We start from the raw sequence: 115,343 nt of genomic DNA, 5'->3' as shown, positions 1-115,343 counted from the left end.
GTCGACCTTACAGCCAATTTCTGTCACCAACGAAGACCGCACTGTTACATCTTTGGCGATTAACGATGCACAGGTCGAAAAAGCAGCTTTAAGCGCACATGAAGAAACCAAAACCTGGGTTAACGAGCCATTTGCTAAGATCTCGGATGAAGTAAACAGCTACTTTGCGCTCGTTAATGACGACCCGTCTATCCAGATAGTCACCGACGCTCAGCTTTGGTACACACAGACAATTGTTCAGGGCACTGAGTTGGGTGAACTACCTGTGCTGTCTGCGGGCGCCCCGTTCAGAGCAGGTCGTGGTGGTCCGGATGACTTTACAGCGGTAGAAAAAGGTGACATTGCCTACCGTAACGTGGCCGACCTGTATATTTACCCGAATGTACTAAAAGTGCTGAAACTGAATGGCGCAGAGGTTAAACAATGGCTGGAAATGTCGGCCGGTCAGTTCAATCAAATTACGCCCAACACTGAGGAAGTTCAGGTACTGGTTAACACCAACTTCCCTTCTTATAACTTTGATGTGCTGGATGGCGTGAGCTACCAGATTGATGTAACCGAGCCTGCGCGTTACGACACCAAAGGTAATAAGGTTTCTGACGGTAACCGCATTAAAGCTCTCACCTATCAGGGAGAGCCGGTAACCGACGAGCAAGTGTTCCTGGTTGCAACCAATAACTATCGTGCTTCGGGTGGCGGTAACTTCCCGGGGATCTCAGGCGAGAAAATCGTCGTCGATTCTCCTAACGAAAACCGTCAGGTTGTAGCTGACTACATTGCACTTCAGTCAAGCAAAAACACTGAGACCGGCATGGATCCAAGCGCAGATAGCAACTGGTCATTTGCACCTGTGGCCGGTGCTAATGTTGTATTTTACAGCTCACCGTCGGACAAAGCCGCCGCATTCAGTGCGCGCTTTGCCCACATCACACCTTTAAACCAAACCACTGATGATGGTTTTGCAATCTATCAAATCGACCTGACTCAGCCGGCAAACTAAGTGTCAGAGCGATAAACAGATTAAAAGCCACGCAGTTGCGTGGCTTTTATATCGCGCCGCAATCACAGGCAGTATGCGGCACTATCCTATCAACCTGCTGTACTGACTGTGCCATTTTGAGGCCAAAGGATTGTGTGTTTGCCAGGGAAACTTGGCTTTGCAGCGAGCAGTGCCTGTTCGCCCCCATTTACTCACAGAGTGAAAACACTCATTTAGCAAAAGCAGTCAGGCAGGTTGATATCCACAACGGGAATTGAAGATGAAACTAACTAAACTCACAGTCTTAGGCCTTGGTGTCGCGCTTGCACTGGGTGCAACAGCACTGCAAGCGGCAACACCTTATAACTGGAACAACACCGCACCGGTCAAAGTACCGAGTGCACAACAAAGCAATGGCAAAACCGTACTTTTTGATGTCTCACACGGTGGCGTTGAAGGAAATGCTGACTGGGTAATTGACGGCGCGTTTTCTGACTTTGCCGACGCCCTGGTTACTGAAGGATATCGCGTTGAAGAGTATCGCGGCGTTGATTTAAACAATGACGGTAAAATTCGCTTCTATGACGACCGCGACATTTCAACTCAGGCAAACGAAGCCATCATTACCTATGATGCCATTAAACATGCCGATGTATTTGTCCTGGCTGAAACCAATCGCCCATTTACGCTGGCAGAGCAACAGGCGCTGGAAACCTTCGTCGCAGCGGGTAAAGGCATTTTCTTTATCGCTGACCATTACGATGCGGACCGCAACCTCAATACCTGGGATGCAACAGAGGTCTTCAACGGTTACAACCGCTCCGACCTGAGCAAGTACAACCTGGGCGGTGCCTATGGTGACTGGCGCAACCCCAAAAGTGCACAACAGGGCTGGCTGGTTGAAAACTTCGGTATTCGTTTTCGCTTTAACGGCGTGGACTATAAGCAAGGGGTTAGCGGTGTAGAGCCGGCTTCTCAAACCGAAGGGCTGACCCAGGGCGTCGCCCCTATTCTGATGGCTGCGGGTGCAACACTGGCCATTGTCGACGGCCAAAAAGCCAAAGGCCTGGTGTATTTTGCCGAAACAGACAACCCAACTAAATGGCGACACGCTAAAGATTCGGGCCTGTACTTTGGTGGTGAAGCAGAAGGCCCTTATGTTGCCATCGCGAAGTCCGGTGCCGGTAAAGCGGCTTTTATTGGTGACTCTTCCCCCATTGAAGACGCCACGCCTAAGTACCGTCGCCAGGACAATGGCAATACCAAAAAAACTTATCCGGGCTGGACAGATCCAGGTCATGCCTCTGTGTTATCAGTGAACATCATTAACTGGCTGGCGACCCCTGAAAGCTACACCCATTTTGATGGTGCCAATGGCCGCACGCCGGGTCGTGTTACGCCCGTACCCATGACCTCAGAGGAAATGTTCGATCCCAACAATGGACAACCCTGGAGCAACCCCAGCAATGGCTTTAACCCTTGGGATACTGACACCTATAAAGACAACTCGTTCAATGCCCCGTATGGTCAGGGCCAGGTAGACCCAGACCCTGATCCGGATCCAACACCAGGTACTGCTGTATCAGTCGCTGATGCGCTGGCCGCTGCCACCGGTTCTGAGCTGGTTGTTCAGGGTAAAGTAACGGATGCCGTAAACGGTATCTATGGTCTGCTACTGACCGACTTAAATAACCCGGCTGTAAGCATCAATGTGAAATTGGAGTCCAATCAGCGCGCCGACTTCAACCCGCAGTTAAACCCGGAAATTCTCGGCAAAACGCTAATGGTAACCGGCAAGCGCAACAGCTACATGGGTGAACCTGGGATCCGTTACGTTACGGATTTGGTTATCGCGCCCAGCGCACTCTCGGTAGCTCAGGCACTGGCCACGGCTCAGGGAGAAACCATCACCTTAACCGGTAAGGTCAAAGCACCGCTGAACAGCATTTATGCTTTGGTTCTGTCAGACTTATCTGATGACAGCACGACTATCAACATCAAACTTGAATCCAGCCAGCGCGCCGAGTTCAGCCCGCAGCTGAACCCCAGCATTCTGGATGAGACCTTGGTGATCACCGGTAAGCGCGACTCGTACATGAGTCAGCCAGGAGTCCGTAACGTGTCTGAGATTGCTAAGGCATCTGCCACCTCACCAGATCCGGATCCAAACCTGGATATGACGGTCAGTGAAGTGCTGGCCAAAAGCAATGGCACACCGGTTGTGGTAGCGGGCACCATTACCTCAGCCATCAACAACATTTATGCACTTGAGCTGAGCGATCCCAACGCGCCCGGCAACAAGCTGTACATCAAGCTGGAATCATCACAGCGCGCGACATACAGCCCACAGCTGAACCCGAGTTTGCTGGGCAAAAAGCTGCGTGTGACTGGTGTGAAAAATGACTATATGAGCCAGCCTGGTGTGCGTAACGTCACCGCACTGACTCTGCTAGACTAAACCAACGAGTTTATAGGCAGGCGACGCATATTGCGTCGCCTTTTTTATTATTCATCCTCAGCCAGTGATTGGATGTCTTCAATCACCTCTTCCAGCTCAGATACCAGGCGTTTTTTCTGTTTGTCGCTGAGGCTTTGATACACATCCAGCAAATACTGATGATTGGCTTTGCGGTTTTGTTCATTGGCCTGATTGAGCTGCTCAGAGCGGAACTGCTCCGGTGCCAACAGCAATTCAGACAGCCTGGCTTTAAAGGCATCACCGCGCTCTGGCTGGGCAAACAAGGCTCTGAGTGCTTCCTGATAACGTGTGCGATAGTCTGACCATAAGTCTGCGGTGCTGCTTTGCTGGTCGTACAGTTGCGCAATACGCGATTCCTGCTCAGCAGACAACCTGCCTATCCAGCGCTTAAGGTTTTTCTTACGCTCTTTTAACCAGCGTTTATGTTTTTTCTGCTCAGAACGCTTTGAGCGCTTCTCTGCCCGCTCCGTTTCTCCCTCAGCAAGTGCATCGAACAGTTCGCTGGCCTGCGCTTCACTCAGCATCGGGGCCATGTCAACCAAGTCCGGAACCACTTTGCCACGTAAACGATGCCAGTGCGCCAGCATCTGCGCCTGATGATACTCAATGCGCGTCAGAGTAATTTTGTTGTTTTCTATGTCTGACTTCAGCGCAGTGAGCTGCTCGGCGTAGCGCCTCAGCTCTTGTGTTTTATGCCACGCAAGCCAGGCGCCCAGACGTGCGTCAAACTGCTCCTCCTGTTCATCGGTCAGTGATATATAATCATCAAGATACCAGTAGCTGAGCCAGTCAGCGTTTTTGTAGATAAATTTTGTTGAACAGCCGGTCATTGTCAGCAATACCAGCACCATCAAAAGCTTTCTCATCGTCGTATCCATAGTCCGTGTTATTAGTTTCTTTAGTTAATACGGAATTCGACAAAATGTGGACTAAAAAAGTGTCTGTAAATATTTCTTACGTTACAAACTGCGCGCAATACTCAAATCTTAAAATAAGCCGATTTTCAGATAACCTGGGCTCTGCCCTGCTCTGCATCTTAGCTGCATACTGACACCATACCATTTACAAGAGGAACACTTATGAGCCACTGGAATGATGAACATGCAAGCAGCTATGACGAGCAATGGGGCGAGCTGAATTTCCACCAGCAGATCCCACAACTTGCGAGTGTACAACCTGGTTTCAATATTGTTGAGCTTGGCTGTGGCGGCGGATATCTGAGCGTATGTCTGGCACAATCAGCGCAGCATGTGCGCGTAACAGCGCTTGACCCAACACCCAAAATGATAGCGCTGGCAAAAGAGCGACAGGATAAAGCCGGACTGAGCAATGCTCAGCTGCAATTTTTTGCAGCAGGCGCCGAAGCGCTGGATGTCTCTGATAATACCCAAGATTTGGTCGTCGCCGCGTTTTCGGTGCATCACTGGCAAAACCCCGATAAATCAATGGCATTGGTTTTTTCAGCGCTCAAGCCCGGTGGTAAGATCTGGCTGTGTGAGGATCTGAATGCCCCGACAGAAGGCAGCCTGGAAGTACACGCCAACCTGAAGGCCCTTGATGGCCTAAAATCACTCCTGCAAAACAGCGGTTTCGTGCAATTATCACACACGCTGCATCACAGTCATGAAGGCGATTTCTTAATTGTAGAAGCGCTGAAGCCTTGATATCGAAGGTAAGCTCACAGCCCGCGACTTCCGCGGGCCATACTCATTACACTAACACTAAAGAGAATACGCTCAGCCAGACGAGCTGAGTCCAGTAGGATAAGCGCTGGTACAAACCCGCACCACGTTTGATTTTAAATGCCGAGACTAACTTAACGATGAAAAACATCGAGGCAAGTACCGTCAGGACAGAAAAAACACGAAACCAGGGGGCAACCAGCTCTGAATCCGGGCTGATGGCCACAAACGCCGGTGCAAGCAGTAAGGTTAACATGACAACAGAGCCTGCGGTTGAGTGGATCAAACAATGTTTGCTGGGTGTAGGCGTGTAAGGATCTTTGTCCATCGGAAAATAACCCGCAAACCAGGTCCCAATACCATGAAACATGATCAAGATGCCCGTGATATAAAACGCAATGCTGGCATCTGGCAACTGAGTAACGTGCCAGCCAAAGACAACAAACATCACACTCAGTGGATAATTGTTAATCCAGGGAGACAGCTTCTGAGTAGGGCTGCCCGCAGCCCCCAGTTCACTGCAAAATTGATTAATGTGATCGTAGTTAGGATAAAACCGACCTGCAATATAAACACCGAATGTGATCCATACGGTTGCTATCAGGCCTAGTAACGCTGCATAAAACTCAAACATCCTCTTCCTCCTTGGTCCAGGTACAGCTTAGATGACGGTTAAGGCTTTTCTTATTATTCTGCACTAGCTAAATAAAATTTGTATATTTAGTGCTAATTAAACGTACCTAAAAATGAATCATATTGCAAACAATACGCCCTATTTTATTGCAGCAAGACAATGGGCCTGTCAGATACCCCATAATAACAACCTCTTTTATATCATAAGGATATAGCTACATAGTGATTTGGCTGGTTTGTAATTTGAGCAAAACATAGACAGACACCGTGTGTATCACATAATATTAAACTTGTTCACATTCAATGACATTAGAACACAAAGAAGGTCATTGCCTGTGGAGGGATCAAAATAATATATGAAGGAAACTAACATGAAAAAGCTTATAACACTCTGTGCCATTGCAGCGGGTATGTTGACACTCAGCGCCACAGCTCCAGCCCGGGGCATCGACCCGGGAAACTTTCGCTACTATCACTTCCAGTGTCTCGATAGCAACCAGGTTCAACTGTGGTTTAAAATTTCGCAGACTTATATCCCAAATTTGGGTGCTATGTGTGAAAACGATGGCGGCAGACTCAAAGTAACCAAAGTATATTGGTAGAAAAACACACCGCAATATAGCCGTTGAGGCTGAGTGAAGATGGCCGCTTGTGTGGCCATTTTCGGCGTTACGCTTCTTAGGTGGAATGTAAAGTCCGGTTGTTAAAACAGCTATAAACCAAGCCTTGGAGAAGCTTCTATGGTTTTGACCCCTTTTCGCAACATCAAAGGCTGCCTGATTTGTGAGTGGCTGTAGTAAATTTAGAGCAACGAAAATCGATAATCCATTACCCCTGAGAAGTGCTTAAAATAGGTAGTAACTGACCGTTATCAGAATGTCCTGTCAGCTACACAAATTTAGATACCCTCACCAGAGCCACACACATGCTTGTCATTTTAGGTTATGATATGATTCAACTTCCTTTTCAATACAATAATCAGCTTGCCTGTAATCAATTGACAATAAGCCCTTACCTTTCCTCCATTTCTGCATACAGCTGTTATAAATACTCTTTTCTACAGTGTCACCTTCATAATCGTTCAATCTAGCACCGATACGCATAGCAGCTTCAGTTTGTTTTTTTACACAATATTCTTGCTGCCTATACTCACCAGGCCATTGACTCTTGCACATATTTAAAATTGCTGAATCTAAATCATTTGAGCGGTTTATATATGTACCAGTGGTGCTCTTAGTCTTATCGGGTGGAAACAGTACCGCATTATGAATAAAGCCATCATTTTTAAAATACTCCATTCGGTACTTATACCCTCTACTTGTTTCCCACTGAAGAAATACAATGTTTTCACTCGGGGAGTCAGGCAAAATACGCCCATTTGGAATGTGCTTTAGAACGGCCTCTTTTGTAACACCCGATGGCTGTCCACACACCATTTTATTAGGTACATGAGGCGCTACATAAAGCCGCATGCCGTCTTTTAGCGTTTCTAAACCACATTTCTTGTAGTAACTTTTTCCAAAAACACTATTGTTATTCAGGTTCGTCTCTAACTGCACCTCAGCTTTGGTGCATGGTCTATCTTGATATTTAACCTGTCCATTTTCGACGCACTTAAATATCTCAGCATGTGACAAACCACTGAAAAACAACATTACGAAAATCGATTCCTTCACTTTCTTCTCCTTTTTTCTTAGCATAAAGTGCAAGTATTGCTGCTCAGTTATCCATCTAGATTAGTTACCGTAAGAGAATAACCTAAACCTCACTAATTATTCCATTACAGTAATCTGATCCAATTACAACAGAAGAGCCAAAATACTGCTGTAACTCTCTACAAAACCTCTAAAGTAAAACCCTAAATCTCAGAGCTCGAGTCATTAGTCAGTACGCCCACACCAAGGCCACTATTTCGTTTATCAGTTGCGGGTAAACACGACATTGACTTGTTCAAACCTGTTGTTGCTTTGACTATTTGCCTGAACATCATACTCTTGCTCTTATTCATTTATTCTTGTGATTGACAATGTGCACACTTCAATTGTGCTTTTCATAGCTAGAAATAATTGTGGTGTGCGTAATCGACGCATCAAAATAGCGCGCCTTTACCTGCAAGTAGTCTTCGTCTGAGAAAAAACGCTCAGACATTTCTTTACTTGGAAACTGGATAGTAAAGACCCGGTTGATTGGTTTATCCGTTTCAGATTGCAGTACTTCACTGACGATAAAATCGAACCCAAACCCGCCCTGATAAACGCGCAAAATAGGCGTCATCGCAGCGCGATATTGGGCGTATATTTCATCATCTGAAACCGCTAACCCGACTAAATATTCATACATAATCATCTCCCTTTTTGCTGCTGTTGGTAATGAAACAACCCTTTCAGCGCATTATATAAGCCAACGGCCAGTGTAAAATCGTGCGACTCATCATCAAACTCGTCTAGCTGCAGTTTTGCGTCTAAATGACGGTTTCTTAATATTGTGTCTGCCAGGGAATCATAAACCTCGCGCATTTCGCCGCTTTCGCTGCCTATATTCATATAGAGGTAGTTTTGCACCCGCCTTTGTGATGAAACATATTTCTTGGTTGCTTCGGCGGTTTCACGCGCACCCCACCAAACGGCGGGGCTGAATGCTAAAAAGCTTTGAAATAATTCAGGGCGAGACTGAAAGCTATGGAGCACTAATAAGCCCGCAATAGAGTGCCCGGCAAGCGAATTGAATTGACCCGTGCGATAATTTTCAGCAATGGTTGGCATAAGTTCTTTTTCAATGAAATCTAAGAAAGCATCTCCCCCACCCCCTTCGCCAACAGGCCCTCTCGGATCCTGATTTACTGTTGGCGCAAAATCCTTTATTCGATTTTGACTGGTTATGCCAACAATTATGTGTTCGTAAGACCCGTTTGATGCGTGCAGCCTTTGCAACATGCCGTGAACTAATTCACCATTCAGTTCACCATCAAGCAGGTAAAGCACAGGGTACCTTTTGCTCGAATTTGAGGAATATGAAGCGGGTAATGCCACCGTGATCTTTGGTGTTTTTGCAAGGTACTTTGACTTGGGCATTTCCACTACAGTAAAACTAGCGGCATTGGCCACTGATGATATCAATAGAAATAGTGTGACAAGACTCACTCTCAACATTTAAAACTCCTTTTGCGACTGAGCTCTATCACAAGACACAATCTCAACTTTTAACTCGAGCCGATATACAACTCAATCTCGGCCTAAACAGCTTTTAAAAGTCTATTAGAGCCACTTTTTCCCTGCGTTACAAGTTGTTATGCTTCTTAAGCTTCCAAGTTTGCCGTACTCACGGGTAAATCTAGAATAGGTGCGGTCATTGCAACCCAGTTGGATACCAGATAGACCTCAGCTAAACCCGGTTTGCTTCATCCTGTAACTCAAAGTGCAGCCGATAAGTTATAACTCTACTTCGTCAGTGCACTCTTGCGGCTTGTCTTTGTCAAATAAGCTGCGCCCAGTCCGCTAATAAAACCAAAGATATGGCTTGAGCTGCTGGTTTGCGCTGAGAAATCGAACAAAGTCGCTAAAAAGCTGATGTTGGCATAATAAGTGAATATCAGTAAGGCAATAAAGCTCACGATGCCAAGCACATCGCGGTTAAACAGCGCAGCCCCCAGTAGCAGGCCAAAATATCCCATGACCAGACCAGATACGCCAATGTGATTACCTGAGCCGGCGAATAGCCACACGAGTAGCCCGGTCGCAACCAGGATTAGCAAAGTCGCTCTTTTGAACTTGGGTAACCTCGCGGCCAGATAACCACTGATAGTGAGGCCAATCAAGTTACTCATTAAATGACCCCAGCTGCCATGCACAAAAGGCGCGGTGATAATGCCACTCAGGTAATACTCATTATGTGGGATGATCCCGAGTCGACCCACCGGCAAGCCAATCACACTCCCCAACAGCTGCACCACAACCATCACTGCCATTGCATATAAAACCAGCTTAAAATTGGCTGGAAAAACCAGCGCACGCTTACTCATCTATGTCCTTGCTATTTTGCTGTTGGAAATTGTCGGGATATACGCAAAAAAATAGCGCCATCAGGCGCTATTTTTCTTTTACTTTCAACTAGAAAGGCATTTTGAAACCCGGAGGCATTTGCATGCCGCCGGTGACTTCTGACATGCGCTTTTGCGACTCTTCACCTACACGGCGTACAGCGTCATTGACTGCTGCTGCCAGCAAGTCTTCGATCATGTCTTTGTCGTCTTCCATTAGGCTTTCGTCGATCTCTACGCGGCGCACGTTGTGGCTGCCCAGCATAGTGACTTTAACCAGGCCTGCGCCTGCTTCGCCAACGACTTCGAGGTTTTTAATCTCTTCCTGGGCTTTTTCCATGCGCTCTTGCATTTGCTGCGCCTGCTTCATGATATTGCCCATTCCACCTTTAAACATAGTCTGCTCTCTTACACTTCAAAATTAAAATTCTATGGGATACAAGATAAGGGCTTACTTGCGCAATTACAATGCCCTTACCGATTTTTCGTCTACCGAGGCCTCAAACTCGCGGGCAAAGGCCTGGATCACGGGGTCGCTATTGACCGCATCAACCGCCTGCAGGTATCTCTGCTTATCAATATCCTGCTGGATAAGAAATGGCGTGTTGTTCACAGCGTCAACAAATTCAATATTGAGCTCTACTGGCTCATTGAGTTGCTCAGCCAAGCTTTCGTGCAATTTTTCTCTGAGCATACTGGAATCCAGATGTTGCTGGCTCTGCTCTACCTGCAAAGTACAATGCAGGCCTTGTTGGTTGAACATGGCATGCAACGCAAACTGCCTGACCCGACCACCCAGTTGCATTTGTTCAATCATCTGTGCCCAATCATCTTTTTGGTGGGCGAATTTAATGTCACTGATAGGGCTGACAAAATTCTCTGGTGCAGGAATATCCAGAGTTGTGTCCTGAGTTTCCTGCTCACCCGGCGCTTGCGGTGCTAACTGCTCAAGCAGCTCAGGTGCCAGCTTGCTTTCGTCTTTTTTAAAGCGCTCTGCCATCTCGGGCTTTTTGCCTTTGCGCTGCACTGCGGCAGGCTGAAAAGCTTGCTGCGGTTGCTCAGGGATCTGCTCTTGTGGTTGAGCCAAATGCTGTGCGCTTTGTTGGCTATCATCTGCAAGCGGGGTGTGTGGCAATCTTCTGCCTGACGCAACAGCGCCGGGCACCGTGCCAGCTCCCTGTTGCGGCTCAGACTTTTTTGCTTCGCCCTCTCCTCCCAGCAACCTGCCAGCCCCGGAGATCTGCCGGTTTTGTAAAATGCGGGCAATGGCCGATTGAGCCTGCTGTTGCTTTTGCGCCAGCTGCTGCACTGGCGTGTGCTCTGGTGCTTGTGTCTCCTGCTGGGGCACACTATTTTGCTGCTGAGCAGGCACTGGCTGATGCGCAGGCTCGCTCTGATGTTGCTCATACCCCTGTGATTCGGCCTGCGCCATGATGTCCTGATATTGTTGTTCAATCGAGACGTCTTCCGGTGATTGCTGAGGCGGCGCCGTATGTGCCGGTTCAGCATTCATCTGCTCAGCGGGTGGTATTGGCTGCTGTGGCGCAGTTTGCTGTGCAGGTTGCTCAGGCGTATAAGCTTGCTGTGGAGCTGCTTGTGCATTTGGCTGCTGTGCAGGTTGCTCAGGCGTATAAGCTTGCTGTGGAGCTACTTGCGCATTTGGCTGCTGTACAGGTTGCTCAGGTGCGTAAGCTTGCTGTGGAGCTGCTTGTGCATTTGGCTGCTGTGCAGGTTGTTCAGGCGCGTAAGTTTGCTGTGGAGCTGCTTGTGCATTTGGCTGCTGTGCAGGCGCGGGGCTTTGCTGTGCTGCTACTTCTGCACTTTGCTGTGGCACGGGCTGTGGCTCAGAGGTCTTTGCCTGATGTTGTGCCACGGGATCTTGGCGCTCAGGTGCAGGCGTGCTGAGCTGAGCCTGCGGACCACGCTGTTTGGCACTTAACATATCTCGCAGTTTGCCGACTTTACCCGGATCCTTTGCAGCTCCCGCAGGCGCCGGACCAGCGGCCTGAGAAAAATCGGCACGCTCGAACGCCAGTAATCTCAGCATGATCATTTCAAAACCAAGCCTGGGTTCAGGTGCCCAGCTTAAGTCTTTTTTACCCGCAAGCAGCAACTGGTACATAAACTGAGTGTCCTGCGGTGTTAGCTGCTGAGCCAGTGTTTTTACCTGCTCAGCCTCGAACTGACCAAAATTGGCGGCCTGAGGCACTAACTGCGTAAGCTGTACCAGATGCAGCAGGCTGATCAAATCATCCAGCACGCTGGCGAAGTTGCCATTTTTCAACGCAATATCGGCCACTTCTGCCAACAGGGTTTCACCGTCTTGCGATAGCACGGCGGCCATCAGTAATACGGCATGGCTGCTGTCCATCAGGCCCAGCATTTGTTGCACAGCCGGTAAATTCAGCTCACCATTCGTTTGTGCAATCGCCTGATCGGTAAGGCTCAGTGCATCACGCATACTGCCGTCTGCTGCCTTGGCCAGGACTTCCAGTGCCGTCTGTTCAAAGTTGACAGACTCCTGGGGCAAAATCTGCGCCAGCTGGGTTACTATCTGGCTCTGCGCCATGGCATTAAGGTTAAACTGCAAACAGCGCGATAATATGGTGATCGGTAATTTTTGCGGATCTGTGGTTGCCAGCAGGAACTTAACGTGTTCCGGCGGCTCTTCCAGGGTTTTCAGCAAAGCATTAAAACTGTGCTTGGACAACATGTGCACTTCGTCAATCAGGTACACTTTGTAGCGACCACGCGTTGGCGCATATTGCACATTGTCCAGAATTTCTCTGGTGTCTTCGACCTTAGTACGCGATGCAGCATCTATCTCGATAAGATCAATGAACTTACCGGCTTCAATCTCTTCACACGCACTACATTGGCCACACGGGGTGGAGGTGATCCCCACCTCGCAGTTCAGGCTCTTGGCGAAGATCCTCGCAATGGTTGTTTTGCCCACGCCCCGCGTGCCGGTAAACAGATAGGCATGATGCAGTCGCTGCTCATTCAATGCATTGATGAGTGCCTGCTTAACATGCTCCTGTCCCATCATTTCGTGGAACGACTGTGGACGCCATTTACGCGCCAGAACCTGATAACTCATAGTGCGTTACTCGCCGTCAAACTCGACCAGTTTCAGCACTTTAATGCCCATGTCTGCCACGCGCTTTTCGCCGCCCAGCTCTGGCAATGAGATCACAAACGCAGCATCGGTGGCTTTACCACCCAGGCGCTCTACCAGCTTAGCGGTGGCTTCAATAGTACCGCCCGTTGCCAGCAAGTCATCGACCAACAGGACTTTGTCGCCCTCTTCAATGGCGTCAACATGCAGTTCAAGTACATCTTCACCATATTCCAGCTGGTAAGACTGACTGATCACTTCGCGCGGAAGCTTACCTGGCTTACGTACCGGAATAAAAGGCAAGCCGAGTTCGTAGGCCAATGGCGCACCAAAAATAAAGCCGCGTGATTCAGTACCAATAATTTTAGTAAAACCTTGATCTTTGTACGCGTCAACCAGGCAGTCCATGGTTGCCTTAAACGCTGCCGGGTTGGCCAACAAGGTCGTTACATCACGGAACATGATCCCTTCTTTCGGATAGTTTGGAACTGTCGCGATGCTGTCTTTAATCAGTGACAAATTTGCTTGTGTCATAATCGGATGCTTAATAAGTTTTGATATCAAAGAGCTCGATTATAACAAGAAAGCAATTACATGAAATGCCAGGAGGGTGGATTTTACGATAATTTCATGATGTTCGGATAGAAAAAAACCACCCAGTGTCTGGATGGCTTTTTAATTCTGTCTAAACAGAAGGAGTTATGCTGCGATTAAACGCTCAGAGCCGTTGCCCAGCCAAGAATTGCATTCAGACAACCAATGCCTGCAAACACAGCAACAAAAGCCAGGAAATACTTCGCGTTGAACGGATCTTTGAAATCACCTTTAGACATATTACTACCTTTATTTATTAAGCGCTGGGTGAGCAGGCAGCGCGCCCCGGACGAAACCGCCCAAGTTCGGCCGCCTGTCCTGCACTCAGCTTAAGCACGACAAAACGGCGCCCATAATAATCGAACTTAGAGGGCTGATAAAGGGGTATTATGCTTTTTTATCGACCAATATGCCCTGACGAACAAACTGACTCAGCGTCTGAACAGCGCCATTAATCAAGGTTGGTTCGTCAAACTGGCTAAACTGCTCGGCCAGCTGGGCCGCTAATGCCCTGATGGTGATTCCGGGATTAACAACAATATTTTGCAGCAACAAGGCCGTCATTGGGTTAGTTTCGATAAACTGGACATCAAAGGCACGATCCCGATACACAATAAAACAATGTGGGCCCGAGGTCGTCTGGGGCTGATAATCTTCACTGATTTGATGTACCGGATATTGATAGCTGACACTGCGAGCTGCTTGTGCCAGATGTAAACCGGATTGCTCAGATAAAGGCAATGGAATAGGATATTCTGCTTCACACTCTTTGGCGATTGCTACCTCCAGCTCTGTCCACTCATAGTGCGCAAGCTCAAGCATAAAAGGCGGATCTGATGGTGTAGGCGTGTACGCTTCTTGTAAAAAGTCCAGAAATTCCCGGCTAATATCTAAAAAGTACGGAGACTGACAATCATGCTGACTAAAGAAGCTGCGCACCAGCGTGAGCCAGGTCTGTTCATCGTAGAGGCTTTTGAGTACCGGAAAGGTGGATGCAACAAAGCCCTCGATATTATTGAAAAATAAATCACGATAAACCTGCATGCGCCGGTCCTCAACACCCGCTGGTACTGGGTGCGCTGCAGGGTCCTTAATATGGGCCATAAACTCGGCCTGAACTTGCTCAAAGGACATCAGGCTATCCCCCTATGTGACTTGTCCAGACTTTGCACAGCATGGATCTGATCGACCTCCTCCAGCAATTGCGCCATAGGTGGAATATTAAAATCACGCTCCAGCAGTGTCGGGAATACGCCGTGTATTTGATAGGCTTGCTGTAGCAATTGCCAAACTGGATCACACACTGCATCGCCATGGGTGTCCACTAGCAGGTCTTGTGCTTCAACATAGTGCCCGGCAATATGGCCATAAGCGATGCGCTCGCTGGGCATTGCTGCTAAAAACGCTCTGGCATCATAGCCATGGTTAATTGAGTTAACGTAAATATTGTTCACATCCAGCAGCAGATCACAGTCGGCTTCTTCAAGCACAGCCCGAGTAAAATCCAGCTCTGACAACTGCTGCCCTGGTGCCGCGTAATAGGACACGTTCTCCACGGCTATCCGACGTTCTAGTCTGTCCTGCACTTCTCGGATCCGCGCCGCGGTATGCTTGACCGCTTCTTCGGTGAACGGAATAGGCATCAGATCGTACATGTGACCATCGCCCGAGCAGTAACTCAAATGTTCGCTGTAACAGCGAATATTGTGCGCTGCAAAAAAAGTTTTCAGATCGCTGACAAACTGCGTATCCAGCGGTGCCGGCGATCCGAGTGATAACGACAAACCATGGCAAACAAAAGGATGCCGGGCAGTTAGCTCAGAAAACTGAGCGGCGTACTTGCCACCGAGCGTCATCCAGTTTTCAGGTGCTACTTCATAATAGTCAACCTGCTGAGGTGGCGAGGCCAGAATATCATCCAACATCTCGCGCCTCAGGCCCATACCGACCATACCAAACGGTTTATTCATTATCACTCCTTAGCCTGATCAGCTGTTAAGCGTGGCCACCACATTTACCTTCGCCACACTTGCCCTCTTTTTTACCTTTGGCATCGCCGCCGCATTTACCTTCGCCGCACTTGCCCTCTTTTTTACCTTTGGCATCGCCGCCGCATTTGCCTTCGCCGCACTTACCTTCTTTTTTACCTTTGGCATCGCCGCCGCATTTACCTTCGCCGCACTTGCCCTCTTTTTTACCTTTGGCATCGCCGCCGCATTTACCTTCGCCGCACTTGCCCTCTTTTTTGCCTTTGGCATCGCCGCCGCATTTACCTTCGCCACATTTGCCTTCGCCCGCGTCTAGCTGATAACCAGCAGTCATTTGCTCAAAGCTAAATGGGTTTGCAGCAGCCTCTGGTGCACTGAAGGTTGCGGCAGTCACAACTGCAGCGCCTAATGTCATCGCAAGTGTGTTAGTTTTCTTTACTGATTTCATCTTGTTCTCTCTCAATCGGTAGCAATAAAAAATGGTTGATTCGCCTAGTAGACCACGGACTGAAGATATTTATTTCAGCACTTGAGAAATTTTTATCTCCATTTCCCTATTAATAAATCATCTTCTCTCGTATAGAATAGCGCGAATTTTTTCTGGTGCGGTAATAATGAAACTATTTTTAGCCCCTATGGAGGGCGTTGTCGACTTTAAAATGCGCGAACTACTGACCGATCTGGGTGGATTCGACATGTGTGTCACTGAGTTCATCCGCGTGGTCGACTTGACCTTGCCGCGGCGTGTGTTTATCCGTTATTGCCCGGAGCTTCTGAATGGCGGCTTGACCAGAGCAGGTACGCCAGTGCGGATCCAGCTACTTGGACAAGTGCCTCATGTCTTGGCGGCCAATGCCAGAAAAGCCGTTAAATTGGGCTCGCACGGCGTTGATCTGAACTTTGGCTGTCCAGCTAAAACCGTCAATAAAAGCAAAGGCGGCGCTGTACTGCTAAAAGAACCCGAACAAATTTATCAAATCATCCGGGCTGTGCGCGAGGCAGTGCCACAAGAGCATGAGGTCAGCGCCAAAATTCGCCTTGGTTTTGATGACGATTCAAACAGCACAGAAATTGTCGATGCAGTGCAAAGTGCCGGCGCATCCAGCCTGGTGATCCATGCCCGTACCAAACGCGATGGCTATAAACCACCAGCCTATTGGGAAAAAATCCCGCCTCTTCTAAAGCGCCTGACCATTCCAGTCGTTGCCAATGGAGAAATTTGGCAGGTAGAAGACGCCATGCGTTGCCAGCAGCGCAGCGCCTGCGACAACCTGATGCTGGGCCGCGGAGCTCTTGCCACGCCGGATCTGGCCGCAAAAATTAAAGCCCATGTAGAGGGCCGTGAATACCGTCCACTTGACTGGCAGGAAGTGGTCTATCATATATTGCACTCCTCAATGCACCAGGACCCTGAGGTGGGAGCAAAGTACTTCTCATCACGCACTAAGCAGTGGCTTGGTTACTTAAAATTACAGTACCCTCAGGCCCATACTTTATTTGATGAAATAAAACGCCTGAAAAGCAAAGACGACGTAGTATCTGTGCTTGATAAATACGCAAAGTCCCCGCTGCTTGATTCAAATCATAACAATGAGCCTGCTGCCTAATAGATAATGGATGCTCAGAAAAGGAGAAGAGCGCCATGAATGAGAATTTAATGCATCACTATCAGGTAAAATTGCAGGCTGAGCTCGACCAGATCCGGCATGAGTTTCTTGCGGATCTAAAACAAGCCAGTAACCACGCGACCGAGGCGTTGATCGATACCTTACAATCATCACCGCCACATGAATGGGTTGATATCGCTAGCGATCGGATCTGCCCGGGTCAGTTTCCTAACTTCGAACGCCTGGTGAAGGTTGAAGCGGCGATTTGTCAGATGGACATTGGCCAGTTTGGCTACTGCTGCGACTGTGAGAAGAAAATTGAAGACACCCTGCTGGCCGTTGACCCGGCTGCGCAAAGGTGCCTTGACTGTGTGGCTAAGAAGAAGTAATTTGTCTTAACAACGCAAAACTGGTCGCAGGGAAGAAAAGGATATCTTTAAGCACAACGAAGGCCTGGTCTTCATTCAGCGCTAACCTTGATTGCAGTGCCAACAGAGCTTGTTTCTGCGACCAGGCAAAATAATGCACACCCAGATCCACTTCCATCATGGCTACCGCGAAAAGACGTTCACCGTTAGTGAGTATCTGCTCACACTGATTGGCCGTTTGCTGCAAAGACACAAACCCATCGCGCCAGTTGAGCCCAGCTCGCTTATCACACGCAGCTAATAACTGGTGCACCAATGGCGGGGTCAGGCTGAAATTAACCCGGGCTGCTCCCTCAGGGGCTTCGCTTTCCAGGTTTTGTAACTTGCCGAGCAAAGCTTCTGGCGAGTTCACCGTACCGCTGTAAAAATTGAGCTTGCTTTGGTACCACTCTTTACCATTAGGTAACTGGTACATGCCCAAAGATGATCTAACCCGGTAACTTGCCAAGTACCCAGCCAGGCTTTGCGCGGCTTTGGACTGTGTGGTTATATCAGACGTCAAGTAATCGAGTAACTGCTGTCTCTCAACCCGGTTCAGCAAAATTTTACTTTCCCGGGCTTCATTAAGCCGTGCCTCAACATAGCCGTACCAGGCATCCATCTGAGACGATGCCACCTGATGCGCCTGTGCAATCACAGGTAGATTTAAATGTACCGGCCAGGGTAGGAAGCGCTCCGGATATCGCTGCTGTATAGACAGATACTGGGCTTCCTGCGCCGCTGTTTCAGCAAAATTATCAAGATCTGCGCGCAGCAGTAAGTCGTGGCGCTTTTTTAAATAAGTTTCTGTAAATGGCAGCTCTAAAGAGCCTTCACTCTGGAGCGGCTTTCTGGTCTGAGACGCTGCCGGATATGAGAACCAATTAAGCTGGTTAAGTTGCTCAGATAGATCTGTGTGCGAGAGCTTTACTTGCGGCTCAGTACAACCGCTGATCATCGTCAGCAACAGAAGTGCTGAGGAAACATAACGCAGAGAGGTTTTCATGTCAGTTTATCCACCTTGTTCACTTTGCAAAGATGCGCCAGGCATAGCTGCGCCTAATCTGCTCCGATTATAACAAAGAAAGTGAGGGGTTTTATCACTTAAATCAGTGTTCTATAGGTAAAGATTGAATTGATATATTCGAGGTAATGGGCCCTTTGTGAGCGCCCAAAAAGCAAAAAGCCCCTTGCGGGGCTTTTTCTGTATTAAAGGCTGATGCCTTTACGCTGTGCTTTCTCTTTGATGAAAGAGGCCCAGCTGCGAGCAAATTTGCGTGTTCTAGGATCTTCCTGAGCCTTAACAATCGCGGTGTATGCTTGCTTATACTTTTCCTGATACAGATAAGCTTCTGCCAAGTCAGAGTAGATTGTACCTTTCTTCTCAGAGCCCAGTTCTAACGCTTTGTTCAGACGAACAACCGCTGCACTGTACTGCTGGTCCTGAAGTAACAAACTACCCGCTTTGCGGTATAACTCAGCATCATCGTCAAACTTTGCTGCTTCTTCATAGTACTTAGCCGCATCGTTGATGTGCTTAGCCTGATGATAGTAGCTGGCAATGGCTGTAACGTTTTGCTTAGTGCGCTTAACCTTCTCTTCTTTGACCGACTTTTCCATCACCTTAGCGGCTTTATATGGAATTTCGTTCAATGAGTAGTAGCTGCTCAGAATTTTGTAATGGTTTTCTTTTTCAAAATAACCATTCTGATAAGCCACTTCCATCACGGTCTGACCTTTTCTGTAGTCTTCCGTTTGCATGTAGAAGGAGCCCAACTGAGTCCACATTTTCGGGTCTTCCGGGAAAAGCTTAACCAGTTCTTCAGCAACCTTAACGGCGTTTTTGAACTGTTTCAGCTCAAAGTAAGAACCAATTTTAAGCATGTAGAATGACTTATTAGGTTCTTCTTTGTTAAGCGCAATCGCTTGGTCCGCAGGCTCAATAACATCTCTGTACTTTTTCAGCTCATAGTTGGCTTGAGCGATACGACCATAGACTTTAGCGTCTTGTTCACCGGTGAAATCCATCCAGTCATAGTAAGATTTCTTAGCACCTTCGTACTGCTCTGTACCAATCAGAAGGTCACCCAACAGCTTGATCAAGTCGCCCTGATCTTTGAAGTTCAATACGTCTGGCGCAATTGCCTGACGGATGTACTTAATTGCTGTTTGATACTCTTCTTTTTGAGCATACAGGTTACCCAGGTAACGATTTACCGTGGCGCGGTCAAACTCGTCAGACGCGTCAATTTCAAGCAATAATGCAATTGCTTCATCAACTTTGTCTTCATTATACAAGTCAAACGCTTTAATAACCTTTTTACCAACTCGCTCACCCATAACCTTGGTTTTGGCATTTTTGCGCGCTTCGATCTTTGCTGGATCGGGAGCGGCGAATGCGGCAGTGCTTAAAGCACCGCCTGCCAAAGACATCATCAGAGCAAGAGCTGTTGCTTTAGACATTTGCTTCATACCTTACTCCTTTAATCTTGGTTAAGTTTAAAGTCAAGTTGTACAGTAATACCAGGTTGCTTTTGCGGCTTACCATCAACAATTTTAGGTCTGTATTTCCACTTGCGTAGCGCACGTTTTGCTTCGCGGTTGAAAATACGCTTTGGTTCAGCATCGATGATCTCAATGTCATCTACACCGCCCAGCTCATTGATAGTGAAGCGCAGCTGTACCCAGCCTTCTTTACCATCACGCGCTGCTTGAGGCGGATACTTAGGTTCGATACGAACGATAGGTGTTGCTTCACCGTCACGACCGAAATCACCAGGACCACTTAAACCACCAGCTGTGCCACCAATGTCGATGCTAGGCATGTTAAAGCCAATCGCACCTGCATTCGGGTTGGCATTCTCAGGCTGAGGCGGCTGCGGTTTAGGCGGCTGCTTTGGCGGTGGAGGAGGCGGAGGCGGTACACGCTTCCTCTCCTGCACATCTGATTCAGGCGGATTCGACATAATCTCGACTATGATCTCTTCCTTCTTGTTATCAGCCCTATCCGCTCCTCCTGAGATAAGATAGGACATAAAGAAGAATAAGCCGAAGGTTACTGCCCCACCTGCAAGAAGTGAAAACAGAAATCGAATCATCACTTAGCTCCAGCTATTGAAATCTTCAAGGCGTCGTCAGTTGCCTTAATCTGGTCCATTACCTTAACAACTACACCGTGTTTCGCGCCTTTATCCGCCTGGATAATAACGGTCTCGGTTTGTTGCTCAGCTAACAGATTTTCAAGGTTCGCACTTACACGCTCAACATCAACCTGACGCTTGTCCATCCAGATCTCACCGTTTTCACGGATAGCGATAAAGATGTTCGCATTCTTAGTTTGTTGTGCCTGCGCAGCTTTTGGCTTTTTAACTTCAATACCGGCCTCTTTAACAAAAGAGGTAGTAACGATGAAGAAGATCAACATGATGAATACGATGTCAAGCATCGGGGTCATGTCTACTGCTGCTTCTTCTTCCTCACGAAAACGTTGTTTACGTGCCATAATAAAATCTCTCTCTAGTGATGTGGCAAGCTATCAATTAGTTTCTCTTTAGCCATCTTTGCTCTCGCTTCAAGACGGGTACTAAAGAATACACCTGATAGTGCCGCAACCATTCCAGCCATTGTTGGTATCGTTGCCATTGAGATGCCTGAGGCCATCAATCGAGGGTTACCAGTACCTTGTGTAGCCATGGTTTCGAATACCGAAATCATACCTGTCACTGTACCTAATAGACCGATTAACGGACACATTGCAACCAATGTTTTGATAATCAACATGCGCTCATCTAATTTTTCAGACGCTTCAGAAATCCATGCATCGCGGATTCTGTGTGCGTACCAAGATGTAGTATCTTGGCGGGCATCCCATTTGCTTACTATTCCCTTTTTCATTTTAGGAAATTCAGCTAATAGGAACCAATAGCGCTCAATCATTAATACCCACATTAGAAAGAGTGCTATCGCGACCACGTATAATACATCGCCGCCTGTAGCAACAAAATCCCTGATAGATTCCCACGTCTCCACCAGGACTAGCATTATGCTCTCTCCTTCTCCGCGTGCGCAGCAACGATACCCGCGCTTTGCTCGTCAAGAATGTGTAGGATAGATTTACTACGACCCGCAACGATAGCGTGAAGTAGGATTAACGGTAGCGCAGCAATTAGACCAAGCGCAGTAGTAACAAGTGCTAGAGAGATGTTACCTGCCATGATCTTCGGATCACCAGTACCAAATAGTGTGATTGATTCGAACGTCATGATCATACCAACAACCGTACCTAGTAGACCTAGTAGCGGTGCGATAGCTGCAAGGATCTTGATGATGTTGATACCAGCATCGATGCGAGGCGTTTCACGCAAGATTGCTTCATCAAGCTTAAGCTCAAGGTTTTCAACGTCTTGGTTCTTGTTGTCGTGGTATACTTTCAAGATGCGGCCCAGTGGGTTGTTATCCGTTGGGTTGTTAGCATTCTTGATTTGCGCCTTGATCTTCGCACCAACCAACATTAGGTCAACGAAACGAACAACAGCGATTAATGCACCCAGCGCCAACAATGCAGTGATGATGTAACCTACTTCTTGACCCTGGTGCCAACGTTCTTCAACAGTTGCACGCTGAGTGTTCAGACGTAGGATAGCACCACGCGTTGGGTCAACAACGAAAGGCGTGTACTGGTTAGCAGACGTGTTCAGAAGATCAGCAACAGTGCCTAGAACGTCTGAAGAAGGTTGCTTACCAAGTGGTACGATTTGCTTGTTTTCTGCATCGTAAACAACGTAACCGTCTTTAGTTACCAGGTTGAAGTTACCAACACGTGTTACTTGTTTAACATTGATGTCACCGCTTAGCTCTGCTACTTCAGATTCAAAAGTAGAGATCTTAGCTGATTCCGTCATTTCAGTTTGGAAAGCAATCCAAAGTTCTTCCAGCTCGCGAGTAGTTGGTAGTTCTTTAGCTGCAGCCAGTGAACGAAGTACTTCTGAACGTCCAGGCTTCTCAGCACTGATGATAGACGCTTCGATTGCACCGATTGCTTCAGCAGCGTTACGACGTACCACACCGAACATCTCACCCAGAGTACCCTGTGCGTTTACAAGCTCAGTCTCTTTCTCAGCTAGTGTTACTTCGTTTTGCTTGAATTGCTTGTTAAGACGCTCGCCACGTGCTTTTTCAGCAGCCAGGTCACGCTTAGCTTTGTTCAGCAAAGCTTGCTTGTCAGCGCGATCTGACAGGAACTCTTGTTCACGAGCTTTGTTGATTTTACCTTCAGAGATACGGTTCTGCTTCACTTGCTCAAGGATTTTATCCAGAGACTCAGTGTTAGCGTGTGCGTTCAACGCGCCACCAGCAGAAACTGTTAATGCTGCAGCAACGGCAAAACCTTTAAATAGTTTCTTCATGTTTTATTACTCCGCGCCGAAAATAGGTAGTTTAACTAGTTCTGGGGCAGCCTGACCACGTGCGATACGGATCATGTCTTTGACAGGCTTCAGGTATTCCTCACCTAGCTGATCCCACTGCTTGCTGCTGGTATTCCAAACCCATGCTTGCTTCTGGTCAAAAGACTGAGCAACATAAGCGATACGACCCAGGCGGGCGAAGTCAACATTAATGTTCTTACCGCCTACTTCAAGTGAACCTTGAGAAGCAACCATTGCTGAACCGTAGTTAGTTTCAATGCTGTATGCTTCAAGTACCTGACGGTATTTTTCAGACGTCGTTACTTTCGCGTTAGTTAGCGTTTCACGAAGTCTTTCGATGCGTTCTAGACGCTTTTCAGTATCAAACGGCACGTCCGCTTTGATGAATTGCTCGAGTGTATCAATCATGCGATACATCAAAGGCACAACGTCTTGCTTAGTTTTATCAACCGTCGCGATCTGACGTTCTAGAGATTCGATATTTGCATTTTGGTCTGCAACCAAACGTGCTACGTGATCGTTGTAAACTTTCAGAAGTTCTGTTTCGTCAACAATTCCACGGTATTCAGCTACCATTTCGATAGTTTGACCGTAGATACCATCAATCTTGTCTTGAGACTTTTTAGCAGCCGTTTGAGTTTGCTGACCTACTTTTTGTATGTCATTCAAAGGATCTGCCATCACATTGCTGCTTGCAATTGCCGCTGCGCCAAAAAGCGCTGAAGCTACAAGGCTCTTTCTGATTTTAACAGACATAGTTCCCAACCAATTAAGTAATGTTACTTTTATAATTTTTGCACTCTCTATGAGAGTACCCCGGATACTTTTAGCAGTATCAACCGTGCAATAATGCTAAATGCTATTGCCCATGTCAACTTCATGTTTAAAACAATTTTTGCTTGTCGCGATGAAATAAATTGAAATAAAACATTGTATTAACAAGGAAACCAAGAATAAAAACCTTAAGCACTTATATTTCATACACAAAGCAACTTTATTTACATTTTATTACAGCCATTTTGGCCTGAACATCGACCTTTATTTTGCACAATCACGGGCTCAATTTCATTTTTAATATCAAGCTACTAGGCACAAGCTGAACACTTAATGTTCACTTTTACGCAACAGCTAATTCAGTTACGGATGAGCGTTTAGGCTAATAACTGTTCAGACAGTATTTTGCACTGTGTTTCTATTTCCTGGATAAATTCTGCTACATGCAATCCGTCCATCAACCCGTGATGTACCTCAACTGAAAATGGCAATTCACCGGTTTGTGGGTCAAGTTTGCCGAACACACATTTTGGAATGCCCAGGTTATCTTTTGCATTTCGGGCATGACTAAAGCTAGTAAAATCGAACCACGGCAAAATGGATAGATAAAGTTGCTGCGGATTATCGCTAGTTGCCAAAAAATGTTCACTTACCAAGGGCTGATCCAGAAACGCCTTTTTCTGTGCATCATTATTTTTAATGTAGTCGTGGATATCCTCACAAGCAACCAAAGGCACAAATCTGAAGCTTCTGTCTTCGCGCAAGAACACACAACTCATGTCGACTTCTTCAACAACGCAAGGACGGCTATTGACTATGCGGTAACGAATGGGCGCGTAGTTTTGGCAAGCCTTGCTCAGACAATATAAATAACTATAGGTAAACGAAAGCTGCCGTTGCTTACACAGCGTATATAATGAACCTGTTTTAAGGCGGGTGGTAATACTAAAAAAAGGCTGCTCGAAGCCGAGGTAAAAATCAAAGTGTTCGGCCCGGGGCCAGTCTAATGAGGTGAGTTGTTTCATAATTCAATATAGAGGGAGAAATACCCCTCTATATTGATAGGATCATGCAAAGATTACAAACCGTTTGCGATGATCTCCTGTGCAAGCTCGTCGGCAATCAGGTGCGTTGATTTTTGCTCAGCATCAGAGCGAACAAAGATCTCTGTCAAAGTGTCGTAGATGCCTTCAACATGTTTGGTCGCCGCAGCCTCACTATAGCCTTCCGGCTTAGTTTCGTAGTATACGTTGATAATACCGCCGGCGTTGATAACGTAATCAGGTGCATAAAGCACGCCCTTCTCACGCAAGATCTCACCGTGTCTTGATTCAGCAAGCTGGTTGTTCGCACAACCTGCGATAATGCTGGCTTTAATACGAGGGATAGTTTCGTCGTTTACTGTAGCACCCAGTGCACAAGGGGCATAAACATCAACATCCAGGTCGTAGATTTCGTCAATGCTCACAGCAGTTGCACCAAAGTCATTTACAACTCGGTCAATCGATGCCTGGTTAATATCCGTCACAAACAGCTCTGCGCCCGCTTCATGCAGGTGCTTACATAAAGTATATGCAACCGCGCCTAAGCCCTGCACCGATACTTTCACACCAGACAAATCCTGATGACCATGTTTGTGCTGATAAGCCGCCTTAATACCCAGGAATGTACCCAGTGCAGTAAAAGGTGACGGGTTACCACTTTTACCTTCAAGACCCATTACATAATTGGTCTCTTTATGCATGGTCATCACATCGCCTGTGGTGATGTTCACATCTTCAGCTGAGTAGTAGCTACCGCCAAGACGCTCAAGGTGTTTGCCAAATGCTCTGAATAAGGCTTCAGATTTGATTTTTTTAGCATCACCGATGATCACAGATTTACCACCACCAAAAGGCAGACGGGCAACGGCATTCTTATAAGTCATCCCCTTTGACAGACGCAATACGTCGTATACAGCATCGACATCATCTGCATAGTCCCACAGACGACAACCACCAACCGCCGGACCCAGCTTAGTGTTATGAACAGCAATGATTGCCTTCAGGCCCGATGCCTCATCAGAACAAAAAACCACTTGTTCGTGGTTATCAAATTCAACTTGGTTAAATACAGCCACTTTGTTTGTTCTCCGTTATAGACTGACTTTGAGTCAGATAGCGCTGAAATTCATCGAACTGTATCACTAACTCTCTAACCAATCCACAATATGAGTTGATATTGACTCTAAAAGCGTTAAAGCTGCCTGCATGATACATTAAATAGCCATATATTGACTTGATTATGCGCGCGATTGGATTATATCAGTTTAATTCTTCAGTATTTTTACGGATCATGCAGGTTATTCTTTACGTAAACGTAAACACTTTCGTTTGTGTATGAATATTTTTACGGTTATAAGAGGTCTGATGAGAAATCAGGGTCAACTCATCATTTCATAGCTCCTATCAGGAACGAGCGGTCTTCTATCCGTATCCAAGTCACAGCAAAATAGCAGAAAACGCTTGATTAAATATTATATTGTATACAAAATGACATTCTTGGTAATGACCAAGTTCACTAACAATAACTTTGTAAGGATATAAAAATGAAACTTCAATTGACTAAAAAACCGCTAAAGTTGCTTAAACCTAATCAAGTTGTATTTGATGGTGACAAAACAAGGCTTGTTGCGGGAGGTGGATTACCAGGTATAACTGAGGGGTCTAACTGCGCAAGAATTACCTATAATTCGCAGTGTTGTAACTAGCAGCAGTATAAAGAAAAATGGCGCTTGAAACTGGCTAGCTGATACACTATTGAGTGATACTCTGAGAAAATTAATGAATCACTTGCTTGAGAATAGCGTGGTTAAAGGGCGGTATTTTACCGCCCTATTTGATCAGCTTTGCTTTAACTAAGCTTGCTATCCAGCTCTTCAATTTTGGCTTTCCAGATAGCCGGGCCCTGAGTATGGGCGTTCACTCCGTCGCTGTCTACAGCGACAGTTACTGGCATGTCCTCTACTTCAAATTCGTAGATTGCTTCCATGCCCAGATCTTCAAACGCGACCACTCTGGCTTTCTTAATCGCTTTGGCTACCAGGTAAGCAGCACCACCCACAGCCATCAAGTAAACCGCTTTGTTTTCCTTGATAGATTCAACCGTTGCCGGGCCACGCTCTGCTTTACCAATCATGCCGATCAGGCCGGTTTTTTCTAACATCAGGTCGGTGAATTTATCCATACGAGTCGACGTTGTTGGACCAGCAGGGCCTACAACTTCATCGCCAACGGCATCAACAGGGCCTACGTAGTAAATGAACTTGTTAGTCAAGTCGACGCCTTCAGGCAAACCTTCGCCTGAATTAATCATATCCTGTAAACGTTTATGTGCGGCGTCACGGCCAGTCAGGATCTTACCAGACAAGAGAACGGTCTCGCCCATTTTCCAGTCCTGAATATCGTCTTTGGTGATCTCATCCAGGTTAACGCGGCGTGTATCTTCACCCACTTCCCAGGTCACTTCTGGCCAGTCTTCCAGCTTAGGCGCTTTCAGATCAGCAGGACCCGAGCCGTCTAGCGTAAAGTGTACGTGGCGGGTTGCAGCACAGTTGGGGATCATCACAACGGGCTTAGAAGCAGCATGTGTTGGGGCTGACTTGATTTTAACATCAACAACCGTAGTCAGACCGCCCAGGCCCTGTGCACCAATCCCGAGTTTGTTCGCACGCTCAAAAATTTCCAGGCGTAGTTTTTCTTCTGCTGTGTCTGCGCCACGCTCCATAAGCTCGTGGATATCCACAGGATCCATCAGCGACTCTTTTGCCAGTACCGCAGCTTTTTCAGCCGTACCACCAATACCTATTCCCAGCATGCCAGGCGGACACCAGCCAGCACCCATAGTTGGTAAGGTTTTCTCTACCCAGGCAGCAACATCGTCTGACGGGTTCAGCATCACCATTTTAGTCTTGTTCTCAGAACCGCCACCCTTAGCAGCGATCATCACTTCTACTTCAGCGCCTGGTACCATATCGATGTGCACAACAGAAGGCGTATTGTCTTTGGTGTTTTTACGTGCACCAGCGGGATCTGCAACAATAGACGCACGCAACGGGTTATCCGGATTAGTGTAAGCACGACGTGTACCTTCATCCACCATTTGCTGTACAGTCAGGTCCGTCTTGTCCCATTTAACATCCATACCGACCTTTACAAAACAGGTCACAATTCCGGTGTCCTGACATAACGGACGTTTGCCCTCTGCCGACATACGGGAGTTAATTAAGATCTGCGCAATGGCATCTTTGGCAGCTTTACTTTGCTCTTTGTCGTACGCTTTTTCTAACGCCTGAACAAAATCCAGCGGGTGATAATAAGAAATGTATTGCAATGCATCTTCGATGCTGTCAATGAAGTCTTGCTGACGAATAGTACTCATGACGGTTCCTTTATTCTCCGGCCTGTGACGAGGCAAACCGGTGTTTATTGAGAGGCGCGATTATATACCATCTTGCCAGGCGTGAGTATCGCTATCACAGATTAGCGACTAAAGTCCTGTACTTATGTAAAGCGACCAAGATGGAATGCAATCAAACACGCTATGGATTCAATGACAATTATGATACCCTCCTCGCCCGTTTCGGGCTAGCATTCGGGTTCAGTTAATGATAAATCCAGGTAGTAACACCATTGAACTAGACATTTCTTTGTCAACCATTGAGGTATTCAATACCCTCGCCTCTCAGCCGCTGGCAATCTTGCTCGACTCCAGCGATGCCAGACACGAGAATAGCCGGTTTGATATCATGAGTATCAAGCCCTTGTGTGTACTCGAAGCCAGGTCGGGCCAATTCTATCTTGATGGTCAACATGTTGAGCAAGACGGTTTCTCCTTAATGCAAGAGAAACTGGCGCAGCTGGACGCTACCTCACATACTGACGTGCCCTTTAGTGGTGGCTGGCTTGGCTATTTTGGCTATGATCTCGGCAGATATATCGAGACTATGCCCCAAAATGCAGTGCAAGACATTGCATTGCCAGACATGATAGCCGGCCTTTATCCGGATGCACTGATCCACGATAACCTGCTTAACCGCTGGTACTTTGTTACCCAGCCAGGCTATAACCGGCTCAGCACTTACCGCTCACTCATAGAAAAGCATCCTGCTGCAAACGAATCATTTACACTGACCAGCGACTGGCAGGCGAATATGACGCAGGCTGAATATGCCGACAAATTTGCCAAAATCCATGCGTATCTGAAAAGTGGCGACTGTTACCAGATTAACCTGGCGCAAAGATTTAGTGCACGCTATCAGGGTTCACCCTGGCAGGCCTATAAAACCCTACGCGCCAACAACAAAGCGCCTTTTTCCGCATTTATAAACCTGGGGGATGATGCCATTATATCTGTGTCACCCGAGCGCTTTATCTCAGTGCGTCAGGGCCAAATTGAAACCAAACCCATCAAAGGCACCTTACCCAGATTGGCAGACCTGAAAGCCGATGCACAGCAGGCTGCCACCTTACAACGCAGCAGCAAAGATCGCGCTGAAAACGTGATGATTGTAGACCTTTTACGCAACGATCTTGGTAAAGTTGCCAAACCTGGCAGTGTGCAGGTGCCTAAACTCTTTGAAATCGAAAGTTTCCCCGCAGTACACCACCTGGTTAGTACGGTTACGGCTCAGCTGGCCGAGGGAAAAACCGCAGTCGATCAACTCAAAGCTGCATTCCCCGGTGGCTCCATCACCGGCGCACCTAAGATCCGCGCAATGGAAATCATTGAAGAACTGGAGCCACACAGACGCAGCGCCTATTGCGGCTCGATTGGTTATCTCAGTGCCTGTGGGGCGATGGACACCTCAATCACGATCCGCACACTGGTGTGCCACCAGCAAAAAATTTACTGCTGGGCCGGTGGAGGGATTGTCGCAGACTCGGACTGTGAGTTAGAGTATCAGGAGACATACCACAAGGTGAATAAAATACTGCCCATTCTATGAATCTACAACACGTGATCAGCCGCTTCAGTCTGGGTGGCTCAACCCTGACGCCGGTATCGGGGCAAGGTCAGGAAAGTGCCGTTTTAGTGCCACTGCTTGAGGTGGATGGCGAGGCATCAATGCTGCTATGCAAGCGCAGTGCTCAACTGCGCCGTCACCCTAGTCAATTGTGTTTTCCGGGTGGTAAAGTAGAATTGCAGGATGCCTCAGTGATCACCACTGCACTGCGCGAAAGCCAGGAAGAAATCGCCCTGGATCCGCAGCAGGTTAACCCCGTTGGCGTATTGCCTTTGCACACCACTCTCACCGGCTTTCGCATCACGCCTGTATTGGCTGTTTTAGACCTTAATGCCAGCTGGGAAACACAAAGTGACGAAGTCGAACACGTGTTTACCCTGCCGCTTTCGTTACTTGCACAACAACATGCCTGGCAACCTGTTCAAACCCAGTTACGCGGCAAAACAGTGACTTTCGATGGCCTGATGACTCAGCACGGACTACTCTGGGGCGCAACTGCTAAAATAGTCCAACAACTCCTCACTCGAGTGGCCTGACCAGTACACAAATATCGCCAAATAACACCCTAACTAAATGAGTTTGCGCACATAAAAGTATTTTTTACCGCAAACTACTAATTATGACCTTTAGTTTAACCAAAACTGTATACAATTTTGCTGTGAAATGGGTTACTTATGCAATAATTAACGTTATGATGTGCGCCCGTTCAGAGGCAATGTTGAGTAGAATTTATGATTAGTGCATTTGATATGTTCAGTATTGGTATTGGACCTTCCTCTTCCCATACTGTCGGACCTATGCGTGCTTCGCGCCTGTTTGTAAAAGACCTGCAGGACAACAACATAATTGATCAAATCACATCAGTGAAAGTAGAGCTATTTGGCTCACTGGGCCAGACTGGTATCGGCCATGGCTCCGGTAAAGCAGTGATCCTGGGCCTGGCAGGATACGATCCCGAATCGGTAGATGCGGATCAAGTGCCCCAGATCCTGGACACCATTGAGCGTGAGCAAGTAATTTATCTGGACAAGACCCACAAGGTCGCTTTTCCTAAGCAAGGCGCCATTGTTTTTCATCGTCGAAAAACCCTGCCGAAACACTCCAATGCAATGGAGCTACAGGCATACGCGGGCAGTGAGTTAGTGCACAGCCAGGTCTATTACTCGATAGGCGGTGGCTTTATTGTTACAGATGAGCAGTTTGATGCAGAAAAACAAGCTGCGCTGGATATACGTGAGCAAAATCCGGCCCCTTACCCTTTTGAAAATGCGCAGCAATTGCTGGAAATGTGTAAAGAAACAGGCCTGAGCGTATCGTCATTGATGATGCACAATGAGAAAACACTGCGCAGTGAGCAGGAGATCAAGTCCGAGCTATTCCATATCTGGGAAGTAATGAAAGCCTGCACAGAACGCGGCATGCGCACCGAAGGTATTCTTCCCGGTGGCTTAAAAGTAAAACGTCGTGCACCTAGTTTGTATTTAAAGCTTAATGTTGAGAACAGCAATGATCCGCTTCGAGCCATGGACTGGGTTGACCTGTTCGCACTGGCCGTGAATGAAGAAAATGCGGCGGGCGGCCGTGTCGTCACAGCTCCGACTAATGGTGCAGCCGGGATCCTGCCTGCGGTGCTTATGTATTACCATACATTCATTAAAGAAGTGGACGCTGAAATTGCCACACGATACCTGCTGACAGCGGCCGCAATTGGTATTTTGTATAAGAAGAATGCCTCTATCTCTGGTGCCGAAGTAGGCTGTCAGGGCGAAGTGGGGGTGGCCTGCTCTATGGCAGCAGGGGCGCTTACCGAGATCATGGGTGGTAACGTGGTCCATGTAGAAAATGCCGCTGAGATTGGCATGGAGCACAATCTGGGGCTGACGTGTGATCCCGTAGGCGGACTGGTGCAGGTGCCCTGCATTGAACGCAACGCCATGGGTGCAGTAAAAGCCATCAACGCTTCACGCCTCGCTATGCGCGGCAGTGGTGAACAAAAAGTCTCTTTAGATAAGGTGATCAAAACCATGCTCGATACGGGTAATGACATGAAAACCAAATATAAAGAAACGGCACGTGGTGGGCTAGCGGTTAATATTATCGAGTGTTAACCAGCCCGCAAGGGCAGACAATAAAAAAGCCGCAATTGCGGCTTTTTTATTGTCTATTCGTACCAATTTGCTTAATTAAGTGTTCTATTCTGAGGCGAGAAAATATCGTCGATAACAAGGCAAAAATTTTGCTATTTAGTTGCTCTAAATGAGAAATTTTTAACACAGTTAGCGTCATATTTGCTCCTTCAAATTGAACAGGTATTAAGTGAAATTGGTACCTCTTACTTGACGGGTAGCTCTGTATTCTCAAACAATGCATCAACGTCTTCCTGGTTGCGCATCAGGCTCGCCCGCTCGACCAGGTCTTTAGTCAGATGAGGTGCAAAACGCTCGATAAAGTCATACATGTAGCCGCGCAAGAAACTACCCTTTCTGAACCCAATTTTGGTGGTGCTGGCCTCAAACAAATGGCTGGCATCAATACACACCAGATCTTTGTCTGTCACTTCATCTACGGCCATGGTTGCCAGCACACCCACACCCAGCCCTAATCGAACATAGGTTTTAATCACATCCGCATCGGTTGCTGTAAATACAATATGCGGCGATAAGCCGTGTGCATTAAAGGCTTTATCCAGCTCTGAGCGCCCGGTGAAGCCGAATACATAGGTGATCAAAGGATATTTTGCTACATCCTGTACTGTGATATTGCTGCCTTTTTTGGCCAGCGGGTGATCTTTTGTAACCACAATACTGCGATTCCAGTGATAACAAGGCAGCATTATCAGATCACCGTACAAATGTAGCGCTTCGGTTGCGATGGCGAAGTCTGCATCGCCCCTGGCTGCGGCATCTGAGATCTGTTGCGGTGTGCCCTGGTGCATGTGCAAAGACACCGCTGGATACTTTTGCATAAACCCCTGGATCACACTTGGCAGCGCATAACGCGCCTGCGTATGTGTAGTCGCGATATTGAGCTTCCCCTGATCGGGCAGCGTATGTTCATTGGCAACGGCTTTTATACCCTCAACCTTAGACAATATCTCCCGGGCAATATTGATTATTTCATTGCCAGCACTGGTAACATGCGTAAGGTGTTTACCACTGCGGCCAAAGATCTGTACACCAAGCTCGTCTTCCAGCATACGCACTTGCTTGGAAATTCCCGGCTGGGAGGTATACAAGCTTTCCGCGGTTGCAGACACATTGAGGTTGTGATTCAGAACTTCAACTATGTATTTCAGTTGTTGTAATTTCATAACTAAGCGTTTGTTTTAATTGTTATCTGGTGTACGACTAGGCCAGCTATCATTAGATGCAGGCAAATAATGACTCAGCCTAGCATAATTATAGTCTATCCGATAGGACAATACTTTCCCCAGCCTATTAGAGCCAGCTTCCGGTCATTAAGCTATACTAAAAAATGATGGAATTTGCTGGATTTTCAAGTCTCTTGTTATTAACACTGTTCAATCCGCAATTATTTGATGTAATATAAAAAAACTATCAGCTGTATGATTTACGAAGAGATCCGGGTATGTTTATTACCGTTATAATTTTGTTGATTGTAGCACTCATTGTTATTGCTGTGTGGGTTAGTGCTATTCAACAACACAGAGAAAAACAAGAAGCGGAACGCCGTAAAGAACTGTCAAAGCAAAAGCGGATCATCGAAGAAGCCGAAGACGTGATACTCAACAGCAGCAATATTCCAATGTCGGGTGCAATGATCCGCATCATCCAACGCCGGGTCCATGATGCCCTAGTCTCCATGGTCGAGCTCTCGCCAACCTCTCGCGAACTTAAAAGTCGCATGCATGAATCTCAGGAGCGCTTAAACAGCGAGCCGCAAAATGTCAACGAGTCCGACAAAGTTTCATTACCCGATAACGACAAGCAACTCATTGCCCTGGTTCAGGGTATTAAAAAGTTGCGCCATCTGCTGCGTTCAGAACACAGCAAAGGCAAAGTAGATACACAAGTGTTTGTGCAGGAAGACCGCAAAATGGAGCGGTTGCAGCTTAGGATCAATGTAGAGAGCCAAATTAAACGAGGGTTGTCTGCGAAAAGCGCCAACATGGTGGGGTCGGCACGGCAGTATTTTGAAAAAGCCTATGCAATTATATGTGGCGTCACTTATTCAGATGACTATGTCAATGAAAAGAAAAACCTGCTCGAAGGGTATCTCAGCGAGATAAGCACAGAGCTGAAAGCGTCGAACGCGTCTGCGGTGAAAAAGAAAGCCGAGAAAGAAAAGGACGATCTCGACGTCCTTTTCGCTCCCAAGAAAAAGTGGTGATCAGCCTCAGCTGATCGCAAACTTTACAATAAACAGTACAGTCAACACCCACACGCTGATTGAGATTTCCTCACGCTTGTTACAGGCCAGTTTGACCGCCGTGTAAGAAATAAAACCAAGCGCAATACCGTGGGCAATCGAAAAGGTTAACGGTGTCATTAGTAACACAACGCTCACCGGGATAGCATCACTCATATCATCCCAGTTGACTAGCTTGAGATTTTGCAACATCAGTACAGCTACATACAAAATGGCCCCGGCTGTGGCGTACGCAGGTACCATCTGCGCTAAAGGCGCAAAGAACATCATCAACAAAAAGCACAAACCAACGACCACAGCGGTCAAGCCTGTGCGGCCTCCCACAGACACGCCAGACACAGACTCGATATAAGAGGTCGTGGTAGACGTGCCAAGAAAAGAACCCGCAATGGTCGCTGAGCTATCCGCAGACAGTGCTCTGCCAAGGCGTGGCATGCGCCCTTGCTGATCTGCAATTCCGGCTTTTTGCGTAACCGCGACCAAAGTACCGCTGGTATCGAACAAATCAACAAATAAGAATGCAAACACCACACTCAGCATCGAAATTTCTAGTGCACTTGCAATATCCAGCTGGGCAAGCGTGGGGGCAATACTTGGCGGTGCCGACACAATGCCTGCGTATTCAACTAACCCCAGAGCCCAGGCGAGAACAGTAACTAATAAAATACTGACCAGCACGCCACTTTTCATATCACGATACATTAATGCCGCAATCACAAAAAAGCTCAGAATAGCCAGTAATGGACCCGGGCTGGTGATATCACCCAGCTGAACAAATGTTGCAGGACTGGCGACGATGATCTGCGCATTTTTTAGCGCGATCAGGGCCAGAAAGGCGCCGATCCCTGTGGCAATTGCTTGTTTAAGCACCAAGGGAATGGCCTGGATCACCCATTCCCTGACTTTAAAAATACTCAGTAATAAAAACAAGCAACCCGATAAGAAGACCGCACCCAGCGCGCTTTGCCAGGTATGGCCCATTCCCAGCACGACACCGTAGGTAAAAAAGGCATTTAGTCCCATACCTGGCGCCAATGCCAGTGGATAGTTAGCCCAAAGGCCCATGATAAAACAACCTATGGCAGCCGCTAAACAGGTAGCGACAAACGCAGCACCATGATCGATACCCGCTTCAGCCAACATGGCCGGGTTTACAAACACAATGTAAACCATAGTGACAAATGTCGTCAGACCGGCAATAAACTCGGTTTTGACTGTGCTCTGCTGTGCACGGAGCGAAAATAATTTTTCCAGCATGTCTTTGTATTTTATATAGAAACGAAAGCCGGATTTTATCACAAATCTCTGGTGTAATCGGACAAAATAGTTAAAAATCAACTACACTCTGATCTAGGTCGTATTAAGTGAAATCAGTATGAAAAAGAACCAATTAGCAGTTGCAAACGGCAATGACTTGGAACAACAGCTTCTCAATGTGCTGGAATTTGTTACCGCAACGCCTGACTCCGAAAACCGCTGGCCAACAGATACGGATAGCAAAGCCGCCTATAAAAAAGGGCTTTATTATCTGAAGAATAAACAATATCCACTCGCCGCGAAGTGGTTGCGCCTGGCAGCTATGTCGGGAGACAACAAAGCACAGTTTTACCTTGGCATGCTGTTTATTAAAGGCCAGGGCGTACCAAAGAGTGTATTTCATGGCATTGCCTGGTTGTCACTTGCGCAAAGTCAGGGTAACCAGGCAGCCGCAGGCACACTGGAACAAGTGCGTGCGCACCTGACAGTAAAACGCTTTATTGACGCTCAGTGTTATGCCGCAACCCTGTATGAGCAAATTCACCAAATGATGCATTTTAATCAGGACGCTAACAAATAATAAAACTAAGTACAATCAAAGCTCTAATAAAAAAGCACAAAAAATACGCGACAATTTACTTGCCAAATAGCACTGTATGAAATACTGTATAACCACTGTATAGAAAATCAGTGGTCTGCTCATGTTACATACTCAAGTGCAAAATATTTCTTCACACAAAACTCGCTCGGCCGATAAACGCTATCAGCTGGTGCATGCAGAAGATGACATAATCAGCAGTTTAGAACTGCTTAAGATCCTGTACCGGTGTAACTCACTACACAGATGGACACTGCTCATTGCACCAGACAATATTCCCAGCAAGGCATTACTGGATACCAGCTCAATAGACAGTAGTAAGTTGCTGGTGCTGCGCCAGAGACATTTGATAAACTTGGAGTATGTTATTAACAGCGCTTTATGCAAAGGCAACTTTGCAGCGGTGATCACCTGGACGGACATTGTATCGGAACAACAGCTTGCCCGGTTTAAGCTGGTAGACAGTGATACTGAGTTGTTTTGCTTTACTCGCACCTCCGGCCATGAAGCATCTGTCGTTGCGCATTAAGTTCAAATGAGAAATTATGTGTTATTGCGGTTCTGAAATTGAAGCACACGCGTGCTGCCTGCCTTTTATAGAAGGTCATAAACAACCTGAAAGTGCTGAGCAGCTAATGCGCTCACGGTATAGTGCTTATTGCCTCAAAGACACAAGGTATATACATGATACTTATGCACAGAGTAAACGTGCACAAAACAGTGAAGCCAGTATCAAAGCATTTGCCGAGCAGGTCGCCTTTATCGGATTAGAGGTTATCGAATGCAGTGAGTCTCCCGACTATCAATTTGTGGAGTTTAAAGCGACTTATCTGGATGGTGGTGTGTGCGTCACAATGCATGAACGCTCCCGATTTATCAAAGAAGCTGGTTTTTGGCGCTATGTGGACGGCGAGCTTTATCCTTGCCCTGAGAAAAAAATCAGCAGGAATGATCCCTGTCCCTGCCAAAGTGGGAAGAAGTTCAAAAAATGCCATGGCTAACCAGGCGGACAAATGCAGGCTCTGGCAACTTCGTTTTTCGGTGCCTAACACCCCACGCCTTGCCTTATGCCTGTACTAATACAGGCTATTAAGCTGGCCCCAGCGCTTCAGCCTGAGTCTTATTTTCAGGCTGGTGCCGTTTTTCCGCCAGCCTTAAAAACATGTCACTCATCGAGCGGGCTTTAAGTTTAAGCTTAAAAAGCGCCTCAAATTGAATACAATGCCCTCTTAAATCCTGCTTACCTCAAACCTGAGTTATACAGCGACCTGCAACATGGATTGCATTTCACCACCAGCCAGCTGATCATAAAATCCTGCTGCATCTATGTCTTTATTGTCTACCAGCATTTGAGGGTTTCTGGTTTGTTCTAGTTTTTGTCTCACTGCGGGTTCAAGATTATCCACTATGTGCAGGGGGATGTGCTTTTTATCGTTACGCACCGCATAAGGCTCTGGCTGCAAACATTCTTTGAGGCGCAGGCTGGCCAAATCACCATCGTTCACCAAAAACCCGTTATCCTGACCTATCAACATATTGAACTGTTCGGGCGCAAGTGGCTTCTGCGGACCAAGCTGCAATGCCTTTTTTAACGCAGCTTCGGATTTATCGGGTTCCTCTGGTGAGGTATGAGGCAGGTCAAACTCGCTAAAATCCAGCGCATCCTGAGACAGCAAAGACAAAAGCAGCGCAAAATCACCGCGCCTTGCTTCATGAACGCTGTGATTAAGTGCACTGCCCAGCTGAGCTTCTTTGCACAAAATGCCATCTATCTGCATGTAAAATCGCCACAATTTAGGAAATATGAAAATTTATCGGCATTTTTTCAATTTTCTTTAGGACATTTCTTTACTTCACTAAAAACTTTGATATTATCAGCGCCGTTGTTGAGGAGGGGTTCCCGAGCGGCCAAAGGGATCAGACTGTAAATCTGACGGCACTGCCTTCGCTGGTTCGAATCCAGCCCCCTCCACCACTTCACAATTTGTATTTCTCTTAGGAGGGGTTCCCGAGCGGCCAAAGGGATCAGACTGTAAATCTGACGGCACTGCCTTCGCTGGTTCGAATCCAGCCCCCTCCACCACTTTACAATTTGTTTTTCTCTTAGGAGGGGTTCCCGAGCGGCCAAAGGGATCAGACTGTAAATCTGACGGCACTGCCTTCGCTGGTTCGAATCCAGCCCCCTCCACCACTTTCCTTGTTATTTTATTTGTTATCTCCCAGGCGACTATTTCTCTATCTGAAGCCTGACACCCTGATGTCTCAAATAAGCTTGTGCTTCACGATAATTCGGATAATGCTTTGCAACAATTTGCCAAAAGGCCTGATTGTGTGCCATCACATGATAATGTGCCAGCTCATGCACAACCACATAATCAATCACCCACTTTGGCGCCCCAACCAGCAGGCTATTTAGCGCCAGCGTGCCATTCGATGACAAACTCCCCCAGCGGCGTTTATATTCTCTGATCTTAAGCTCCTGATATTGGCTACTCATCCGCTGTGAATACTCTGCCAGTACCGGCGTAACATAGCTTAGCAACGTCTGATTCAATAATTTAAACAGCGCTTTACGCGCGCCCTCTGAACCTGGTTGCGCACGGGTTTTCAACCCTACACATTGTGTGTCATGGTCAATATAAGAACGACTTTGCGAGCACTCAAACTTGTACTGCTCACCAAATATCAGAATTTGCTGACTGTCGAAAGGCGCCTGGATCCGCTGTTGTTGGGCAGACACCGACTGTTTTTTGCTTTCAACCCACTGTGACTTGCTTTTTAGCCAGGCATCCAGCCAGAGCTTATCGATGCCATAAGGCGCGAAGACTTTAACGCCATCTGCTGTAACTTTAATCGCAACGCTCTGCCGGCGCTTACTGATGCTTAACTGATAATCGAATGACATAGATACAATTTTTTATTTACCCTGAAAAATTACTGCTACCCTTACTAATAAGAAGGATTAAGCTGGCGCAATATGAACAACAAACCACTTTGCCAATATGAATCACCCGATGGCCATCAATGCCAGGAAATAGACATGGGTTCTGGCTACTGCTTTTGGCATGATAGCAAATTTGACAAAAGCGGTCTGGAGTTAACACAAAAATTGGAGCGCTATGCCAAGCGAGGTGGTCTCCTGCAAGGGTTAGAGTTAAAACGGGCCAATCTTGAAGGCCTTAATCTGGTTAAGTTTGACCACCACGAAGGCTACGACCTGTCGTACAGCAATTTTTATCGCGCCAACTTGCAAGGTGCTCACCTGTTCAACAATACCATCAAGCATGCGTCGCTGATGAAGGCGGATTTGCGCGACGCCAACCTGCACTGTTGCAAGCTTGAAAATACCAACCTGCTGGGTATGAAACTCGATAAAACCCGCATCGACAACCTCTACCTCGGCGATAAATTGTTGCAGGAAAAACAAGCCCATGAAGCCCTTAAACAACAAGACCTGGATGAAGCAAACGATCTATTTTTACAATCCGAAGAGATATACCGCTTGCTAAGAAAGGGTGCCGAGCAGCAAGGTCTGTTTGAAATGGCCGGGAAATATACCTACAGCGAACTGCGCATGCGTCATGCGCAGTACCCCAAGTTTTCCAAGCGCCGCCTGGTATCCTCTTTTGTTGACATGTTATGTGGTTACGGCGAGAAGCCCGAAAATGTGATCCGCTTCAGTTTAGGCATGATCATCGCCTGTGCTATCTGCTATTTCCTGTTCGGGATCAATTACAATGACGGGCTCATTCAGTTTTCCAGTCAGGCTTCCTGGTCGGATAACCTAAGTACTTTACTCAATTGCATTTATTTCAGTGTGGTCACCTTTACAACGCTTGGTTATGGCGACATAACGCCAACCGGCATCACCCGACTGGTCGCAACGGTTGAGGCGTTTACCGGTAGCTTTTCGCTGGCGCTGTTCGTCGTTGTCTTTGTAAAACGTATGACGCGTTAGTCGCAGATCCCAATCTCCCTTCCCAATTCGTGCAAAAATCCATGCATAAACTCAGTGCGCCGCTGGGCTTCTTGTTTTGCGGACTGAGTATGCATTTGCTCAGCAATATTCAGCAGCTTGATGTAGAAATGATCTAAGGTATATTTTTTGTCATCCGCTTCACGGTTTTGGCAAAATGGGTCATCGATATGATACATGTGTCTGGCAATAGCGCCGCCCACTTTCATACACCGGCTCACGCCAATTGCGCCTAATGCATCCATACGATCTGCATCCTGGACTACCTTGGCCTCCAGCGTATCTGGCGTCACATTGGCACTAAAGCTATGTGCCACAATAGCATGGTGCACAGCAGGCAACTTGTCTTTGGGATAATCCAGTGTCGATAAAAAGGCAACAGCCCTGTCCGCAGCCAGTTTTGAGGCAATGGGTCTGTCTGGGTGATTCTTCGCCACCGCTACACAATCGTGTAACCAGGCAGCAGGCAGCACAACCTCGAGATCAGCGCCTTCCGCGGCACACAATTGTTTGGCTGTTTTAACCACACGCAGGATGTGCGATAAATCATGGGCGGTGTCGGCAAACTCAGTGGTGAGCATAAAATCTCGGCATGCCGTTTCAAATTCCGTCATATTTATTGTCATTTATCCCTTAACCTTATGGTTCTGATTGTATGTTGTTAGTGGCTTCACTAAAATATCACCATTATCTACTGTAAGGAATTTATATGTCTTGCGCGCTGTATTTACAACCTGGCCGTGAAAAATCTTTAAAAAGAAAACACCCCTGGATCTTTTCTAAAGCAATAAAAAAAGTCAAAGGCAAACCTGCTCTTGGCGATACCGTGACCATTTATAGTCACGACGGTCAATACCTGGCCACAGCCGCATACAGCCCTGATTCTCAGATACGGGCCCGGATCTGGAGCTTTGATCAGTCTGAGCAAATCGATCAGTCATTTTTCGAAAGAAAACTGTCACGGGCACTTGCCGCGCGCGAGCAAGTTATCGAAGAAGGTCAGTTAACCGGTTTCAGGCTCTGTGCAGCCGAATCGGACGGTCTGCCGGGCATTACCATAGATAAGTTTGATAACTACTTGGTCTGTCAGCTGCTTAGCGCTGGTGCTGAGCGTCACAAAGGTGAAATCGTACAAGCGCTCAGAAGCCTGTTCCCCGAGTGCAATATTTACGAGCGCTCTGACGTTGATGTGCGTAAAAAAGAAGGCCTGGAGAAAACCACAGGCGTGTTGTGGGGAGACGAGCCTGAGGCGCCTGTTGTGATCATGGAAAACGGCTTGAAAATAGAAGTCGATATCAAGTCCGGCCACAAAACCGGCTTCTACCTGGACCAAAGAGACAGTCGTGCAGCACTGGAGCGCTTCTCTAAAGGCAAATCGGTACTAAACTGTTTCTGCTATACAGGTACTTTTGGTCTGTATGCGCTTCGTGGCGAGTGTGACGAAGTCATTAATGTCGATGTCTCACAGCCGGCGCTGGATACCGCCAAACGTAATGTAGAGCACAATGATCTAGACCTGTCTCGTGCCCAGTTTGTTAAGCAGGATGTATTTAAACTGCTCAGACAATACCGTGAGGAAGGCCGTCAGTTTGACACGATTGTGATGGACCCTCCCAAATTTGCCGAGAGTAAAGCCCAGCTCAACGGCGCCTGCCGTGGCTATAAAGACATCAATATGCTGGCCATGCAGTTGCTTAAACCGGGCGGCACGCTTTTGACCTTCTCGTGCTCTGGCCTGATGGAGCAAAACCTGTTCCAAAAAGTGGTCGCCGATGCGGCGCTGGATGCAGGTAAGGACCTGTTAATTATGGAACGCCTGAATCAGGCGGCTGATCACCCTATTGCTGGCTGTTACCCGGAAGGGTTTTATCTTAAAGGCCTGATCTGCAAAGTATATTAATAACCAACAAAAAGGCCGGTTGATACCGGCCTTTGTCGTTTACTCAACGAGTATTTAGAAGCTGCCTTGCAGGGTAAGGCCTGAGTAGCTGCTGTAGCCACGTACCATGATGTGGTATGTACCGCCATCTGTGCCAGAACTTAGAGTACAGGTTTCATTGTTGCCAGAACGATATGGACGACAATCGTAGTTATTGGTGGTTGGCTGAGTACCTTTACGCACATACAAGTCTGCATCACCTGAGCCACCTGAAATGCTGACATTTAGCGTCACATTGGCGGGGACTTCGATGGTATAACGCGTGTCTGTGTTAGTACCGCCAGACAAGCCCGTTACTGGCACGCCATTTTCAAGACAGTTGGCGCCACAGCCAGATGAATCACCGAATGTGCCTGTCAGTGTAGCACCTGAATACTGGCTGTAGCCATGCAGCATAACATACCAGTCACCGGCTGCCGGATTCGAGAATTCACAAGACTCATTGTTACCATTTTTGTATGGGCGACATGAATAGCTGCTTTGAGTGGGCTGTGAACCTTGTTGCACATACAGATCGGCATCACCTGAGCCACCCGCTAGTGTGAAGGAAACAGACGCTGCTCCGGCAGGCACTGCCAGCTTGTAGAAGGTCTCAGAGCCAGTCGCACCAGACGCTGTTACACCAACACCCGAAGTAAGCTCAGTTGGGCCCGGCGGAGGTGGTGGAGGTGGCGCATCACCTTCAAGCGTATAAAGTAGTTCATTCGGTGAACTTGCTTTGGCATCAGACACCGCACCTTTGGTACTTCTGCTGCTCAGCAGTGAATCAATCTGCGCTGGCGTCAGCGTAGGATCCTGGTCAAGATACAAGGCAACCGCACCAGCAACATGAGGCGCTGCCATTGACGTACCACTGATGGTATTCGTCGCGCTGTCTGAGTTATACCAGGCTGACTTGATGCTTGAACCTGGTGCATAGATATCCAGACAAGAACCATAGTTTGAGAAGCTGGAGCGACCATCACTGCTTGTTGTTGAACCGACAGTGATTGCGTCTGCTGCGCGAGCTGGCGAGTAGTTACACGCGTCGCTATTGTCATTACCGGCAGCCACAACGAAAGTAACACCAGAAGCAACAGCCGCATTAACAGCATCATCAACTGCCTGAGATACGCCGCCACCTAAACTCATGTTAGCAACAGACGGACCTGACGCATTATTCTTAACCCAGTCAATCCCTGAAATCACACCAGAGTATGACCCTGAACCATTACAGCCCAATACGCGCACGCCGACAACATTAACATTTTTTGCAACACCGTACTCTGAGCCACCGATAGTACCGGCAACGTGTGTACCGTGACCGTTACAGTCAGACGAGTCAGCATCGTTGTCAACAAAGTCATAACCATGGCTTGCGCGATTACCAAATTCACTGTGCGAAATACGCACACCAGTGTCGATAACGTAAGCAGTAACGCCTGAACCGTCAAAGTCATAGTGGTAGTTTGAATTTAGAGGCAATGCGCGCTGATCAACCCTGTCCAGACCCCAAATCGCATTGCTCTGATCGCCAGAGGCCTGCGGGGTAACTGTGACAATCTGATCTTGCTCGATGTAAGCAATGTTTGGATCTTTCAGCATTGCTTTAACATCGCCTTGTGATGCATCGACAACAACACCGTTTAGCGCACCGTTAAAGCGCTTTGCGACATTGATATTGTAAGCGTTGCTCAGTGCCTGTGCCTGTGTGCTTGCATAGTCAGAAATAGCCATAGCGCTTTGTGTATTAAGCACGGTTGGCGTTTTAAACACGACAATATACTTGCCAGGAATAGCTTTGCCTTGATCTGCAGTCAACAACTCGGCCTGAGCCATAGACTGTCCAGACAGGCCCGCCAGAATGGCAAAAGCCAGTGTGTTTAGTTTACGCATACTTGTTCCTTTTTTGTTGTTTGGTTAATTTCCAATCAAAATGTAGCGCATATGAAGAAAAAATAAACAACAAATTAGAACATTTATTTAACTATGTTTACATTTATTGTAAATCTAAATTTACATTAGTTTATTGATACTTTATGAATATTACTGTAGCCAATTGATTTATATGTTTTTATCTAAAATAATGCCGGTTATCACCCATTATCGGGACTATTCTCGTCACTGTGTCTTCCTGTTTTTCGTATTAAGGGATCCCCACGCGTGATGTTATCAGCCCAGATGACTTCTTTGAGTGAAAATGCTACACGTACTGCTGGGTAACCAATTACTCAAACTACCCGCTACCAGTGTAATTAGTGAGCGTGTTACATAGTACTATATTTACTTGAGCAGAGCTTGATTGAGTACCTGCACTACCCTGTTACAGCCGCTTGACAAAATTGACTTACTGATAATTTCCAAATAGGGTACATTATTAGTAGGCGTGTTTTCATTTTACGCCTTTAAGGAGACCTACATTGAGAACACAGACTAGGACGTCTGGCACGCTGCCCACGGATTATATCATTCCAACCTGGCGCTATGAGCCTTATTCAGGCTAGTTAAATTTTGCTCTGGTGGAGCTAAAAAGATTTCATTGAAAGGAATAAAATGAACAAACTTTCTACTAGTGTACTTTTTATATGTATCTATGTAATTTGCCCGCAGGTTGGTGCAAAGAGCTCAAAACCGGCCAGTGATGTCACTTATTGGCGGTCACAGGGATACGGTTACTTTATTAAAAAAACGCCAGCGAAGCTGACGTTTTATGACGTTACGCAATCGCATTGCCTATTAAACCGTGAAGAGTCGGGAGACTACGACCCCGCCAACTTGATCTCATTAACACAGGGCGCTGAGCTTCACTGGGAAACGTTACACCCGGTAAAGCTAAAACCTTTAAATCGCTTACCAGCCAACTGCCTGAATGCCGCCAACATAATGAATGCTGTCAGTAATTTTGATGTGTTCTGGCACACATTTGCAGAACACTATGCTTTTAGCCAAACAAAACAGTGGAATTGGGAAGCGCAGTATTCACAGTGGCGTAATAGGCTTAACAAAAACAGCAGCAGTGAAGAGTTACTTTCTGTCCTGCACGATTTAATCACAGCGCTACAAGATGGGCATGCGTATATCGTAAATATTGATGGTGAGACTCTGGCCATGTACGAACATAAATGGAATACATTCAGACGTGAACGCATAGACATACCATATAAAACACACATCGCGTCTGCCACACCACCAAAAATTAAAAGTCCGCAGTCCTTTTACCATTTTCTCACCCAACTACATCAAAAAGTGATTGAGCAGCACTTCATCGATGATTCGAAGAAAATGCATGACGCATTTTTGAGCGCTTCTCTACCTGACAATGTCCAATACCTCAGTATCGATCACCTTAGCGAGTTTTCAGATGGAAATACATTGGAAGATGACATGCGCGTCGTAGATGAAGTAATGACGGCTTTGTTGCCACAGTTAAGAAAATCAAATGGTCTCATAATTGATCTGAGGTGGAATTCGGGAGGAAAAGATCAGCTAGGCTTGCGGTTACTCTCTCATTTTATTAATGAACCCTTGGTAATAGGTTCCAAACGAACAAAAATACATTCAGGCTTTCTACCTGAAAACAAGATTAAAGTTTCACCTCAGCACCCTAAGCCTTACTTGGGGCCAATTGTGGTATTAACCAGCCCGCTGACAGTCAGTGCAGCAGAAGTACTTGTACTTGGGCTAAAGGCACGAGACAAAGTCAAATTGTTTGGTGAGCCGAGCAATGGCTCGTTTAGCGATACACTCGTTAAGCAGCTTCCTAACGGCTGGATTTTCACGCTTTCAAATGAGCAATACCTGGACATGGACGGCGTACACTTTGAAAGTACAGGGATACCAGTTGATGAGACATTCAAGTACCTGAATTGGGATGAACTTCTTGCAGGAAAAGACCCAGCTCTTTTGGCGGCACAAAGGTACTTATCAAAGGGCAAAACCTCAGAAACCTTAGGACACCGACCACGGAAAATTTCAGCGGAAATCTCAGGACACCCACCGCAAGCAACGCTATTGCAAAGACAACGGTATCAACGGGCAGCAAGTACGGGCCTTGCTTTGCATTCAGCTGCACCCAATATAAAAAACAATTGTGAACAGAATCAATTGTCGCTCTAATGAGCTTAATGATCACAGAGTACGACACCCGGTTTTTTGGACTTATTAATCCGGCCTGACTCACAAACGTAATGTGGTTGATACACCATGCTCTGAGCGGGCTGATAATCCAATGCCGTAGGCGAGTACAAACTTCCTGACTTCTTAAGGCAAGTTGACGCGCTCGTGCCATACTCAACAAAACCCCCTTAAAAAGGCGACAACTTAATATGCAGCTTAACAACCCAGTTAGATATTTTGAAATCCCGGTGGCTGACTTAGCGCGGGCCACCGCCTTTTATCATGCTCTATTTGGCTTCGAATTTGAGCACGCAGTGATAGATGATCACGATATGGCGCTCTTCCCTTCACATGATAATGCTGCGGGGATCACCGGTGCACTGGTGAAAGGAGACAGCTATGTGCCGTCTAAAGCTGGTGCAAGGCTATATTTTCATACTGAAGACATAGACGCCACATTACTCAAGGTTTTGTCATTGGGTGGAAAAGTCCTGTATCCAAAAACATCGATTGGCGGGTTCGGCTGGGTTGCTGAGTTTGAAGACTCAGAGGGAAACTGTATTGCTCTGCATGAAGAATAGGTGAGCCAGTTTACTCTTGTCGCAGCGGATCTTTATGACACCTGGTGTCAGTAGAGATAAGCCAGAGTGCATATCAGGCAGGCATCATGCCAGATTCAATGATAATCTGAACCCAGCCTTGCTCATACGGCAACCCAGACCCGCTTACCCATTGCAAGGCCAGACTATCACTGCATGGAGGATCCGCTATGTTCAGGGTTATTTACCAGTGGCAAGTGCCCACTGACAACATGACCGCCTTTAAAGCGGTATGGCAAACCACAACCGATACAATCCATGCCTCGGTTGACGGAGCATTGGGCAGCTTTATGCTGCAAAGCGCCGAGCAGCCCGACAAAGTGCTGACCGTCGCCAAATGGCGCTCACGCGAGGACTGGCTGCACTTTTGGGGCAATAGCAATCCGCAATCAATGCAGCGCATGCGCGAACTTGCCAAGCGCATTTCGGTAGAAACCTTCGAAGAAATCGAAGACAGAACCCGATAGTACGACCTACTTAATACAATATCCACGCAAAAGGACAGTAGTAACAATGAATAAGCAGTCAGCGTTTGCCGACATCAACGGCACCTTACTCCATTATGAGCAAAGCGGTATCCAGGATGGCTTTCCCCTGGTTATGATCCATGGCGGCCTGGGGTCGACACGCGACCTGGATGTCATCGCTGAGTATCTGAGTGACCACTTCCGCCTGATATCCATCGACTTAAGAGGCCAAGGAAAATCGCACCTTGGCAATACGGCTTTGAGTTATGCGCAGTATCAAAGTGACATACAGGCTCTGCTCAGTAAGCTGGAAATCACCCAATACGCCCTGTTTGGCTTCAGCGATGGTGGCATAGTGGCTTATCGTCTGGCTGCACAAAATCCGAGCCAGGTAATGCGACTGGTCACCTTAGGGTCATCCTGGCGCCTGGAGGAAAATGACCCTGCAATCGAAACTCTGCAAAGTCTCACGGTTGAGCTTTGGAGCGAGATGTTTCCCGAAGACGTTGCTTATTATAACACGTCCAATCCAGCGCCCGATTTTGCGGCCCTGGTTGCGGCTGTGAAAACGCTCTGGCTCGATACCAGCGAAACCGGCTATCCGTGCAACTTAGTCACCCAAATTAAGTGCCCAACCCTGATCATGCGAGGCGATAATGACTTTTTATTTTCTCTCGAGGAAGCCGTCGCGCTTAAAGCCCAGATAACGGATGCCAGCTTCGCAAATATACCTTTCGCCTCGCATGCTGCACACCAGGAGTTACCTGAGCTGGTAGGCCCTGTCATTCAACAGTTTTTTCTCACACCCAGCGGCACAAACTAAAGGATTGATATGAACATGCAAAGAAAAACAGCACGCATTGTTTCACCCAGCAGATCGGCCGATATTTTATCCGAAGAGACCACTGCGATTGCCATTGAGACACTTGCCGGGCTTAACATTCATTGTGACTTTGCAGAGCATTACAAGCATCGGGCGGTGACTACCGCCCAGTTAATAAGAGACAAAGCAAATGATCTCAACGATGCCTACGGCGACCCGAAAGTGGCACTCATTCTGAGCACCATTGGCGGCCACAATGCCAACAGAATACTCGACCACCTGGACTGGGAGACAATTCGCTCTCACCGCAAACCCTTGTGTGGCTACTCAGATATCACTGTGCTGCTCAATGCCATTTATGCCAAAACCGGCCAGGTGACTTATCTGGGACCCCATTTTTCTTCGTTCGGTATGCAGCAGGGCTTTGAATACACCCTCAGGCATTTTGAACGTGCACTGTTCGAAGGGACTGAGTATGCATTGGATGTATCGGCTGCCTGGTCAGATGATCTTTGGTTTATCGATCAAACCAGTCGCACCTTTTTCGACAACGCGGGACCGGTTATCGTCAACCAGGGCGCGTGTACGGGCACAATTTTGGGTGGTAACTTGTGTTCCTTTAACCTGTTACAGGGCACCCAATATATGCCCGATTTAACCGGAGCAGTGCTGTTTTTAGAAGAGGACAACCTGCTTGGAGAACTGACCCTGTCGGAGTTTGAACGCAATCTGCAATCTTTGTTATCGCACAAGGGAGCTGAGCACATTCAAGGCCTCATGCTAGGTCGCTTTCAAACAGACAGTAAAATTCAGCTCGACGACCTGATTGAATTGCTGAGCAGCTTTGAGCAACTTCACCACTGTCCGGTGGTATGCAACCTCGATTTTGGCCACACGACACCCATCTTCACCGTGCCAATTGGTGGGCAATGTAAAGTCAATGCAATTGGAGAGACAGTCACAATAAAAGTGTCTTCGTGCGTGTCAGGCTCAAAGGGATAAACGTATGTCGATTAGCTCAATTTCCACGGATGAGGAACCGGTTTTACACACAGCACAGAGTCCAGCTTTGCCATTATCCTTCTATGTGAAGTGGCTTTGGGCAGTTAGCTTGCTCATTTTAATGGGTTTTATTCCCAGTTATGTGATGCAGTTTTCATCCTTAACTCAGGCGCACCACTGGCACGCCGCGCTATCTTTGTTGTGGGTTGCTGGCATGCTCATCCAGACCACACTTATTCACCAACATCGCTTCACCTGCCATCGGGTTTTGGGATATTGGCTGCTATGCACTTTGCTGGCCTTTATTGGCTCTACCCTGTGGCTTTATAGCACGGTATATCAGGCGCGCATCAATACCGCCGCTATTTTCCGGCTTGTACTGAGCCTGGACTTGGTGCTTTTTCCAGCCTTTATTGTATTCATGTATAACGCTATTTTTCGCACCCAGTCGCCACATGTTCACGCCCATTGGATGCTCCTGGCTGCCGTAATGCTGTTACCGCCAGGACTGGGCCGCCTGATCCATGGCCTGTTTTTCTTCCCGTTTGATGCGCCGGTACGGTTTTTTTACGAGCCAATGGTTGCGATTACAGGGCTCATCCTCTGGCAGATCGGCTGTGCCGAACGGTGGAAATACCGCAGCACCAAAGTGTGTTTAGTGTTACTTGTCACGGCAACTGTGGCAAGTTATGCCGTTGCGTATTTGTTCTAATACCAAGCTGATACCAAGCTGATACCAAGCTAATGCAACGACATTTTTAAACAAGACTTCTTAGACGGCTGTTGTGGGTTGATGGCTTAAATCAAACCCTTTAAAAATAAGCCAAAGTGGCAATAACAACTCGAACAGGGCGCCAGGCATATACATCCATGAGCCGCCCGCACTGACATCAAAGAAATCAAACAGCACTTTCAGTAGCAACATGACATAACCCAGCAATCCGAGTGCTGACAACAAACGCGGGATCAGGCGATATTTAAACAAAGTAACATTGAGCAAAAATCCAGCTATCGCCAGTGCTATCATCCCCATCAAAAAACTGAAATAACGCTCCGCCTTTAGCCCACTGCCCATGATATATATCTGCTCACTATTTACGACAGAGCTGACAGCCAACTTATCTCCCATAGTAACAAAGGTCATCAGGATAACTGCACCGGAAATAAGCATCGCCGCTTCAATGACACGTCCGGCTATGTAGCCCATCGCCACCCGCTCACTGTACTGTTTGATTATGGGGTAAACCAGGATGGAAATACCGACCACCGCCGCACAGTTAATAAACTCCAGTAATGCCGCCAGGGCCAGAGTCGAGTCATGTTGCGCAGCCTGCATAAGAAAATCGGGCAACCTCAGCAGTGGTGATAAGATTGAGTCCGCATACATATACGAGCTGGTCGAGATAAGAAAGAGTAATCCGGCAATACGTGCCGCGAGTTGATGAGACATAGTTAAAACTCCCTTAGTGTAGGTGTCAGGCAATCTAAAAGTTGTCAGTGCCTGTGGCTTAATGTGATAACGCCATTGTCCGGGAGGAGAGTCTGGTTGTCGTTCGAATGGGCCCGTTCGAACTTTTTATTCATATAAGTTTTAGTTAGTTACAGTACTTTCTTGTTTGCGATATTGAGTTGGGGTTAGTCCTGTGGCTTTTTTGAATGCCGTGTTGAAGGTTGATTTTGAATTAAATCCAACGTCAAACTGTATGGTCGACACCTGACTGTCTGTACTTTTCAGCAGTTTTTCAGCCTCCTCAATCCGGTAGCTATTCACAAACTGAAAGAAATTGGTTTGCAGCAATTGTGACAGGGTTTCAGAAATATGGTTTTCACTGACCCCAATGACACTGGCAAGTTTATGCAGTGACAAGTCTTCTTCCATGAACAGCTGCTCGTCTTTCATTACCCTTTCCAGTTTGGCAGCAATACGTTGCATTCGATCTAAACTCACCGTTGAGGTGCGAGGCTGCTGGGCACGCGGCTCTGCTTTATCTGAGGGTGCCAAAATTGCTTGATTAAGTGCAAGATAAGCGAATGCCAGTAATACACATGCCTCAAAAATGGGTAATACCACGCCCTGCCCGAACCAGCGCCAGCCAAAAAATACTGAGATATAGCTGATGGCATAACACAACCACACTAGCCCCCAGAGTAATAAGATGACCCCAAACCAATTGACAGATCGCGATTCAATCTCGGAAAAACGCTCCATGAGTTGTTGGCGGTGGCGGGCATGAAGCTTTAATGCGCTGAAAAAGTAAACGGCGGTGTAAAATACAAAGATCTGTGTTGCAGCAAAGCAAGTGAACAGAGCCAGTTTATAATGTTCTGGGTGACGGGTTGCGGGGTTTGCAAGCGCCAGTTTCTCGGCTGAATTCAGACCGGTAACAAACGGCAACATCACGGCTATCACCAACACAGGTCCCGACAGCGCTAACAAATAGTGACGTTTCGAAAACTCAGGATTGGGAGACATAGTTGCACAGGCATAAAAATACAGGGCGGGCCCCAGCAGCACACGGACAGGAAATTGTGCACCGACCAGCCAGGGAACATGCTGATACGCGCCTGAGTACACCACCAGTTCACCACAAACATGAATGATCAATAAGACCAGCAGCGCTATCAGGCAGGTCGTTTGCATTTGCCTGGGTTTATTCACCGCCTGTAGTAACGCCAGTGCCAGCACTCCCAGCATAGTGGCGTAAATCAGTGTGCCCAGTACATCCATTTATCATTCCCCAGAAAAACACAATTCAAGTTGCACGGCGCTGTTTCCATTTTATTTTTGACATTAGACCGCCATGCGAGTTTGCTGCTTATTATCGTTTTGCTATTATCCTGCGAAAAACGACCATTAACAATCTGCAAGTGATTATTTTCAATTCAATTGTCGGTAAGGTCGCTTGTTCTTTGCAGTCATTAAAACTTGGCAGGAAAACCAAACATACCGGCGAGATACCGGTATGTCTGAGGGTAAACGGCATGCTTACTGACGTGTATCCACTTCGACTTTGCCGTCTTTAATTACCAGGGTGACGGTTTCCATCACCTGGATGTCTTCCAACGGATTACCCGGCACAGCAATGATGTCGGCCAGCTTGCCCGGCTCCAAAGAGCCTAGCGTGTCCTGCATTTTGAGCAGGGTTGCCGAATTGATGGTTGCGGCCTGTAGTGCCTGCAATTCGTTCATACCAAATTTAACCATACGGCTGAACTGCTTACCATTTTGACCATGCGGATAAACGCCACCATCGGAGCCAAATACCATGTTAACGCCGGCCTTCACGGCTTTGCTAAAGCTGGCGCGCTGGGTGCCGCCCACTTTACGCTCTTTATCAAGGCTTTCGGGTAAGATACCGGCTTTTTCGCCTTCACTCAGGATATATTCGGTATTATAGATATCCATAGAAAAGTAGGTGCCATGCTTTTTGGCAAGCGCAATGGCTTCGTCATCTAAAAAGCTAACATGCTCTACCGAATCAACCCCGGCACGGATAGCAGACTTGATACCATCGGTACCATGTGCGTGTGCAGCAACGGTTAACCCACGCAAGTGGACTTCTGCCACCAGCGCCTGCATTTCTTCAAAAGAATACTGTTGCGCCCCCACCTTCGTTCCTTTAGACAGCACCCCACCGGTTGCACAGAACTTGATAACATCGACCCCGTATTTGATGTTTTCGCGCACTTTTTGCCTGACCGCCCAGGGGCCATCGGCTACGCCCGCTGCTACAACCTTATGTTCATGAGTAAACAGGTTATTATCGCAATGCCCACCGGTGATCCCAAGCGCCGGGCCCGAAGCGAAGATCCGCGGTCCTGGCACATCGCCGTCATAAATTGCATCTCGTAGTGCCAAGTCGGCATAACCCGGTGCCCCCAGGTTGCGCACCGACGTAAACCCGGCTGCTAATGTACGTTTGGCATTACGCACACCGGTAATTGCCGAGCGCGGGGCCGTGCGCTGCAGACGTTTATAACCATGTACTTGTGCATCTCCGGTCAGGTGCACGTGCATATCGAATAAGCCTGGCAGCAAAGTGTGCCCGGCAAGGTCAATCACCGTTGCATCTTGCGGGTGTGCCTTACGATTGGTGCGTGACACCGACACTATGGTGTTATCTTCAACCACCACAGTGGCCGGGCGGATCAATTTACCGCTTTTTACATCCAGTGCAGCATCCGCATTGAGTACCAAAGTATCGGCAAAAGCATTGCCGCAGGCCATAAGGACAGCGGCAGTGATCAGAGTTGTTTTCAACATATTCGCTTCTTTTTTGTAGTAATTAGTCGCCTCAGTCTAGCCACGGCAAGCTGATAAAGGCAACCAATGTGCGACTAAGTGTTCCCCGTAGAAGTTTCGAACCTGCACCCATGGTTATGCAACCTGCTCTGTTGGCGCTTGCAGCGCTGACTTTTGGATCAAGTAACGATTAAACAAGAACAAGGCGATGGCGGTCACTAAGGCAAGCGCACCGAACAATGCCCACATTAAATCGGGTCGGTTTTGCTGCTGTACCAAAGTGGCATAGCTCCAGCCAGATAAAAACCCGGCAAACAGAAAGCCCAGCGCCATAGAAACAAAATAGTAACCCATATATAAAGCCGCCTGAGATGGCGGCGCAATGCTGGCGACATATTCCTGGCTCTTCGGAGAGGTCAGCATTTCACCCAGTGCAATCAACAAGATCACGGTCACTATCAATGCCCCTCCTGTTGCAGTCAGCTCTGTGGCCATCAACCCAAACGCACCACACATCACCGCTAACCCGGCGGTCAGAACATAAAATGGCTTGATCCGCTGGCACAAGTAGCTGACCAGGATCTGTAGCAGTACAATGGCCGCAAAATCCAGATTGATCAGATACTCAGGGTTGATCTGCCGATAAATCAAGAGCTCGTTGGTAAGATCCTGAAGCTGCGCGCTTGACAGCATTACCGATGCAGACAATTGTGCCATCAGGGCGTTGAGTTCTGCGACTGGCACATTAACTTTGAGGTGTACCCACTCCAATCGCAGTGCTTCGGCGGTTGGATGAGTGCCTTCATGCAACTGAGCATGTAGTGCCTGAATTGCACTTTGCAGCTGACTGCTATCAACATATGCAAAGAATGCAACGGCATCTTCGCCAAAACAAGCGATAAAGTTCAGTAAGTCGCGGGTGTCCACATAATCTCGAATAAACAAGGGCAAGGTGTAAAATAGCTGGTTATACACCGTCCAGAACCCGGCAATGATGGCCAGATAGAGTGCAAAGCGCACATTGCTGATCCGCATTGGTTGTACCCACCAGGATGCGTTTGCTTTCGTCACTTTATGTGCAATGCGGTCCCAGATCAGATTAACTACCAGCCACACTCCGATCAGCGTAAACGCCTGTCCATAGCTCAGCACCTCAACGCCGGAGCACATCAGCAGGACAACGGCAACCAACAAGGTTAGTGCAAAACGGCCATTACCCAAGACTGACTGAGCTTCTGTCAGTACACTACCCAGCGGGGCTTTTTCCCGTTTAAGGCTGGGCGGGTCGCGGTAAAACCACAAAACAGGAATAAAGTTGATCAGGATCCAGCAGGCCGACATCATAAACACCGCATCCCAGCTGATGGCCCTGAGCGCCCCGGCAAGTAACGGGCCCAAAAAACCGCCTATGTTCACCATAGTATAAAAAATACCAAAACCCAGGCCACGATTACTGTCATTGGTACTATGAGAAATGGTGCCGACAACAACTGGTTTGAAACACGCCGCTCCCAGCGCAACCAGGCTCAGCGCCGCAAAAAACGGCCAGAAACTTTGCGCCTGACCCAGCAAATAGTATCCAGGCGCCATGATGGCAAACGACAGTAAAAACATTTTCCGGTAGCCCAGCTGATCGCCCAGTGCTCCCGTTAGTACAGGCAACAGATATAAAAAAAAGGGAATGATCCCCTGCACAGCGCCACGCTCCAGATCGGTAAAACCGACGCCTCCTTGTGCGCTGGGTGTTGTCATGTACACAGACGAGACAGCAAAAAAGCCATACCAGGCTAATCGTTCGAATATCTCCATCAGATTTGCGACGTAAAAGGCACGGCTGAATCCCGCTTTGCGAGTATTAACAGTCTGCGCCCCGGCGCTGGACTGACCGGGCGGTGAGCTTATAGACATTGACTTAGATCCTATTGATTATTATTGTATACAATATACATAAAACACAAATAAGAGAAAGTCAAAATGTTACGTATGAGTTTAATTGCGCTGGCACTGCTGAGCGGATGTCAGTCGACGGAAGGTGTGAGACAGCAACACACAACACAACAGTCAGCACAGGTGGCACAAGCCATTCCAAGCCCGGCCCAGATGCGCGTGGATATTGACGTTGCCGGCAGAGTCAGTACCTTGAATCATATCGACATTGCTTATGTGGGTAAGCAAATTCCGCGCACCTACAGCGAAGGAAAAATTACCAACAGCCGCGGCTATCACTGGTGGGTAAGCAAGCACTTTGCACTGAAAAGTGACCTCAGCGAAGACAAAGTGCGGCTGTATCTTGAGTTGCTTGAGATGTCTTATCCCCATTATGTTGAGCTGTTCGGTATGGCGCCTGCCAATATAGATAAGCAGCGAATTGCAGTAGTGTATGGCAGCTCTCGTGAACGGGTGCGTGAAGCCATGCTGGACGACGGTTTTCTGCGCGGCGTACACAAAACGGCCGGCGGTGAAACCATGTACTATAACCGGGCCGGATATAGCTTCCCGAGCCACAGGCACCACCATCAGCGTTATATTGTGATCCACGAAACCATGCATGCCTTTCATATGGCGTTGAATGGCCACTCAACCTGGGCGCCAAATTGGATCACTGAAGGTATGGCCGATGCCATAGCCAGTCATACTTATGACAGCGACAAAAAACAGCTCAGAGTGATGGTGTTCGACCGTGCGCCAATGAATTATCAGTCACTTGGGCTGACACAGTATCATGAAAATGCACAGCCCAGCTTTGAACAAATTAATGATGACCCACAATTACACCGTGGCCTTAACTTTTTTATTGTGCACTTTTTGTTAAGCGATCCTATACGTTATCAGTATTTTAAACGTTACCTGCGCACCCTGATGGCACTGAACCCGGACTCTGACGCCACTTTGCCAACAGCCAATAAATTACTCAAGCGCACCTTTGCTGACTGGCCACAGCTAGAGCGCGACTTTGCTCAGTTCGTGAAATCTGCCCAGCCGAGCTTTCATATTGTGCGAGGTCCATGGGAGCAAAATGGGGCTGGCTACTGGTTGCGAAGCAGTGACGAGAAAAACCTGCAACGCCTGGACATTACCCCAATGGACAACGCTACCCATTCGGTCTTAGACTTTCCGGCGCCTGACCCCCACCCTGCTATTAATCCGCTCAGCAAAGATTCATTCGCAGCTTTATTGTCTCTGCAACCAGAACAAAGGAGCCGGGGTGACATTGGTATTGGTTTGCTAACCAAACTTAGCAAAGACAGCCTTGCCCAACGTGCTGGATTGACTAAAAAAGCTGACTTTACTCAGGATCAGATGTTACAAATACTGCTTACAGATGGCACGCGACTATCCGTCATTGACACAACCAGCGGCACCACACAGGAAGTTGCCCTCACGCCTTCAATGCTCAATAGTTTAGCGCAAACCTCGCAACTGGGTCTCAATGTGCGTACCACCAGTTCGGGGCTGGAAGTTGAGCTTAAATCAGCTGGCAGCACACAAACCCTTACCTTTACAGTGCCTGACAACGTATTGAACACAATCAACTTTCAACACGTCGCCCTGCTGGGTCGCAACATGAATCATACTGTTACGCCGTATCTGTATGGTCATACCTATAATGTACCAGAACTGGAATTGGCCACTGCGAACCCCTGGTACTTTGCAGGTGCAAATCTGGTACACAGAGCCTTCAATACCTGTGTCACGTTTTCGGCGCAACTCCCGGGTTGTATGGCCACACTGGCCACTCAGCTGGCAAAACAATCCGATCAGAGTCTGCACGGTGCACTGAGCGCGAACTTACAAAGCATGCTCGAAAGTTGGCAACAGCAGCTCTCTGATGACGCGTTGTATTCGCTCAGTGGCATCGAACTGGCGTTACGGTTTGACGGTGATACGCCTTTTATTTCAGCACATAACCCCAGCCAGCAAACTGCCGAAGTTAAGCTTCACAGCGGCAAAGCCTACTCTTTGCCGCCAGGCAGACACAAACTGCCGTTGTCGAAAACCCAGAATCAAGCAGACTACACGCTTAGCTGGCAAGGTCTAATGCAGACGGGCCAAATCACTTTGGAAAATCAGCGCTTTGATGGCGTGTATTTAAATGCCCAGCTTAGCAAAGGCAACTCAGATCTACAGATCAGTCTGACCGGACCCTATTCCGGAAACACCCATGGGAAACTGTCGGTACAGTTCCTTCCCTACCAAAGCCCGGCAGTTCAGCCTGCGCTTTGGGAGCAGGACATCCGCATTTCTCCCTATGAGAAAAAGCACTGGCAACCGCACTTACGCCAGTCTGAAGAGCTCAAAAACGGAGTACTGAAGGTCGTCGCCGTATTGGACGTAGACGGAGAGCCTATCAAACTGGTGGAAAGCTTTAAGCTCTAGAAAAGCCAGGGGTGCAGGTCAGCATTATTTGCACCCTTTTTATACCAATTTGCTTATTAATGGTGACGTGCTTAATTCTCGAAATGCCATGCGTGCAATTAAGCATAATAAGTACTCAGCTATCATAATGCGGCTGTCTTATACCTGTGAGTTTGGCAAACACCCACAACATGACAATGCCAAAGTTAGCAACATCATTATGTGGAACTTCACCCTAAACTGCAGCCGTGCTGCAACGCAGGGAGAAATTCACACATGTTGCGCGAGTGGTCACCTCCCATTGCCAGGAGATGACCGGGGTGACTACTGTGCAAGCTGATAGCTATTGCCCAACTCATCCTGTAATACATAAGCAATGCCGTCAACGGGCGTCATATCAAGCGACTCCGTCAGAATTCGGCTTGAAAACTGCCAGCCTTCAGGCAAGTTAAGCCTGTCTCCCAAATGCGCCAGGTCATCCATTTGCAATGAAGGGTCCGAAATACGGCTGAATGACTGCATCACAAAGACCTGCCCCGTATTATCGGTAAGCTCATAAATGCGTCTGCCTTTGTAGAAGTGCCAGGTATTACTTCTCGAGACTTCTCCCGCCACATAAGGTATTTGCTCGCCCTGCGCCACACTCATGTCAGCCGTGGTTAATAAGCGCATTTTTACATCGCCGAATTGGCGAACCTGCGTATCCGAGTCCAGCGTAATAGTGTCACCCCCCCGACTTTCATCCACCACAAAAAAACGCGGACCATTGGGGATTGCGCTCAGTGCACCATACTGCTCTGCAACCTCACCAAAGTCGATGGCATCCCACTTCGATTGCTGGCACATATCAACACCCGGCGTGCCCCACACCTGCGCCACCACCCTGTCATCTTCCTGATAAGGCAATAAGATCTCACAGTAACGCATATTGTAGCTTGGCCCGCCAGTAACCAGCGGCGCTTGTGGCGTGGTTGTTTGCATAAAGTTTAAAAAGTGCAGCGCCAACTCCTCGCCTACATCATCTTGAATAAAGTGACCTGCCTGAAAGCGCCTGTGATCTGAGCCTTCGGCACCGGGTACATGGTTAATCCATTTGCGCTGATTGGCCTCACTACCTAATCCTTTGTCATATTCGCCCGCATTAAACATAAACGGATTATGATAGGCACCTAAAGTTTGCCATGCCGGTAAAGTTTGCATTTCTATGCCAGAGAGCATGGATGGAAACGCGCGAATTGCGGCTTTATATTGCACATTGGGATAGGGCGCGTTGTAAGCCGTTACCTGGGCGTCACTCAACTCTATCGCCGAGAGCTTTTGCACCACATCCCCCGCCATTAACTCTGGTACACTGGCTGCGTAATCTATCCACTGCTGAAATCCTACGATTGGATCGCTTGAACGTGAATCAAAAAATGTGCCGGCATCCGCCGTAAGCGACCCATCTATGGCAAAATCAGGCAATTGAAACGGGTTTCCACCTGTTGGAAACATAGGCATATCTCCGTTCGCTACCACAATTCTGGCAAAACGCTCAGACATATTACCAGCCACTCTAAGTCCGATAAGGCTGCCCCAGTCTTGCACAAATAAATTAATGTCGGTGAGTTGCAGCTTGTTGATAAACGCCTTAGTCCACGACACATGGTGTTCATACTGGTGCGCGGCAACATTAAGTGGCTTATCCGACTTACCCATCCCCATATTATCAAGCGCAATTACCCGATAACCCGCATCGGCCAGAATAGGGATCATTTTACGATATAAATACGACCAACTTGGCTGGCCATGCAGCATCAGCACCACTTCGCCATCTTGCGGCCCTTCATCTACGTAGTGCAGTCTGAGCCCTTCTACTTCCAGATAATTTGCGGCAAAGTCGTAGTCGGGTAAATCATCAAAACAGGCATCCGGGGTACGGATAAACTCCACGCCTTTGCTGGTGGTTGACGTAGTAATATCAGCCTGTAAACAGGCGTCACTTAGTGGGCCGGTGGCAGGCTTTGATTCTGAGTGGCTGTCCGGGTTGGCAGATGAGGTACCTTCAGTAACCTCCTGAGTCACCGTTTCTTCTGCGCTGGTTTGTTCATCGTCGCTATCGCTACATGCCACTAAAATGCTGCTTAACAGGCAGACCCCAATGGCCTTGCGCAACGTGACAACGGTCTGCTTTAGCTTAAATTGTGTTTTTCGGGTGTTGTGAACCATCTTTGTTTTCCTTATGTATCAGATAACAATTGCTTGTTGTGTTGAGGCATAGGAATATCACTGCAAACGGATGCAACCTAGCCGGTTGTGCGCAGATGGTGTAAAAGTCTGTCTCAATGGTGCTATGGCGGCATATCATCAGGATAAAATTGCCTGTACCATTGAACAACTCAATCACAGCCGGAACCCCGAGTGAATTCAGCGCATACAATACCGAACCAGACCGGGCTTTATAACAAAAGACAAACTCAGACCTGGATATTTTTACTGATCTGGCCTGGGCTCAATATCTTACTTTTATCCAGTGTGTTGCTACTGCTCGACCAATTCACGCTTCTTTTATTTGCACAGGTCGTCGTAAAAATATGGGGAGGGTTTTGTGCCGGTTATTTACTCTTTAACCTATTTGAGTGGGTATGTGCGCCGTTTTTACCCGCCAGTTTTCGTCATAATACTTGGTTGCTCAGGCCTTTTTCCATTATTCTGCTGTACGCACTAATGGGGCCAATCGTCACGTTACCAAACGCAAACACGGCCTCTCAGGTCACATTTTTGCCTGTCATTATTATGTTGCTTGAGACATTTGTTTACATCGCTGTCATGCTGATGTTCAAACAACAAGCGTATCACTTTCAGTCTCAATTGCAGGCGCAAAAAGCAGAACTACAAATGCTGAAAATGCAGTCTAACCCGCACTTTTTGTTTAACACCCTTAACCTGATCGCCAGTGAAGTGACTCAAGACCCACACAAGGCAAAAGGGCTCATTTACGACCTCAGCGACCTGCTGCGTCATACCATTCAACTTGCCAAGCATCAATTTATAGCGCTGGAACAGGAGCTCAAACTGGTCGAGCTTTACCTTGTTTTACAACAAAAAAGGTTTGCAGACCGACTCACGTTTGACTTGGATTGTCCAAGCGAGTTAGACCCGCAGCCGGTGCCATCTTTGCTGTTGTTACCCTTGGTTGAAAACGCCGTTAAGTACGGCATTGCCCCATATGCCCATGCGGGCCATATCAGTATCATTGTTGAAGCAACTGCCCACACTCTGCTGATTGAAATACAAGATACCGGCACACCTTTTGAAGACACCCAGGTGATCCCGGGCGAAGGACTGCGTATTACACAAGACACCCTTGCGCTGCACTATCAAAACGCCGCCACGTTTAAGCTTGTCTCGTCCGATGAAGGCACCAGCGCGTTTATCCAGTTACCCAGATAAATAACCAGAGCCGAGTATGAATACCAAAACCGTGATCATTGTTGACGACGAACAGGCTGCCAGGCAGCACTTAAGGGATGTAATAACTGGCTTTGATGAGCTGGAAATAGTTGCAGAAGCAGCGGATGGTAAATCGGCCATTGAGCAGATCATGCTCAAGCGCCCGGATATTGTCTTTCTCGATATCGAAATGCCCGAGCTCAATGGCTTTGATGTGGCCAAAGCGACGCAGGATTTGCAGTATCAGCTGGTTTTTATGACTGCGTACGAACAATACGCACTGAAAGCCTTTGACACCAATGCCATCGATTATTTAGTCAAACCCGCCAGGCCGGAGCTGATTGCCAAAAGCATAGGCAAAATCATTCGTCAGCAGACCCAGATCAAACCATCGGGCTCCGCAGCATGCCTGACGCTCAGTGATCATGCACAGCAAAAGATCATTGAGTTTGAACACATCAATTACATTGAAAGTATTGGTCGCTATCGGCGGGTGCACCTGACCCAACCCGGGGCAGAGATTCACAACACAGACACCATAATTTCTGAGCAAACGCTTGATGGCTTTTGCAATCAATTGCCCGAGTCACAATTTTACCGGCTGCACCGCAGCTACATCATTAATGCCACGCAGCTGTTAGCGCTTAAATACCAGGCCCGCAAACACTTTGTGCTGCTGGCAGGCGCAGATAATCCAATCCCGGTATCACGGAGCTTTGTGCAAACTCTGAAGGCGCGGATCGCTGAACGGACGCAAACTGAGGACTGAGTCACACAGATTTAAAGAACAAAATAGCCATCCCGGATGACGCCTTCGGGATGGCTGATGTGGTTTAAGTTAGCTATTGTCGCCATTGTCTCTTGTTATGTTTATTTATCAACCAGCACGCAGTGCCAAAAGTTCAGGAATATTATGAGTTTCTCTATACAAAGAAAGACTCTCATCCTGAGACTCAATAGCCAGAATGGACATCCTATCAGCTAACTCATTACCCTCAATGCCAACATGCCCATTCACATGGTGAATCGTAATTTGAGATGATATCTCTTGGTAGAGAGAATAAGCTGGTTTAATTATGTCCAAATTTTTAATTTCACCGCCTGACTTAGTCCAACCTTTATTCTCCCAACCACTAGCCCACTTTGTAATACAGTCGATAGAGTATTTTGAATCGCAAAAGATACCAACTGAACTTCCTGTTGCTAGCTTTTCCTTTGCAAGCAGTAGAGCCTGGTTGAGTCCATGAAGCTCGGCAGTATTGTTAGTACCGAATGATTGGTACAGACCATACCAGAGCTCGGTTAGCTTGTTGTTCTCATATACCGCAAGGCCCGTCCCTGCCTCCCCAGGGTTCGGTTCACAAGCACCATCAGTGTAGATTTTCACTTCAAACGGCATTGCGTCTATTTGTTCTTGAGATAAGGGCGCGGATTTCAATTTGCTGGATGTTTTAACAACATTGGCTTTCGCCTTTGGTGCTGTTGATTTTGCTTTTTTACCGAACGCAGACTCCGCTTCCTCTAAAGTTGGAAACGATTTAAATCTCGCTCCCGCAAAGCCGTCAACTAATGACTTACACTTCGCCCACGTTGTAAAAATGCCTGTCTCTCGACCTTTCCAAACCACATAATGTTTTTTAGCCAAACTGCACTCCTAAACCCAAATTGATCCGACACGCATAACGCTTCAATCAGCCAACACTTTAGCGGTCGGCTGATTTGACTTGGTATGAGTTACTTCACAGGAAGACCCACACGCTCCCTTCCTTCGGGTGTTTTAATTGAAAAGTCAGTGCCTGCAAACTCTTCTCCCTCTGGACCACATAAAAATGAGACTGCTTTGGCCGCCCATTCAGCTGGGATATGTGCCGACCACTCCAAATCGCTTACCACATTAATCTTAGCATCACGAATTTTCGACATCATATCAGTGGCTACCGTGCCTGGCGAGAGGCCTACAACTCGTATATTAGTGCCTTGAAGCTCGCGATGTGCAACTTCGGTTAGTTTCTTCGCCGCGGCTTTAGTTGAACAGTAGTGACTCCATCCGGGTAACGCACTATTAGCAGCACCTGAACTCATATTTACCACAACGCCATGACCCGCCTCAACCATATGAGGAAGTACAGCACGCATACCGTAATATACACCTTTAAAGTTGATATCCGCGGCCAGTGCCCACTCTTCAGGGTCACTATCGATTAAATGCGCGAGTGGATCAATGACTCCAGCATTATTGATTAAGAAGTCTATTTGTCCTGTTTGACTGATACAGTACTCAACAGCAGCATTTACAGACGAATAATTGCTAACGTCGCAGTGAAATGCAAAGGCAGTACCGCCTTGATTCGTTATCTTCTGCGCTGCTTTTTTTAAGCTATCAGTCGTTCTCCCAACAAGCACAACCGTAGCCCTGAGCTCAGCAAACAGTTCCGCTGTTGCCAGACCTATTCCTCTGCTTGCACCCATAATGAGCGCAGTTTTTCCCGTGAAATTTAAAGCATTAGACATTTTTATTTCCTCCTTTCAATGTTTTGTTTATTTGCGAATAAAGCTCTGCTTTTGCTACTGCCAGTTGGTCTGAATCTAGTATCGACGTGCCTTCAATTCTAAATACTTCAAGTTCGTTAATGCCTATAAACTTAAGCAGAGACACCAAATACGGTTCGAAAAAATTCATATCAGACAGTTCGCCACCTTGGGTATAACCTGTTGCACCATAAGATAATGCCAGTATCGCTCGCTTCGTTTTAGCCAAACCGTTAAAGGAATCACCATCAAATGCAAATGTTTCATTCACCCTTACAATTTGATCAATCCATGCTTTAAGTGATGAAGGAATACTAAAGTTATAGATAGGCGCGCTAATTATCAGCGTTTCGGCCTCTGCAAGCTCAGCAATCAATTCATCCGATAAGGCGGTGGCTTTTTTAAGGTTTTCAGGCAGGCTTTCTTTTGCCGCGTAAAAACCTTCTATCGTTTCTTGGCTAATAACATCAATATGCTGGGTCGATAGGTCTCGTCTAATGACGCTCCAATCTTCGCTATTAGAAATGAGCGATTGCTCTACTGCATCAGCAACCGCTCGTGAATGAGACGAATTGTCTCTTGGGCTAGAATCCAATCGTAATATTGTTGGCATTGTGTGCTCTCTTACTGAGTGTTAAGCGATAGAAGCATCATACTCATCAAAAAAAATCAAAAAACCAGATGAAACGCAAATCATTCGTGCGTATGATGCACTAATGGATATTGAGCAAATACGACTTTTCATTTCAGTTTACAGAGCGCGAAGCTTCGCTGCGGTTGCTAAGGAGTTGAATATAGCGCCTTCATCTGTGTCCCGAGCGATTGCTTCACTTGAAGAAAAACTTCAAACACGATTATTTCAACGTACAACTCGTCGCCTTGCCCCCACTCAATCAGGAGAACACTACTACCAACGGGTAGAAATCCTAATTGAAGAGTTAGAACTTGCAGAGCAAGAAATTCTTACTCAAAACTCCGAACCATTCGGTACGCTGAGAGTGACTGCTTCGACATCATTCGGTCAAACTGTTTTGGCCCCTCTGATGAAGGGGTTTCACGCCCAATATCCCAAGATTCGAGTAGAGCTGACGCTTTCAGATAGTCAATCAAACATCATCGACGAGCAATTTGATTTGGCAATTCGCCATGGTAATTTGAGTGATAGTAGTTTTATTGCAAGAAAGCTAATCGACGTTCGATACCTATTGGTGGCCAGTAAAGAATATTTAGAGGCATCTTGTTCGATTCAAGCCCCACAAGATATTCAAAAGCATCGACTAATTAGTTTCAGTTATAATAGCTTTAATAAAGAATGGAATTTTAGGCGGGATCAAAATACCGAAACGGTCTCTATCAGCCCAATGCTAACAATTACCTCAGCATCAGCCATTAAGGAGTGTATAAAAAGTGGTTTTGGCATCTCTTTACTACCAGATTGGATCATTAGAGAAGAATTAAAAAACAAAAAATTAGTGAGTATCTTAGATGATTGGCATATCAGCGGAAAAAATTTTAACAACGCTATTTGGCTGATCTATCCAACTCGAACTTTCATACCAGCAAAAACAAATGCTTTTATGGCATATTTGCAAACGAAGGTTAGTTAGACTCTTCCTCATAACGCCTTGATCTGCGGGAGGGGTAGTGTTCAAAATTCTGTGTCATTTCACTATTATGATTAAAACAGGAGTGACACATGACTCAAAACTTCGATATCGACAACGAAAAGATAACAAAGACGACACCCACCACAAAGTTTCCTTTATCAAACGCCAACAAAGACGACACCCACCACAAGGTTTCCTTTATCAGAAACAATAAGTTGGATATCGCCGTGAATCGTACGCTTGATACACAAATATCTTGGGAGCTACATTCCTGTTCTAGGGAACGTTGTTAATTTGAACGGTGGTTAACCGAGGTTGGGGGAGAGTTCAGGCAAAACGATGCCGTCACCTTGCCTGAGGTGGGTTGAATAGCTACGATAAATTAACAGCAATGAGCGTGGTTAACGCAATAATCGTTCGCACTGAGTCAGGTTTGCTCGACGCCTTTTATGCAGGTGCTCACAGTATTCTGTCAACGCCTCCTCTCGTCCTACCGCACCATGAAACACTTTAGTGAATTGGGTTGTGAGCTTTAGCCAGTTGTCCGGGTCTATTTGTAATCGGGTCAACAAGCCCTGGCAGTCACTGATGCAACCCCGCTTACCTGCACGCATACATCTACCCGTTAATTCAACCAGTTGAATGTAATAGGTTAACTCAAACGGCAGGCCACTTGGCATGCGCTCACGTGGGTTGCCAGCAAACCGTCTTAAGCTTGAAGGTTGTATCCTCTGTTTTGCATGCTCAATGCGCTTTTTGATGCTGGTATAGTCCGACGTTTCTGGTGTTTCTGCCAGTTTGGCTCTGATTGGGTTCAGGTCTACATACACCATGCACGCAGCCACTGCCGCTTCGTCTAACAAGGCCTGAGATTTAAACCGTCCTTCCCAGAAACGGCCAGTACAACCATCTTCTTTGTTGGCTCTGCGTGCAATATCTTCATTCAATACCCGCATAAACCAGCTGATACTCGCAAGGCGTATTCTGAATTCACTGATGTCGGCATCAAGCATACTGCGCTCTGACTCGCTCAGCTCATCACCATTGATGAACTTGTGCGTCAACCAGTTGCCTTTAAACTGCTTATGCCAGCGAATGACTATCGCTTTATCTGATAACCTTTGTGCTTTTTTATCATCTACATACAGCACAATATGTGTATGATTGCTCATCACCGCATAGCCACACACTTCAATGCAAAATACCTTTGCCAGCGTCAGCAGCTTTTCTTCAACCCAGTCCCGGCGATGTTCATAAGACTTACCTGTAAACCTATCTTCACCGCACAAAAACGCTCGACGAACACATCGAGATATACAGTGATAATATTTGGTATCGGTTAAGCTGACTTGCTTCTTCCTTGCTGTTGGCATTGTCCATTTCCTCAATCCATTGAGTATTACCCAAAGATAGACGGCGCACACACTGTACGCCAGTTTGGGGTGGGTGTCTCTGAGCCTTATATCTTTATATTGCAGGGCCGACGCCGGACAGATCTTGCCTATCAACGCCCGCCTAACAGGCGTAAAGGCTTCGCTAAAATTGGTGAGGCACTAATAAAGCCAAGCCTTTTTAGTCCATTCGTTGATTCGCTTGTTAGCGAGCTTATTGAACAGTGCATTTATCGGAAGGCATGTCAAATCCTTGCCTTAAAACCATGTTAGTAAGCCTTTGAGCAGATTCGTAGCCCAAGTATTGCTTAGTAAATGGACCTGCAACCAACTCTCCAACAGAATTGACAACGCTTATCTTAATACAATCTCCTTCCAGTTTAGAATCGATAGTATATTTCTCTCCCTTTTTAAGCTCTGCTACCACAATGAAATCTGACACCATGACGTCACTGAACAAGTCATTGCTGTACGTCACTCTAATTTGTAGTTGACTCTTGCCAGGGGCGACAAAGTGCAAAGCTTTATTAGGCGTAGTGAATGCACCTATTTTCAATTTTTCTCCATTGACAGCATCAAACATTCTTGAAAACGAAGAATCACCATCTTTCAATTTTGAATTTTGTAGCTGAGCGTATTGTTTAGTATTTGATGATGTAGATGAACATCCCATCAACGCAAGTACAAATAAGCCCAAAAAAACTGTTCTTAACATAATATAACTCCGATAACAGGTATTCACGAGAATGCAGAACTATGCCGTTTATCCATAGCCAAGCTATCACGCAAAATACATAATTTATTACGATATAGAACAAAAACTTACCACTATAATACCCATTACTCAAGCCAAAACAGCGCTGTTGAAACCGAGCCGTGATCATAGCGAGACTTGGGGATCTCGTTATGTAAAGCTACTAACCTGTTGAACCTATTTAACTAAAAAGTGATGGCTGACTTAAACGAGACCGGAATAAGTGGAGAAAACGAGAAATTTGACATGATAAATAGCCGTATTCACTTATAACTGTATAAATAAACAGTTTTCAGGTTAAGGCACTTTTTACCATTTGGAGTAGTGTTCTGGTTAAGTTTATCCCGGCTCGTAAGCGTCCGAGATGGCGACAGGGCATGTTAGATTCATCAATATCGCGGCACTGATGCGTTGTGTTTTAGTAGATCCCGGCTCGCAAGCGTCCGGGATGACAGCGGTGTTTGTGGGGTTTATCTCCAACAGCACGCGACACTTGTGTGGTAATTAGATAGATCCCGGCTCGCACGCGTCCGGGATGACAGCGGTGTTTGTGGGCTTTTCTCCAAAAGCACGCCACACTTGTGTGGTAATTAAATAGATCCCGGCTCGCACGCGTCCGGGATGGCGCGGTGTTTGTGGGGTTTATCTACAACAGCGCGCGACACCTATGTGGTAATTAAGTAGATCCCGGCTCGCACACGTCCGGGATGACAGCGGTGTTTGTGGGATTTATCTACAACAGCACGCGACACCTATGTGGTAATTAAGTAGACCCCGGATCGCTAGCGGCCGGGATGACAAGATTGTTAATGAAATTACAAGGTTGTTTGTCTAATTCCCCTCCACTATGTTGAAAAAAACCGCAGTTAAGCTGATTTAGCGCAGGTTTAACTATCTTTACCCATTGAATTGCGGCTCTGATGGCCTTAGTATCGGGAAAAATAATAATAATAACTGTAACGTTTTGAGTTCTTTAAGCCGCTTTTTCTTACTTGAGGAAGAAACCCAATCGCCAAGCGACGTGCCTAACTGGCGTGTTAGTGCCCTGCGCATAATTTTGGTGACCGGGCTTTTATTATGCCTTGGGATCTTTATCAACAGCTTGCCTGCTGCGCTGGCATTTGAACTTGACTATGTGCTGGCGCTGACGTCGGGCTTTACGCTCACTATAGGTGTGCTGCTCACGCTGAGCCGCAGCGCTTATCTGTTGTGTGCGCACCTGCTGATGATTGCCATAGTGGCGGCCGGAGTGGCCATCAAGTTGTTTATTCCTTTGTTACCCCTTGCTCAGCTGGGTTCTATTTTTGTTTATATCACGCCAATTCTGGCGCTGCTGTTACTGGGTAAGCGCACCGCGATTTTTTACGCCGCACTGAATATTATTCCATTTTTATTAATAGTTCAGCAGGTTAATTTATCTGTGATCCCACACGGCGAGCGGATGCTGGTCGACGGCGATATATATATTCACTTTTTGCTGTTCTTCTTTTTTAACTGTACCGTGCCGCTGGCGGTGTGGCGTACCAGTCTGGCCGCCAGCCGATTGAATTTGCATATGGCCAGTAATAACGAGTTGCTGGCCTCACAAAAACAAATCTATCAACGCTTCTTTCAGAAATCTTTTCACGCCATAGTATTAGTCGACCAGCAGTTTAATATTGTTGAAGCCAATGAAAAGGCGCGCACTTTGCTGGGGATCCAGACTCAACCCCTGCCCTGTAATTTTGCCCGCGTTACACAAGATGATCTGAGTCGGCTGCTGAACAACGGCGACCAGCACGAGGCCGATCTGAAGACTTTTCACGTGGGTGGGCGCACCATAGAGCTGGCTTCGCGGGAATACCACTCCGAGCAATTGTGCGCTTGGTACCTCAATGATGTGTCGGATCAGCACCAGCTTCAGCAAGATCTGCTGGCCCTGGATGTGGCGCATCAGCAGGCTAAGTACTTTGATGCCAGAACCAACCTGCCCAATAAAACCTGGCTGACTGAACAATTACAGGTGCATATTGATCGCGGCCAGCCGTTTGCCCTGCTGATCGCCGAAAACCTCAATAAGCACGTGCTGGATTACCTGATTGACGGCGAGCTGCACAAACATTTATACGGCCACATTAACCAGGTTGCAGAGCACGACCCCAGTTTGCTCGACCAGATTGCGTATATTGGCGCAGGGAGACTGGCGATTATTATCGAACCCGACGCGCCGGTACTGGAGGTTGCACAGCGCTGGCATCAGCACCTTGATTTCTGGCTCAAGCTGGGACAGCACCAATTTCATGCCCGTTACGCCGTGGGAATTGCGACCTACCCTGAGCACGGCTATATCCCCGAGCGGCTATTAAAAAATGCCCAGCAGGCCTGTGAATTGCGCGGCCCAGGCGATGACTTGGCCATATTTGACCACGGCACCCGACGCCAGACACTGGCGCGCCACGAAATGGCCCTGCTGCTGGAAAAGGCGCTGGAGCATGATGAACTACAGATAGTGTTGCAGAGCAAGCATGACAACACCCATTCGGTGATTGGCTACGAAGCCCTGGCCCGCTGGCACAGCCCTTTGTTGGGGTGGGTGTCTCCCGGAGAGTTTGTACCCATTGCCGAGGAGTTTGGCCTGGTTAATCAGCTGACACAACGCATTTTGCATAAGGTTTGTTATACCTTGCAGAGCCATCCGGATATTCACGTGCCTATCGCCATTAACATCAGCTCTCGCGATATTGCCTGCGAGCAGTTTGCCCGTAACACTCTGTCTATTGTGCACAGCTATGGCCTGAGCCCGCGCATGTTCGAGTTTGAACTGACCGAATACAGCTTTGCCGACGATCATAACCAGATCATGGAGGCGCTCGATAAAATGGGCTTCAGCCTGAGTATTGATGATTTTGGGATTGGATACTCTAATATTGCACGAGTGCTGGCCTCGCCCATTAAGCGCCTCAAGCTGGATCGCTCTTTGGTGACGCAGATCACCTCAGATCAAAAACAACAGGCGCTGCTGCTGGGGATCCTCACTATGTGCGACAACCTGGGCATTGCAGCGCTGGCAGAAGGCGTTGAAACTCAGGCGCAACTTAATAAGTTGCAGGAGCTTGGGGTGAAAGAGTTCCAGGGCTATTGGTTTAGCCGCCCTGTGGCCGTTGAGCAAGTGCTGGTGCACGCTTACGATACACAGGCAACTTAGTCGTTGTCCTGAGCCTCCAGCGCCATACACTGATATCTGAGCTCTCCAATAAACGCTCTGGCTGCGGGCCCGAGCGTATCTCCGTCTTTAAACAGCAGATTAAGCTGAGCCTGACGTGTACGATTGTGCGTGAGTTGCAATGGCACCAGTGCGCCACTACTAAGCTGCGTGGTAATAGCACTTCTGGGCAGCCAGGCAAAACCCAGACCCTGAGTAACCATATCCACCATAGTGCGCAAATGGCTGACCGTCCAACGTTGATCGGCCCCCAGCCAGCCGCTGTCAGTGCCTTTACCCAGTGCCGAATCTCTGACCACAATTTGCCTGAATGATTTAAGGTCTTCCAGGGTCAGCTCACGTCCAAGCTGATGCAGCGCATGCTCCGGATGAGCAACTGCCACAAACTCCACAAAACAGAGCTGCTCACTAAAACCTTGTGCAAGCACCATAGGCGAGATGGCAATATCAACCTTGGCGTTCTGCAGCGCCTCAAATGACCCAGACAAGATAGACTCAACCAGTTCGATACGCAGCAATGGGTAAGCCTGCGAGGTTGCTTCCAGCACCTTATAAAGCAGTGCCTGAGGAAAGACTTCATCCACCGCAATTCGCAGGTGGCTCTCTACTCCTTTTGCCAGCGTCTGGCCGACGGCCTCGACCTTTTCGGCTTCATCAAGCAGATAATTGGCCCGGCGAAGCATCATTTCACCCGCTTCAGTAAGACGGGTTTTACGCCCCTCTACCTGGAATAACTTGACGGACAGCGCTGTTTCAATTTTTTGCACTGCGGTATGGATACTCGACTGGCTCTTATGGATAGCTTTGGCAGCCTGATTAAACCCACCATGCTCAACCACAGCACGCAACATACGCCACTGCTCAAGCGTGACTCTTAACATCTCACCTTCCTCGTCATTGGGCCACACTGGCCACTGTGCTTGTAACTATTCTAATCTATTCAATCACTTTTCTCTATTGATGTGCAGTTTACGCAATTTCTCTGAAGCAGATACTTACACTCCGGCAGTGTAAAACAAAAACACGAATGGCTTGCACAGTTTGTCATAATTTGGTCACCTAACAGGGATATGATGCACCTGCTTTTAACCAGTATGTACTCTTATTGGTTACTTTGATTTTTGAACCTCCCTTGAGTATTTACTGCACGGAGGCAGTAAGATTTCCCTTGGTGCTTTTGGCCCAACCAATAGCAAATCCATTTAGCCGGCAGAAGCCGGCTTTTTCTTTTTATATCCATAAGTTAATGCCTAATCCGGTAATTATGAGTGAGTGTCTTTAGAGTGTTCGAATGGATGTCTTCGATTGGGTGTCTTTTGAATGGATGTCTTGCGAAGCTGTCTTTTGCGAAGCTGTCTTTTTGAATGGGTGTCTTGCAAAGCTGTCCTTTTGCAAAGCTGTCCTTGCACGAAGCTCGAAGCTAGTAGTTTCTTGCAAAGCTGGATGAGGCGCGGGGCCTCATCCAATACCGGGCAGATTAACCTGCCGGGTAGATGTAGCTAGATTGCAGACCCAGTGGAATGCTCAGACCCCAGTATGCCAGCAGGAATAGGCTCCAGCCTACCAAAAAGGCGATGGAGTATGGCAGCATCAGTGCCAGCAAAGTACCAATGCCCGTGTCTTTTACATACTTCTGGCAGTACACCACCACCAGCGGGAAGTAAGGCATCAGCGGGGTAATGATGTTTGAGCTGGAATCACCAACACGATACGCCGCCTGAGACAAGTCTGGAGAAATACCCAGTTGCATCAGCATAGGCACAAATATCGGACCCAGCAGTGCCCATTTTGCAGAGCTTGAACCCACGAACAGGTTTACAAAGGCGGTCAGGAAGATAATACCAATCACAGTCACTGAGCTTGGCAGTGCCATGGCTTTCAAGACCTCTGCGCCTTCAATCGCCAGTAACGCGCCCAGGTTTGACTTACTAAATGCCGCGATAAACAGCGCACAGAAGAAAGCCATAACAATGTAGTAAGACATCGAATTCATCGACTTACTCATTGCATCTATCATGTCTTTTGAGGACTTAAAGGTCCCGACCATAAAGCCAAATACGGCACCCGGGATCCAGAAGAGTAAGAAGATCAGCGGTACAATGGACTGCATCAGCGGCGCGCTAAAGTCGGTCAGTGCACCACTTTCACTGCGCAGCGCCGAGTCTTCGCCACTGGCGGCATAAATGAGTAAACCGATACCGGCAAGCATCACAGCGGAAGCTGCGTAAAATGCCGAGCGCTCTTTAGCGGTGACTTCGTTAAATTCAGGCAGGTCATCGGTATCGCCGTCTACCTTAGTTGATGCCAGACGCGGTTCAATGATTTTATCGGTAATATACCAGCCAAGCAGAATAATAAAGATACTCGATGCCGAGGTGAAGAACCAGTTATTCAGCGGGTTGACTGAGATTTCAGGGTCGATGATCTGCGCCGCACTTTGTGTGAAGCTCTGTAACAGAGGATCGATGCCTGAAGGGATGAAGTTCGCACTAAAGCCGCCACTTACGCCAGCAAACGCCGCCGCAATACCAGCCAGCGGGTGACGCCCCATGGCATAGAAGATTACCCCAGCCAGCGGGATCACCAGTACATAACCCGCATCGGTCGCGGTGTGGCTGACAATTGCAATTAAGATAATAGAGGGTGTCAGCAGTGCCTGTGGTGTGCGCTTAAGCATCAGTTTCAGGCCAGCATTAATGTAACCCGAGTGCTCGGCTACACCGACACCCAGCATCGCGACCAGCACCACGCCCAGCGGCGCAAAGCCGGTAAAGGTTTTCACCATTGAGGCCAAAAAGCCTGCTAAAGAGTCCCCGCTAAGCAGGTTATGAACAACAATCGCCTCGCCAGTGCGCGGGTCAATGGCATCAAAGCTGACGCCCGAAAGCATCCAGGATAATAACCAGATCAGGAGCATCGCACCGAGGAAGATCATGGCCGGGTCGGGCAGCTTATTACCGACCCTTTCAATGTTATTGAGGAATCGCATAACGAAGCTGGCGTCGTTATTTGCGTTTTTCGCTTGTTCCATAGTTAATCCCTAAAAAGAAAATTAGCCAACTTTAACTTAACAACCGTAACAATGCCAATTCATTTGTTCCTTTATCCATTACGTGGGTATTATTTATGCGTTTTTTGCGTTGACGCAAAGAATGCGTAATCTGGCTTAGCTACTATACTTGGCAAATCAGCCTGACGCTCGACAGGCTGTTCGTGTATTCCGTATTTGTATTAACGAGACCGCCATGATCGAAATAGACAACGCCGTGCTTAAGGATATGAACCATGGGTTTTGCCTGCCCGCAAAACCAGAGCTGTTGCAAAGCCTGCATCAGTTATTACAACAACCTGAGCCGGAACTGGGTGAAATCGCAGCACTGATAGCAACAGATGTCGCAACCTCCGCCGCAGTGCTCAAAGTCATTAATTCCTCAAGCTATGGCTTTTCCCGTACCATTACCGATATTCGTCAGGCAGTGATGTTCCTGGGCCTTAACAGCATTACCATGCTGGTAACTGGCTACCTGCTCAAGCAGGCCTTTGACCAGTCAAAGTGCTGCATCAAACTGGAACGTTTCTGGGACAGTGCGCAGGAAATCGCCGATGTCGCAACCCTGATAGGCAATAAGATAAAAAGCAAAGTCCCGGTCGAGAACCTCTATATGCTGGGCCTGTTTCACGATGCCGGTATTCCCGCTATGGCATTCAACTACCCGGATTATGTCGAAGTACTGGGCGCCGCAAACAGCAATTACGATAAAATGCTGGTCGAGTTCGAAGAAGAGCGCTATCAAACTAACCATACCGTTATTGGCTATTACCTAGCGAACAGCTGGAACCTGCCTAAACCCATTTGTCAGCTTATCTTAAGGCACCACGATGTCACTTATCTTCAGGAAAAGCGAACCGACGAAGAAATGCTGACATTTTCTACCCTGAAAATGGCAGAGAACCTGGTCCATACCAATAAACGCTTTGTTGCTGCTCCGGACTGGCCGATCATGAAGCAAAGCGTGCTGGATGCACTTAATCTTGATGAGGACGATTACCAGGACCTCAAAGACGACACCGAAGAGTACTTCACCACCTGACCAAATTACACGTCCTGACAGGGCTTTTGACTCCCAACCTCATTAGCCCAGTCATTTTCCACTTGGCAAACGCTTTCAAATCGTTAACATGAGTGTCAAAAACAAAGGAACGTCGTGTTGGAATCACTTTCTTCTAAACTCAGGAACCTGGGCCCCGGGATCCTGATGGCCACGGCTGCGGTCGGCGGCTCACACCTGGTTGCGGCAACTCAGGCCGGTGCTTTATTTGGCTGGCAGCTGCTGTGGTTAGTGGTGGCGGTTAATCTGCTCAAGTATCCGTTTTTCCGTTTTGGTGTGGAATACACGCTGCACACCGGCAACAGCCTGGTCACCGGATATTACAATAAAAACCGTGCCCTGTTTTATCTCTTTGTGGCGCTAAATGTCATTGCCGCAGTGGTGAACACCGCTGGTGTGCTGCTGCTCACTGCGGCCCTGTTGCAGTATGCCCTGCCCTGGAGCCTCTCACTGACAACCTTGTGCTATGCCCTGCTGTTTGTATGCCTGGGGATCTTGTTGTTTGGACATTACAAATTGCTCGACAAAGCCAGTAAAGGGATCATGGCGATACTGTGTGTTACCACACTGGCGGCTTTGTTGGTAGCCGTATCACAGGGTCAGGCTCATCCCTCACCTCAACCTGCGCCTTCTCCTTATTCGCTTGCTTTACTGGGCTTTATGGTGGCCCTGATGGGCTGGATGCCAGCTCCCATTGAAATATCGGCTATTAACTCACTGTGGTTAAAAGCCAAAACCCGCACTCAGTCGCTGAGTAAAGCCCAGGGCTTGTTTGATTTTAATCTCGGCTACTTTTTAACTTTATTTTTAGCCGTGGTGTTTTTTTCTCTGGGTGTGTTACTGCAATACGGGCAGAGCCAGAAAATAGAACTCGCCGGGGTGGCCTTTTCTAAACAGCTGATTGATATGTACGCACTGACTTTAGGTGAGTGGGCCCGCTGGTTAATCGCCACCATTGCCTTCCTGTGCATGTTCGGTACCACAATCACGGTACTGGACGGCTATGCCAGAACCCTGGACGATGCGGTTAAGCTGATCAAACCCCACCAAAACAAGGCCAGTTTGTCGATTTTCATTACCGTTCAGGCCATATTCGGCATGGTGCTGGTGTTGTTCTTTAAAGCCAACCTGAAAGACATGTTGATGTTTGCCATGACGCTGGCGTTTTTAACTACGCCGTTTTTTGCCTGGCTGAACTTCTCATTGATGTCGAAAGCGCAGTTTGCGCAGCAAAGCAAGCCGGTGCAACTGCTGACCTGGGCAGGCCTGAGCTATTTGATTGCCTTTGCGGTATTATTTGTGGTGTGGCGCTGGATACTGTAAATGACAAAAGGCGGTGTTACACCGCCTTTTTCGAAGGAAAGTTAAGCCCCTAACTGCTTAAGACGCTCCCAGATGGTCACCACGTGGTGCTTGTCTTCTTCGTTAAGCTCGCCATCACGATACGCCTTCACCAGGCTTGCCTCGACTTTAGCATTCAGCTCATCCACTGACAGCGCCAGCTCCTCAACCTGAGCATAGCCAACCGCCAGGTCGAAATGACCGCGTAAGTAGCCACCAGCAAACAGCTCGTCATCGCTTGCTCTATCTACTAATTCATCAAAAAACTGCTGCGCAGCTTCTATATACGCTTGAAGTGACATTCTGTCTCCTAAATTAAATCCTGATGCCCGACGGCATACATTACATGGTCATTATACCCTGTCACTACTTTGATGTAGCCACTCAGTTCATTGTCCAGGTCCTGATCGCCCGTATCTGCTATCAGAGGGCGACCATTGAGTGCCTGCAACTTGGTCTTAGTTGCAACCACGATGATATTGTCTTTGCCAATCAGGCGGATCAAAGCCGGACTGAGCTGCTGATTGCCGCGACCAAATATATGGCCCTGTCCGCCTATCAGAGTGATCACCAATTTTGTCGGTGCTTGTGAAGCAGCATCCAGCAGCTGTTGCGCCGTCAGGTCACTGCCCAGCAAAGCATGGTCGCGGATCAAATCAACCCCCAGTAAGGTGTTATCCAGGCCCAGCTCTTCCATTATCGCGGCCACCGTTGAGCCCGAGCCCATAATATACTGCTCATCTTCTTCCATTTCTGAAATCACGTATGCGGCAATATCGGCCAGTACCAGTTCGTCACTTTCCTTGCCGCCATTTTTTACGCTTTGTACGTAACGCAGCTCACTGGGTACCTGCATTTCACCATAGCGCTTGGCGCGCACAGTGCCTGCCCGAAAAGCACTTTCATCTATGTCCATCACATCGGCGTCATCTATAGTAACCAGCTCACCTTTAATGAGCATTTCTACTACCCGACCAGCCGCTTTCGGGGTAATTGCATACACGCCGCTGTGGATCTTACAACCGGCTGGTACGCCCAGTACCGGGGCTTCGCTGCCGATGGCTGCGCAGATGTTGCGCGCAGTGCCATCACCACCGGCAAACAGCAACAGGTCGACTTTGGCATCGGCCAACAGTTTGGCTGCCTGCTCGGTATCTTCTGGAGTACTGGGTGTGCCACAGGTCATCACGACCTGAGTAGAAAAACCGTGCTCAAGCGCCAGGTTTTCTCCCATTTCACCACTCACGGTATAGACTTCAATGATGTCCCGGTAAGGCTGCAACAGCGCCAGGGCCTGTGCCGTGCGACTGTGTGCCTTGGGCTCAGCGCCCAGCGAGCGGGCAAGCTCGGCGGTTTCACTGCCATCACTGCCCTTGAGTGCCACAGCACCGCCTAACCCGGCAACCGGGTTCACGATTAATCCAAGTTTAAACTGCATCTGCAAACTCCTGTGGACAATGCCATTCAAACTGGCCAGCACTGAGTGGCCAGGGGGTCGAGTAAAATTGAGTTAACGCTTCTAACAAAGCTTCGGTTCGGGCATTAAACCCGTCGGTTAACATTTCCAGCACCTGCGCATAAACACGACGCTGAAAAGCAAAGCGGCAGGTCGGCTCGCCATTTAGATTGTCTACAGAGACATTAAAGGCAAACCCGGCTGCTGCGCTCAGTGCCCATTCAATGGCCTGAGGCTTTACTTCGACTTGCTCAAAGGCCAGTTGTTGATCTTTACTGCGCCCGTCCGGGCAATACCAGTAGCCGTAGTCTTCGAGCTCCCGGCGCGCTTTGCCAGCCACCAGCCAGTGTGCGATTTCGTGCATCGCACTGGCATAAAAACCGTGTGCAAAAACAATGCGGTGATAATCGCACTGTGTATCCGCGGGCAGATAAATGGGTTCATCGGTCCCTGCGACCAGTTTGGTATTGTGCGTTGGATAAAACAAGGCGTTAAATATCGAGATCAGATCGTCAATGTGGTGCATACAACTCGCAGGCGGCCCTCTAATCGGTTTATGGCCGCAGATTGTACGGATTTTTAGGGGGAAAGTAAAAACCCGCGCTACTGGTTACTGAACAGTACTGCCCTGCCCCGACCCGCCGCTTTTGCCTGGTATAAGGCATCATCGGCCTCACCAATTAACTGAGTACACTCCACGCCCGACGACAGATTGGCGCGACTGGTTACGCCGATACTCATTTCAAGATCATACTGATTCATTTGCCGGTACTGACTCACCAGCCTTTGCGCCATCAATAGCGCTTCGTCTGAAGCGATTTCCGGACATACAATGACAAACTCATCGCCTCCCCAGCGGCCAAGACAGTCGCTGGGCCTGATCGAGCGCTTTAAAAAGGCACTGAGCTCAGTTAACGCTGCATCTCCAACCTGATGGCCCATGGTGTCATTGAGGGTTTTGAAGTGATCCAGGTCGACCATCATGACTGACAACGCGCGACAATAACGCACAGCGCGTGTCAGTTCATCGCCCAGTATTCGCTCTATCTGGCCTCTGTTAAAGGCCTGGGTCAGGAAGTCTAATTCAGCGCGTTGCTGTAGTTGCAATTCGGGGCGCAAATCCCGGATCACAGCCACGTAATAGGTTTCTTGTCCAAAGGTTGTTCTGGCAATCGCTATGTCCAAAGGTATTTCTTGACCAAGTTTATGCAAGCCAATGATATTTAGTCCACTCTCTCCTTTACGACGCATTTTTGCGCGCCCATAGAAAGATGCTCTGTGCTTGGCATGCAATTCCCTGAAGCGCTCGGGCATTAAGGCTTCGAGTTGCATATTGACTAACTCTTTCGCAGAGTAGCCAAATAGCTCGGAGCATGATTGGTTCACCTGGGTGATGCGCCCCTCAGAATCACAGTAAAGCAGTGTATCCGGGATGGCATCGAACAGACAATCACGCTCTTTTGCCGCCCGGATCTGTGCCCTGAGCATCATAAAACTGACAAGCAGCATCATGACTATCAGTATCAACAACAATAGTCCTTCCAGGCTATCCCGGTAAATAATGTCTTGTAATGTCAGCTGGTGAGCTTCACGAGTGCGCGAGAAGCGCGTTTCAAGACCTTGCCTTAACGTGCGCAAGGCTTCGTCTAAATGTTTATGCTGGCTTTTGAGTTGCTCAGAAAGCGCAGTTGTGGCTTGGTTTTGAGTACCAGCACTGTCAGCCTCAGTTAACTGCTCCTGGTAAAGGCCTGCATAATCTGTCACAACGGCTAACGCTTCTGTTTCACCTGCTTGCAGGTCAAGCTCACTCAGCTGCACCAAAATGCGATACAGGCGAACCATATATTCGTCTGCCGATGGCTCGGTGTCCGGCTTAGGGTGATAATAATCACGCACCTGATGTATGGCTTTCGCTTGGCTGAGCTGAAGCTCCAGATCATCCAGCAGCCTGGATTCTTGCAAGACAATATCCGCCTGCTCCTGCCACTGCTGCTCAAATGTCTGGATCATGTCATTGACATCATCGCTGACTAAGTACAGCACCACATTGGCTGAAATCGTCAGCACCAGCAAAACAGCCAGAACAATTAAAAAAAGCGGTTTTTTCATCGCTTTTACATCGCAATACACAGAGTATCTGTCTAATTTTAGCTGAAAATAAAAAAGCCGCATCAATGCGGCTTTTTTTAATGCTCAGACAAATGCTTAGCTGTAGTAAGCTTCGCCCGCTTCGGCCTTAGCCAGCAGCGGCTCCGCTGGTGTAAACACCGCGTTGTCCGTGGCATAAGTAGACAGCTCTGAACACACTTTGTTCAGACCGCGTTTGTCCATGTAGCTAAACGGCCCACCTAAGAATGGCGGGAAGCCAATACCAAAGATGGCACCAATGTCACCATCGCGGGCGCTATCGATGATACCTTCATCCAGACAGCGCGCAGCTTCATTGAGCATTTGCGCTACACAGCGGCTGGCAATTTCTTGCTTGTTCAGACGTGGTGCCGGTGTAATTCCCAGCAAATCATAGACAGACTCATCCACTTTCTTGCCTTTAGCTTCATATTTGTAGAAGCCCTTGCCGGTCTTACGACCCAGACGCTTGCTGTCGATCATGCGGGCAAAAGCATCCGGTGCTTTAAAACGCTCACCCAGTTCTTTTTCAAGAATGGGCGCAATCTTAGAGCCGATGTCCACACCCACTTCGTCCAACAGTGCCAAAGGTCCAACCGGGAAGCCAAACTCAACCAGGGCCTGGTCAATCTTTTCGATTGGCTCGCCCGCTAGCAGCAGGTTGGCCGCTTCGTTCACGTAAGGTGCCAAAATACGGTTTACATAGAAGCCCGCTTTGTCTTTTACCACAATAGGCGTCTTGCCCTGTTTGCGCGCAAAATTCACGGTACGCGCAATGGTCTCTTGCGATGTGCCCTCGTGCGGGATGATCTCAACCAGAGGCATTTTCTCGACCGGCGAGAAGTAATGCAGACCAATGACGTTCTCAGGACGTGCTGCTTTTTCAGCGATCTGCGCAATCGGTAACGACGACGTGTTACTGGCAAAAATGGTTTGCTCTGTACATTCGCGCTCGATATCGGCCACCATGCTTTGCTTCAGTGCCAAGTCTTCAAATACCGCTTCAATCACAATATCGGTATGACGCATGCCAGTGTAGTCAGTTGTACCTGTGATGCGGTTCATCGCCAGTTGCAGATCGGCCTTAGACAGAATGCGTTTTTTCTGCTTTTTAGACAGGATCTTGTAGCTGTAGCTTAATGCATTGCTGATCCCCTGATGCGCCACATCTTTGATGCGCACAGGTACACCGGCTTTTACCGCACTTACGTGAGCAATACCGCCGCCCATTAAACCGCCACCCAGTACCGCCGCGCGGTTAATCTTAGGCGCGTCGTCGCTTTGCCACTCTTTTTTCATCTCTGTGGTCGCGAAGAAAATGCCACGCAAAGACTGCGACACTTCGGTCATGACCAGGTCGGCAAACCCTTCGGCTTCTGTTTTGTAGGCTTTTAGTTCACCTAATTCAACTGAAGCACGTACGGCCTTGATAATAGCCAGTGGCGCCGGATAGTGACCACCAGTTTTCTTCTCAACGTTTTCCTGCGCTTTTTTGAAGATGATATTACGACCAAACGGATTTGATTCCAGCAGCTGGCTCAGCTTATCCAGCTTAGGTTTACGTGCTTTAGGCTTGCTGCCACGGGCCAGTTTAATGGCCACATCCAGTAAAATACTGTGCGGCACGCTGTCGTCAACCAGACCGGCTTTTTTAGCCTGCTTGGCACGCACTTGCTTGCCCGTCAGCATCCATTCTAATGCTTTTTGAATACCCACCAGTTTTGGCAGACGTTGTGTGCCGCCACCGCCTGGTAACAGGCCCAGTTGTACTTCTGGCAAACCTAATTTGGTTTTATCGTCATCACTACATACGCGATAATCACACGCCAACGCGAATTCAAGACCGCCACCCAGTGCCGCACCATGAATGGCCGCAACCGTTGGGAATGGCAGCTTCTGCATTTTGAAAAATGCCTGCTGGCACATTTCAGATAAGCGCAGCGCGTCTTCGCGGGTTTTTGCCTGATCCAGCATTTTGATGTCGGCACCGGCAATAAAGTTATCGTCTTTGCCGCTGACAAACACCATGCCAGTTACATCATCGCTGCGACCCTGCTCCAGGATAGTCAGCAATTCATCGGCAAAGCTGTCGCGCAGCGTATTCATCTTCTCGCCCGGCACATCGATGGTGACGATGGCCACGCGGTGGCTGTTTAATTCATAACTAAATACTGACATTATGCACTCTCCAATACAAAGGCTGCACCCAGACCACCAGCCGCACAAGCTGTAGTCAGCGCAAGTCCACCGCCGCGACGTTTCAGTTCATTCAGGGTTTGCGTGATCAAACGCGCGCCTGTTGCCGCAAACGGGTGTCCATAGGCCAAAGAGCCACCGTTTACGTTGAATTTATCCATATCGATTTCACCCAGCGCTTTGCTGCGACCCAGCTTCTCCTGAGCAAACTTATCAGAGGCAAACATCTTCATGTTAGCCAGAGTTTGCGCCGCAAACGCTTCATGCATTTCAATTAAATCTAAGTCTTGCAGAGTCAGACCCGCGCGCTCCAGTGCCAGTGGCGTGGAGTGAGCCGGACCCATCAGCATGTCTTCGTGCACGCCGATAGCGGTAAACGCATAGTTGCGCACATAGCCGAGGATCTCGTAACCCAGTGCTTTGGCTTTGCTTTCGCTCATCATCAGTACCGCTGCGGCACCATCAGTAAGCGGCGTTGCGTTTGCCGCAGTAACCGAGCCATGTTTGCGATCAAAGACCGGACGCAATTTGGCGTAGCCTTCCAAAGACGAGTTCGCACGAATGTTGTTATCTTTGTCGATAAAGCCTTTGTACGGCTCAACATGTGCCGTCATGACTTCGTCTTTTAACAAACCTGCATCCCAGGCTTTAGCAGCCAGAGTGTGCGAGCGATGCGCCAGCGCATCCTGGTCGGCACGGCTGATGGCATGGGTTTTGGCCATTTGCTCTGCCGTTTGACCCATAGACAGGCCCGTTGAGTATTCCGCAACGGCCGGCGGTACTGGCATCAAATCTTTCAGTCTGAGCTTTGAGAAAATCTTCAAACGCTGTGACAAGGTACGTGCTTTGTTTAAATCAACCAGGCTGCCAGCCAGCTTTTTGCTCACACCAATGGGGAGTACAGACGATGAGTCCGCACCACCGGCGATACCCACCGCCGTATGACCTGCAATAATAGACTCGGCAACATTGGCGACCGCCTGAAAACTGGTGGCACAAGCACGAGATACAGAATAGGCATCGACGGATACCGGCATGCCAGTGCCCAGTACGATTTCACGCGCAATGTTTGGCGCTTCCGGCATTTGCACCACCTGGCCGAAAACCAGCTGGTCGATTTCGTTTTTATCTATGTTGAGGCGTTCCAGCATTTCATTGACAACGACCTTACCCAGGTCCAGTGCCGGTACGTGGTGATAGGCCGTAGCCTGCTTCGCAAAGGGTGTACGCAGACCAGATACAATGGCGATGCGGTCCCCTTTTGTTGTTTTTAGAATGTGTTGTTCAGACATGAATTTTGCTCTCCCGCTGACAGGTCTGACCTGTTATTGTCGTTTGATTCTAAACAACCGAATCCTTAATGCCAATAGCAAATTGGAAAATCTTATCATTCGAGCACGACTCACAGGGCCTATCCGATTGCCGCTTTTAAATCTAGCCTGATTTTTGCTCAATTCAAAAAGTCACTGAAAAATAAATGAAGTTTTGGGAACTTTCGTCTGCTTCAGTGTCTAATCAAGTTACAAAAAATCGCCCGCAAAACCTTGAGTTTTGCGCCTTAATCCTTATAAATAAGCAAAAAATTTGTCACAACAAGGACAAAGCACCATGGCAGTAAACGCATTTAGTGAACTGAAAAACTATCTCGACTCTCAAATTTTAGGTCAAAGCGCACTGACAGAGGCACTGTTGATTGCCTTGCTGGCAGATGGCCACCTACTGGTAGAAGGCCCGCCAGGACTGGCCAAAACCCGTGCTGTAAACGCACTGGCCAAAGGTATAGAAGGCAGCTTTCAGCGTGTTCAGTTTACCCCGGACTTGTTGCCCGCCGATATCACTGGCACCGACATCTATCGCCAGCAAACCAGCGAGTTTGTGTTTGAAAAAGGCCCTTTATTCCATCATCTGATTTTGGCGGATGAAATTAACCGCGCGCCGGCTAAGGTGCAGTCAGCCTTGCTCGAAGCCATGGCAGAGCGGCAGATCACGGTAGGCAAAACAACTTACCCGCTGCCAGAGCTGTTTATGGTAATGGCAACGCAAAACCCGCTTGAACAGGAAGGCACCTATCCACTGCCTGAGGCGCAGCTAGACCGCTTCCTGTTGCACCTGAACATTGATTACCCGCAAGCGAGCACTGAGCTTGAGATCCTGCGCTTAACGCGTGGCGAAGCACTGTCGGAACAAACTGCGCAGTTTACGCCGATTTCACAGCAAACCTTATTTGAAGCACGCAAAAAAGTGCTGTCACTGCATCTGGCCGAACCGCTTGAGCACTATCTGGTGCAGTTGATCATTGCGACCCGTGAAGCCGCTAAGCTGGATCAACAGCTGGGTGCCTGGATTGAATACGGCGCCAGTCCGCGGGCCACCATTGCGCTGGATAAGTGTGCGCGCGCACATGCCTGGTTGCAGGGTCAGGATTTCGTGACACCGGATGATATTCAGGCGGTGCTGCACAATGTGCTGCGTCATCGTATTATTCTGAGCTATGAAGCGCAGGCGGACGGGATCAGCAAAGATCAGGTGATCAGCCGTATTCTGGAACTGGTCCCTGTGCCATAAGTGGTCGCGATGATGAAGCATTCAATGCAACACACCGATCACACCCAGTGGCTGGCACAAAGCCACAGCAATGGTGTTGAGCTGACACTCAAAGAGCTGCTTTATTATAAGAGCAAAGCGCGCTTGCTGGATCTCAAGCCCAAGCGCGCCATCCGCAGTGATCAGGCCGGGCAATATCTGGCACCACACAAAGGCCGGGGCATGGAGTTTGCCGAGGTACGTCAGTACCAGTATGGTGATGATATTCGCGCTATCGACTGGCGAGTAACGGCACGTACAGGTGAGGCCCATACCAAGCTGTACCAGGAAGAAAAAGAACGTCCGGTGTTTATTTTCTGCGATCTGTCCAGCTCTTTGCTGTTCGGCAGCCGCCTGTTGCTCAAGTCTGTTCAGGCTGCACATCTGAGTGCCCTGGTTGCCTGGTCCGCATGCGCGCGCGGTGACCGGCTCGGTGGTGTGGTGTTCAGTGAGCAAGGCCACCATGAGCTTAAGCCCACTGCACGCGACAAAGGCGTGCTGGCATTTTGCCACCAGCTGTGTGATATCCACACGCAGAGCCTGGCTCAGCGCGGCGAAAATCTTGCCTCGACGTTTGATAATAACCTGAAACGTTTGTCGCACCTGGCCAAACCCGGCAGCCTGATCTACCTGATCTCCGATTTCAGCCAGCTTAACGAGGCCAGCTTTAAACAGCTTGAGCATCTCAGCCGACACTGCGAACTAATTGGCTGCCAAATCAGCGATCCGTTCGAGCATACCCTGCCCGCCTATAAAGATGCGATTGAAGTCAGTTCGGCTTCAGGTAGCTGGACGCTGCCACTGGCGGATAAACAATTCAGGACCCGATTTGCCGAGCAGGCTGAGCAGGCTTTCCAGACCCGGCTGGCCCGCTTACAGCGCGCTGGTATGAGTATGCAAACGTTTTGTGCCTCAGCACCAATAGAAACACAGATCTGCAGGTAAGTGATGATGCAAAACCCTTTAGATGCACTACATGATGTGATCCCGCCCGAGCAGGTGAGCTGGTGGCCGCTGACCCCGGCCAGCTGGGCTGTGATCCTTGTCGCGCTGCTCATCGTGAGTGCCTGTATCTGGCTGGCAGTCAGACACTGGCAGCATAATGCGGCGAAACGAGAAGCCATTAAACTGAGTCAGCAGCATACTCAAGATGCCCTGGCGCTGCATGGCATACTCAAACGCCTGACCCGACATTACTACGGTACTGAACAGGCCGCTCAACCGACAGCACAGTGGCAGCGATTGCTGAACAAGCTCACTCGTCAGCAGTTTAGCCAGCAGGACCTCAGTTCGCTTTACAGCAGTCAACCCACGGTGGATTGCAGCAAACTGGTGACGGCTATCAAAACCTTTAAAACCAAAGAGGCCGTGCATGTTTGAACTTGACTGGCCACTGGCCTTACTGCTGTTACCCCTGCCCTGGCTGATTGCCCGTTTTAAACCAACTGCGGCACAAACTCAGGTACGCCTGCGGATGCCAGGCTACCAACAGCAAAGTGCAAGCTCGCAAAACCTTAAACGTCCAAAGCGCAGTGTAAACCTGATTGAAGCCTTGATCTGGCTGTGCCTGGTTGTGGCGCTCAGTGGCCCCAGCTGGCTCGATGATCCAATCACCTTGCCCAATGAAGGTCGCGATATCATGCTGGCCGTGGATTTATCGGGCTCAATGACAGAGCAGGACATGGCCTACCAGGGCAAATATGTTGATCGCCTGTCGGTGGTCAAAGCCGTGTTGTCTGACTTCATTGTCGAGCGACAAGGGGATCGCCTCGGTCTGATTTTGTTCGGTGACACCGCATTTTTGCAGACCCCACTGACCCGCGACTTGCAAACCGTCAGCCAGATGCTGCTCGAAGCACAAATCGGCCTGGTGGGCCGGGCAACCGCCATTGGCGATGCCATAGGCTTGTCGGTCAAACGCTTCAACCAAAAAGAGCAAAGCAGCCGCATTCTGATCCTCCTTACCGACGGTCAGAATACCGCGGGCAACCTGAGCCCGGAAGAAGCCCTGATCCTGGCCCGTGAAGAAGGCATTAAAATTTACACCGTCGGCGTCGGCTCGGATGGCCGTGGCGGTTTCAGCCTGTTTGGCATGGGCGGAATGACAGGCAGCAGCATAGATGAAAACACCCTGAAACACATAGCCTCAGAAACCGGTGGCGCCTATTTCCGCGCTAAGGATGTAAAAGGACTGCAACAGATCTATGCTGAGCTGGACAAGCTTGAGCCGGTTGCCGATGAAAACCAAACCTTCAGGCCCAGGCAGTCACTGTTTTATTTGCCTTTGCTGATTGCACTGGCGCTGTGGAGCCTGACTTTACTGACTCATGCCATCAGACAATTGCGAGCTAAGCCACTATGACAGAGTTTATTTTTATCCGTCCAACGATATTATGGTTACTGCTGCCGTGGCTACTACTGACGGGAGTGCAATGGCTTAAACGACATCGCAGTAACGACGAGCAGTTAATCGCCCCACACCTTGCGCAGGTAGTGCTGGAAGCGGGTCCGCGCAAGCAAAGTAAAAGTACCCCCTGGCTGGTGAGCCTGTTATTGCTGCTGGGTATATTAGCTGCAGCCGGACCGAGCTTTGAGAAGCACACAGTCCCGGTGTTCAAAAGCAAACAGGCCCGGGTGCTGGTCATGGATATGTCTTACTCCATGTTTGCCACCGACATTCAGCCCAACCGGCTCACTCAGGCCCGCTTTAAAACTCTGGATATGATTGAGCAGTTTACCGAAGGCGACACCGCTTTGGTTGCTTATGCAGGAGACGCCTTTGTGGTATCTCCCCTGACTGACGATGTCAAAACCCTGGCCAACCTGGTACCCAGCCTGAGCCCAGACATCATGCCCAGCAAAGGCGCTAATGTGCTGGCGGGGCTGGATCAGGCTAAGACTTTACTGGATCAGGCCGGTTACACTGAGGGTGAAATTATCCTGATCAGCGACGAGGTCGAGCAGGAAGAGCTGGCAGATATCGCAGACTTGTTAAATGGTACAGGTTACCGGCTACACGTTTATGGTATTGGCACGCTAGACGGTGCGCCAATTGGCCTGCCTGAAGGTGGTTTTTTGAAAGACCGCTATGGGCAGATTGTGGTACCGAAACTGTATCCTGAGCGTCTGTCTGCGCTTGCCTCGAGACTCGGTGGCCGCTATGCGACTTATACTCCCAGTGACAGTGACATCAAAACCTTTGCCCCATCCAAAGTGACCGATCTGGACAGTAATGAACAGCCAGGCGAAACGCTGTGGCACCTGGATGCAGGTAAATATCTGTTGTTTATCATTGTGCCGCTGGCGCTTTGGCTGATGCGCTCACAGCCGCTCACTTTGGGATTGCTTGTGGTTGCGTTACTGCAACCACAAGTCGGGTATAGCGCAGACTGGACCAGCTGGTTTAAAAATCAGGATCAGCAAGCGCTGGAATCGTATCAACAAGGCAAATTTGAGCAAGCCCAGGTCGCTGACGATCCGCTGTTGAAAGGCACCGCGTTATATAAAGCCGGTGATTATGAGCGTGCAGCCGAGCAGCTTAAGCACACCACATCTGCCAACGGGCAGTATAACTATGGCAATGCACTGGCAAAGTCGGGACAACTCGACCAGGCCATTGAAGCCTATGAGCAAGCCCTGAAGCTGGACCCCGACTTTAAGCAGGCACAGGAAAATAAACAGCTGGTCGAAAGCCTCAAGGAGCAACAGCAGCAGTCTCAGCAACAAAATGGCGACCAGTCTGATGACCAGGAGCAGTCCGGCGATCAGCAAAGTGATCAGCAGCAAGACGGTGAACAGCAAAACGGGCAACAATCAGGCGAACAACAGGACGAGCAATCGCCTTCGCAATCTGACTCTGAACAACAGTCTGACTCTGAGCAACAATCAGACGCGTCACAAAGTGACACACAAAACCAGCAAAACGCTGAGTCTCAAAAGACACCTGAGTCAGACAATGACAATGCCCCTGAGCTTGCGCAACCGCAGCAGCAAGAAGCGCAGGATCAACAAGCTGAACAGGCTGCTCAGCAGATGCAGCAGGCACAGCAACAAGCTACTGAAGATGAAAGTCAGCCACAGGGGGCACAGCAAATGATGCAAAGTCGCCCACTGACACCAGAAGAAAAAGAAAAAGCACAGCAACTCGATCAGTTACTGCGTAAAGTACCAGACGATCCTGCTATCTTGCTGCGCAACAAAATGTTATTGGAATCACAACAACGGGTGCGTCAGCGCCGCCCGCGAGGAGTAGAAAAATCATGGTAACGCGATTACTGGGATCCGTGATCTTACTTATTATAATGATGCCTGTCTGGGCTGTGGACCAACTCAGCGCCAGTGTCGATAAAAACCCGGTGCTGGTGGGCGAGTATTTTACCCTGACCATAGAGGCCAACGGTAAAGTGTCTGGTGAAATACCCGATACCAGCGCGCTGAGTAGTCAGTTTGTTACCAGCCCAATCAGTACCAGCTCACGTACCAGTATTATCAATGGCAGTATGAGCAGTACCACCAGCTGGCAAATGCAGCTACTCTCCCGCAAAGCCGGGGAATTTACCATCCCCAGTTTTGAGGTAGCAGGTCATCAGTCTCGCCCTATCAAACTCAAGGTACTGGCCCGTGAGCAAGATGGCGAGGCGCAGCAAAATATCTTTATTAAGACCGAGCTAAAACCGGAGACATTACATGTCCAACAGGCGGCCTTATACACGGTGAAATTGTATCTTGGTCAGGATCTGCTCGATGGCCAACTCAGCGCCCCACAGATGCAGGATGCGCAAATCGCCCAACTGGGGAAGCAAAATGAAGACTATGAAATCGTCAATGGTCGTCGTTATATGGTGGTCACGCGGGAATATCTGGTACAGCCACAAAAAAGCGGCACCTTTACGCTGGAGCCGCCTATTTTTAATGGCCAGATCCGCGATGGCTACCGTCGTATGGCCGTATCCGCGATGGGCGACAGCATTGAGGTGGAGGTACAGCCCATCCCGAACGACTATTCCGGCACCTGGCTGCCCAGTGAACTGGTTAACCTCAGCGAAGAATGGCAGCCGAGTGACCAAACCGTGATGGTTGGCACACCCATTACCCGCACCCTGACACTCACCGCACTGGGCGTTACAAAAGAGCAGTTGCCTGACATTCAGGTCCCTGACGTCGATGGTTTCAGAACTTATCCGGATGAGACCGATCGCAAGCAAATGACCCGCGATGGCCGGGTGATTTCTCAGCTGATCGCCTCCTATGCCCTGCTGCCCCAGACACCCGGCACCTATACCCTGCCTGAGATCAAGGTGCCCTGGTTTAATACCGTGATCAACAAAGTGCAATATGCCACCTTGCCATCAAAAACCATTGAGGTAAAAGCCGACCCCAACCAGGTTTCGGTCGCGCCCGCTCCGGTTATCAACGCGCCACAACAAACAACAACCCAGGCCGAACCACAAATTGTGATCCAGCCGGCAGATAAAACCTGGCTGGACTGGGTACTGATTGCCTCCGGCTATGTGTTGTGGCTAATTACTCTGGCTATCTGGTTTGTGACAAGCCACTCAACGCCACGTAAACCGGCAGCGCCTGAGCCGACAAGCAAAACGCCCGATGAAGCTGAGGCACTTAAGCAGCTCAAGCGAGCAGCAAACGCGTCAGATACGCCAGCCTGTTATCAGGCGCTTAAAGCCCTGGCTCGGGCACAAGACTATGCGCATCTCGCTGCCTGGCGTCATCAGCTCAGCCCGGAGTTGCAAAACGAAATTGCAAAGTTGCAAGGCGCACTCTATAGTGCCAACCAGGAGAGCGTCGATCTGAGCTTACTGTACCGCCTTCTGGCGACGCAGCACAAGCAGGTCAAAAACGCGAAAAAACAAACTCTTGAACCGTTATATTAATTTTTCTTCGGTTTAATGAAATAACTTTGCTAAAGACAAGGTCTTATTAGCATGACCACAAAACAAAAACGTTACGAAAGTCTGGTCCAGGTTTACAACAAGGAGCTTTATCGCTTTGCTTACTGGTTGTGCCAGGACCCGACCATTGCCGAAGATTTGGTTCAGGAAACCTTTTTACGCGCCTGGCGTTCTCTGGACGCCTTGCAGGATGACAGCGCAGCCAAATCCTGGTTATTAACCATATTGCGGCGTGAAAATGCGCGTCGTTTTGAACGCAAACAATTTGATTATGCCGATGTTGAGCAAGACACCCTGGTTGATGCAACCAGTGCTTCACCCGACTCACAGACAGAGCAAATGATGATCCAAAGACAGATCAGCCTACTGTCAGAGGAATATCGGGAGCCGCTATTGTTGCAGGTGGTAATGGGCTGCTCCGGCGAAGAAATTGCACAGATCCTGGAACTCAACAAAAACACCGTGATGACCAGGCTCTACCGTGCCAGAAACCAATTGAAAGAGGCTTTAACACAAGTGACCGAAACAGCAAAAGGGGCATCAAACTGATGGATGAACTCGAATTTCGTCGCCGCTTGTTTGCCGACCCCAATGATAAGGACGTAATTGCGCAGGCAGACACAGACTCGGCCAAACAACGTCTCGTCAAAGAGATGCAAGATTTTGACGCGACGCTACACAGCGCACTGGATATTTCCGTGCCTGATGATCTGGCGCAGAAGATCCTGGCAAAGCAGCAGGCTGATACCGACACCTCCAGCAAACAAAGCGCAGAAGTGAAGCAACTGGCCTGGTATCGGCGTTTTAAGACGCCGCTGGCCACCGCAGCCTCGGCCCTGCTGGCGGTATCTTTGTATTTTGCTACATCGGTGCATGCACCTTTGCAAGCCGGGGAGCACGCCTTGCAGCATGTGTATTATGAAGCAGAGGCATTGGCCCTTACAGATGAAGTACAGCTTCAGGAGGTCAATGAGAAACTGGCCATGTTTGGTGGCAAGCTCGAAGCCATGCCCGGCAAGGTGACCTATGCCACATTCTGTAATTTCAAAGGGCAACGTAGTTTGCATTTGGTTTTTCAGTCGGAGCATGGGCCGGTGACTGTTTTTATTGTGCCAACCGACAGCACTGACGCAGCAAGCACTCAGCAGCGCTTTGCCGATGAGCGCTTTAGCGGCAGCATCAAACCCGGTGAACGGGCAGATACCATTTTAGTAGCCAATCTGGATACTCCACTTGAACAATATCAGACCGCGGTAAACGACTCGCTGCGCTGGTTATAATCCATTATCTATATTCTGGCCTTAGCGCCCCCACAGTTGGGCGCTGAGGCTTTGGCTATCACGAGTAAATAGTTGATAGTAAAAATGCATTGATCAGGTATTTACGAATGATCAGCAAGAATATTTCGACGCTACGCCAAAACCCAGTAAAAGTCTTTAAATACAGCGATTTAAAAAAATTTAGAGCATATTCCATATGACTGTGCTCTTGAAATTGCTTCGCTTCACCTCATTGATTCACTACAATGCATTCAGATCAAAAACCCAGAGGAACACCATGAAACAATTTGTTGTTTTAATGACACTCATTGCCGTTCTGGTATCTACCAGTTTCAGTGCAGAAGCACGCAAAAAATTCGGCAGTAAAAAAAGCGCGGGTAAGACCCACGCAACCAGTACCACAGCACAGAAAAAACAAGTCGACACCAAAACCCTGGCACCCAATACCGCCGCTAAGCCTAAATCAAACAAAAAAGGCATTATGGCAGGCGTGTTGGGCGGCCTACTGGCCGGTGGCCTTATCGCAGCCATGATGGGCGATGACTTTGAAGGCTTCCAGTTTATGGAAATGATCCTGTTCGCAATCCTGGCATTTGTGTTATTTAAGGTCATTAAGTCCTTTATGACCAAGCGCCAGCAGCCGCATATGGCCGGTATGCCGCAGGGTGGTAACTTTGGCGGCGGTAACTTTGGCCAGAATAATGCGGGCCAGGGTCAAAACCAACCAGCTCAGTTCCGTCAGCAGCCACAGCCAGCCCCGGTAAGCGGTGGATTTGGCCAGCAACAGGAACAGGTTCCTTTCAACCTGCCTGCAGACTTTGATGTAAATGGTTTCCTGCAAGGCGCACGCGATCACTACCATACCGTTCAAAATGCCTGGAACCAGAGCGATTTCGCCACCCTGGCAGAATACCTGAGCCCTGAACTGGTTGAAGAGTTTAAGCAAGACCGCGCACAACAAGGTGACGTTGCAACAGAAGTCATGTTTGTTGATGCACAATTAGTACGTGCAGAAACCTCCCCAGTTGCCTGGGAAGTGAGCGTGATGTTCAAAGGTAAATACCGTGACCTTGGTGACAAGCAGGAAGAGCCAATCCATGAGATCTGGCACCTGGAAAGAAAAACACAGGGCGACGCGCCTTGGGTTATCGTCGGTGTAGAAGACTTAATCGACTAGTCCGGCAGTGCTACCAGTGTGACTTGCTGGTAGCACTATCCCTCATTCAATTGATTACCTCACCTGAGCAAGCAATCCCCTGCTTTACACACATTTAGTAAACCTTAACACTCAGCCAGAACCTAAGCGCACTCCCCCGATATTACTGGATTGATCCGGCGCGTACTCAATCACCTTGAAACATCCCCCGGTATCTGATGTACCGACATTAATGTTATCTGTCTCACTGGATGGCCGTACTTATCTTCAGAATCACTAGCAGGCTTCAAGAATTTTAGTAATGAGACACAAGTAATCGTTGAAAATGCAGGACACACCTGTTTATGCGCTCGCCACAAGTCTGCCACTCCATCAGCTGGTTTTTGGTTGATGAGTCAGTGGTTAAACACAAGATTTCAGTGCCGTTAACTGATTTGCTGTTTAATAGATAATTGATTTATTCTTAAGAAAATATGCAGGTTGAACGGGGAATAAATGCGAACATCCTGATAGTCCGCCACCTCAGCGTCAAACTAAGACGCCGAGGTCATCTAATATCGAGAATTAATCCCGACACGCACCACCAGTACAGCCCCAGTTAGGCTCACTGGCAACACACTGTTTAAAGTTAGTGATCTCCTGGTGCTTACCACCCGCTACCTGAGGTGTCTGATCAGCTAGTAGTTGACTGTTTCCGGAAAGATTTTTTAGTTTATTTATTTTAACTTTCATTTTTAATTCCTTGTTCATTTAATGTTCACAACCAGCCTACCCCTTAAAGTTAACCATTGCAACCACTTAAATTCACCAATATGCAACAAAAATTGTACTTAAACACATCTAGGGTGAGACTTGTTGCTTTTTCTTATATTCCCCCGGTGTCATTCCCATCTGAGTTTTAAAAGCCTTATAAAAGGAAGATCGTGCATTAAAACCCACCGCCATCGCGATATCCAAAACGGTTTTGTCACCTGCAACTAACAGCTCTGCAGCAGCATCAATCCGGGCTTTGTTTACATAATCAAAAAAAGACTGACCTAATGTCTGATTTAAAGTTTGAGACACATAGTTTGCTGACACCTTCAGATAGTCCGCCAGCTTGTACAAGGTCAGGTCCGGCTCCAGATAGAGCTGCTCAGTTACCACAGCCGTATGAATTTTACTTGCGATCCGGCTTGCCTGCTCATCACTTAAGGCAGAATGGCGATACTTGGTCAGCGCGTTTTCTTCTTTCTCTGCACCAGTCACAGTGTCTGTCACTGCTGGCAGCTCCGTGAGATGATAAATTTTATCAAATCCGGGTTTTTGTCTTAACGACCAGTAGAGTAGCAGCCAGACGGTCACAGCAGTCAAAATCGCAACGCCGCCTTCACGCAATAAGGTTGGGTGAGAGCTCAAGTCCTGAAGCAAAGTGAGCGCCAGCCAGCCCCAGGTAAACAGCATTAGCAGCAATACAACCCCCAGCCAGCCCAGCTCTCGCTCTGTTGTGCTGGCAAACACCGCATGTAGCTGACGTCGGTAGGACAGTAAGTTGCACCAGGTTTTGATGACATAAACCAGGCTCTGCATCGGCCAGAACAGCATCACTGCGATGATCAGCCTGACGGTAAAGCGTGCTTCCATTGCCAGTTCAACGTCTCCCTCGGCGAAAAAAATATCCTGTAAATCCGATTCAGGCAGGCTCAACAGGCTCACTGACAATACACACGACATAATAGCTGGGACAAAATGCCAAACACTCTTACGAGTAAATCGCCAGGGGCGCGCTGATGTTAAGCCCCGCGTATACAGATAAAAGCAGGGAAACAGCAACAGCCAGGCAGGCACTATCGCCGCGATATAGACATAGCGGGCGGTTGGAAATTGCGCAAAGATAAGCGGGCCGGCCAAAACCACAAACAGAGCAGTAAGAAACAATGCCAGTGCACGGTAACAGTGCCAGCGCCTCGCTCTGCCAATCAGAATAGTCAATGCCAGGCCCAGTGCACCGAGTAAAAAGGTATAGACAAACGTCCATTCAGCATCAAACAAAACTTATCAACCTTATGATATTTATACTTATAATTATTAGAAGTGTCCTGACCTGTAGTATTGGACGACAGGCTTTGTGGGTCAGTATAAAGTGCAACACAACCACATCGCAATAAACAGGAAGAATAAGATGGAACAGATCACAATGACTATGCTAGCGCATATAATCACAGGCACCCTTGCCATCGTTGCAGGTGTTATTGCCTTAACCGTTGCAAAAGGTAAATCTTTACATGCCTCGGCTGGCTCCTGGTTTGTCTACACTATGCTCATTATGGCTTTCAGCGGCACTTTGATTGCACTATTTCAGCCCATGATCATCACCGCCATCGCGGGTATCTTTACCACTTATCTGGTGCTTAGCGCTTGGCTGGCAGTGAAGGCTGCGCCTAACACCCGGGGAAAGTTTGATTACACATTACCTGTGTGTTCACTGTTGATCATCCTTGCCAGCCTTTACTTCAGCGGTCAGGCAGGAACCAGCCAGGCTGAGATAAAACACGGCATAAGCGCTTATGATTACTACTTTTTTGTTTTACTCGCTGGCTTATCTTTTCTTGGCGACGTATGCCTAGTGTATGCGGGCGGGCTTAACCCAAAACCGCGATTGTTTCGCCATTTATGGAGAATGACTTTTGCTTTGTTTATATCGGTTGGCTCGTTCTTGTCACAAGGTGCGACAAAAGTATTACCACAATCTCTGATAGACTCGGGCTTGCTGGCATTACCTGAACTGTTTATCTTACTGGTTATCGTTTACTGGGGCTTTAAACTCAGTTTTGGCAACAAGATACGCCAGTGGCGTGCCAATCGCGTAGCTCAGTCTTCCTCCTGAGAGAGGTGACGTCGGCATAGCTCGCTTGCCACCGTGCTCTGCCGACAGTGTTCTGAAATCACTTGGTTTTCTGCTTTTTTTATCAGCGCCGCCAGCTCGCCACTTTGCATCATACGGCGCAACACGCCATCAACTTTATCAACCCAGTGCTGCTGATCTTTGTGGATATAGTGGTAAAGTTCCAGTACACGAAAGCTGCGCTGGTGAGGGACAACATTCTCGATCCCTGCCTGCGCTAGCATGACCAGACCGTCAATCCGATTGGTCAACGCAACGTCGGCCAGCCCCTTAGACACCAGATTTAACGCCTGTATGGTGGTATCCGTATCCTCCACCTCAGGCATGCCCTTAGTAATGTTATTGGTATGTTTTACGCCGCGTACTTTTGCAATTCTGTATTTGCTTAGGTCTTGCTCGCTGTGAATATCCAGTTGCGCATCGCTACGCACGAACGCCATGGTCTCCAGGGTGTAATAAGGTGTCGGAACACGAATGGTATGTGGGTTCTCTTCGCCATAGCTGAAGATCCGCATTATTTCGCCATGCCTTTTGCCGCTGCGCACCAGCTGCTGCGCCCGTTTTCCTGGGTAGGGCGTGATCACGATAGATACATTGAGTTTGCGGTATACCTGGGGCAAAACCAGACGACCGACTTCCTGCTCAATCAGATAGTTAATTGATACAAACTGCAGCGGCCCAGCGGACGCCTTGTTGCACAGCAAAAGCAACAATAACAGGTACTTCTTCATCGGCCAACCGAGCTTTTAAGGTGATGTTTATTCGATTATTTTAGTACTGATGGAGCAAATATCAATGATTGGTCGTGCAAGTTTCAACATTACCTTTATTACAATAATGGTAATCCAGATAATAATGAGACTGTGCCGGCTTGATACGTCGGGTGATAAATTGATGCAAGAGCTCTGTCCCCAGACGCCCCATTTCAAAGGGCTTTTGCCCGATGTTGGTTACAGACAATCCCCTTTGTAGTGCCTTGAGCTGACTATTCTCGGTATCGGCTGAAATGATCACCCTTTGCTGCCTGGCTATCTGAGATTTAAACTGAGACATGCGATTAATATAGTCAGGATTAAACTGAGCAAACCCGGCAACAGCAACAAAGATAGGGGGATCGGGATACTTCATCATAGTAACAAGTTGATCCAATGCATCCGAGCGTCTGCCCAGTGTATAGAGCGGACAACGATAATGTTCAACCCAGCCATTTTCACCCGACAGCCTTTTTTCACTTTGCCCAGACAGTGCGTGGCGCACCCCTGCAATGCGTTGGTTCAGGTTTGGGGTTGTCTGATGCCCGGATTGCAGACAAATAAACTGCTTTTCACCGGATTTAAAGCGTTTTGCTTCTTCGCCGAGCGCCATTCCAAAGTCAAAATTATTGGTGCCGACGTAAGTGAGTCGATAGGCCTTATGTTCCGGGAGCAGATCCGAGTCAAACGTGATAACCGGAATGGCTTTTTTAGCCGCCTGTTTTAGCGCGCCCTCAACCAGGAACTGAGAGTCAGTAGTGGAGATGAGTAAACCATCAATACCCTTTCGCAGTAGCTCTTTGACGATCAATACCTGAGTTCTGACATCCTGATAGTCATCGGCACCATCGTAAATACAGTTAACGTTGGGATAATCGCGAGCAAAGCGCAAGCACCCTTTGTACGATTGCTGATAAAAGCTGTCGTTTTTGGTCTTGCCGACAATGGCAATATTGATAGGGACCTGTGAACTGGTCGCACTATACACCGACCCTTGCCAGAGCATTAATGTGACAACAAAAAATGCAAAATGCGCGATCCAAAGCTTCATGCAAGTGTCTGGTCCGGTAACTGCCTACTTGTTAACAGTGTAACCAAATCACATTAAAAAACAATTGCCTTAGTGCTCAAGGAATATTAGAAAAGGTCAGGTGCAAAGGGTGCGGATATCTCAGGTAAATGCCTGTCTATCGCAGCACCACTTTGAACCAGGAAGTAGATTATTTACAACTGAATGCCAACGTAATTTGATAGGGTTCGCCCATTGAGTCTTCAGCGATACCGCCACCAATGCTCATGGCTGCCCCCACATCATCAACGGCATTTTCACCAAAGATCCACATCGCGGTCCCTGCGGCTTCCACTGCCGTTGCGATATTACGTTGTTGCAGATAGTCCTGCTCGGGCATTGAGCCCATATAGGTAATGGTTTCATTTTGAATATAGGCATGCCCAAGACTTTGTTTGTCGCAATAATGGTTGGCCTGCTCCAGCGCTTCCTTACCTGCTGCCTCTCTGGTTTCTGCGGTTAAGTTCACATAGTGCTTGCCGTCAGCAGAAGGACGAACGTTATTGTGATGTGCGCAGCCACTTGCAAAAATGGCGACCAAAGAGAATGCAATCCAGTTTTTCATACGATTTACCCTGACAGTGTTTATTTTATTCGGGTTAAGTGTATAAAGTCTCCCCGTGCCTTTCAGTGAGAGAGTGTTTGAAAATGTTAAGTGTGCACAATGCCATGGTCATCGGCGAATATCTGGCATACCTTGCCCGAATGAAATCGCTCGAACAAAACCGGGTCGTAGAGCAGCGTATCACTGGCAAGCACGCCTGCATATCGATACGTCACCAGCATATGTGCCTGATGACACACCAGCGGGTTAAGCAAGCGTCGATCCCTGACTAACACCAGATCAATGACTGGGCACATGCGGCAGCGCTGTTTGTTTTTCCTTACAAATTTCCACACTCGACCTGCTCCAGCACTAGTTTGGCCGCCAGTAGATCGCTCAATGCTGTGCCAACGGATTTAAACAGTGTGATGTCGCTGCAATGCGTGCGCAATGAGTGGTTTTTTCTGGCCATATCAGCCAATTCAGCTTCCACTTGATCTGCACTGAACACCCCTTCAGAGATGGGAATGAGTAACTCTCCCGCTTCATTAAGTACATTGGTCTTGCTATCAACGAAGACCCGACTGGCAAGTATTGTTGCTGTATCGAGCTCCCGGGCCATTTTATGGTGATTGCCAATTGCGTCGATGTGTGTGCCCTCGCTCAACCAGCGCCCATCAAACAGGGGGCTGTGGCTGCCCGTCGCTGTGCAGATAACATCCGCAGAGGCGATTATTGCGGCCTGACTTTGACCTAATTCGAATCTCACCTTTGGATACTCCTGAGCCAGCAGCGCCCTGAGCGTAGCCACTTTGTCCGGGTTTCTGGCAACCAGCGTCACCTTGTCGTAATTTCTTACCGCAAGATGTGCACGCACCATATAAGGTGCCAGATTGCCCGACCCGAACATGACTAAGTGACTGGCGTCTTCCTTAGCCAAATAAGACGCCGCGAGTGCGGAAACCGCGGCGGTGCGCCATAGCGTCACCTGTGTGCCATCCACCAGCGCCAGCGGCTCGCCATGTTCGCGGCCAAACAACATGATTTTTGAATATAAACTGGCTTTACCTTTTGCCTCATTGTCAGGAAAGTAAGTAAAGGCTTTAACCCCAATCACGGAGTCATTCCAGGCGGGCAGCACGGCAAAAGCGTCGTGATTTGTCGCCTGTGTGTCCAGCTCGAACACACTGCGCCTGGGCATGGCATGTTCGCTGGCAAATCCGCGCTGTAGCGCCGCAATCAAAGCAGGAAAAGTCAGTGCCTGGTGCACCTGCTCTCGGTCTATTACTTTCATCTTGTCTCCCTCACAGTTCAAAATCTTGTGGTGCATGCGTCAACAACTCATAGCCTGATGCCGTAATGACGATGTCCTCTTCCAGTCTCACACCACCAAATTGCGGAATATAAATACCCGGCTCAATGGTGATCACATTACCCGCTTCAAGGCGATAGTCGACGCCAGGTTTGATAAAAGGCTGTTCATGCAGAAACAAGCCCAGGCCATGTCCCAGCCCCTCCCCTGCATACTTGGCGAATTCACTGTTTTGAAGTACCGCGTGCGCCGCTGTATTGAGTACCTGACAATCAACGCCTGAAGACGCATGTGCCAACGCTGCTTGCTGGGCGGTTTGTACCGTATCAAACATGGCGCGCTGCCTGTGACAGGGCGTGCCGTAAACGTAAGTGCGCGTCATATCCGAGCGATAACCACCAACAACGGCACCAAAATCAATCAGGATCAGGTCGCCGTGCTTGAGCTTCTGTATTGACGGGCTGCCATGCGGTAAGGCACTGCGTGCACCAAACAGGAGAATAGTGTCAAACGACACGCCTTCAGAGCCCAGCTTTTGCATGCGATAATCCAGCTCCAGCGCCAGGTCGCGCTCACTGACACCTGCTTTCACAAGGGACAAAGTATCCGCCAGGGCCTTGTCAGCGAGTTGCGCCGCCTGGCGAATGCAGTCGATTTCCTCTGCGGTTTTGACTTGTCTTAATTGTTCTACCAGTCCCCGAGTGGGCGTTACAGTGCGCCCTGACAATTCGCCGCTGATCTCTTGCCACTGGCCCACATCAATATGGGCAGCATCGAACACGAGCGCCTTTAGTTCACCAGACAAACGGCTCAGGCATTGCCCCAGACTTTCGTGGTCTCGCTGTCTGAGTATCACTTCAGCGTGTTCGGCCTCTGCCTGCGCACGCTCAGCATAACGATAGTCGGTGATCAACAGACACTGCTCAGCACTGATGAGCAAAGTGGCTGCGTGGCCGCTGAACCCGCATAAATAACGAATATTTTCATAGCCAAACACCACCATAGCATCATAACCCGATGCGCTGAGCTGGCTGCGTAAGATCGTTTGTCGTTGCAAATATTGATTCATCGTAAAATAAAGCCTTGTTGGAGTGGATCCTCAGGATCCAGACAAAATGTATGTTCGCCGACGACATACGCCTCGCCGGACACTTTTGGTCGAACTGCCTGCCGGGCACCATACTGACACAGAGCATCAATACTGACATCAAAACCACAGCCCAGGATCCCCTCGATATGAATGACCTCATTCACCGCCAGCGTCCCCCGGGCAGCCAGCAAAGCCACTCTGCCACTGACACCTGTGCCGGTTGGACTGCGATCGAGCGACCCGTCGGCAAAAATGCAGACATGGCGGCTGTGGCAATGTGCTCCGCTCACCTGAGAATTGGAGTAGAACACAACGCCATATAAAAAACTCAGCGAGGCATCTTCAGGGTGCGCAAGTTCAATCTTGCCCGTTAATGCCCGTTTTATTTTTCTGCCCAGGCAAATAATCTCTTCGCTATTTTGCAGATCCAGCGCCAGGTCGAGTTGGTCGGCATCGACATACGCATAATAGGCACCACCAAACGCAATATCGCAGAGCACCGTGCACACTCCCGCGAGCACCGCCGCCACGTTGAATTGGCAAACGAAAGAGGGGACGTTATAAAATCCCACCTGCTTTTTATTCGGTGAATAAAACGCACAGATCTGTCCTGCGGGCGTATCCATGTTGAGTCGCTGCTCCCCATCCAAGCCAGCTCCTTGTGCTCTGGCCAGCTCAGCCAGCGCTATCACGCCGTGGCCACACATAGTGGAGTAGCCTTCATTGTGCATAAACAGCACGCCAAAGGCGCTATCGGCACGCTGGGGTTCTGTGAGTAATGCGCCATACATGTCGGCATGGCCGCGCGGCTCAAACATCAGCGCTTTGCGTATCTTTTCGTAGTGCGCCATGCAATATAAGCGCTTTTCAACCATACTGGTGCCTTGTGGCTCTGGCAGGCCGGCGGTGATAATGCGCAGCGGCTCACCCGCGGTGTGCATATCCAGTGCCTGGATCTGAGTCCAGTGCGAGTGAATGCGCCAGGAAGTTAAGTTATGTGTCATCAATCCTCCATAAAGAAAAGCCGGGCTTTAAGCCCGACTGACCAGGGAAAGCTTCAATCAGAAAGTAAAGCGTGCAAGCAAAGAAACAAACCGCTCTTCCTGACGACGTGTCACCAGGCCATAATCCGGATTCAGCTCGAGTTCCTGACCTTCCACCGAGCTGTTACGAGTTCTGGTTTCGGTGATATCCAGCGCCGCATCGTTGTTCAGCAGATTGTAAACTGTGGCCTTAAGCATCAGATCATGACCCGAGATATCGGTATTGTAGGCCATTGATAAGTCAAAGCTTGTGAGCCATGGTAGGTTGTCAATACTGCCTCGCGGGGCTGGATTGCCATGCTCATCATAGTGACTGACATGACCATAGTCCCGGCTCACACACGCATCCCAAGGGCTACCTGTTTTACAGCTATCCACATTACGCGGATGTAAGGATAAATAGTTTGTCGGCCGCCCGGAAATGGCGCGCGCAACCATGCCCAGCGTCAGCTCATCGGTCAACTCATAGGCGCCGGAAAACTTGATTGCATGACGGTGATCATTAGGTAGATCTCCGTACCCATTATCCATCAGGTCCGCATAGTCATAGGACGTTGTCCAGCCTGGATCGGCCTGGTTATTGTCGGTCTTGACCAGACCTTCAGTGTTACCGTAGCTATGAGACCAGGTGTAGGACGAATTGATCCGAAACCGGTCTGTCACATTACCTTCCAGAGTCAATTCCAGTGCCAGATACTTGCGCTTAGCCTGTTGCAGGGCCAGCTCATCAGCACTGAGGGTGATCTCATCAACCTGCCCATCACCATCAAAGTCGTAACTCATGGTAATGGCCTCACCCGGGTTATTCAGCACATAGTAAGAGCTCTGTCCGACGTTATCCTCGATCCCCAATTCAGCCAGTTTTTTGGCCAGTACAGGACCCACGTCGGTATCTTCCACGCTGCGCCCTAAGTCACGATAGATGGCGCGAATTCCAAGCGCCATATCGCCAAACACTTCCTGCTGGTAACCCAGAGTGAACTCATCCGAATACATTGGTTTAAGGGAGGATGACGCTATCAGACCGGGCTCTGTGATCCCCCTTTGTCGCCAGTAACGCTCTCGCAATTGCGCCCCTCTGCTGGGCGCGCCATCAGGGTCCAAAACTGGCACGCCATTGGCGTCAACCTGATCCAATGCAAAGTACTCAAACCATTCAATGGATGACGAGCCCAGTGTTACGTTCATGTTGGCCGACACAGGCTGAAAGTAACGCCCATAGGTTGCAAAAATCTTAGCGCTGCCATCGCCGTGTAAGTCGTAAATGGCTTGCAACCTGGGCGCGATTTGCCCTGTCATATCGACAAACGCTTCACCGGTTGAGGTCGAATTGTCAAACTCGCTGTATCTGACCCCCAGGTTAAGCACTAGGTTGTCTGTTGCCTGCCAGCTGTCGTTCACATACAGTGCCAGCGACGTAGAGTCGGATTTGTTCCCCACTTCCCGGGTGCGCACGCGACGCTCAATATAGTCCGTACCCTGAGGTGCGCCCGAAATATCATCCTCCGACGCCGTTAAGATAGTCCACCAGCCCTGCGCCTCGCCCAGACCATTTTGTCCTTCGTAATAATCCACCGTAATTTTGCTGTAATCGATACCAAACGACACTGAGTGCAATTCCAGATCCCAGGTAAAGTCCAGCTTAAACTGATCGCGAATAAACTCTTCTTCGGTGATCCCGCTGGCGGTATGTGAGGAGACAGTAACAAAGCCGTCACGCTCATCCCAGACACCCGGATCTGTCGAAGCAACCACATTTTCCACGTTTTCCGACACCCGCCCAACGACAGCGGAAACACTGAAAAAATCGTTGATATAGCCGTTATAGTTCAGGCTATATACTTTACCGCCATCTTCACCCGGTGCGGCAACCCCTCTTTGCTCTCCCACCACATTGGTTTCCCAGTCGTACGCAAAGGAAGTAGTTTCCCAGGTTCGCTTGTTGTTCATCGCAGAAAATCCCACAGAGTGATCTTGGTTGATAAACCAGTCTAACTTGGTGAACCAGCGATCTTCCTCCCGCGCCCGGTCGTTATAGACCGTTTGTCTGGCCCAGGTTTCATTTTCCCGGTAAGGCGCCAGCAGACCATAGAAAAACAGTGAGTCCTCAATCAGTGCACCACTTGCCCACACCTGAAACTCTTTATACGTCTCAGTAGATTGTTGAGTATTGGTGTAGTAGCCGACCACCCCGTTTTGCTGGTATAGGGCGTCGTGCTGGCTGCGTAAGCTATCCGGGTCGTAGCGCATCTCTACGCCTAATTTGAAATCATTATCACCGGATTTTGAAACCGCATTCACGATTCCGCCCAGTGCGCCACCAAACTCGGGGCTCACTCCCCCCGTTTTCACCTGAGTTTGCGAAATTGCTTCCCATGGCAGACGTATTGAGCCCAGTCCGGTACGAATGCTGGTGACATTGAGGCCGTTAAAGTAATAGCCATTTTCTGCCGACGAAGACCCCCCAAAGCTGGAGGCGTCTTTAAACTCGGAGCCACCAGGCTCTGCGGTGCCCGGTGCCAGCAGCGCAATACTCTCAAAGCCGGTATTAACAGGCATAGCTTTAATTTCTTCGTCTGTATAGGTCACGCCTGCGGTGGAAGAAGCCATATCAACGCGACGAATGGCCGTACCTGATACCGCGATGCGCTCGATATCCGACGCGCCGATGCGATTAAGCTGCGCATCCAGTAGCACCGACTGGCCGATGCTGACCTGAACCTGCTCTTCAAGCACAGTTTCAAACCCGTCCTTACTGATCGATACCCGATATTGACCGACCGGTAAGTTACGCAGAATATATTCACCCTGAGCATTGGTTCTGACGCTAAATGTCAGCCCTTTTGCTTTGTGAGTAAAGATGAGCTCCACATCGCTCAGATCATTGCCCTGACCACTGACGATACTACCTCTGATCAAACTGTTGCCATCTGCAGCAAATGCAGGTACCGCGCCACCTAATGCCAGTGCGATTGCACTCGCAGCCAGCGTTTGACGGATCACCTGCGTATTATTTTTATTGTTACGCATTTTTAATTCCTGTTGAGTTCCCATTGATGCTGTGCCTGTCACAGACCTAATCACCCTACAGTGAATTTATATTGTATACAATATTTTTTATTCGCTAGAATTTGGAGTTGATTTGAGTAGGTGCTTTTTAGGACGATCAGAGCATCGACACATAGCCTGTATTTCATTTGAAAGGCGGGCGCGTCCGTTCGTATCAATTTCCCGGGCAGAAATGAAATAACGTATAGATATTTAAAATAAAAAGTGGCTTGCTGACGTTTCCTGGAGGAGGTTATGAGCTTATAGTCAAGAGGTTCCAACCGAGCTTAATGCTTTAATACTTCGGGTAATAAAAAACACTCGATATTTCCTAAAGCAGTACTAGCAGGCGTTATAAAAAGGTGGCTATACAGCCACCTCTTAAAGTTAACTTTGTGATGCAACCCAGCGGTCGACGTCGTCTTCCACAATCGCCAGCGGTCTGGCACCTTTGAGTAAGATCACATCATGGAACGCTTTGATGTCAAACTTATCGCCCAACGCCTTACGAGCTTTATCGCGCAGCTCAACGAGCTTAATCATACCCAGCTTGTATCCCAGCGCCTGACCAGGCCAGGCGATATAGCGATCAATGGCCGCTGTGACATCGCTCATTGCCGATCCCGTCGCTTCAGCGAAATATTCAATCGCTTGCTGACGTGTCCATTGTTTATAGTGCAGTCCGGTGTCGACCACCAGACGCGCAGCCCGATAGGCTTCTGCCTGCAAGCGACCCAAATCACCAAACGGATCGTTCTCGTACATTCCCATTTCATAGGCGACTAACTCTGAATACAGTGCCCAGCCCTCAATATAGCCGTTGAACGAGGCATTCTGACGCATCAGACCAATGTCTGTCTGCAGCATGTTGAGCGCAATCTGGAAATGGTGTCCAGGCACGGCTTCGTGATAGGTCAGTGTTTTCATACCAAAGCTGGGGACGGCCTTCATATCTTTAAGGTTAATAGCAAATACCCCGGGACGACTGCCATCCAGAGAAGGCGCGCTGTAATAGCCACCCGGTGCACCGGCTTCAACTTCTTTAGGAATACGGCGTACTTCTACTTCTTGCGGCGGCAGAGTTGAAAAGTACTGTGGTGCTTTTTTATTGATGGTCTCAATTTCTCCACGCAAGAAAGTCAGCAATGCTTCACGGCCCGCGTCACTGTCTTCGTATAAAAAGCGAGGTTCATCATTTAGCTGCTTCATACGATCGCCCACAGAGCCAGTGGTATAACCATTTTCACGCAGGATCTCGTCCATCCGTTCGGTGATCCGCTTAACTTCAGCAAGTCCAATATCGTGGATCTGCTGTGCACTGAGGTCCGAATCAGCCAGATAGGTAATTTCATGCTGGTAAAAAGCTTCACCACCTGGTTGCGCCCAGATCCCGACTTTTTCAGGGGCTTTTGCCTGTAACACTTTGAGATCGGCAATCACACGCTGGTATGCGGGGTAAATCTTTTTATCAACCAATGCTGTAGCCGCATCAACGAGCTCAGTGCGCTGTGCGTCAGAGATAGAGGCAACTTGTGATAACCTGGCATCAAATGAAGTAACCAATGGGTGTTTCTCGCCCGCATGCGCGGTAAAGTTATTCAGGTATCCAAAGGTATTCGGGAACAGGACCTTGGGCAGGATGATACCCTTTTCAGCATCATCCGCCAGCTTACCCCGGACCTGATCGGTCAGAGCTGCAAACGCTTCCAGCCTGGTCAGATAGTTTTGCGCATCCTGCAGATTTTCAACGCTATGCTGATCCTTAAGCAGGTTTGGAATATCCACCAGAGGCCCGGAAAGCTGATTAACAATGTAAGGTAAGTGGCCACCCCAGGTATCTATATAACCGCCGCTAAATTGGGCATCGCCGGCATAATAACGCGCCAGCACTTCGTTCACACGCAAGTGTAAACGATCATCTTCACTCATCTTGTGCGCTTGCAGGCGTTTTAGTTTTTCTGCCGCATTATTCATATCAATTTGCAACGCCTGCATACCCGATGCTGAGTAGTCTGGCAGCCTGTCGGCATAACTGCCGTATTGATCGGCGGATAGCTTTAATGAGGTTGCCAATGCGGGCTGATGATTAATAAAGGTTTGTGTATAGGCGTCAACTTGCTTGTCAATATCAGCGCGTGACAATGGCGCAGCAGCAGTCGCTGCTGAGTCGGCCTGATTGACCCGGCTTTCCTGAGCACAGCCCGACAGAGCAATCGCTACTGCAAGCGTGAGCGCGTTCAACTTATTCATTACAGAGCTCCAGTTTTTATTCTGTGTGTAGTGTATATTGCTGGTATATCATATTTGTCTACAATATACAGCCGCTTGCGACCACTCGTTGCGCCGCGTAGATAGTTGGCTTATTCAGCCATTTTGTTTATTCAGTATATAGCGCTGCACCGCCTGATTGTGCTCTCGTAAAGACTTTGAGAAATAATGGCTGCCATCCCCTTTTGAGACAAAATACAGATAATCCGTTTGTGCCGGCTGAGTGGCTGCTTTAATCGCAGCGAACGACGGCATGGCGATGGGTGTCGGAGGTAACCCCTTAATTCGATATGTGTTGTAAGGTGTATGTTCGCGTAAATCACGGCGCTTGATGTCGCCGTCAAAACGCTCACCCAGACCATAAATAACCGTCGGGTCCGTTTGTAATCGCATCTTGCGGTTCAGGCGGTTTACAAAGACAGATGCAATGATCGGACGCTCTTGTGCTTTACCTGTTTCTTTCTCGATGATGGATGCCAGGATCAGCGCCTCATAAGCTGAGCTGATAGGCAAGTCGGCCGCCCTTTGTTGCCATGCGGATGCCAGCTGCTGATGCATACGCTCGCTGGCACGTTTTATCAGGGCAGATGCATTACTGTACGCATGGTAATGATAGGTTTCGGGATATAACCAGCCTTCCGGATGAAAAGCCTGCTGAGCGGACAACCCTGCTGTATCAAGGCGCATGTGCTTTGCAATGTCCGCTTCGTTCAGGTCAAAGTGAATAAAGGGTGCATCTTTGAGGTTTGTCAGTACCTGTTTAAAGGTTTGCCCTTCAATAATGGTGAACATGAAATCGGCCTGCGCCCCGGCACTTAGCTTTGATAGCGCATCGAGTACACTCAGACCTTGTAATTCGTATACACCCGCTTTGACTTTGACTCGCTCCGGAAACACTTTGCCGTAAACCTGATAAGGCAAGCAGCTGTCTACCCAGCCCAGGCGTTGCCAGCGCTGGCAAATGGCCAAAAAGCTGTCTCCCCGCTTCACCTCAAAATAGTGGGCATCGCTACGAAGTGGTGCATCCTTAAACTCTGAAATGGTGTGCGTGGCTGCCAGTACAACAATGACCAATCCCAACAGCACAAGTAAAATCAGCTTTTTAATCATGATCTAACAACAAGCTCCTTTGCCCAGGCATGCGCCTTTTCCAGGTTGAAACAATGATTATTAATCTGACGTACCGGTACCAAATCCATCAGGCTGTTACACAGATAAACAGCGTCAGCCACATAAACAGACTCCAGACTCAGAGAAGTTGTTTGAATGGTGTTATGCTGTTGCAGGCTTGAGAGAAAAACGCCCTGGATCCCACAGAGAGATAAATCGGGCGTATACCAGTGCTTATCTTTATAGATCAGAATATTGGCTGCCGAACTTTCGATGACCTGGCCGTGTAAATCCAGCACAAGGACGTCATCCGCAGCTTTATGGGCGGCATTTTGTTTAATGAGCACCTGCTCAAGGCGGTTGAGTGTTTTCAGTCCGGCCAACACAGGTTGATGACCCAAACGGACATCGGACAAGGCCAGAGTCACGCCCTCATCACGCCAGCGCGCATAATGAGCCGGATATGGCGATAGCGACACCAGCGTTGTAACATGAGGCTCCTCTGGCAAGCCATAACCCCTGCCGCCTTCTCCTCGAGTGATCACCACTTTGAGCACGCCCTGAGCCACTTCCCTTGACGCACACTCGCATTGCTCTGTCAGCGCACTGTAGTCTATCTCTGGGAAATACAAAGCATTTGCACACTGCGCCAGGCGTTTTAAATGGCCTTCCCAGCGCTCCAATTTACCAGCTGAAATTTTAACCGTTGTAAAAAAGCCATCGCCATAGTTAAGGCCGCGATCCCGGCTGCTTACCTGCTGCATTCGTCTTTACCACTTCAAATTGATTGCGCCAACTGTATCATATCTGCCATTTAGACGGTGCCATATGGACATAAAAAAACCCGGCATTGCCGGGTTTTTATACTAAGTTAACTATCAGACTTTCTTAAACAACAGTGAGCCGTTTGTGCCGCCGAACCCAAATGAGTTACATAGCGCATAGTCTAACTTAGCATCACGTGCCGTGTGAGGTACGTAATCAAGGTCGCACCCTTCATCCGGATTATCCAGGTTGATGGTCGGCGTGACCTTTTGGTGCTGTAGTGACAAAATACTGATGATAGACTCTACAGAGCCTGCAGCACCTAATAAGTGACCCATCATAGACTTAGATGAGCTCACCATCACATCTTTCGCAGCATCGCCGAAAATAGACTTAACGGCTGAAGTTTCTGCCTTATCACCTGCAGATGTTGATGTACCATGTGCATTGATGTAGCCAACCTGCTCGGCGTTAACACCGGCATCCTGTAAGGCATTTTCCATCGCCAGTGCAGCACCTGCGCCATCTTCTGGCGGTGACGTCATGTGATAAGCATCGCCACTCATACCAAAGCCAACCAGCTCTGCGTAGATTTTCGCGCCACGTGCTTTCGCGTGCTCGTATTCTTCCAGCACGATCACCCCTGCACCATCGGCCAGCACAAAACCGTCACGATCTTTATCCCAAGGGCGCGACGCCGCTTGTGGATCATCATTGCGTGTCGATAGAGCACGCGCCGCACTAAAGCCACCCATACCAATTGGCGTAGACGCTTTTTCTGCGCCACCGGCAACCATCGCATCCGCATCGCCGTAGGCTATCATACGTGCCGCATGGCCGATGTTATGCAGGCCTGTCGTACATGCCGTCACAATAGAAATGTTAGGGCCTTGCAGGCCGTGCATAATAGACAGGTGACCTGAGATCATATTGATGATGGTCGAAGGCACATAAAAAGGAGACAGCTTGCGAGGGCCGCTATTCAGTAGCTTGACATGGTTTTCTTCAATCAGCGTCAGGCCCCCGATCCCAGAACCCACAGCGACACCAACGCGCTTGGCATTTTGTTCTGTGATTTCCAACCCGGAATCTTTAAGCGCCTGTACGCCCGCCGCGATGCCGTACTGAATGAACAAGTCCATTTTCTTGGCATCTTTCTTTGACATGTATTGAGTCTCGTCAAAATCATTGACCAGACCCGCAAATTTGGTACCGAACTGAGTTGTGTCAAAGTGTGTGATATTGCGAATACCACTTCGGCCTTCTAACAAGCCCTGCCAGGTTGACTCGACGTCATTACCCAGCGGCGTCAACATACCTAAGCCAGTTACTACGACTCGACGTTTAGCCACGGTTTCCTCCAAAAGGGATTTTCGAAATGATGGGGGGATAAATGATCAGGGCAGCGAATGCTGCCCTAATTTAAAACCGTTAATTACTCAGCGTGAGCAGTAACGTAATCGATCGCTGCCTGAACAGTAGTGATTTTCTCAGCTTCTTCATCAGGGATCTCAGTGTCGAACTCTTCTTCCAGAGCCATTACCAGCTCAACAGTGTCAAGAGAGTCAGCACCCAGATCGTCTACGAAAGACGCTTCTGATTTTACTTCTTCTTCTTTAACACCTAGTTGCTCAACGATGATTTTTTTTACGCGTTCTTGGATGTCGCTCATTCTTCTTTCCTTTATTTAAACGCTATCGCGTTAATTTCAGATTGCGGCGTAGTTTACGGCGCATCATACTGTGATTCAAGGATTGACCATGACTTTTTTTTCTGGTCAAACCTGTTACTAAATATTTTGTACTTTTATCGCCTATTTTAATAGCAATTTCAAGTAAGATTGCCGCAAGATCACAAAAAATTAAACCTCGCGAGCAATTGTTACACCATATACATAGCGCCGTTTACGTGTAAAGTTTCGCCAGATACATAAGCACCAGCATCAGATGCGAGATAAACTGCTGCTGCTGCGATTTCTTCCGGCTTACCAAGGCGCCCTGCCGGCACGTTCGCGAGCGTTGCCGCCTTTTGCTCGTCAGTTAGCTCATCAGTCATGTCTGTTTGGATAAAGCCAGGTGCAATCACGTTAACGGTAATACCACGTGATGCCACTTCTCGGGCCATCGATTTTGAAAAACCAATCACACCTGCTTTAGCAGCTGCATAGTTCGCCTGACCCGCATTACCCATTGTGCCAACCACAGAGCCAATATTAATGATACGGCCTGATTTTTTCTTCATCATAGGACGCAAAACTGCCTTAGACAAACGGAAAATTGAACTCAGGTTAGTATCAAGGATCTCATCCCACTCTTGATCTTTCATGCGCATCAACAAGTTATCACGGGTAATACCCGCATTGTTAACCAACACATCCACATCACCCAGGTCTTGCTTAATTGCCTGAAGCGTTGCTTCAATCGATTCTGCGTCAGTTACATTAAGCTTGTAACCTTTACCATTTTCGCCCAGATAGTCAGAAATTTTTTCTGCACCCGATTCGCTTGTTGCAGTACCTGCTACCTTTGCACCTTGTGCTACCATCGCATTTGCAATAGCCTTACCAATACCACGGCTTGCGCCTGTAACAAGTACCACTTTACCTGTTAAATCAAATAGGTTTGTCATATTCAATTCCGTCATTTACTTAGCAGACGTGATTGCTGCCGTATCATTGACGGCGCTACACGCTACAGATTTATCAATTCGTTTAACCAGGCCAGTGATAACTTTACCCGGGCCAAATTCGTAAGCCTGAGTGATCCCTTCTTTCGCCAATTGCTGTACCGTCTCAGTCCAACGCACGGGGCTATATAGCTGACGAATCAGGGCATCTTTAATTGCATCACCACTTTGCTGCGCAACTACGTCGACATTATTGATCACTGGAAAGTTGGGTGCTGAAAACTCGATCTCGGCAAGGTCTGCTGCAAGTTGCTCGGCCGCAGGTTTCATTAACGCGCAGTGAGAAGGCACGCTTACAGCCAACGGCAGTGCACGCTTCGCTCCCGCCTCTTTACAGGCTTCTGATGCACGCTCTACTGCTTCTTTGTGACCAGCAATGACCACCTGGCCTGGAGAGTTGAAATTAACCGGCGCCACAACTTGCTGCTCTGATTGTTCTTCACAGATCTTCGCAATGGTCTCGTCATCCAGACCGATAATTGCGGCCATTGATCCAGTGCCTGCCGGTACTGCCTGTTGCATATACAAGCCACGCTTTTCAACCAGTTTAACGGCCGTAGACAGGTCAAGCACGCCTGCACACACCAGGGCGGAATATTCACCCAAACTGTGTCCCGCTAATACCAGTTCAGCGTCTACCTGTTCGGTTTGCCATTGTCGGAAAATCGCCACACTGGCAGTCAACAGTGCAGGCTGGGTGCGGTGTGTTTCATTTAGCTCGCTTTCAGGACCATCTAAAACGAGTTTTGCCAGGTCATAACCCAGTGCTGCAGAGGCCTCTGCAAAGGTATCCTGAACAACTTTGGAAGTTTCTAATAATTCCGCCAACATGCCAACGCTCTGAGAGCCCTGGCCTGGAAATAGTAAAGCAATCTTTTGTGACATAGTGTGCTCTTATGATTTCTGTATTCTGCCATTTCCTTAGCCACACTATTTGGATGAAACTAGGATCTGACAGATGTCTCTTCAATCGGCGCCATTTCTTCAAAGGCCGCCTGGATTTTATCTGGAATACGTCTATCGACCTCTCTGGCCGCTTCTTCAATCGCGGCCATAAAAGCCTTCTTCGACGCATTTCCGTGACTTTTCACTACAATACCGCGCAATCCTACCAGACTTGCGCCATTATACTGGTCGGGGTTCACACGTTTATACAGTTTTTTTATGACGGGCCTGAGTAAAAACGCCAGACAGCGGTAAAAAAGGTGCTTTTTCAACGCTTTTGTAAACTTAAACATGATAAGTTTGGCAATTCCTTCGCAGGTTTTCAATGCGACGTTACCAACAAAACCCTCACACACAATGACGTCTGACTTACCTGAAAATATATCACTCCCTTCGCAATAGCCCTGATAATTGATGGCGGAACAGCCTTGCATCAATCTGGCAGCTTGCTTTATCCCATCGTGCCCTTTTATGTCTTCAAGCCCGATGTTGAGCAGGTGAACTTTAGGTTTGTCCAGTTTCAGTGCAGCACCTGCGACAATGGAACCCATAATGGCAAACTGTAATAAGGTTTCGGGATCGCACTGTATGTTAGCACCAAGGTCCAGCAAATAAACGGGTTGTTTTTTTTCTGTTGGTACAGAAGTGATTAAAGCGGGCCTTTTGATACCGGGCAGCATTTTCAGAACGTAGTGCGCCATACTCAATAGTGCGCCAGTATTACCGGAACTGACACATGCTTGCGCCTGGCCTGACTTAACCAGGTCCAGTGCCACTCGCATGGAGGAATTTCGTTTGTTGCGCAATGCCTGAGCCGGATCACACGTATTGGTGACAACTTCATCGCAATGCTTAACGATTAAACGTGGATGTGACAGGGCGTTGGCTTTTTCGAGCGCACTTTCAAGAACGGTTCGGTTGCCACAGAGCAACAAAATTAAGCGGGGGTGTTTTTCGACTGCAGCGAGCGCGGCAGGTATAGATGAACGGGGGCCGTAATCGCCCCCCATCATATCTAACGCTATGGTTAGATCAGCGTGCATAAAGCAATCTCTTACTTAGAAATTACTTTTTCGCCTTTGTAGTAACCGTCAGCAGTTACGTGGTGACGACGGTGAGTCTCACCAGAAACTTGATCTACAGTTAGTGTAGGACCGTTAATAGCATCGTGTGAACGACGCATGCCACGACGTGAACGTGACACTTTACTTTTTTGTACCGCCATTAGCCTATCTCCTAAGAATCTTTCTTAAGTTGTTTTAAAATTTCAAATGGATTTGGTTTACTCTCTTGTTCTTCTATATCACCAAAGCTAACTGGCTTATCAGAAAAAGAACAAGATGCTTCTGTATGCTTAGGAACGATTGGGATCGCCAGTATCAACTCATCTTCGACAATTTGCCGCAGATTAATTTCACCTTCTTCATCCAACTCCACAACATCATAACACTCAGGGAGTTCTTCCGACTCTGTACCGAATCCGACTGGCGAATACGCAAAGTCTTGTTCCAAATCCAACCCTAATTCATCGTTACAACGCTGACACAGCACGGTGACTTTGGCTTGCACGTTTCCACGTACCACAACCAAACCTTGCTGGTCTGTTTCGCAACGAATAGTTACCGCTATTTCACCTACTTGATCTTGCACAACTTGCTGCAAACGAGAAAGTTCTTCAAGCGCTATCACACCGTCATAACTGGCCCGGCGCTGTGCCGCTTTGCAAGGATCAATGGTGATGGGAATTTTCACCTTTTGCATAGGGGCTGCATCATATAGATAGTTAATGCTTTAGTCAAAGCAAAATTAAACTTTCATATTGTTTTTAACCACGTTGTGATTATCCTATGGAGAATTTACTACAACGCAGTGACGGTACTTATGAAATCACCACTTATATTAGCCTCTAGCTCACCATTTCGACAGCAAATTTTAGCAAAATTGTGCCTGCCATTTGACAGCTTTTCTCCCGACATTGATGAATCAGTTTTACCTCAAGAGACGCCTGCCGAGCTGGTTGCCAGATTAAGTGAAAGCAAAGCGCGTGTCGCGCATCAGAATTATAGCAGTGGATTGGTCATTGGCTCAGATCAGGTCGCTTTATTTGACGGCCAGATCCTTGGCAAACCTCACACGGTGGAAAACGCCCATGCGCAGCTCAAACAATTCAGCGGTCAGGTGGTCACTTTTCTCACCGGGCTATGCGTCTATGAGCTCGAAACGCAGCGAGCCGTAACTAAAGTCGTGCCGTTTAAAGTGCATTTTCGTCGGTTAACAGACGCTCAGATTGAGCAATATGTCGCAAAGGAGCTGCCGCTTAACTGTGCAGGGAGTTTTAAAAGTGAAGGACTGGGTATTTGCCTGTTCGATAAACTTGAGGGAGACGATCCCAATACATTAATTGGGCTCCCTCTGATTGAACTGACTAAATCACTGGGCGAATTCGGCGTCGATGTACTCGGACAATAGGAAGTCACTCAGCTGAGCATAACTATGGCACAATGCCAGTGGCGCGTAGGCCTTGAGCTGCGCTTCGCTGGCAGCACCAAAGGTGACAGCGATAGCGGGTACTTTAGCATTGCTTGCCAGCGCCATATCAATCCCCGTATCGCCTACCATAATAGCCTCTTCAGGAGACACATCCAGCTCGTTTAGGATCTGCAGCAGCATATCCGGATCGGGTTTTGACTTTGCGTCATCCGCTGTTTTAGTGACATTAAAGTAGTCACTCAAACCACTGTGCGCCAGCAAATTATCCAGGCCAGCACGACTTTTGCCAGTCGCAACAGCAAGTAAGGTCCCTTGAGCCTTCAATTCAGCAAGCAGTGCTGCAACTCCCTCAAACACGATGATGGGCGTTGTGTCTTCTTTATATAGACGTTTATACGTCAATGCTAAATCAGCCGCCTTATCTTGTTGCTCTGGGAACAAAGTTGCCATGGCCTTCTCAAGTGACAAACCTATGATTGACTTGGCTGCCTCATTTGAAATGGGCTCAAGCCCATGACATGCCGTTACCTTATGAAGGGTATTAACAATTTTAGGCACAGTGTCCATGACCGTACCATCCCAATCGAAAATAACCAGTTTATATGCCATGGGTACCTCTTAGTGTTTTAAGGCAGTGCTCCAGCGCTTTGTCCAGCGGTGCTTCAACATGAAGCGTAGTCTCATGCTTAGGATGGATAAATCTGAGCTCACGGGCATGCAAAAACAAGCGACCCAGGCCGAGCTGGCGCATTTGGCTGTCAAACACCTGATCGCCATACTTATCATCACACGCTA

The 115,343-nt window shown here is 48.3% G+C and carries 108 protein-coding genes and 3 tRNA genes (2 of these 111 only partly in view); 42 read left to right on the top strand and 69 right to left on the bottom strand.

Going from position 1 to position 115,343, the window contains the following annotated elements; all coding sequences use genetic code 11:
• Both L1285_RS07510 and L1285_RS07505 read left to right on the top strand, forming a co-directional pair.
• On the top strand, positions 1-1,000 hold the end of the coding sequence (locus L1285_RS07510; RefSeq protein ID WP_235411648.1) for a bifunctional 2',3'-cyclic-nucleotide 2'-phosphodiesterase/3'-nucleotidase. 1,166 nt of this gene lie to the left of the window's left edge; the window shows 1,000 of its 2,166 coding nt (coding positions 1,167-2,166); its start codon lies beyond the left edge, outside the window; the stop codon is at positions 998-1,000.
• A 259-nt stretch (positions 1,001-1,259) separates the two neighbouring features.
• Complete coding sequence (locus L1285_RS07505) at positions 1,260-3,437, top strand: DUF6359 domain-containing protein (RefSeq protein WP_235411646.1); 2,178 nt, start codon at positions 1,260-1,262, stop codon at positions 3,435-3,437.
• A 47-nt stretch (positions 3,438-3,484) separates the two neighbouring features.
• Here the strand turns inward: L1285_RS07505 and L1285_RS07500 are convergent, their stop codons facing one another.
• Positions 3,485-4,324, bottom strand: coding sequence for a DUF6279 family lipoprotein (locus L1285_RS07500; RefSeq protein ID WP_235411644.1), 840 nt, complete (start codon positions 4,322-4,324; stop codon positions 3,485-3,487).
• A 213-nt stretch (positions 4,325-4,537) separates the two neighbouring features.
• On the opposite strand from L1285_RS07500, the gene L1285_RS07495 reads away from it, so the two are divergent.
• Positions 4,538-5,122: a class I SAM-dependent methyltransferase gene (locus L1285_RS07495; protein WP_235411642.1), complete on the top strand. Its 585-nt coding sequence runs from the start codon at positions 4,538-4,540 to the stop codon at positions 5,120-5,122.
• A 46-nt stretch (positions 5,123-5,168) separates the two neighbouring features.
• On the opposite strand, the gene L1285_RS07490 is transcribed toward L1285_RS07495, so the two are convergent.
• Complete coding sequence (locus L1285_RS07490; RefSeq protein WP_235411640.1) at positions 5,169-5,774, bottom strand: DUF998 domain-containing protein; 606 nt, start codon at positions 5,772-5,774, stop codon at positions 5,169-5,171.
• Positions 5,775-6,144: 370 nt separating this feature from the next.
• Here L1285_RS07490 and L1285_RS07485 point away from each other — a divergent pair, with 370 nt between their 5' ends.
• Positions 6,145-6,375 (top strand): hypothetical protein, encoded by a 231-nt coding sequence (locus L1285_RS07485; RefSeq protein WP_235411638.1) that lies wholly within the window; start codon positions 6,145-6,147, stop codon positions 6,373-6,375.
• 330 nt (positions 6,376-6,705) lie between these two features.
• Here the strand turns inward: L1285_RS07485 and L1285_RS07480 are convergent, their stop codons facing one another.
• The 11 genes from L1285_RS07480 to L1285_RS07435 form a co-directional block, all read right to left on the bottom strand.
• Entirely contained in the window at positions 6,706-7,449 is a 744-nt protein-coding gene (locus tag L1285_RS07480) for a DUF4124 domain-containing protein (RefSeq protein WP_235411636.1), read from the bottom strand.
• Between the two features lie 361 nt (positions 7,450-7,810).
• Positions 7,811-8,113, bottom strand: a complete 303-nt coding sequence (locus L1285_RS07475) for a DUF1330 domain-containing protein (RefSeq protein WP_268835990.1) — start codon at positions 8,111-8,113, stop codon at positions 7,811-7,813.
• 2 nt (positions 8,114-8,115) lie between these two features.
• Positions 8,116-8,922, bottom strand: a complete 807-nt coding sequence (locus L1285_RS07470) for an alpha/beta hydrolase (RefSeq protein WP_235411635.1) — start codon at positions 8,920-8,922, stop codon at positions 8,116-8,118.
• A 287-nt stretch (positions 8,923-9,209) separates the two neighbouring features.
• On the bottom strand, positions 9,210-9,791 hold the full coding sequence (locus tag L1285_RS07465) for a rhomboid family intramembrane serine protease (RefSeq protein WP_235411634.1): 582 nt from the start codon (positions 9,789-9,791) through the stop codon (positions 9,210-9,212).
• Between the two features lie 88 nt (positions 9,792-9,879).
• The gene (locus tag L1285_RS07460; protein WP_010381780.1) at positions 9,880-10,206 is read right to left on the bottom strand and encodes a YbaB/EbfC family nucleoid-associated protein; all 327 of its coding nucleotides are present in this window, start codon (positions 10,204-10,206) and stop codon (positions 9,880-9,882) included.
• 66 nt (positions 10,207-10,272) lie between these two features.
• The gene (dnaX, locus tag L1285_RS07455; RefSeq protein WP_235411632.1) at positions 10,273-12,909 is read right to left on the bottom strand and encodes a DNA polymerase III subunit gamma/tau; all 2,637 of its coding nucleotides are present in this window, start codon (positions 12,907-12,909) and stop codon (positions 10,273-10,275) included.
• A 6-nt stretch (positions 12,910-12,915) separates the two neighbouring features.
• Positions 12,916-13,461 (bottom strand): adenine phosphoribosyltransferase, encoded by a 546-nt coding sequence (gene apt / locus L1285_RS07450; protein ID WP_046006393.1) that lies wholly within the window; start codon positions 13,459-13,461, stop codon positions 12,916-12,918.
• Positions 13,462-13,637: 176 nt separating this feature from the next.
• Entirely contained in the window at positions 13,638-13,760 is a 123-nt protein-coding gene (locus L1285_RS23580) for a hypothetical protein (RefSeq protein WP_268835989.1), read from the bottom strand.
• Between the two features lie 148 nt (positions 13,761-13,908).
• Positions 13,909-14,655 (bottom strand): HvfC family RiPP maturation protein, encoded by a 747-nt coding sequence (locus L1285_RS07445; RefSeq protein ID WP_235411630.1) that lies wholly within the window; start codon positions 14,653-14,655, stop codon positions 13,909-13,911.
• Complete coding sequence (locus tag L1285_RS07440) at positions 14,655-15,491, bottom strand: HvfB family MNIO-type RiPP peptide maturase (RefSeq protein ID WP_235411628.1); 837 nt, start codon at positions 15,489-15,491, stop codon at positions 14,655-14,657. The genes L1285_RS07445 and L1285_RS07440 overlap by 1 nt, the downstream gene beginning before the upstream one ends.
• A 25-nt stretch (positions 15,492-15,516) precedes the next feature.
• Positions 15,517-15,957 (bottom strand): HvfA family oxazolone/thioamide-modified RiPP metallophore, encoded by a 441-nt coding sequence (locus L1285_RS07435; protein WP_046006390.1) that lies wholly within the window; start codon positions 15,955-15,957, stop codon positions 15,517-15,519.
• A 166-nt stretch (positions 15,958-16,123) separates the two neighbouring features.
• Between L1285_RS07435 and L1285_RS07430 the strand changes: the two genes are divergently transcribed.
• Positions 16,124-17,116 (top strand): tRNA-dihydrouridine synthase, encoded by a 993-nt coding sequence (locus L1285_RS07430; protein ID WP_235411626.1) that lies wholly within the window; start codon positions 16,124-16,126, stop codon positions 17,114-17,116.
• A 35-nt stretch (positions 17,117-17,151) separates the two neighbouring features.
• A complete protein-coding gene (locus L1285_RS07425; protein WP_046006378.1) occupies positions 17,152-17,505 on the top strand; it encodes a TraR/DksA C4-type zinc finger protein in 354 nt (117 codons plus the stop codon).
• On the opposite strand, the gene L1285_RS07420 is transcribed toward L1285_RS07425, so the two are convergent.
• From L1285_RS07420 to L1285_RS07375, 10 genes are all read right to left on the bottom strand, one after another.
• The gene (locus L1285_RS07420) at positions 17,492-18,529 is read right to left on the bottom strand and encodes a hypothetical protein (protein ID WP_235411625.1); all 1,038 of its coding nucleotides are present in this window, start codon (positions 18,527-18,529) and stop codon (positions 17,492-17,494) included. The two genes, L1285_RS07425 and L1285_RS07420, sit on opposite strands and share 14 nt — an antisense overlap.
• Before the next feature lie 203 nt (positions 18,530-18,732).
• Positions 18,733-19,995 carry a hypothetical protein gene (locus L1285_RS07415; protein WP_235411623.1) on the bottom strand — a complete coding sequence of 421 codons (1,263 nt, stop codon included), beginning with the start codon at positions 19,993-19,995 and terminating at the stop codon, positions 18,733-18,735.
• Positions 19,996-20,006: 11 nt separating this feature from the next.
• The gene (locus L1285_RS07410) at positions 20,007-20,621 is read right to left on the bottom strand and encodes an energy transducer TonB (protein ID WP_021032687.1); all 615 of its coding nucleotides are present in this window, start codon (positions 20,619-20,621) and stop codon (positions 20,007-20,009) included.
• Complete coding sequence (locus L1285_RS07405; RefSeq protein WP_010381814.1) at positions 20,621-21,025, bottom strand: ExbD/TolR family protein; 405 nt, start codon at positions 21,023-21,025, stop codon at positions 20,621-20,623. Before L1285_RS07405 ends, L1285_RS07410 begins: the two co-directional genes overlap by 1 nt.
• A gap of 14 nt (positions 21,026-21,039) precedes the next feature.
• Positions 21,040-21,564, bottom strand: a complete 525-nt coding sequence (locus L1285_RS07400; RefSeq protein WP_235411621.1) for a MotA/TolQ/ExbB proton channel family protein — start codon at positions 21,562-21,564, stop codon at positions 21,040-21,042.
• Positions 21,564-22,928 carry a MotA/TolQ/ExbB proton channel family protein gene (locus L1285_RS07395; protein WP_235411619.1) on the bottom strand — a complete coding sequence of 455 codons (1,365 nt, stop codon included), beginning with the start codon at positions 22,926-22,928 and terminating at the stop codon, positions 21,564-21,566. Before L1285_RS07395 ends, L1285_RS07400 begins: the two co-directional genes overlap by 1 nt.
• 6 nt (positions 22,929-22,934) lie before the next feature.
• Positions 22,935-23,705: a DUF3450 domain-containing protein gene (locus tag L1285_RS07390; protein WP_125784480.1), complete on the bottom strand. Its 771-nt coding sequence runs from the start codon at positions 23,703-23,705 to the stop codon at positions 22,935-22,937.
• A 395-nt stretch (positions 23,706-24,100) separates the two neighbouring features.
• Positions 24,101-24,748: a CatA-like O-acetyltransferase gene (locus L1285_RS07385; protein WP_235411617.1), complete on the bottom strand. Its 648-nt coding sequence runs from the start codon at positions 24,746-24,748 to the stop codon at positions 24,101-24,103.
• 53 nt (positions 24,749-24,801) lie between these two features.
• Positions 24,802-25,842, bottom strand: a complete 1,041-nt coding sequence (locus tag L1285_RS07380; RefSeq protein WP_235411616.1) for a Leu/Phe/Val dehydrogenase — start codon at positions 25,840-25,842, stop codon at positions 24,802-24,804.
• Positions 25,843-26,615: 773 nt separating this feature from the next.
• Entirely contained in the window at positions 26,616-28,142 is a 1,527-nt protein-coding gene (locus L1285_RS07375; protein ID WP_235411614.1) for a fumarate hydratase, read from the bottom strand.
• A 226-nt stretch (positions 28,143-28,368) separates the two neighbouring features.
• Between L1285_RS07375 and pabB the strand changes: the two genes are divergently transcribed.
• The 3 genes from pabB to L1285_RS07360 all read left to right on the top strand — a co-directional run bounded on the left by pabB (position 28,369) and on the right by L1285_RS07360 (position 31,835).
• Positions 28,369-29,709 carry an aminodeoxychorismate synthase component I gene (gene pabB / locus L1285_RS07370; protein ID WP_235411612.1) on the top strand — a complete coding sequence of 447 codons (1,341 nt, stop codon included), beginning with the start codon at positions 28,369-28,371 and terminating at the stop codon, positions 29,707-29,709.
• Complete coding sequence (locus tag L1285_RS07365; protein WP_235411610.1) at positions 29,706-30,263, top strand: CoA pyrophosphatase; 558 nt, start codon at positions 29,706-29,708, stop codon at positions 30,261-30,263. Before pabB ends, L1285_RS07365 begins: the two co-directional genes overlap by 4 nt.
• A 195-nt stretch (positions 30,264-30,458) precedes the next feature.
• Complete coding sequence (locus L1285_RS07360) at positions 30,459-31,835, top strand: L-serine ammonia-lyase (protein WP_125718728.1); 1,377 nt, start codon at positions 30,459-30,461, stop codon at positions 31,833-31,835.
• A gap of 224 nt (positions 31,836-32,059) precedes the next feature.
• On the opposite strand, the gene cysB is transcribed toward L1285_RS07360, so the two are convergent.
• The gene (cysB, locus tag L1285_RS07355; RefSeq protein ID WP_046005983.1) at positions 32,060-33,037 is read right to left on the bottom strand and encodes an HTH-type transcriptional regulator CysB; all 978 of its coding nucleotides are present in this window, start codon (positions 33,035-33,037) and stop codon (positions 32,060-32,062) included.
• A gap of 278 nt (positions 33,038-33,315) precedes the next feature.
• On the opposite strand from cysB, the gene L1285_RS07350 reads away from it, so the two are divergent.
• Positions 33,316-34,077 carry a hypothetical protein gene (locus tag L1285_RS07350; protein WP_235411608.1) on the top strand — a complete coding sequence of 254 codons (762 nt, stop codon included), beginning with the start codon at positions 33,316-33,318 and terminating at the stop codon, positions 34,075-34,077.
• A 6-nt stretch (positions 34,078-34,083) separates the two neighbouring features.
• On the opposite strand, the gene L1285_RS07345 is transcribed toward L1285_RS07350, so the two are convergent.
• Positions 34,084-35,373 carry an NCS2 family permease gene (locus L1285_RS07345; protein ID WP_235411607.1) on the bottom strand — a complete coding sequence of 430 codons (1,290 nt, stop codon included), beginning with the start codon at positions 35,371-35,373 and terminating at the stop codon, positions 34,084-34,086.
• Between the two features lie 118 nt (positions 35,374-35,491).
• Between L1285_RS07345 and L1285_RS07340 the strand changes: the two genes are divergently transcribed.
• The 3 genes from L1285_RS07340 to L1285_RS07330 all read left to right on the top strand — a co-directional run bounded on the left by L1285_RS07340 (position 35,492) and on the right by L1285_RS07330 (position 36,972).
• Positions 35,492-35,953 (top strand): tetratricopeptide repeat protein, encoded by a 462-nt coding sequence (locus tag L1285_RS07340; RefSeq protein ID WP_235411605.1) that lies wholly within the window; start codon positions 35,492-35,494, stop codon positions 35,951-35,953.
• A 121-nt stretch (positions 35,954-36,074) separates the two neighbouring features.
• Positions 36,075-36,500 carry a SulA-like leucine-rich domain-containing protein gene (locus L1285_RS07335; RefSeq protein ID WP_052713226.1) on the top strand — a complete coding sequence of 142 codons (426 nt, stop codon included), beginning with the start codon at positions 36,075-36,077 and terminating at the stop codon, positions 36,498-36,500.
• 16 nt (positions 36,501-36,516) lie between these two features.
• Positions 36,517-36,972 (top strand): YchJ family protein, encoded by a 456-nt coding sequence (locus L1285_RS07330; RefSeq protein ID WP_235411603.1) that lies wholly within the window; start codon positions 36,517-36,519, stop codon positions 36,970-36,972.
• A gap of 255 nt (positions 36,973-37,227) precedes the next feature.
• On the opposite strand, the gene L1285_RS07325 is transcribed toward L1285_RS07330, so the two are convergent.
• Positions 37,228-37,749 carry a VC2046/SO_2500 family protein gene (locus tag L1285_RS07325; protein WP_235411601.1) on the bottom strand — a complete coding sequence of 174 codons (522 nt, stop codon included), beginning with the start codon at positions 37,747-37,749 and terminating at the stop codon, positions 37,228-37,230.
• Positions 37,750-37,861: 112 nt separating this feature from the next.
• Here L1285_RS07325 and L1285_RS07320 point away from each other — a divergent pair.
• The 3 genes from L1285_RS07320 (at position 37,862) to L1285_RS07310 (ending at position 38,162) form a co-directional block, all read left to right on the top strand.
• Positions 37,862-37,946: transfer RNA gene (locus L1285_RS07320), tRNA-Tyr, on the top strand.
• A 23-nt stretch (positions 37,947-37,969) separates the two neighbouring features.
• A tRNA-Tyr gene (locus tag L1285_RS07315) sits at positions 37,970-38,054 on the top strand.
• 23 nt (positions 38,055-38,077) lie between these two features.
• Positions 38,078-38,162, top strand: a tRNA-Tyr gene (locus L1285_RS07310).
• Between the two features lie 36 nt (positions 38,163-38,198).
• Here the strand turns inward: L1285_RS07310 and L1285_RS07305 are convergent.
• On the bottom strand, positions 38,199-38,876 hold the full coding sequence (locus L1285_RS07305; RefSeq protein WP_235411599.1) for a M48 family metallopeptidase: 678 nt from the start codon (positions 38,874-38,876) through the stop codon (positions 38,199-38,201).
• Between the two features lie 72 nt (positions 38,877-38,948).
• Here L1285_RS07305 and L1285_RS07300 point away from each other — a divergent pair, with 72 nt between their 5' ends.
• Positions 38,949-39,929, top strand: a complete 981-nt coding sequence (locus L1285_RS07300) for an ion channel (protein ID WP_125716474.1) — start codon at positions 38,949-38,951, stop codon at positions 39,927-39,929.
• Here the strand turns inward: L1285_RS07300 and L1285_RS07295 are convergent.
• Positions 39,926-40,573, bottom strand: coding sequence for an HD domain-containing protein (locus L1285_RS07295; RefSeq protein WP_046005976.1), 648 nt, complete (start codon positions 40,571-40,573; stop codon positions 39,926-39,928). The genes L1285_RS07300 and L1285_RS07295 overlap by 4 nt on opposite strands.
• Before the next feature lie 83 nt (positions 40,574-40,656).
• Here L1285_RS07295 and L1285_RS07290 point away from each other — a divergent pair, with 83 nt between their 5' ends.
• Entirely contained in the window at positions 40,657-41,847 is a 1,191-nt protein-coding gene (locus L1285_RS07290) for a class I SAM-dependent methyltransferase (protein WP_046005975.1), read from the top strand.
• Between the two features lie 54 nt (positions 41,848-41,901).
• Here L1285_RS07290 and L1285_RS07285 read toward each other — a convergent pair whose 3' ends face one another.
• The gene (locus tag L1285_RS07285; RefSeq protein WP_046005974.1) at positions 41,902-43,761 is read right to left on the bottom strand and encodes a S8 family serine peptidase; all 1,860 of its coding nucleotides are present in this window, start codon (positions 43,759-43,761) and stop codon (positions 41,902-41,904) included.
• A 657-nt stretch (positions 43,762-44,418) separates the two neighbouring features.
• Between L1285_RS07285 and L1285_RS07280 the strand changes: the two genes are divergently transcribed.
• From L1285_RS07280 to L1285_RS07255, 6 genes are all read left to right on the top strand, one after another.
• Entirely contained in the window at positions 44,419-45,981 is a 1,563-nt protein-coding gene (locus L1285_RS07280; protein ID WP_235411597.1) for a S41 family peptidase, read from the top strand.
• Positions 45,982-46,190: 209 nt separating this feature from the next.
• Positions 46,191-46,562 carry a VOC family protein gene (locus L1285_RS07275; RefSeq protein ID WP_235411595.1) on the top strand — a complete coding sequence of 124 codons (372 nt, stop codon included), beginning with the start codon at positions 46,191-46,193 and terminating at the stop codon, positions 46,560-46,562.
• A 188-nt stretch (positions 46,563-46,750) separates the two neighbouring features.
• The gene (locus L1285_RS07270; protein ID WP_235411593.1) at positions 46,751-47,047 is read left to right on the top strand and encodes an antibiotic biosynthesis monooxygenase family protein; all 297 of its coding nucleotides are present in this window, start codon (positions 46,751-46,753) and stop codon (positions 47,045-47,047) included.
• A gap of 46 nt (positions 47,048-47,093) precedes the next feature.
• Positions 47,094-47,870, top strand: a complete 777-nt coding sequence (locus L1285_RS07265; protein WP_235411592.1) for an alpha/beta fold hydrolase — start codon at positions 47,094-47,096, stop codon at positions 47,868-47,870.
• A 9-nt stretch (positions 47,871-47,879) separates the two neighbouring features.
• Positions 47,880-48,872, top strand: coding sequence for a S66 family peptidase (locus L1285_RS07260; RefSeq protein ID WP_235411590.1), 993 nt, complete (start codon positions 47,880-47,882; stop codon positions 48,870-48,872).
• A gap of 4 nt (positions 48,873-48,876) precedes the next feature.
• Entirely contained in the window at positions 48,877-49,584 is a 708-nt protein-coding gene (locus L1285_RS07255; protein WP_235411588.1) for a hypothetical protein, read from the top strand.
• A gap of 60 nt (positions 49,585-49,644) precedes the next feature.
• Here the strand turns inward: L1285_RS07255 and L1285_RS07250 are convergent, their stop codons facing one another.
• The 4 genes from L1285_RS07250 to L1285_RS07235 form a co-directional block, all read right to left on the bottom strand.
• On the bottom strand, positions 49,645-50,322 hold the full coding sequence (locus tag L1285_RS07250) for a DUF4386 domain-containing protein (RefSeq protein WP_235411586.1): 678 nt from the start codon (positions 50,320-50,322) through the stop codon (positions 49,645-49,647).
• 141 nt (positions 50,323-50,463) lie between these two features.
• Positions 50,464-51,600, bottom strand: a complete 1,137-nt coding sequence (locus L1285_RS07245) for a helix-turn-helix domain-containing protein (protein WP_235411584.1) — start codon at positions 51,598-51,600, stop codon at positions 50,464-50,466.
• Between the two features lie 258 nt (positions 51,601-51,858).
• Entirely contained in the window at positions 51,859-53,136 is a 1,278-nt protein-coding gene (locus L1285_RS07240) for a Xaa-Pro dipeptidase (protein WP_235411582.1), read from the bottom strand.
• A gap of 114 nt (positions 53,137-53,250) precedes the next feature.
• A complete protein-coding gene (locus tag L1285_RS07235) occupies positions 53,251-55,023 on the bottom strand; it encodes an MFS transporter (protein WP_442960479.1) in 1,773 nt (590 codons plus the stop codon).
• A gap of 75 nt (positions 55,024-55,098) precedes the next feature.
• On the opposite strand from L1285_RS07235, the gene L1285_RS07230 reads away from it, so the two are divergent.
• Complete coding sequence (locus L1285_RS07230) at positions 55,099-57,492, top strand: hypothetical protein (protein WP_235411580.1); 2,394 nt, start codon at positions 55,099-55,101, stop codon at positions 57,490-57,492.
• Between the two features lie 303 nt (positions 57,493-57,795).
• On the opposite strand, the gene L1285_RS07225 is transcribed toward L1285_RS07230, so the two are convergent.
• Positions 57,796-59,679, bottom strand: a complete 1,884-nt coding sequence (locus L1285_RS07225) for a haloalkane dehalogenase (protein WP_235411578.1) — start codon at positions 59,677-59,679, stop codon at positions 57,796-57,798.
• A gap of 192 nt (positions 59,680-59,871) precedes the next feature.
• Here L1285_RS07225 and L1285_RS23850 point away from each other — a divergent pair, with 192 nt between their 5' ends.
• On the top strand, positions 59,872-60,903 hold the full coding sequence (locus L1285_RS23850) for a sensor histidine kinase (protein WP_235411576.1): 1,032 nt from the start codon (positions 59,872-59,874) through the stop codon (positions 60,901-60,903).
• A gap of 16 nt (positions 60,904-60,919) precedes the next feature.
• Complete coding sequence (locus L1285_RS07215; RefSeq protein ID WP_235411574.1) at positions 60,920-61,672, top strand: LytR/AlgR family response regulator transcription factor; 753 nt, start codon at positions 60,920-60,922, stop codon at positions 61,670-61,672.
• A gap of 108 nt (positions 61,673-61,780) precedes the next feature.
• Here the strand turns inward: L1285_RS07215 and L1285_RS07210 are convergent, their stop codons facing one another.
• The 3 genes from L1285_RS07210 to L1285_RS07200 all read right to left on the bottom strand — a co-directional run bounded on the left by L1285_RS07210 (position 61,781) and on the right by L1285_RS07200 (position 64,045).
• The gene (locus L1285_RS07210) at positions 61,781-62,548 is read right to left on the bottom strand and encodes a ribonuclease H family protein (protein ID WP_235411572.1); all 768 of its coding nucleotides are present in this window, start codon (positions 62,546-62,548) and stop codon (positions 61,781-61,783) included.
• 89 nt (positions 62,549-62,637) lie between these two features.
• The gene (locus L1285_RS07205; RefSeq protein ID WP_235411570.1) at positions 62,638-63,414 is read right to left on the bottom strand and encodes an SDR family oxidoreductase; all 777 of its coding nucleotides are present in this window, start codon (positions 63,412-63,414) and stop codon (positions 62,638-62,640) included.
• Positions 63,407-64,045, bottom strand: coding sequence for an FMN-dependent NADH-azoreductase (locus tag L1285_RS07200; protein WP_235411568.1), 639 nt, complete (start codon positions 64,043-64,045; stop codon positions 63,407-63,409). The genes L1285_RS07205 and L1285_RS07200 overlap by 8 nt, the downstream gene beginning before the upstream one ends.
• Positions 64,046-64,148: 103 nt before the next feature.
• Here L1285_RS07200 and L1285_RS07195 point away from each other — a divergent pair, with 103 nt between their 5' ends.
• Entirely contained in the window at positions 64,149-65,039 is an 891-nt protein-coding gene (locus tag L1285_RS07195) for a LysR family transcriptional regulator (RefSeq protein WP_235411566.1), read from the top strand.
• A 401-nt stretch (positions 65,040-65,440) separates the two neighbouring features.
• On the opposite strand, the gene L1285_RS07190 is transcribed toward L1285_RS07195, so the two are convergent.
• The gene (locus L1285_RS07190; RefSeq protein WP_235411564.1) at positions 65,441-66,412 is read right to left on the bottom strand and encodes a transposase; all 972 of its coding nucleotides are present in this window, start codon (positions 66,410-66,412) and stop codon (positions 65,441-65,443) included.
• Between the two features lie 232 nt (positions 66,413-66,644).
• Positions 66,645-67,145 carry a hypothetical protein gene (locus tag L1285_RS07185; RefSeq protein ID WP_235411562.1) on the bottom strand — a complete coding sequence of 167 codons (501 nt, stop codon included), beginning with the start codon at positions 67,143-67,145 and terminating at the stop codon, positions 66,645-66,647.
• A 1,003-nt stretch (positions 67,146-68,148) separates the two neighbouring features.
• On the opposite strand from L1285_RS07185, the gene L1285_RS07180 reads away from it, so the two are divergent.
• Positions 68,149-70,368: an EAL domain-containing protein gene (locus L1285_RS07180; RefSeq protein WP_235411560.1), complete on the top strand. Its 2,220-nt coding sequence runs from the start codon at positions 68,149-68,151 to the stop codon at positions 70,366-70,368.
• On the opposite strand, the gene L1285_RS07175 is transcribed toward L1285_RS07180, so the two are convergent.
• Together L1285_RS07175 and L1285_RS07170 are read right to left on the bottom strand one after the other, a co-directional pair.
• The gene (locus tag L1285_RS07175) at positions 70,365-71,267 is read right to left on the bottom strand and encodes a LysR family transcriptional regulator (protein ID WP_235411558.1); all 903 of its coding nucleotides are present in this window, start codon (positions 71,265-71,267) and stop codon (positions 70,365-70,367) included. The two genes, L1285_RS07180 and L1285_RS07175, sit on opposite strands and share 4 nt — an antisense overlap.
• A gap of 596 nt (positions 71,268-71,863) precedes the next feature.
• Entirely contained in the window at positions 71,864-73,417 is a 1,554-nt protein-coding gene (locus L1285_RS07170; protein WP_235411556.1) for an AbgT family transporter, read from the bottom strand.
• Positions 73,418-73,631: 214 nt separating this feature from the next.
• Between L1285_RS07170 and L1285_RS07165 the strand changes: the two genes are divergently transcribed.
• Together L1285_RS07165 and L1285_RS07160 are read left to right on the top strand one after the other, a co-directional pair.
• The gene (locus tag L1285_RS07165; RefSeq protein WP_209052159.1) at positions 73,632-74,477 is read left to right on the top strand and encodes an HDOD domain-containing protein; all 846 of its coding nucleotides are present in this window, start codon (positions 73,632-73,634) and stop codon (positions 74,475-74,477) included.
• A gap of 165 nt (positions 74,478-74,642) precedes the next feature.
• The gene (locus tag L1285_RS07160) at positions 74,643-75,818 is read left to right on the top strand and encodes an NRAMP family divalent metal transporter (RefSeq protein WP_125779173.1); all 1,176 of its coding nucleotides are present in this window, start codon (positions 74,643-74,645) and stop codon (positions 75,816-75,818) included.
• A gap of 41 nt (positions 75,819-75,859) precedes the next feature.
• On the opposite strand, the gene L1285_RS07155 is transcribed toward L1285_RS07160, so the two are convergent.
• The 6 genes from L1285_RS07155 to fadI all read right to left on the bottom strand — a co-directional run bounded on the left by L1285_RS07155 (position 75,860) and on the right by fadI (position 82,907).
• On the bottom strand, positions 75,860-76,138 hold the full coding sequence (locus L1285_RS07155) for a YfcL family protein (RefSeq protein WP_046005959.1): 279 nt from the start codon (positions 76,136-76,138) through the stop codon (positions 75,860-75,862).
• Between the two features lie 8 nt (positions 76,139-76,146).
• Positions 76,147-77,274, bottom strand: coding sequence for an ATP-NAD kinase family protein (locus L1285_RS07150; RefSeq protein WP_235411554.1), 1,128 nt, complete (start codon positions 77,272-77,274; stop codon positions 76,147-76,149).
• Positions 77,264-77,818, bottom strand: coding sequence for an elongation factor P hydroxylase (locus L1285_RS07145; RefSeq protein ID WP_235411552.1), 555 nt, complete (start codon positions 77,816-77,818; stop codon positions 77,264-77,266). The genes L1285_RS07150 and L1285_RS07145 overlap by 11 nt, the downstream gene beginning before the upstream one ends.
• A gap of 77 nt (positions 77,819-77,895) precedes the next feature.
• Positions 77,896-79,401, bottom strand: coding sequence for a GGDEF domain-containing protein (locus L1285_RS07140; RefSeq protein ID WP_235411550.1), 1,506 nt, complete (start codon positions 79,399-79,401; stop codon positions 77,896-77,898).
• Positions 79,402-79,497: 96 nt separating this feature from the next.
• A complete protein-coding gene (fadJ, locus tag L1285_RS07135) occupies positions 79,498-81,597 on the bottom strand; it encodes a fatty acid oxidation complex subunit alpha FadJ (RefSeq protein WP_046005955.1) in 2,100 nt (699 codons plus the stop codon).
• On the bottom strand, positions 81,597-82,907 hold the full coding sequence (fadI, locus tag L1285_RS07130) for an acetyl-CoA C-acyltransferase FadI (RefSeq protein WP_046005954.1): 1,311 nt from the start codon (positions 82,905-82,907) through the stop codon (positions 81,597-81,599). The genes fadJ and fadI overlap by 1 nt, the downstream gene beginning before the upstream one ends.
• Positions 82,908-83,223: 316 nt before the next feature.
• Between fadI and L1285_RS07125 the strand changes: the two genes are divergently transcribed.
• The 9 genes from L1285_RS07125 (at position 83,224) to L1285_RS07085 (ending at position 92,564) form a co-directional block, all read left to right on the top strand.
• Entirely contained in the window at positions 83,224-84,180 is a 957-nt protein-coding gene (locus L1285_RS07125; RefSeq protein ID WP_054013946.1) for an AAA family ATPase, read from the top strand.
• Positions 84,181-84,204: 24 nt separating this feature from the next.
• A complete protein-coding gene (locus L1285_RS07120; protein ID WP_046005952.1) occupies positions 84,205-85,143 on the top strand; it encodes a DUF58 domain-containing protein in 939 nt (312 codons plus the stop codon).
• Positions 85,144-85,146: 3 nt separating this feature from the next.
• The gene (locus L1285_RS07115; RefSeq protein ID WP_235411548.1) at positions 85,147-85,578 is read left to right on the top strand and encodes a DUF4381 domain-containing protein; all 432 of its coding nucleotides are present in this window, start codon (positions 85,147-85,149) and stop codon (positions 85,576-85,578) included.
• On the top strand, positions 85,571-86,560 hold the full coding sequence (locus tag L1285_RS07110; RefSeq protein WP_235411546.1) for a vWA domain-containing protein: 990 nt from the start codon (positions 85,571-85,573) through the stop codon (positions 86,558-86,560). The genes L1285_RS07115 and L1285_RS07110 overlap by 8 nt, the downstream gene beginning before the upstream one ends.
• Complete coding sequence (locus tag L1285_RS07105) at positions 86,557-88,464, top strand: vWA domain-containing protein (RefSeq protein ID WP_235411544.1); 1,908 nt, start codon at positions 86,557-86,559, stop codon at positions 88,462-88,464. Before L1285_RS07110 ends, L1285_RS07105 begins: the two co-directional genes overlap by 4 nt.
• Complete coding sequence (locus L1285_RS07100; protein WP_235411542.1) at positions 88,458-90,089, top strand: BatD family protein; 1,632 nt, start codon at positions 88,458-88,460, stop codon at positions 90,087-90,089. Before L1285_RS07105 ends, L1285_RS07100 begins: the two co-directional genes overlap by 7 nt.
• A gap of 51 nt (positions 90,090-90,140) precedes the next feature.
• On the top strand, positions 90,141-90,656 hold the full coding sequence (locus tag L1285_RS07095) for a sigma-70 family RNA polymerase sigma factor (RefSeq protein WP_046005947.1): 516 nt from the start codon (positions 90,141-90,143) through the stop codon (positions 90,654-90,656).
• Positions 90,656-91,387: a DUF3379 family protein gene (locus tag L1285_RS07090; RefSeq protein WP_235411540.1), complete on the top strand. Its 732-nt coding sequence runs from the start codon at positions 90,656-90,658 to the stop codon at positions 91,385-91,387. Before L1285_RS07095 ends, L1285_RS07090 begins: the two co-directional genes overlap by 1 nt.
• Positions 91,388-91,664: 277 nt before the next feature.
• A complete protein-coding gene (locus tag L1285_RS07085) occupies positions 91,665-92,564 on the top strand; it encodes a Tim44 domain-containing protein (protein WP_235411538.1) in 900 nt (299 codons plus the stop codon).
• A 543-nt stretch (positions 92,565-93,107) separates the two neighbouring features.
• Here L1285_RS07085 and L1285_RS07080 read toward each other — a convergent pair.
• On the bottom strand, positions 93,108-93,275 hold the full coding sequence (locus tag L1285_RS07080) for a hypothetical protein (RefSeq protein ID WP_235411536.1): 168 nt from the start codon (positions 93,273-93,275) through the stop codon (positions 93,108-93,110).
• Between the two features lie 108 nt (positions 93,276-93,383).
• Positions 93,384-94,574 carry a helix-turn-helix domain-containing protein gene (locus tag L1285_RS07075; protein ID WP_235411534.1) on the bottom strand — a complete coding sequence of 397 codons (1,191 nt, stop codon included), beginning with the start codon at positions 94,572-94,574 and terminating at the stop codon, positions 93,384-93,386.
• 130 nt (positions 94,575-94,704) lie between these two features.
• Between L1285_RS07075 and L1285_RS07070 the strand changes: the two genes are divergently transcribed.
• Positions 94,705-95,409, top strand: coding sequence for a hypothetical protein (locus L1285_RS07070; RefSeq protein WP_235411532.1), 705 nt, complete (start codon positions 94,705-94,707; stop codon positions 95,407-95,409).
• Here the strand turns inward: L1285_RS07070 and L1285_RS07065 are convergent.
• The 18 genes from L1285_RS07065 to yceD all read right to left on the bottom strand — a co-directional run bounded on the left by L1285_RS07065 (position 95,394) and on the right by yceD (position 113,819).
• Positions 95,394-96,158 carry a substrate-binding periplasmic protein gene (locus tag L1285_RS07065; RefSeq protein WP_235411531.1) on the bottom strand — a complete coding sequence of 255 codons (765 nt, stop codon included), beginning with the start codon at positions 96,156-96,158 and terminating at the stop codon, positions 95,394-95,396. The genes L1285_RS07070 and L1285_RS07065 overlap by 16 nt on opposite strands.
• Positions 96,159-96,219: 61 nt before the next feature.
• Positions 96,220-97,230 carry a substrate-binding domain-containing protein gene (locus L1285_RS07060; protein WP_235411529.1) on the bottom strand — a complete coding sequence of 337 codons (1,011 nt, stop codon included), beginning with the start codon at positions 97,228-97,230 and terminating at the stop codon, positions 96,220-96,222.
• 169 nt (positions 97,231-97,399) lie between these two features.
• Entirely contained in the window at positions 97,400-97,813 is a 414-nt protein-coding gene (locus L1285_RS07055; protein WP_130245801.1) for a hypothetical protein, read from the bottom strand.
• Between the two features lie 86 nt (positions 97,814-97,899).
• The gene (locus L1285_RS07050; protein WP_235411527.1) at positions 97,900-98,109 is read right to left on the bottom strand and encodes a hypothetical protein; all 210 of its coding nucleotides are present in this window, start codon (positions 98,107-98,109) and stop codon (positions 97,900-97,902) included.
• 23 nt (positions 98,110-98,132) lie between these two features.
• Entirely contained in the window at positions 98,133-99,086 is a 954-nt protein-coding gene (locus L1285_RS07045; RefSeq protein WP_235411525.1) for an ornithine cyclodeaminase family protein, read from the bottom strand.
• A gap of 10 nt (positions 99,087-99,096) precedes the next feature.
• A complete protein-coding gene (locus tag L1285_RS07040; RefSeq protein ID WP_235411523.1) occupies positions 99,097-100,173 on the bottom strand; it encodes a M24 family metallopeptidase in 1,077 nt (358 codons plus the stop codon).
• Positions 100,170-101,198 (bottom strand): proline racemase family protein, encoded by a 1,029-nt coding sequence (locus tag L1285_RS07035; RefSeq protein ID WP_235411521.1) that lies wholly within the window; start codon positions 101,196-101,198, stop codon positions 100,170-100,172. The genes L1285_RS07040 and L1285_RS07035 overlap by 4 nt, the downstream gene beginning before the upstream one ends.
• Before the next feature lie 57 nt (positions 101,199-101,255).
• Positions 101,256-104,267 carry a TonB-dependent receptor gene (locus tag L1285_RS07030; RefSeq protein WP_235411519.1) on the bottom strand — a complete coding sequence of 1,004 codons (3,012 nt, stop codon included), beginning with the start codon at positions 104,265-104,267 and terminating at the stop codon, positions 101,256-101,258.
• A 405-nt stretch (positions 104,268-104,672) separates the two neighbouring features.
• Complete coding sequence (locus L1285_RS07025; RefSeq protein WP_235411517.1) at positions 104,673-106,535, bottom strand: DUF885 domain-containing protein; 1,863 nt, start codon at positions 106,533-106,535, stop codon at positions 104,673-104,675.
• Positions 106,536-106,649: 114 nt separating this feature from the next.
• Positions 106,650-107,660 carry an endolytic transglycosylase MltG gene (gene mltG, locus L1285_RS07020; protein ID WP_442960481.1) on the bottom strand — a complete coding sequence of 337 codons (1,011 nt, stop codon included), beginning with the start codon at positions 107,658-107,660 and terminating at the stop codon, positions 106,650-106,652.
• On the bottom strand, positions 107,660-108,427 hold the full coding sequence (pabC, locus tag L1285_RS07015; protein WP_235411513.1) for an aminodeoxychorismate lyase: 768 nt from the start codon (positions 108,425-108,427) through the stop codon (positions 107,660-107,662). Before pabC ends, mltG begins: the two co-directional genes overlap by 1 nt.
• 114 nt (positions 108,428-108,541) lie before the next feature.
• Positions 108,542-109,780: a beta-ketoacyl-ACP synthase II gene (gene fabF / locus L1285_RS07010; RefSeq protein ID WP_235411511.1), complete on the bottom strand. Its 1,239-nt coding sequence runs from the start codon at positions 109,778-109,780 to the stop codon at positions 108,542-108,544.
• 83 nt (positions 109,781-109,863) lie between these two features.
• The gene (gene acpP / locus L1285_RS07005) at positions 109,864-110,100 is read right to left on the bottom strand and encodes an acyl carrier protein (RefSeq protein ID WP_010374019.1); all 237 of its coding nucleotides are present in this window, start codon (positions 110,098-110,100) and stop codon (positions 109,864-109,866) included.
• 209 nt (positions 110,101-110,309) lie between these two features.
• Positions 110,310-111,056 carry a 3-oxoacyl-ACP reductase FabG gene (fabG, locus tag L1285_RS07000; RefSeq protein ID WP_046005929.1) on the bottom strand — a complete coding sequence of 249 codons (747 nt, stop codon included), beginning with the start codon at positions 111,054-111,056 and terminating at the stop codon, positions 110,310-110,312.
• A 15-nt stretch (positions 111,057-111,071) separates the two neighbouring features.
• On the bottom strand, positions 111,072-111,998 hold the full coding sequence (gene fabD, locus L1285_RS06995) for an ACP S-malonyltransferase (RefSeq protein WP_235411508.1): 927 nt from the start codon (positions 111,996-111,998) through the stop codon (positions 111,072-111,074).
• Positions 111,999-112,057: 59 nt separating this feature from the next.
• Positions 112,058-113,101 (bottom strand): phosphate acyltransferase PlsX, encoded by a 1,044-nt coding sequence (gene plsX / locus L1285_RS06990; RefSeq protein WP_235411507.1) that lies wholly within the window; start codon positions 113,099-113,101, stop codon positions 112,058-112,060.
• Positions 113,102-113,112: 11 nt separating this feature from the next.
• Positions 113,113-113,283, bottom strand: coding sequence for a 50S ribosomal protein L32 (gene rpmF, locus L1285_RS06985; RefSeq protein WP_010382129.1), 171 nt, complete (start codon positions 113,281-113,283; stop codon positions 113,113-113,115).
• 11 nt (positions 113,284-113,294) lie between these two features.
• The gene (gene yceD, locus L1285_RS06980; protein ID WP_046005926.1) at positions 113,295-113,819 is read right to left on the bottom strand and encodes a 23S rRNA accumulation protein YceD; all 525 of its coding nucleotides are present in this window, start codon (positions 113,817-113,819) and stop codon (positions 113,295-113,297) included.
• Positions 113,820-113,939: 120 nt separating this feature from the next.
• On the opposite strand from yceD, the gene L1285_RS06975 reads away from it, so the two are divergent.
• Positions 113,940-114,527 (top strand): Maf family protein, encoded by a 588-nt coding sequence (locus tag L1285_RS06975; protein ID WP_235411505.1) that lies wholly within the window; start codon positions 113,940-113,942, stop codon positions 114,525-114,527.
• On the opposite strand, the gene L1285_RS06970 is transcribed toward L1285_RS06975, so the two are convergent.
• Positions 114,489-115,157: an HAD-IIIA family hydrolase gene (locus L1285_RS06970; RefSeq protein WP_235411503.1), complete on the bottom strand. Its 669-nt coding sequence runs from the start codon at positions 115,155-115,157 to the stop codon at positions 114,489-114,491. The genes L1285_RS06975 and L1285_RS06970 overlap by 39 nt on opposite strands.
• Positions 115,147-115,343 carry the final stretch of a 23S rRNA pseudouridine(955/2504/2580) synthase RluC gene (gene rluC, locus L1285_RS06965; RefSeq protein WP_235411502.1) on the bottom strand. The gene runs 766 nt beyond the window's last position, so the window shows 197 of its 963 coding nt (coding positions 767-963); its start codon lies off the right edge, out of view; it ends in the stop codon at positions 115,147-115,149. Before rluC ends, L1285_RS06970 begins: the two co-directional genes overlap by 11 nt.

It is taken from the genome of Pseudoalteromonas sp. DL2-H2.2 (genome assembly GCF_021532535.1).
Lineage (GTDB): Bacteria > Pseudomonadota > Gammaproteobacteria > Enterobacterales > Alteromonadaceae > Pseudoalteromonas > Pseudoalteromonas rubra_A.
Note: the sequence above shows the minus strand (reverse complement) of the source record. Positions and strands in the feature narration are given on the sequence as shown.

Coding starts and splice junctions, on each gene's coding strand:
- L1285_RS07420 (WP_235411625.1), bottom strand. CDS start 18,529: ATGAAAACCTCTCTGCGTTATGTTTCCTCAGCACTTCTGTTGCTGACG.
- L1285_RS07140 (WP_235411550.1), bottom strand. CDS start 79,401: ATGAAAAAACCGCTTTTTTTAATTGTTCTGGCTGTTTTGCTGGTGCTG.
- plsX (WP_235411507.1), bottom strand. CDS start 113,101: ATGCACGCTGATCTAACCATAGCGTTAGATATGATGGGGGGCGATTAC.
- L1285_RS07350 (WP_235411608.1), top strand. CDS start 33,316: ATGTTTATTACCGTTATAATTTTGTTGATTGTAGCACTCATTGTTATT.
- L1285_RS07475 (WP_268835990.1), bottom strand. CDS start 8,113: ATGTATGAATATTTAGTCGGGTTAGCGGTTTCAGATGATGAAATATAC.
- L1285_RS07240 (WP_235411582.1), bottom strand. CDS start 53,136: ATGTTGAAAACAACTCTGATCACTGCCGCTGTCCTTATGGCCTGCGGC.
- L1285_RS07335 (WP_052713226.1), top strand. CDS start 36,075: ATGTTACATACTCAAGTGCAAAATATTTCTTCACACAAAACTCGCTCG.
- L1285_RS07290 (WP_046005975.1), top strand. CDS start 40,657: ATGTCTTGCGCGCTGTATTTACAACCTGGCCGTGAAAAATCTTTAAAA.
- fabD (WP_235411508.1), bottom strand. CDS start 111,998: ATGTCACAAAAGATTGCTTTACTATTTCCAGGCCAGGGCTCTCAGAGC.
- L1285_RS07255 (WP_235411588.1), top strand. CDS start 48,877: ATGTCGATTAGCTCAATTTCCACGGATGAGGAACCGGTTTTACACACA.
- yceD (WP_046005926.1), bottom strand. CDS start 113,819: ATGCAAAAGGTGAAAATTCCCATCACCATTGATCCTTGCAAAGCGGCA.
- L1285_RS07170 (WP_235411556.1), bottom strand. CDS start 73,417: ATGGAACAAGCGAAAAACGCAAATAACGACGCCAGCTTCGTTATGCGA.
- L1285_RS06975 (WP_235411505.1), top strand. CDS start 113,940: ATGAAATCACCACTTATATTAGCCTCTAGCTCACCATTTCGACAGCAA.
- L1285_RS07500 (WP_235411644.1), bottom strand. CDS start 4,324: ATGAGAAAGCTTTTGATGGTGCTGGTATTGCTGACAATGACCGGCTGT.
- L1285_RS07155 (WP_046005959.1), bottom strand. CDS start 76,138: ATGTCACTTCAAGCGTATATAGAAGCTGCGCAGCAGTTTTTTGATGAA.
- L1285_RS07265 (WP_235411592.1), top strand. CDS start 47,094: ATGAATAAGCAGTCAGCGTTTGCCGACATCAACGGCACCTTACTCCAT.
- L1285_RS07360 (WP_125718728.1), top strand. CDS start 30,459: ATGATTAGTGCATTTGATATGTTCAGTATTGGTATTGGACCTTCCTCT.
- L1285_RS07305 (WP_235411599.1), bottom strand. CDS start 38,876: ATGTCATTCGATTATCAGTTAAGCATCAGTAAGCGCCGGCAGAGCGTT.
- L1285_RS07105 (WP_235411544.1), top strand. CDS start 86,557: ATGACAGAGTTTATTTTTATCCGTCCAACGATATTATGGTTACTGCTG.
- L1285_RS06970 (WP_235411503.1), bottom strand. CDS start 115,157: ATGGCATATAAACTGGTTATTTTCGATTGGGATGGTACGGTCATGGAC.
- L1285_RS07325 (WP_235411601.1), bottom strand. CDS start 37,749: ATGCAGATAGATGGCATTTTGTGCAAAGAAGCTCAGCTGGGCAGTGCA.
- L1285_RS07415 (WP_235411623.1), bottom strand. CDS start 19,995: ATGAAGCAAATGTCTAAAGCAACAGCTCTTGCTCTGATGATGTCTTTG.
- L1285_RS07215 (WP_235411574.1), top strand. CDS start 60,920: ATGAATACCAAAACCGTGATCATTGTTGACGACGAACAGGCTGCCAGG.
- L1285_RS07345 (WP_235411607.1), bottom strand. CDS start 35,373: ATGCTGGAAAAATTATTTTCGCTCCGTGCACAGCAGAGCACAGTCAAA.
- pabB (WP_235411612.1), top strand. CDS start 28,369: ATGATAAATCCAGGTAGTAACACCATTGAACTAGACATTTCTTTGTCA.
- L1285_RS07445 (WP_235411630.1), bottom strand. CDS start 14,655: ATGTCCTTTGAGCAAGTTCAGGCCGAGTTTATGGCCCATATTAAGGAC.
- L1285_RS07300 (WP_125716474.1), top strand. CDS start 38,949: ATGAACAACAAACCACTTTGCCAATATGAATCACCCGATGGCCATCAA.
- L1285_RS07065 (WP_235411531.1), bottom strand. CDS start 96,158: ATGAAGAAGTACCTGTTATTGTTGCTTTTGCTGTGCAACAAGGCGTCC.
- L1285_RS07025 (WP_235411517.1), bottom strand. CDS start 106,535: ATGAATAAGTTGAACGCGCTCACGCTTGCAGTAGCGATTGCTCTGTCG.
- L1285_RS07440 (WP_235411628.1), bottom strand. CDS start 15,491: ATGAATAAACCGTTTGGTATGGTCGGTATGGGCCTGAGGCGCGAGATG.
- L1285_RS07080 (WP_235411536.1), bottom strand. CDS start 93,275: ATGAAAGTTAAAATAAATAAACTAAAAAATCTTTCCGGAAACAGTCAA.
- fadJ (WP_046005955.1), bottom strand. CDS start 81,597: ATGTCAGTATTTAGTTATGAATTAAACAGCCACCGCGTGGCCATCGTC.
- L1285_RS07125 (WP_054013946.1), top strand. CDS start 83,224: ATGGCAGTAAACGCATTTAGTGAACTGAAAAACTATCTCGACTCTCAA.
- L1285_RS07090 (WP_235411540.1), top strand. CDS start 90,656: ATGGATGAACTCGAATTTCGTCGCCGCTTGTTTGCCGACCCCAATGAT.
- L1285_RS23580 (WP_268835989.1), bottom strand. CDS start 13,760: ATGTCTAAAGGTGATTTCAAAGATCCGTTCAACGCGAAGTATTTCCTG.
- L1285_RS07070 (WP_235411532.1), top strand. CDS start 94,705: ATGGAACAGATCACAATGACTATGCTAGCGCATATAATCACAGGCACC.
- L1285_RS07250 (WP_235411586.1), bottom strand. CDS start 50,322: ATGTCTCATCAACTCGCGGCACGTATTGCCGGATTACTCTTTCTTATC.
- dnaX (WP_235411632.1), bottom strand. CDS start 12,909: ATGAGTTATCAGGTTCTGGCGCGTAAATGGCGTCCACAGTCGTTCCAC.
- apt (WP_046006393.1), bottom strand. CDS start 13,461: ATGACACAAGCAAATTTGTCACTGATTAAAGACAGCATCGCGACAGTT.
- L1285_RS07150 (WP_235411554.1), bottom strand. CDS start 77,274: ATGCAGTTTAAACTTGGATTAATCGTGAACCCGGTTGCCGGGTTAGGC.
- fabG (WP_046005929.1), bottom strand. CDS start 111,056: ATGACAAACCTATTTGATTTAACAGGTAAAGTGGTACTTGTTACAGGC.
- L1285_RS07045 (WP_235411525.1), bottom strand. CDS start 99,086: ATGAAAGTAATAGACCGAGAGCAGGTGCACCAGGCACTGACTTTTCCT.
- L1285_RS07495 (WP_235411642.1), top strand. CDS start 4,538: ATGAGCCACTGGAATGATGAACATGCAAGCAGCTATGACGAGCAATGG.
- L1285_RS07175 (WP_235411558.1), bottom strand. CDS start 71,267: ATGTTAAGAGTCACGCTTGAGCAGTGGCGTATGTTGCGTGCTGTGGTT.
- L1285_RS07035 (WP_235411521.1), bottom strand. CDS start 101,198: ATGACACATAACTTAACTTCCTGGCGCATTCACTCGCACTGGACTCAG.
- L1285_RS07425 (WP_046006378.1), top strand. CDS start 17,152: ATGAATGAGAATTTAATGCATCACTATCAGGTAAAATTGCAGGCTGAG.
- L1285_RS07435 (WP_046006390.1), bottom strand. CDS start 15,957: ATGAAATCAGTAAAGAAAACTAACACACTTGCGATGACATTAGGCGCT.
- L1285_RS07095 (WP_046005947.1), top strand. CDS start 90,141: ATGACCACAAAACAAAAACGTTACGAAAGTCTGGTCCAGGTTTACAAC.
- L1285_RS07465 (WP_235411634.1), bottom strand. CDS start 9,791: ATGAGTAAGCGTGCGCTGGTTTTTCCAGCCAATTTTAAGCTGGTTTTA.
- L1285_RS07470 (WP_235411635.1), bottom strand. CDS start 8,922: ATGTTGAGAGTGAGTCTTGTCACACTATTTCTATTGATATCATCAGTG.
- L1285_RS07270 (WP_235411593.1), top strand. CDS start 46,751: ATGTTCAGGGTTATTTACCAGTGGCAAGTGCCCACTGACAACATGACC.
- L1285_RS07285 (WP_046005974.1), bottom strand. CDS start 43,761: ATGCGTAAACTAAACACACTGGCTTTTGCCATTCTGGCGGGCCTGTCT.
- rpmF (WP_010382129.1), bottom strand. CDS start 113,283: ATGGCGGTACAAAAAAGTAAAGTGTCACGTTCACGTCGTGGCATGCGT.
- L1285_RS07485 (WP_235411638.1), top strand. CDS start 6,145: ATGAAAAAGCTTATAACACTCTGTGCCATTGCAGCGGGTATGTTGACA.
- L1285_RS07160 (WP_125779173.1), top strand. CDS start 74,643: ATGGCCACGGCTGCGGTCGGCGGCTCACACCTGGTTGCGGCAACTCAG.
- L1285_RS07375 (WP_235411614.1), bottom strand. CDS start 28,142: ATGAGTACTATTCGTCAGCAAGACTTCATTGACAGCATCGAAGATGCA.
- L1285_RS07295 (WP_046005976.1), bottom strand. CDS start 40,573: ATGACAATAAATATGACGGAATTTGAAACGGCATGCCGAGATTTTATG.
- L1285_RS07165 (WP_209052159.1), top strand. CDS start 73,632: ATGATCGAAATAGACAACGCCGTGCTTAAGGATATGAACCATGGGTTT.
- L1285_RS07385 (WP_235411617.1), bottom strand. CDS start 24,748: ATGAAACAACTCACCTCATTAGACTGGCCCCGGGCCGAACACTTTGAT.
- acpP (WP_010374019.1), bottom strand. CDS start 110,100: ATGAGCGACATCCAAGAACGCGTAAAAAAAATCATCGTTGAGCAACTA.
- L1285_RS07200 (WP_235411568.1), bottom strand. CDS start 64,045: ATGCCAACAATATTACGATTGGATTCTAGCCCAAGAGACAATTCGTCT.
- L1285_RS07235 (WP_442960479.1), bottom strand. CDS start 55,023: ATGTCTATAAGCTCACCGCCCGGTCAGTCCAGCGCCGGGGCGCAGACT.
- pabC (WP_235411513.1), bottom strand. CDS start 108,427: ATGCAGCAGGTAAGCAGCCGGGATCGCGGCCTTAACTATGGCGATGGC.
- L1285_RS07400 (WP_235411621.1), bottom strand. CDS start 21,564: ATGCTAGTCCTGGTGGAGACGTGGGAATCTATCAGGGATTTTGTTGCT.
- L1285_RS07225 (WP_235411578.1), bottom strand. CDS start 59,679: ATGGTTCACAACACCCGAAAAACACAATTTAAGCTAAAGCAGACCGTT.
- L1285_RS07395 (WP_235411619.1), bottom strand. CDS start 22,928: ATGAAGAAACTATTTAAAGGTTTTGCCGTTGCTGCAGCATTAACAGTT.
- L1285_RS07120 (WP_046005952.1), top strand. CDS start 84,205: ATGCAACACACCGATCACACCCAGTGGCTGGCACAAAGCCACAGCAAT.
- L1285_RS07145 (WP_235411552.1), bottom strand. CDS start 77,818: ATGCACCACATTGACGATCTGATCTCGATATTTAACGCCTTGTTTTAT.
- L1285_RS07260 (WP_235411590.1), top strand. CDS start 47,880: ATGAACATGCAAAGAAAAACAGCACGCATTGTTTCACCCAGCAGATCG.
- L1285_RS07275 (WP_235411595.1), top strand. CDS start 46,191: ATGCAGCTTAACAACCCAGTTAGATATTTTGAAATCCCGGTGGCTGAC.
- L1285_RS07340 (WP_235411605.1), top strand. CDS start 35,492: ATGAAAAAGAACCAATTAGCAGTTGCAAACGGCAATGACTTGGAACAA.
- L1285_RS07490 (WP_235411640.1), bottom strand. CDS start 5,774: ATGTTTGAGTTTTATGCAGCGTTACTAGGCCTGATAGCAACCGTATGG.
- L1285_RS07110 (WP_235411546.1), top strand. CDS start 85,571: ATGTTTGAACTTGACTGGCCACTGGCCTTACTGCTGTTACCCCTGCCC.
- L1285_RS07205 (WP_235411570.1), bottom strand. CDS start 63,414: ATGTCTAATGCTTTAAATTTCACGGGAAAAACTGCGCTCATTATGGGT.
- L1285_RS07060 (WP_235411529.1), bottom strand. CDS start 97,230: ATGAAGCTTTGGATCGCGCATTTTGCATTTTTTGTTGTCACATTAATG.
- L1285_RS07195 (WP_235411566.1), top strand. CDS start 64,149: ATGGATATTGAGCAAATACGACTTTTCATTTCAGTTTACAGAGCGCGA.
- cysB (WP_046005983.1), bottom strand. CDS start 33,037: ATGAAATTACAACAACTGAAATACATAGTTGAAGTTCTGAATCACAAC.
- L1285_RS07185 (WP_235411562.1), bottom strand. CDS start 67,145: ATGTTAAGAACAGTTTTTTTGGGCTTATTTGTACTTGCGTTGATGGGA.
- L1285_RS07050 (WP_235411527.1), bottom strand. CDS start 98,109: ATGTGCCCAGTCATTGATCTGGTGTTAGTCAGGGATCGACGCTTGCTT.
- L1285_RS07040 (WP_235411523.1), bottom strand. CDS start 100,173: ATGAATCAATATTTGCAACGACAAACGATCTTACGCAGCCAGCTCAGC.
- L1285_RS07115 (WP_235411548.1), top strand. CDS start 85,147: ATGATGCAAAACCCTTTAGATGCACTACATGATGTGATCCCGCCCGAG.
- L1285_RS07030 (WP_235411519.1), bottom strand. CDS start 104,267: ATGCGTAACAATAAAAATAATACGCAGGTGATCCGTCAAACGCTGGCT.
- L1285_RS07405 (WP_010381814.1), bottom strand. CDS start 21,025: ATGGCACGTAAACAACGTTTTCGTGAGGAAGAAGAAGCAGCAGTAGAC.
- L1285_RS07410 (WP_021032687.1), bottom strand. CDS start 20,621: ATGATTCGATTTCTGTTTTCACTTCTTGCAGGTGGGGCAGTAACCTTC.
- fadI (WP_046005954.1), bottom strand. CDS start 82,907: ATGTCTGAACAACACATTCTAAAAACAACAAAAGGGGACCGCATCGCC.
- L1285_RS07505 (WP_235411646.1), top strand. CDS start 1,260: ATGAAACTAACTAAACTCACAGTCTTAGGCCTTGGTGTCGCGCTTGCA.
- L1285_RS07280 (WP_235411597.1), top strand. CDS start 44,419: ATGAACAAACTTTCTACTAGTGTACTTTTTATATGTATCTATGTAATT.
- L1285_RS07190 (WP_235411564.1), bottom strand. CDS start 66,412: ATGCCAACAGCAAGGAAGAAGCAAGTCAGCTTAACCGATACCAAATAT.
- L1285_RS07390 (WP_125784480.1), bottom strand. CDS start 23,705: ATGTCTGTTAAAATCAGAAAGAGCCTTGTAGCTTCAGCGCTTTTTGGC.
- L1285_RS07430 (WP_235411626.1), top strand. CDS start 16,124: ATGAAACTATTTTTAGCCCCTATGGAGGGCGTTGTCGACTTTAAAATG.
- L1285_RS07230 (WP_235411580.1), top strand. CDS start 55,099: ATGAGTTTAATTGCGCTGGCACTGCTGAGCGGATGTCAGTCGACGGAA.
- L1285_RS07460 (WP_010381780.1), bottom strand. CDS start 10,206: ATGTTTAAAGGTGGAATGGGCAATATCATGAAGCAGGCGCAGCAAATG.
- L1285_RS07365 (WP_235411610.1), top strand. CDS start 29,706: ATGAATCTACAACACGTGATCAGCCGCTTCAGTCTGGGTGGCTCAACC.
- L1285_RS07085 (WP_235411538.1), top strand. CDS start 91,665: ATGAAACAATTTGTTGTTTTAATGACACTCATTGCCGTTCTGGTATCT.
- L1285_RS07330 (WP_235411603.1), top strand. CDS start 36,517: ATGTGTTATTGCGGTTCTGAAATTGAAGCACACGCGTGCTGCCTGCCT.
- L1285_RS07055 (WP_130245801.1), bottom strand. CDS start 97,813: ATGAAAAACTGGATTGCATTCTCTTTGGTCGCCATTTTTGCAAGTGGC.
- L1285_RS07245 (WP_235411584.1), bottom strand. CDS start 51,600: ATGGATGTACTGGGCACACTGATTTACGCCACTATGCTGGGAGTGCTG.
- L1285_RS07100 (WP_235411542.1), top strand. CDS start 88,458: ATGGTAACGCGATTACTGGGATCCGTGATCTTACTTATTATAATGATG.